Raw genomic sequence first — 114400 nt, 5'->3', positions numbered from 1 at the left:
GGCGGAGACTGCGCCGAGGCATTCGACGCCGTGTCGGCCGAGCACATCCGAGCCAAGCTGAAGACGCTGCTCCAGATGAGCGCCGTCCTCACCTACGCGGCCTCCGTGCCCGTCGTCAAGGTCGGCCGGATCGCCGGACAGTACTCCAAGCCGCGCTCCAAGCCGACCGAGACCCGCGACGGCGTGACCCTGCCGACCTACCGGGGCGACTCCGTCAACGGCTTCGCCTTCACCGAGGCCGACCGCGTCCCCGACCCCGAGCGCCTGAAGCGGATGTACCACGCGTCCGCCTCCACGCTGAACCTCGTGCGCGCCTTCACCACCGGCGGTTACGCCGACCTGCGCCAGGTGCACGCGTGGAACCAGGACTTCGTGAAGTCGTCCCCGTCCGGCCAGCGCTACGAGGCCCTGGCCCGCGAGATCGACAACGCGCTGAACTTCATGAAGGCGTGCGGCACCGACCCCGCCGAGTTCAAGGCCGTCGAGTTCTACGCCTCGCACGAGGCCCTGCTGCTGGACTACGAGACGGCGCTGACCCGCACCGACTCGCGCACCGGCCACCTGTACGACACCTCGGGCCACATGGTGTGGATCGGTGAGCGCACCCGCCAGATGGACGGGGCGCACATCGAGTTCGCCTCCAAGGTCCGCAACCCGATCGGGATCAAGCTCGGCCCGACGACCACCGTGGACGAGGCCCTGGGCTACATCGAGCGCCTCGACCCCGAGCGCGAGCCCGGCCGGCTGACCTTCATCGTCCGGATGGGCGCCGACAAGGTCCGCGACAAGCTGCCCGAGCTGGTCGAGAAGGTCACCGCCTCCGGCGCCACCGTCGCCTGGGTGACCGACCCGATGCACGGCAACACCTTCGAGGCGGCCTCCGGCCACAAGACGCGCCGCTTCGACGACGTCCTGGACGAGGTCAAGGGCTTCTTCGAGGTGCACAAGGGCCTCGGCACGCACCCCGGCGGCATCCACGTCGAGCTGACCGGCGACGACGTCACCGAGTGCGTCGGCGGCGGTCACGAGATCTTCGTGGACGACCTCCACCAGCGCTACGAGACGGCCTGCGACCCCCGGCTCAACCGCAGCCAGTCGCTCGACCTGGCCTTCCTCGTCGCCGAGATGTACCGCGACCAGTAAGCCGCGGCGGGCAGCACCGTACGACTGTGGGGCACGGATCGATGTGATCCGTGCCCCACAGGGCGTTCCGGGCTTTTGCCGCCCACCGAGGGGCGGGTAAGGTTAGGTTAGCCTCACCGGGCACCCGGAGCGGCGCCCCAGACCCGTCCCCGCCCGGGAGGTGAACCGCATGTACGTCTGCTCGTGCTTCGGCGTTACGGAGCAGCAGGTGAAGGAGCATGCGGCGGCCGGGGCCTGCACGCCCCGCCAGATCGCCTCCGCTTCCAAGGCCGGCACGGACTGCGGCGGCTGCGTCCGCACCATCCAGGCGATGCTCGGCCGGGGCGCCTGTCCGCGCCGCGAGCTCCTGGAGCGGAAGGCCCCCGCCACCGCCCCGGCGGACGGGCTCCCCGAGGCCGCCTGAGCGCGGTCAGCTCTCCGGCTGCTCGATGAGCTGCGCGATGTACAGCGGCTCGCCCAGCTTCTCGACCAGATCGAGCTGGGTGTCGAGATAGTCGATGTGGTGCTCCTCGTCCGCGAGGATCGACTCGAAGATGTTCGCCGAGGTGATGTCGCCCTTGTTGCGCATCAGCTCGATCCCGCGCTTGAGGCGGTCGATCGCCTCGACCTCGATCTGCCGGTCGGCCTGGAACATCTCGGTGACCGTCTGGCCGACCCGTACGTGGAACAGTCGCTGGTAGTTCGGCAGGCCGTCGAGGAAGAGAATGCGGTCGGTCAGGATCTCCGCGTGCTTCATCTCGTCGAAGGACTCGGCGCGCGTGTATTTCGCCAGCTTCGTCCAGCCGAAGTTGTCCTGCATCTTCGCGTGCAGGAAGTACTGGTTGATGGCCGTCAATTCGGCGGTCAGCTGTTCATTCAGGAACTCGATGACCTCGGGGTCGCCCTGCATCGCAGAGGCTCCTTCCAACGGTGGACCGGGCACATTGGCGGCATCCTCGCACCGGACCCGGGGACCGTCCAGTAAGTACATGCTTAGTATGAGTTGCCCGAATCGCCTCCGCCCTGGTCACGACCACCCCGGCCGGTCTGTCACCATGGAGACATGGGTCAGCCGGAAAGCCGGGAACACCGCGCGTCAGAGCAGTCCGAGCTTCCGCCGGGCCAGCGGCTGCAGCGCGGGTGGCCGGTGACCCATTACGGGCCCGTCCCCAAGTTCAAACCGGAGCGCTGGGAATTCCGTGTCTTCGGTGCGACCGCCGACGCCGAGAAGCACTGCTGGAACCACGAGGAATTCTCGGCACTGCCGTTCTCCTCGGTCGTCGCCGATCTCCACTGCGTCACGAAATTCAGCATGCTGGGCGCCGAGTGGGGCGGTGTGCTCGCCCGCGACGTGGTCGCCCTCGCGCCGCCCGCCCCTCAGGTCACCCACGTCATGGTCTGGGCCGAATACGGCTTCAGCTCCAACCTCCGGCTGGACGACTTCCTCTCCGACCGGACCCTGTTCGCGACCCACAAGGGCGGCGAACTCCTCACCGCCGAACACGGCTTCCCGCTCCGGCTCGTCGTCCCCCATCTGTACGCCTGGAAGGGCCCCAAGTGGGTCCGGGGCATCGAGTACATGACGGCCGACCGCCGCGGCTTCTGGGAGGAGCGCGGCTACCACAACATCGGCGACCCCTGGAAGGAACAGCGCTACTCCTACCAGGAGGAGCCCGGGGACGGCCCCGAACTCTGAACCGGGCGCCCTCGGCTCAGCCCTCGTCGCGCAGCGCCTGGAGCCGGGCCACGTCCGCCGCGTGGCCCTCCTTGCCGCCCGGCGTCTCGATGACCAGCGGCACGCCCTCGGTCGCCGGGTGCGCGAACAGCTCGCGGAACGGCTCCTCGCCGATGTGGCCCGAGCCGATGTTCTCGTGCCGGTCCTTGTGGGCGCCGGAGACGTCCTTGGAGTCATTGGCGTGGATGAGCTTCAGCCGGCCCTCGCCGACCGTCTCCACCAGCAGGTCCAGCGTTTCCTTCATCCCGCCGGGACCGGCCAGGTCGTGTCCCGCCGCGAAGATGTGGCAGGTGTCCAGGCAGACCCCCAGCTTCGGGTGGGCGTCCAGAGCCTCGAAGTACGGACCGAAGTCCCAGGTCCGCGAGCAGAGCGAGGAGCCCTGCCCGGCGGTGGACTCCAGCAGCAGGAACGGGTCGTCGTCGCGCGTCAGCTCGTCCAGCAGCGGCCGCATGTGCGTCCGCACCTGCGCCAGCGCCTCCTCGCGGGGCCGCCCGCCGGTCGCCGACCCCGTGTGCACCACGACGCCCAGCGCCCCGATCTCGCGGGCCCGTCGCAGCGAGTGGCGCAGCGACTCCACGGACCGCTCCACCGTCGCCGGCGTGTGCGAGCCGAAGTTGATCAGATACGGGGCGTGCACGTAGGCCGGTACCGACTCGGCGGCGCACTGCTCGCGGAACAGGGCGTCCTGGGCGGGGTTCCCGACCGGGGTGGCCCAGCCGCGCGGGTTGGCGACGAAGACCTGGACCGCCTCGGCGCCCATCTCGCGGGCGTAGGGGAGGCCGACCTTGGCGAGGCCGCCGGCCACGGGGACGTGGCCGCCGACGGGGTTGCGCGTACGGATCTCTACAGTCCCTTGGTCTTGATGGTGATGGTGTCGCCCTCGGGGGCCCGGTCGCCGCCGTCCACGGACTGGCTGGAGACCTTGTCGCTGAAGGAGAGGAACCCGCGGTCGACCTCGACCTCGAAGCCGGCGGCCTCCAGTTCGTCCTGGGCGTCGTCCACGTTCTTCCCGACCACGTCCGGCACCTCGACCATGCGCGGACCGGAGGAGACCGTCAGCGTGATGGTGTCGCCCTCGGCCGCTTCGGCGCCCTCCTCGGGTGACTGGACGGCGACGTCGCCCTCGTCCTCGGGTGAGTGCACCCGGCCGGGCTTGACCTTCGCCTTCAGCCCCTCGTCGGCCAGCGTGTCGGTGGCGTCCTCCACGGAGAGGCCGGTGACGTCCGGGACGTTGACGGGGCTGCCCTTGGAGACGACGATCGCGACCGCCGAGTCCGGGTGGCGGTCCGTGCCCGCCTTCGGCTCCGTCCGCACCACCTCGCCGGCCGCCACGTCCTCGCTGAACTCCTTGGTGACCATGCCCGGGAGCAGGCCCGCCTTCTTCAGCCGCTGCCTGGCGTCGGCGAGCCGGTCGCCCGCGACATCGGGGACCTGGACGATCTCGGGGCCGCGCGAGACGACGAGCGAGACCGAGCCGTTGCCCCTGATCCGCGCGCCCGACTTGGGATCGCTGCTGATCACCTTGCCCCGGTCGACGGTGTCGCTGAAGGCCCGCTCGACGTTCTTCAGCTCCAGGCCCGCGTCGGAGAGCCGCTTCCTGGCCGCCTGCTCGGTCTGGCCCAGCAGCGAGGGGACCTTCGTGAACTGCCCGGAGTTGATGTACCAGACGCCGCCGCCGACGCCCAGGACGACGAGCACCGCCAGGACCGCCGCGATCAGCCCGCGCCGGGGGCCGCCGAGCGGTCCGCGCCGGCGCGGCGGCAACGGCTGCTGCCCGGGCGGGGGCATCTCCAGCCGGCTGGTGTGGTGGGCGGTGCCCAGATCCTTCGGCAGCACCCGGGGGATCACCGTCGTCCGCGCGTCGGCCCCCTCCGCCCCGCCGCCCGGGCCGGGCTCCGGCAGGGCCTGCGGCGGTACGGCGTCGAGCTGCGCGTCCGTGAGGGCGGCGCGCGCCCGGCGGGCCCCGGCGAGCAGCGCCACCGCGTCGAACGGGCGGGCCTCCGGGTCCCGGGCGGTGGCGCTCGCCACCAGCGCGTCCAGCTCGGGCGCGAGGCCCGGGACGACCGCCGACGGGGGCGGCACGTCTTCGTGCAGATGCTGGTAGATGACCTGGGCGGGCGACTCCCCGTCACGCGGCTTGTCGCCGGTCAGCATCTCGTACAGCACGACCCCGCAGGCGTACACGTCGGCGCGGGTGTCCGCCGTGCCGTGCTCGATCTGCTCCGGGGCCAGGTACGAGACGGTGCCGAGGATCGTCCCGGTGGTGTTCGTGACCGTGTCCACGGCCCGGACCAGGCCGAAGTCGGCGACCTTGACCCGGCCGTCGTCCCCGATCAGCACGTTCTCCGGCTTCATGTCGCGGTGCACGAAGCCCGCCCGGTGCGCCGCGCCGAGGGCGGCGAGCACCGATTCCAGGATGTCCAGCGCGGCCCGGGGCCGTAGCGCGCCGCGCTCGCTCAGCACATCGCGCAGCGTGCACCCGGCGACGTACTCCATGGCCAGGTAGACGTACTGCCCCTGGGCGCCCTGGTCGAAGACCCCGACCACGTTGGGGTGGGCGAGGTGCGCCACCGACTTGGCCTCGCGGATGAAGCGCTCCACGAACGAGGCGTCGGTCGCCAGCGCCGGGTGCATCACCTTGAGGGCGAGCACCCGGTCGAGCCGCATGTCCATGGCCCGGTAGACCGTGGCCATGCCGCCCACGGCGATGCGGGCATCGACGCGGTAGCGGCCGTCGAGCAGCTGCCCGACGAGGGGGTCCTGGAGGGTCGTATCCACCATGCGAGTCTACGAGCCGCCGCGGACAGGCCCGCCGCCGTGGAGCGAACCCGGGGCAGGACTGAAGCCGAGCCGTGACAGGGACGCGTCGCCCGAGCCCGGAATCCCGGCTTCCCACGGGCTCCGGGGCCCGGAACTGTGGATTCCGGCACGTTGGTCCGGACCGGGGCGGCCCATCGCGCTCAGAACGCCGGCCGCTCCGGGTCGAGCGCCGCGCGCCCGGCCGTCGGCGACGACGCCTCCGCGAAGTGGCGGCGCGGGATGCGCCCGGCCCGGTGCGCGAGCCGCCCGCCCTCCACCGCGTGCCGCATCGCGGCGGCCATCAGCTCCGGCTCCTGGGCCCGGGTCACCGCGGAGGCGAGCATCACCGCCGAGCACCCCAGCTCCATCGCGAGCGCCGCGTCCGACGCCGTCCCGGCACCGGCGTCCAGGATCACCGGCACCCCGGCCCGCTCGGTGATCAGCTGGAAGTTGTGCGGGTTGCGGATGCCCAGACCCGAGCCGATGGGGGAGCCGAGCGGCATGACCGCCGCGCACCCCACGTCCTCCAGCTTCCGGGCCAGGACCGGGTCGTCGTTGGTGTACGGCAGCACCGTGAACCCGTCGTCCACCAGGGTCTCGGCGGCGTCCAGCAGCTCGACCGGATCGGGCAGCAGCGTCCGTTCGTCGGCCACCACCTCCAGCTTCACCCAGTCCGTGCCCAGCGCCTCCCGGGCCAGCCGGGCGGTGAGCACGGCCTCCCCGGCGGTGTAGCAGCCGGCGGTGTTCGGCAGCACCCGGATGGACAGCTTCCGCAGTACGGAGAGGACGGAGCCCTGCACGGTCGGGTCGAGGCGGCGCATCGCCACGGTGGTCAGCTCGGTGCCGGACGCGATCAGCGACCGCTCCAGCACGTCCAGGCTGGGCGCTCCGCCCGTGCCCATGATCAGCCGGGACGTGAAGTCGGTGCCGCCGAGGGTGAACAGGTCGTCGGACATCGTCAGCCTCCCTGGACCGCGGTCAGGACCTCGACCCTGTCGCCGTCGGCGAGCGCGGCGGCGGACCACCGGCCGCGCGGCACCACGGTCTCGTTGAGCGCGGCGGCGACCCCCGTCGGCGCGTCGGTCAGCGTCGCGACGAGGGCGTCCAGGGTGGTGCCCGGTGCGACGACGGCCGGAGTGCCGTTCACGGACACGGTGAGCGGGGTGGGCTCGGTCATGCGGGCTGCTCCTGGGGTGCGGCGGCCGGGGCGAACCGGCCGGGGGAGAAGGGGCGGACCGGCTCGGGCAGCTCGCCGTCGGCCAGCAGCGACGCCATCGCGTCCCCGGTGGCGGGGGTGAGCAGCACGCCGTTCCGGCCGTGGCCGGTGGCGAGGTGGAGGCCGGGCAGCGCGGTGCGGCCGAGCAGCGGGGCGTTGTCCGGGGACGCGGGGCGGAGACCGGCACGGGTCTCGGTGAGCGGCAGCTCGGTGATGCCGGGCACCAGCTCGTGGGCGTCGCGCAGCAGTTCGTAGACCCCGCCCGCCGTGACGGTGGTGTCCCAGCCCATCTCCTCGGTGGTGGCGCCGACGACCAGCTCGCCGTTCTCGCGCGGTACGAGATAGACGTGGCTGCCCCGGACCACCGCGCGCACGGTGCGCGAGAGGAAGGGCGCGTACGCCGGGGGCACGGTGAGGCGCAGCACCTGGCCCTTGACCGGCCGGACCGGCGGCAGGACGTGGGCCGGAACCCCGGCGAGCCGTCCGCTGAGGCTGCCCCCGGCGAGCACGACCTGGCCGGCGGCCAGCTCCGTACCGTCGTCGAGCACGGCGCCCACGGCCCGGTCCGCGACCACGCAGAGGCGGTCGGCGCGGTGGCGGTGGAAGACCACTCCCGCCCGTTCGCAGGCGGTGAGCAGCGCGGCGGCGAGGCGGCGCGGGTCGACCTGGTGGTCGCCGTCCACCCGGAGGCCGCCGCGCACGCCCGGGGCGAGCATCGGTTCCAGGCGGCGGCACTCGCGCCCGGTCAGCCACTCCGACTCCAGGCCCGAGCGGCGTTGCAGCTCGTGGAGTTCGCGCAGATGGGCACGGTCGTCGGCGTCCAGCGCGACGGCCAGGGTGCCGCAGGCGCGGAAGCCGATGTCCTGCCCGCTCGCCTCCTCCAGCTCCGCCGTGAAGGACGGATAGCGCCGGGCGGAGGCGAGGTTGAGCCCGAGCAGCATCTCCTCGCCGTAGTGCAGTTCGGTGACGGCGGCCAGCATTCCGGCCGCGACCCGAGCCGCTCCGCCACCCGGCCCGGGGTCGGCGAGCGCGACGGACAGGCCGCGCCGCGCGGCCCGCCAGGCGGTCACCAGACCGATGACGCCGCCCCCGATGACGAGGACGTCGGACCCTTCGGTGGGATGGGTGCGCATGGGCGTCCAGCCCCTCCCTTCGCCGGCATGACCCGGATCAGGTTCGTACGGTCGGAGGCCGCCAGCCTCCCTCTCAGCCCGGTACGCCCGGGCTCCCGCGTGTCTTACGGTGGCCACCCTAAACCCCGTCCCCCGGGGGCGGGGTGGGGCCGCCCTTTCCTGACGCCCGGTCAGCTACGTAAGGTGGGCGGGTGAGCGAGCAGCAGCGGGCAGAGCGGACGGAACGCCGGGTCGTCGTCGCGGGCGCGGGCATGGCGGGCGTGCAGACCGCCGTCGCCCTGCGGGAACAGGGCTTCACCGGCCCGGTCACGCTGATCGGCGCCGAACCCCACCAGCCCTACGACCGGCCCCCGCTGTCCAAGGCGGTGCTGCTCGGCAAGGCCGAGGAGTCCGCCTTCGACATCGACTTCGAGGGGCTGGACATCGCCCTGCGCCTGGGCTGCGAGGTCACCGGGGTCCGCGCCGGCGACCACGAACTGGACACCTCCGACGGCCCGGTCCCGTACGACGTCCTGGTCCTCGCCACCGGCGCCGAACCCATCGCCCTGCCCGGCTCCGCCGGGGTCCCCGGCGTCCATCTGCTGCGCACCCTCGACGACGCGGCCCGGCTGCGGCCCGTCCTGGAGGCCGGGCACCCCGTCGTGGTCGTCGGCGCGGGCTGGATCGGTGCCGAGTTCGCCACCGCGGCCCGCGCCGCCGGCTGCGAGGTCACCGTCGTGGAGGCCGCCGACCGCCCCCTGGCCGGTGCCCTGCCCGCCGAGGTCGCCGCCCCGATGGCCGCCTGGTACGAGGAGAGCGGCGCCCGGCTCCTCACCGGTGCCCGGGTCGCCCGCGTCGAGCCCGGCACCGTGGTCCTCACCGACGGGCGCACCCTCCCGGCAGGCGCGGTCGTCGTCGGCATCGGTGCCCGCCCCGCCACCGGCTGGCTCGCCGGCTCCGGCATCGCGCTCGGGCCCGAGGGCTCGGTGACCGCCGACGCAGCGCTGCGCACCTCGCTCCCCGATGTGTACGCGGTCGGCGACTGCGCCTCCTTCCCCTCGGCCCGCTACGGCACCCGCCTGGTCGTCCACCACTGGGACAACGCCCTCCAGGGGCCGAGGACCGCGGCCGCCCACATCGCGGCGGAGGGCGCGGGCATCCCGCCGTACGACCCCGTGCCCTACTTCTGGTCCGAGCAGTTCGGCCGGTTCGTGCAGTACGCCGGGCACCACGCGGAGGCGGACACCCTGCTGTGGCGCGGCGACCCGGCCGAGCCCGCCTGGTCGGTGTGCTGGCTGCGCGACGGCGTCCTGGTCGCGGTCCTCGCGGTGGGCCGCCCGCGCGACCTGGCCCAGGGGCGCCGGCTCATCGAGGCGGGGACCCGGCTCGACGCGCGGCGGGCCGGGGAGCCCTCCGTACCGCTGAAGTCGGCGGTTCTGCCGTAGAGGCCCGGGACCTGAAGGGCCGAGTCCGGGTTTCGGCTGTCAGTCCGGGATGGCAGGCTTGTCCCGTGACCGAGATTGACGCAAAGATCGATGCTCTCGTCCCTGCCTGGCTCCACCTGCCCGACATCGCGGAAATGCTCGATGTCGAGGTGACGCGTGTGCGGCAGCTGGTCAAGGAGGGCCAGCTCATCGCCGTACGCCGTGGGGAGAACCGGGCGCTTCAGGTGCCCGCCGCCTTCATCGACGGCACGAAGGTGGTCAAGGGCCTCTCCGGGACCCTGACGCTCCTGAAGGACGACGGCTTCTCCGACGAGGAGATGCTCGAATGGCTCTTCACCCCCGACCCGACCCTGCCGGGCACGCCCGCGCAGGCACTGAGTGAGAATCGCGGCACGGAGGTGAAGCGCCGCGCCCAGGCGCTCGCCGTCTGACCGACCGGGAAGCGGGCCGCACCGCGCGAGCGGGCGGCCCGCTTCCCCGCGCCCGCACCACCGATCCGCCGTCACCGTCTTCCCCGGGGGGAAACCGCACCATGTCCAGACCTCGCGCGCAGCTGTCCGACGCCCGGCTCTACCTGTGCACGGACGCGCGCAGGCGCCAGGGCGACCTGCCCGACTTCCTCGACGCGGTCCTCGCCGGCGGCGTGGACATCGTCCAGCTCCGCGACAAGGGCATGGAGGCCGGCGAGGAGCTGGACCACCTCGCGGTCTTCGCCGACGCCTGCGAGCGGCACGGCAAGCTCCTCGCCGTCAACGACCGGGCCGACGTGGCCCACGCCATCGGCTCGGACGTGCTGCACCTGGGCCAGGGCGACCTGCCGGTGCCGGCGGCCCGCGCGATCATCGGCGCCGAGCCGGTCATCGGCCGCTCCACGCACGCCGAGGCCGAGGTCGACGCGGCCGCGGCCGAGCCCGGCGTGGACTACTTCTGCACCGGCCCCTGCTGGCCCACCCCCACCAAGCCCGGCCGCCACGCCCCCGGCCTGGACCTCGTCCGCTACGCCGCCTCGCTCGCCCCCGCCCGCCCCTGGTTCGCCATCGGGGGCATCGACGCGGACAACCTCGACCAGGTGCTGGACGCCGGGGCCCGCCGGATCGTCGTCGTGCGGGCCCTGACCGAGGCGTCCGACCCGGGTGCCGCCGCCGCTGAGCTGGCGCGACGGGTCCGCGAGCGCGCCGGAGCCTGACGCGGGACGGCCGGTTCCGGAACGGCGGCCCGGAAGGGGCCTGGGACGAATCTGTCCGAAGGATGGACAAGAATCGGTCAATTCCGGCAAATGACTCCGGTTCGGTTGGGGGCCCGCCCCGCCCTGGTTAACCTGCCCGTATGGCCCTTGGCACACCTTCCACCAGGACAGATCACGCACGCACCGTGCGTGAGATGCTCGCGACCGGCGAGACCTCGTACTCGTTCGAGTTCTGGGCGCCCAAGACCGAGAAGGGCGAGCGCAACCTGTGGAACGCGCTGCGCCGGGTCGAGGCCGTCGCCCCGAGCTTCGTCTCGGTGACGTACGGAGCCGGGGGCTCCACCCGCGCCGGCACGGTGAAGGCCACCCAGGACATCGCCGCCGAGTCCACGCTCACCCCGGTCGCGCACCTCACGGCGGTCGACCACTCGGTCGCCGAACTCCGCAACATGGTCGGCCAGTACGCGGACGCCGGCATCCGGAACATCCTCGCCGTGCGCGGCGACCCGCCGGGCGACCCGATGGGCCCCTGGGTCGAGCACCCGCAGGGCGTGAAGTACGCGGCGGACCTGGTCCGGCTGATCAAGGAGGCCGGCGACTTCTGCGTGGGCGTGGCGGCGTTCCCCGAGCGGCACCCGCGCTCCGACGACTGGGACACCGACATCCGCCATTTCGTGGACAAGTGCCGCGCGGGCGCCGACTACGCGATCACGCAGATGTTCTTCGACCCGGAGGCGTATCTCCGGATGCGTGACCGGGTGGTCGCGGCGGGTTGCGGGACTCCGATCATCCCCGAGGTCATGCCGGTCACCAGCGTCCGGCAATTGGAGCGATTCCCCCAGCTCAGCAACGCGACCATGCCCGACGAGCTGAAAGACGCCATCCTCGCAGCCAAGGACGACCCCGCCGCTGTACGCTCCATTGGCATCGACTTCGCAACGCGGTTCTGCGCGAAGCTGCTCTCCGAGGGCGTGCCCGGACTGCACTTCATCACGCTGAACAACTCGACTGCGACGCTCGAGATCTACGAGAATCTCGGACTGCACAAGCAGTCGTGACCGGCCGTACCCGCCACCATCCGGGGCGGCGGCCGTAGAAGGGGGCGGGCATGGGCTGGACGGTCCTCTACATCGCGTTCGGTGTCGTCGCGCTGTGGCTGCTCGGCGAGGTGCTGCTGCAGTACAAGGCGCGGCTGCGCTGGCGGCTCCTCGCCTTCACCGGCTTCCTCGGTGTGGTGGTCGGCGTCCTGATGCCGTCCGTGCCCGTCATCGCCCTCGGCGCGGTCGCCTTCGCCACCGGCCAGACCTACGTCACGCTCTCGTTCCGCAAGGGCTTCTCCACCGGCTGGGCGATCGGGGGCAAGCCCGGCGAGAGCCGCCGCAGGCGCGGCGCGGCCGAGCGCAGGCCCACCCTGGAGGTCTCGGACCTCGAAGTGGAGTACGAGGGCGGCGCCCCGGACGCCCCGCCGTCCGCCCCTGCCCCCGCCGCCGTCTACGCGACCGAACCGATGCCCGAGGACACCGGCCAGTACGGCGTCTACACCGACCCCGTGCCGCCCCGTCCGGCCCAGGAGCCCCAGGCCGCGCAGAGCCACGAGGCGTACGACGCGTACGGCTATCCGGTCCAGCAGCCCCAGGACCAGGACACCTACGCCGGGGCCGGGCAGTACGACTACGGCACCGGTCAGCAGAGCTACGCCGCCTACTCCGACCCGTACATCGGCACCACGGCGAGCACCCCGCAGTACGGCACGTACGACGGCTACGGGAACGACGACGGCCGGCAGTACACCGATTCGTACGCGCAGGGCGACACCTACGGGTCGGAGACCCCGCCGGGCGGCGTCTGGGTGCCGCAGCAGCGCGAGGGCGAGCAGTACCCCCAGCAGCCCGCCGCCCAGCCGGCCCCGTACCCGAACGGCTACGACACCGGCTACAACGAGCAGTACCGCTACTGAGGCGCCCCCGGCTCACTGCGAGCCGCGGAAGCCGTCCCCCTCCACCACGGTCCCCGCGACCAGCGCCCCGGACATGCCCGCGTGCGCGAGTCCGCCGCCCGGATGCGACCAGCCGCCGGCCAGCAACAGGCCCGGCAGCCGGGTCCGGTTGGCGGCGTGCAGGAACGCGCCCCCGGCACCGCCGAGCGCCGGCGGCGGCACGGCACCGCCCTCGGCGCCCGTGTCCGCGGCGGTCTCGGCGGGCGTCCGCACCCGCGTCCGCAGCACCCGCTCCCGCAGCCCCGGCACCGCGGCCTCCGCCACCCCGGTCACCGTCTCCGCGAACCGGGCCCGCAGCGCCTCGTCCGTCCAGTCCACCGGGCCGTGCGGCGCGACCGTCGCCACCAGCGTCACCGCCTCGTGCTCCGCGTCGGGCCGGGTCGACGGATCGTCGGGGCGCAGCACGGTCACCGTCGGGTGCGCGGCGGTCCGGCCGCCGAAGACCGCCTCGCGCTCGGCCGCCCCGTCCGCCGGGTGCACCACGGTCCGGTGCACGGCGTCGTCGGGCCGCCCGCCGCGCAGCGACAGCATCACCACGAACCGGCCGCTCGCCGCCGCCCCGTCGGCACGGGCCGTCACATCCCCCTCGGCCCACAGCTCCTGACCCGGCACCAGGCCGGGCCACGGCCGGGCTCCGAGCACCACCTGGGCCGCCTCCGCGACCGTCCCGTCCGCCAGCTCCACGCCCGCCGCGCGGCCGTCCTTCGCCACGACCCGGGCCACCTCGGCGCCGAAGACGAACTCCACCTTCCGGGCCTGGCACCGCTCGTACACCGCCCGGGCCAGGGCCCGCATGCCGCCGCTCACGTACCAGGTGCCGAACGTCTCCTCCATGTACGGCAGGAGGGCCGCGCCCGCCGGGGCGCGCGAGGGGTCCAGGCCGTATCCGAGTGCGTAGCCGTCGAGGAGGGCCGCGAGCCGCGGGTCCGCCAGCTCCCAGGCGCCGATCTCCGCCACCGTCCCGGCCCGCCGCGCCGGGCGCAGCAGCCGCCGGCGCTCCTCGGCCGGATACGGGTCACGGCCCAGCACCTGCCAGTCGGGACGCAGGGGTTCCTCCAGGAGCGGCCGCCGCGAGCGGTCCCAGGCGTCCCTGGCCCGGTCGAGGAAGGCCCCCCACTTCGCGCCCGCCCCACCGCCGAGCGCGGCGTCCAGGGCGGCGACGGTGCCGGCGCGCGAGGCGTTCGGCAGGGAGACGGAGGTGCCGTCCGCGAAGAGGTGCCGGCTCGCCGGGTCCACCTGGGCCAGCGTGACGCACCGCTCCAGCGGCTCCTTGCCGGTCTTCACGAACAGGTCGCGGTAGACCGCGGGGAGGTGGAGCAGCCCGGGGCCGGTGTCGAACGTGAAGCCCTCGTCGGCGTACTGGCCGAGCGAGCCGCCGTACGTCCGCGACCGCTCGTACACCGTCACCCGGTGGCCTGCCACGGCCAGCCGGGCCGCCGCCGCCATCGCGCCCATCCCGGCGCCGATCACCGCAATTCGTGCCATGCGGCGACCTTAACGGCCGCCACCGACAGCGCGTCCGTCAGCCCCAGGGAGCTCCGGCAGGCGGGACGACGGGCTGCTGCCCCCGGCGTTTCTCCTCGCGGCGCTGCGCCCTGCGGCGCCAGAACCTGCGGATGCGGGAGGCCAGGAAGATCACGAGCGCGAGGCCCACGACGAGGAGCGTCCCGGCGAGGGTGGCGGCGATCCACGGATGGAAGATCGCGAAGGTGACGACGCCCGCGACGCCCAGGTCCTCGGCGGCGCTCAGCGCGATGTTGCTGAAGGGCTCGGGGGAGGTGTTGACCGCCATCCGGGTCCCGGCCTTCACCAGATGGCTCACCAGGGCGGTCGAGCCCCCGATGGCACCGGCCGCGATCTCCGGGAGCGAACCGCTCTCGCCGGCCAGCAGGGCCGCGACCACCGCGCCCGCCACCGGCCTGACGACCGTGTGGACCGCGTCCCACGCGGTGTCGACATAGGGGACCTTGTCGGCGACCACCTCGCAGAGGAAGAGGACCGCGACGACGACGAGCACGTCGGTGCGCTGGAGCGAGGCGGGCACCTCGTCGCTGACACCGGTCGCGCCGAATATGCCGAGCAGGAGGACCACCGCGTACGCGTTGATCCCGCTCGCCCAGCCGCTTGTGAACACCAGAGGGAGTACCGACACGCAGGCGATCGTAGCCAGCGGGCCTTGCCCTCCGGCAGGGCGCGTGGAGCCGGCACTGAGTACCCGTACTCAGGGCGCGGGATGAGTAGCCGCACGGATGGGCCGTGACCTGCCGGAACGGCAGAGTGGGTGGCCACGGAGGGGGCGCCGCCCCGCCACCGCCGGCACGGGGCGGCGGTAGGGGGGCGGCGTCGTCCTTCCGAACGGGGGTGCGCGGCGGAGGACTTCGGGACCACGGGGGACACGGGTCACGGGGGACGGTCCTCCGGCAGCACGGAAGGCGCCGGTCGGGCGGGCTCGGGGGACGGGCCGCGCGCGACCGGCGCCTTCGTGCGTACGGGAGCGGGCCGCCCTCAGCGCCCGCTGACGCGGCCGCGCAGCAGCAGGGACAGCGCCGAGTGCACGTCGTCGATCGAGCGCTCCGGCTGGAACGCCTGCCAGTCCAGCGCCGCCACCAGCACCATCCCGACGAGCGCCGCCGCCGTCAGCGGCACGTCGATCTCCTCGCTCAGTTCCCCGCTCGCCACGCCCTCCGCGATGACGCCCTCCACCACGGCGACCGCCTCCCGGCGCACCACCAGCAGCGTGGACTGCCAGGCGCGGTTGGTGCGCCAGAGTTCGGCCACGTACAGCTGGGTGAAGGCCGGGTAGCGGTCGATGAAGACCAGACCGGCCCGGATCATGGCGTCCAGCGCCTCGACCCGGCTGCCGCCGCGGGCGCCGGTCTCCTCGGCCGCCGCGCGCAGCGAGGAGGTGAGCAGCCCGACGCCGTGGCGCAGCAGCTCCTCGAAGAGCTCGGTCTTGCTCTTGAAGTTGTAGTAGACGGTGCCCTTGGCGACCCCGGCCCGGTCGGCGATCTCGTCCACCGTGGTCGCCGAGAAGCCCTTCTCGGCGATGAGGGTGACGGCCGCTTCGTAGAGCCTCTGCCGGGTGGCCTGGCGGCGCGTGCTGCTACTGCTTTCCATGGCCCTGATTCTCACAGGTCCCGGCACGGTCACAGACTCAGCTCGGGATGCAGCCGCTCCAGTGTCCACATCTGCTTGCGGCGGGCCGACAGGGCGGTCAGCGCGAGCGCCCCGGCGGTGAAGGCGGCGAGCACCGCGCAGCCCTGCCAGACCGGGCCGAGCCCGCCGCCCGTGATGAGCCGGCGCAGCCCCTCCACGATGTAGCTCATCGGCAGGTACGGGTGGATGGCGTTGAAGAAGCCGGGACTGGTCTGTACGGGGTAGGTGCCGCCGGCCGAGGTCAGCTGGAGCATCAGCAGCGCGAGGACGAGGATGCGCCCGGCCGCGCCGAAGCAGGCGTTCAGCCACTGCACGATCGCCACGAAGCAGCAGGTGACCAGCGCCAGGAAGCCGAGCGTCCCGGCGGTGTGCGCCATGTCCAGGCCGGGGCCCCAGTGCAGGACGGACATCAGCGCGGCCGTCTGGAGCAGCCCGACCCCGGCCACCGGCAGCCAGCCCGCGAGGGCGATCCGCCAGGCCGGTGCCCCGGCGGCCAGGGCCCGCCTGCTGAGCGGCTGGATCAGCATGTACGCCACCATCGCGCCGACCCAGAGGGAGAGCGGGATGAAGTAGGGCGCGAAGCCCGTGCCGTAGTTCGGGGCGGAGTGCAGCGACTGCGAGGCCAGGCGTACGGGGTCGGCCATGACCTCCGTACGGGCGTCGCGGTCCTTCTTCCCGTAGTCGGGGATCTTGTCGACGCCGTCGCCGAGGCCCCGGGCGAGCGTGGCGGAGCCGTCCTTGAGGCGCACCAGCCCCTTGTCCAGGCTGTTGGCGCCCTTCTTGAGCCTGCCGACGCCCGTGTCCAGGTCGGACGAGCCGGTCTTCGCCGTGCCCAGTCCTGTGTGCAGCCGGTCCGCGCCGGTGGCGACCTTGTGCGCGCCGGTGTTCAGCGCGTTGATCTTCTTGACCGCGGCTTCCAGGTCCTCGTCCAGGTGCGGGGAGCGCGCGGCGAGTCCGTTCGCCTGCCGCTCCAGCGTGGTCAGCTGGGTGCGCAGCTTCTTCAGGTCCCCGTTCTGGTTCTTGACCAGGGCGTTCACGTCGTCGGCCACGGCGGCGACGTCGGCCGCCGCCGTCACGGCCCGCTTCAGCGGCGGGCAGACGGTGGGGTCGGGGACCGGCTGCTCCTCGCAGCGGGTGCGCTGGACGTCGGCGAGGTCGGTGGCGGCGGTGTGCGCGGCGGTGGCGGCGGTGGGCGCCGCCTTCACGAGCAGGTCCAGGTTGTCCCGTACGGTCTTCGACGCGTCGGCGACCAGCCGGGCGGTGTCGCCGATGGCCTTCCCGTTGTCCTTCAGGAACGGGCGCACGTCGGCGGCGACCCCGTTGACCTTGTCGGCGAGGAGCTGGGTGCCGTCGGCGACCTGGCGCGAGCCGGTCTCCAGGTCGCCCGCGCCCTTGTCGAGCTTCACGATCCCGCCGGACAGCTTGCTGCTGCCCTTCTTCGCGTCCTTCAGTCCGTCCGCGAGGTCCTTCGAGCCCTTCTTCGCCATGCCCGCCCCGTCCTTGAGGTCGGCCGCGCCCTCGGCGGCCTTCGCCGTTCGGTCGTGCAGGTCGGAGAAGCTGATGAAGATCCGGTCGAGGAACCCGCGCGAGGCGTTGGCGGAGGCGGCCGTGCGGACCTCGGAGAACACCGTCCGGGATATCTGCCCGACGATGTAGTTGTTCGCGTCGTTGGTACGCACCTGGAGCGCGCCGGTCTCGGGGGAGTCACCGGCGCTGGACGCGATGCGCGCGCTGAAGTCCGCGGGCATGCGCAGCGAGAGGTAGTACGTGCCGTTCTCGAGACCCCGGTCGGCCTCCTCGGCGCTCACTTCGTGCCAGTCGAAGGTCTTGGACTCCAGGAGCTTGCCGGCGATCCGGTCCCCGGCCGCGAGGCGCTTGCCGTCGGCGGTGGCGCCCTTGTCGTCGTTGACCAGGGCGACCGGGATGCGGTCCAGGCGCCCGTACGGGTCCCAGAAGGACCACAGGTACAGCGCGCCGTAGAGCAGGGGGAGCAGCAGGAGCGCGGCGAGGGCGGCGCGCGGCAGCCGCCCCCTTCCGAAGCGCCTCAGCTCAAGCGCGGCCAGTCTCGGCGAACGCATCGGCCGGTTCCTCCTCGTGCGTGGTGGCTTCGGTGGTCCGCGGGGCGGCGCCCGTGCGGACGGTGACGGCGTCGTCCGGGGCCTCGCTGCAGACGGCCAGGACCGTGGTACCGGCGGCGGCCACGGAGCGCAGCAGCCCCCACACCTCGGCCCGCTCGGCGTCGGACAGCTTCAGGTCGGTGTCGTCCACCGCGAGCAGCCGGGGCCGGCCCATCAGCGCGAGGGCCACGGACAGCCGCAGCGCCTCGGTCCGCTCCAGATCCCGTGCGGCGGTGCGCTCGGCCTTGGGCAGCGTGGCGGGGTCGAGTCCGGCGGCGTCCAGAGCGGCGTCGATCCGGGCCCGGGCGGCGGCGGCCCGCTTCCGGGGGCGGTGCAGCAGGGCGCGCGGGGAGCCGTCGTAGCGGCGCAGGAGCAGGGCCCGCTCGCGCAGGTGCTCGGCGACCGTGAACGCCGGGTCCAGCTCGCTGACACCGGGCACCGGACCCAGGGCCGCGACGCGGCGGACGGCGGCGGCCCGGCGCGGCAGGGCGAGACCGGCCGTCGCGGCCTCGCCCTCGGTGGGGCGCATGCGGCCGGTGAGGGCGAGCAGCAGACAGGTGCGGCCCGAGCCGGACGGGCCCTCGACGGCGATCAGGGCGCCGGGCTCCGCGTGGAGGTCCACGCCCCGGAAGGCCCAGCCGCGCGGCCCTTCGAGCCCCAGGTTCCCGGCGGTGACGGCCGCCCCGTGCGGCATCTCCACGCACCCACCCCTTGTGTCGAAACGATTATTTGAACTGACTGGTCAGTCCAAAAAGTAGCCCGAACTTGCGATCGAAGCAAAAGACCAGGTCAGGGGCGTGCCGGGGTGGATTGTCAGTGGGGGCCGTCACGATGGATACAGACGGCCACAGAGCCGTCACCGAGACAGGAGGTTCTGTCATGGCCCACTCGTCCGCAGCCGCCGCCCCGCGACGCCGCGCAGACGGCCCTGCTCCCTCACCGACCGGCCCGGCCCGCGATGTCCACCCCGTCGTACGGCGCACCACCGCACCGCCCGCCGCCCTCGATCTCCTCACCCAGGCCCGCGCGGGCCTGGACGAGGCAGCTGTCCTCTCCGTGCCCAACGAGCGGTACGCCACCGCACACCTCGCCGCCCTGCGCACCGCGGCCGCCGTCCTCGCCGCGCGGGCCCGCCCCGAGCCCGCGCGGCGGCGCAGGGAGCCGATCCGCAGCGCCTGGGAGATCCTTCCGGAGCTGGCCCCCGAGCTCGCCGAGTGGAGCGCCCTCTTCGCCTCCGGCGCCGCCCGGCGGGCCCGCGCCGAGGCGGGCATACCCGGCGCGGCCAGCCGGCGGCAGGCCGACGACCTGCTGCGCGACGCCGCGATGTTCCTCCGCCTCGTGGAACGGCTGCTCGTCCTCCAGCCGGTGCTGCCGCAGCCGCGCGAGGAGCGGCCCGACGCGGGGTGACCGCGTGGGCGGCGCCAGGCCATAGGGTGGGCGGTACCTGTTACCTGCGCTGTTCACGCTCCGCCCCCGGGCGGCCCGTGCCGAGGAGTCAACTGCCGTGTCGGACCCGCTGCGCCCCCGTGCCTCCCTCCGTACCGCCGTGGTCTGGGAGGTCCTGAAGGACGCCCTCGACCGCCGGGTCAAGGCGACCGGCCGGGACGCCCTGGACGTACTGGACACCGGCGGCGGCACCGGCAACTTCGCGGTGCCCGCCGCCCGTCTCGGCCACCGGGTCACCGTGGTCGACCCCAGCCCCAACGCGCTCTTCGCGCTGGAGCGCCGCGCCGCCGAGGCCGGGGTCGCCGACCGGGTGCACGGCGTGCAGGGCGACATCCTCGGCCTGTTCGACGTGGTCGAGCGCGAGGGCTACGACGCGGTGCTCTGCCACGGCGTCCTGGAGTACGTGGACGACCCCGCCGAGGGCGTACGGCACGCGGTGGAGGCCCTCCGTCCGGCCGGGGCGCTGAGCCTGCTCGCCGCCGGGCTCGGCGGCGCCGTCCTGGCCCGCGCGCTGGCCGGACACTTCAACGAGGCGCGGCACGCGCTGGGCGACCCGGAGGGACGGTGGGGCGACGGGGACCCGATGCCCCGGCGGTACACGGCCGAGCAGCTGGCCGAGCTGGTCACCGCCGCCGACGTCGAGGTGAGCGCCGTGCACGGGGTACGGGTCTTCGCCGACCTCGTCCCCGGGGTCCTGGTGGACACCGAGCCGGGCGCGATGGACGCCCTGCTCCGCCTGGAGGCCGCCGCCGCCGAACTGCCCGCGTTCCACTCCGTGGCCACCCAGCTGCACGTCCTGGGCACCAAGCGGGGCTGAACCCCCCGGGGGTTACCGTCGGGAGCGCGGCTGATCAGCGACGCAGCGGCAGACGGAGTACGCACCGACCGCCCCGTTCGGCGCTCCGGCCCCGTATGATCGGGGGACACCATCCGGCATGACGGATCGGAGGTTGGGGAATCAACTCAGCAGCTGAGCCGTCGTGGCGGCCCGGACTGGCTGTTTGGCAATGAGGGCGGGTTTCACGGGGGCGACTCCCCGCCTATCCTGGAAGGGCCGCATACCGGCCGCCCCCCGCGGCCGACGACGAGGAGGACTCCGTGCCGCTCTCGGAGCACGAGCAGCGAATGCTCGAGCAAATGGAGCGAGCGCTGTACGCCGAAGATCCCAAGTTCGCGACAGCGCTCGAGGGAAGTGGGCTGCGTACGTACACCCGGCGACGGGTCTACCAGGCGGTCGCTGGCTTTCTGGTGGGTATCGCGCTCCTCATGGCCGGAATGGTCGCCCAGCAGATCTGGATCAGCGTGGTGGGCTTCCTCGTCATGCTGGGCTGCGCGGTGCTCGCGGTCACGGGATGGCGCAAGGCGCCCAAGCCGGGCGAACAGCAGTCGGTGCGCACCGGTGGCGCGGGTGGGAGGCAGTCCCGCCAACGCCGGTCCGTGATGAACCGGATCGAACAGCGGTGGCAGCGTCGCCGCGACGAGCAGGGCCAGTAACCACACAACGCTTCAGCTGAAGGGGCGGCCGCGACCACGCGGCCGCCCCTTCACGCGTGGGCCTTGGGCGGCCGGCATCCGTGCGGGGCGGCCTGGCGGCCGCAGTCCCGGCGCCCGCACCGCGGCTGCGGGCGGGGAAGGTGCCCCGGACCGACCGGCCGCGGGGTCCTCGGCCGGATGTGCTCTTCCCGGGCGGGCTCCCTTGGGCCCGAGTGCCCCAGACGCGCGCCCCTGGGCGGGGCTCCCCGGGCGGGCCCCCGGGGGGGCTTCCCGGGCGGGCTCCCGCCCTTGGCCCGAGCGCCCCGGCCCGGCTGGCTGCGGCGGCCCCGGCCGAGGGCGCATCCGCCCGGCCCCTGGCCCCGGCGGGCTCTCCCGTCCGGGCCGCGCCCGGCCCCCTGGCCCCGGCGGGCGTTCCTACCCGGGCGCCGCGGGTGGCCCCTGGCCCCGGCGGGCGTTCCTACCCGGGCGCCGCGGGTGGCCCCTGGCCCCGGCGGGCGTTCCTACCCGGGCGCCGCGGGCGGCCCCTGGCCCCGGCGGGCTCTCCCACCCGCGCGCCACGGGCGGCCCCTGGCCCCAGCGGGCCCCCATCCGGGCCGCGGACGGCCCCCCGGGCCCCGGCGGGCCGTCCCACCCGGGCCACGGCGTCCCGCACACCCGGGCCGCAGGCGGCCCCCCTCAGTTCTCCTGGCGGGTCGGGCGGCGGGTCCACGTGGGGCGGGGTGGCAGGCGGAAGCGGGCGGTCAGGGCCGTCCGGCGCTTCGACAAGGCCCAGGCCACCCGTACGGACGAGCGGGGGGCCAGGAGCGCGCGGAGGCGGGCCGGGCGGCCGGCCGACAGGCCCAGACCGGCTCGTACCGCCCGCGCGTCCTCGGCGAGGCCCGACGCCGGGCGCGGCTCGCGGGCGTAGAGCGCCTGCTCCACCGCCCCCGCGACCCGGTGCACCGCGTCCGCCGCCTCCGTGTCCAGCCGGCCCAGCAGCACCAGCCGCTCGGCGGTGCGGCGCGGAGTCAGCGCCTCGTCCGGGGGAATGCCGTGGTCCCACGCAGTGTCGGTGACCTCCCGCCACACCGCCAGGGTCCGCGCGGTCGCGTCGGCGGGGGCACGGCCACCCGAGGAACCCAGGCGGCGGGCCCGCGCCCGCAGCCGCCAGAACATCGGCAACAGGGGCAGCACCAGGACGAGCACCACCGCGGCGGCCACGCCCAGCACCGTGCCCGTCGGCGTCCCCGGGTCCGTCGGCGCGGCCACGCCGGGCGCCGCCGACTGCCCGCACTCGCCCTGCCTGCGCATCTGCGCCGGGCAGCTCTCCGACGCGGACGGCGTGGCCGCGACCGGCGCCGACGCGTCCGCCTCCGGCCGGGCCGGGTCCGCCGTGTCACCGGTCGGCGCGTCGGGCAGCGTGTACGACGGGACGGAGCCCCGCGTCGGCGTCGGCTCGAAGCGCGTCCAGCCGATCCCCTCGAAGTACAGCTCCGGCCAGGCGTGCGCGTCGCGCAGACCGACCGAGTACGAACCGTCCGGCTGCGCGCTGCCCGGTGTGAAGCCCACCGCGACCCTGGCCGGGATGCCCAGCGTGCGGGCCATCGCCGCCATCGTGAACGAGAAGTGGACGCAGAAGCCCCGCTTGTCCTTCAGGAAGCGGGCGATCGCCGCGCTGCCCGTACCGGAGTCGACCGAGGTGTCGTAGGTGAACCCGCCGCCGGTGGAGAAGTAGTCCTGGAGCTTCACCGCCCGCTCATAGGAGTTGGCGGCCCCCTTCGTGATCTCGTCCGCCGTCCGCGCGACCACCGTCGGCAGTGAGTCGGGCACCTGCGTGTACTCGCGCATCAGCTCCGGCGGCACCGCGCCCGCGCGGGCGAGCTGGTCGGACGTCGGCTGCACGTCGAGGCTCGTCACCGTGTACTGCGCGCCGCCGGTCGTCTCCCCGTCGTCACCGACGAGGGTGCGGCCCTCCGGCTCGAAGCGCCACCGGCCGCCGACCCGCACCTCGGACGCCGGGTAGGGCAGCGGCAGATACGTCTGCTTGTAGGAGGCCGACGCCGAGACGGTCGACCTGATCTCCGTGACCGCGACGGACGAGGAGAGACCCGGCGGGGCCGGCAGTTGCTTCGGCACGTCCTGGAGCCGGCGCGTCGAGGCGCGCCACTCGTTCCCGTTGAACTGGTCCAGGGCCAGGATGCGCAGATAGAAGTCGCCCGGACTGCTCGCGCTGGTGCGGTACGTCATCACCTGCCGGTTCTCCGGCTGGTTGAGATTGTCCTGGAGCGAGACCAGCGGGTTCACCGCGGAGATCGTGCCGCCCCCGCGCCCCTTGCCGCCCCCGCCGCCCGCACCGCCCAGCAGCCCGCCGTCGAGCCCGGGCAGCGCCGCGGGCACCACCAGCGCGACCCCCAGGGCCACCGCCCCGATCCGGCGCCCCGTGCGCACCGGGGCCAGCGCCTGTCCGCCGCCCGTGGTGTCGAGCCCGGCGGACGAAGCACCCCGGGGCCGCGCGGCCCCCGCGAAGACCCGCCCCCACTGGGAGAGCCGGTCACGCCCCTCGGCCAGCAGGAGCAGCAGATAGCCGGAGGCGGCCAGGAGGAACCACAGCCAGCCCGCACTGCCCTCCGCCAGCCCGGCGGCCACCGAATACAGCGCCAGCAGGGGCAGCCCGGCCGGCGCGGCGCTGCGGAACGTCACCGCCAGCGTGTCCACCAGCAGCCCGACCAGCAGGACACCGCCCACCAGCATCAGCCGGATGCCCGGCGTCGCCGGCGCCGGGATCGCGTACTGCCCGACGTCGTCCCCGCCGGCCGTCAGCAGGTCCACGAGGTGCCGCACGGCCTGCGGTCCGGGCAGCACGCCCGCCACCGCCTGCTCCCGGGCGAACGCCACGGTCAGCAGCACCACCATGACCAGCGCCTGGGCCGCGGCCGTCAGCAGCCGGGGCAACGGCACCCGGCGGCCCAGCACCCCCACCCCGCACTGCACGGCCAGCAGGAACGCCCCCTGCACGATCCAGCTCACCGGGTCCACCAGCGGCAGCATCGAACAGGACGCCATCAGCGTCGCCGCGAAGGCGGCCAGCGCCAGCCTGCCCCGACCGCTCATGACCGCCCCCTCATGACCAACCCCCGAATCCCGCGGGACCGGCCGTTCCGCCGGACCCGGCCACCGCACCGTGCCGGCCCGCCAGCTGCCACAGCTCGGCCAGCCGCGCGCCGGGCTCCACCGGCACCACCGTCCACCCCGCCTCGCGCAGCAGCCGCAGCCGCCGCTCCGCCGCCTCCCTGGTGGCGGGCGATTCGCCGTTCACCCAGGCGGCACTGTCCAGCACGAAGGCCACGGCCCCGCCGCTGCGCTGCCGCATCCGGGCGGCCATGCCGGTCTGCTCCTCGTCCAGATCGCCGAGGAAGGCGATCAGCAGCCCCTCGTCACCCCCGCGCAGCGCGTCATGGGCGCGGGAGAGGCCCCCGCCGTCGGAGTGCCCGATCTCCGCGAGGGTGTCCAGCATCAGCCCCGCCGCGTCCGCGGCGGCCTGGGTCGCGCCGGCGAACCCGCCCTCGCCCTCGCCCGCCCCCGCGCTCCCCGCGTCGGTCAGCAACCGGACCGCGAAGCCCCGCTCCAGCATGTGCACCAGCGCGGACGCCGCCCCGGAGACGGCCCACTCGAACGCGGAGTCCGGCCCCGCCCCCCGGTAGGCGGTCCGGCGGGTGTCCAGCAGGACCGTGCACCGGGCGCGCTGCGGCTGCTCCTCGCGGCGCACCATCAGCTCCCCGTAGCGCGCGGTGGACCGCCAGTGGACCCGGCGCAGATCGTCCCCGTGGCGGTAACCGCGCGGGATCACGTCGTCGTCACCGGCCAGCGCCAGGGACCGCTGACGCCCCTCGCCGTACCCGGAGGACTCGCCGGCCAGCGGCACGGGGGACAGCGGTTCGGTGCGGGGCACCACGACCAGGGTGTCGTAGGCGCTGAACGAGCGGGTCAGCTCGCACATGCCGAAGGGGTCGCTCAGCCGCAGTTGCAGCGGGCCGAGCGGATAGCGCCCGCGCAGGTCGGACCGGACCCGGTAGGACACCTCGCGGCGCCCGCCCGCCTCCACCCGGTCCAGCACGAACCGGGGCCGCGGCCCGAGCACGTACGGCACCCGGTCCTGGAGCATCAGCAGCCCCGTGGGCAGCCGCGAGACGTTGTCCATGCGCAGGTGGACGCGGGCCTCGGAGCCCGCCGGGACGCGCGAGGGGGAGAGCCTGCGGGTGCCCGTGACCCGGTAGCGGGTCCGGTAGAGCACCGTCGCGGACACCAGAGGCAGCACGGCGAGCAGCAGACCGACCCGCAGCAGGTCGCCCTGGCCCAGCACGTAGGCGCAGACCGCCGCCGCGATCCCGGCCGCGAGGAAGGACCGCCCACGGGTCGTCAGGCCGCCGAGCGCGGCCCGCACCCCGCCCTTGTCGTCGCCGCCGTCCATCGCGACGGGCTCCGACGCGGCCATCACGGACGCCGCGCGCCGGGCTGCTGCGCTCCGCCGTACGCCTGGCCCGCCGGATAGGCGGCGGCCTGGACGTCGGCACCGCCGGAGGCCGTGGGCACCGGGGTCTGATGGAGGATCTCCCGCACCACCTGCTCGGCGGTGCGGCGGTTGAGCTGGGCCTGTGCGGTGGGCAGCAGCCGGTGGGCGAGCACCGGGACCACCAGGGCCTGCACGTCGTCCGGCAGGCAGTAGTCCCGGCCGGCCAGCGCGGCGGAGGCCTTGGCGGCGCGCAGCAGGTGCAGGGTGGCGCGCGGCGATGCGCCGAGCCGGAGGTCGGGGTGGGTGCGGGTGGCCGCGACGAGCTGGACCGCGTATCTGCGGACGGCCTCGGCGACGTGCACCGCGCGGACCGCTTCGATCAGCTTCACGATGTCGTGCGCGTGCGCCACCGGCTGGAGGTCGTCGAGCGGCGAGAGGCCGCCGTGCACGTCGAGCATCCGGAGCTCGGCCTCGGCGCTGGGATAGCCGATCGACACCCGGGCCATGAACCGGTCGCGCTGGGCCTCGGGCAGCGGATACGTGCCCTCCATCTCCACCGGGTTCTGCGTCGCCACGACCATGAAGGGGTCGGGCAGCTCGTAGGTGTGCCCGTCGATGGTGACCTGGCGCTCCTCCATCGACTCGAGGAGCGCGGACTGGGTCTTCGGCGACGCGCGGTTGATCTCGTCGCCGATCACGACCTGCGCGAAGATCGCGCCGGGCTTGAACTCGAAGTCCCGGCGCTGCTGGTCGTATATGGACACGCCCGTGATGTCCGAGGGCAGCAGGTCGGGCGTGAACTGGATGCGCCGCACCGAGCAGTCGACCGACCGGGCCAGCGCCTTGGCCAGCATGGTCTTGCCCACGCCCGGGACGTCCTCGATCAGGAGGTGCCCCTCGGCGAGCAGCACGGTCAGCGAGAGCCGCACGACCTCGGGTTTGCCCTCGATCACGGCCTCCATCGACCTGCGCACCCGTTCCACGGTGGTGGTCAGATCTGTGAGGCTCGCTCGATCGTCATAGGTCGTCACCCCGGCCCTCCTCGGCCCCGCCCCACGCTCACCAGGAGCAGGGGATTCCCCAGTCACGGGCCGGCGCCCTCGTGCGGCCCGGCCCACCCCGAATTGCGGACACCGCGCCGGACGCGGTCCGGCGGGGTGTCACCCACGCATTCTTGTTGCCGTTACCGCTTCGTGTCACTCGCCCGTGAACAACCAGGGGCGATATGTCGGATTGGGTGAGGATTTCGTCACCGGAAGGTGGCGGTCCGGGGCCATGCGGACCTTCGGTCAGGCGACGGGCAGGACCTCGCGCAGCTTGCCCGTGGTCACGTCGAAGACGAAACCGCGCACGTCGTCGGTGTGCTTCAGGAACGGCGAGGTGCGGGCCCGCTGCATCGACTGCCGCACGTCCTGGTCGGCGTCGGTGTACGCCTCGACGGCCCAGGACGGCCGCTGCCCGACCTCGCGCTCCAGCTCCTGGCGGAAGTCCTCCGTGATCGACTCCATGCCGCAGCCCGTGTGGTGGATCAGGACGATGCTGCGGGTGCCCAGCGCCCGCTGACTGATGGCCAGCGACCGGATGACGTCGTCGGTGACCACGCCGCCCGCGTTGCGGATGGTGTGACAGTCGCCCAGCGAGAGGCCGAGGGCCTTGTGCAGGTCGAGACGGGCGTCCATGCAGGCGACCACGGCGACCTGGAGCACCGGCTTGGCGTCCATGCCGGGGTCCTTGAAGTCTGCTGCGTAATGGCTGTTCGCCTCGACCAGGCGGTCGGTGACGGTGGGGGCGGAGGCGGGGGAGTGCGCGGAAGTCGACATGCTCAAGACGTTAGCCCGCACCCCCCGCCCCCGGGCGAGAGGGAAGCGGACAAAAAACGTCAACAGCGCTTGTTGTGAGGTAATCCACAAGCCCGCCTCCGGCCACCCGTGCGGGTGAACGCGCCACGGCCGACGCGCTGCCGGGTTGATTGATCGGGAATCGATCGAGTGGCAGGGTGGACTAAAGTGACGGGAAGTTACCGACACCCTGCACATTTCGAACTTTTACCCGTGTGCGCGGCGTACGTACGGCCCGGCCCTCTCCCGCTCGCCGGTCGGCTGACGCCCCTTCCCCGGCGCCGGCGGACCTCCCCTTCGCGAGCGGGCGGGGACCAGGCCGTACGTCCCGCCACCCGGGAGCTGAGCCTGAGAGGGCGCATGAGCCAGACCCGACACGTCCCGGTGATGCTCCAGCGATGCCTGGACCTGTTGGCACCGGCTCTGGAGGCCCCGGGCCCGCAGCCTCCCGTGGTCGTCGACTGCACCCTCGGCCTCGGCGGTCACAGCGAGGCCCTGCTCTCCGCCTTCCCCACCGCCCGGCTGATCGCCCTCGACCGGGACAAGGAGGCACTCCGGCTCTCCGGCGAGCGGCTCGCCCCCTACGGCGACCGCGCGACCCTGGTGCACGCCGTCTACGACGAACTGCCCGAGGTGCTCGACCGGCTCGGCATCCCCAAGGTGCAGGGCATCCTCTTCGACCTCGGCGTCTCCTCGATGCAGCTGGACGAGTCCGACCGGGGCTTCGCCTACGCCCGCGACGCACCGCTCGACATGCGCATGGACCAGACGACCGGGGTGAGCGCCGCCGAGGTCCTCAACACCTACCCGCCGGGCGAACTGGTGCGCATCCTGCGCGCGTACGGCGAGGAGAAGCAGGCCAAGCGCATCGTCTCCGCCGTCGTGCGCGAGCGCGAGAAGGAGCCGTTCACCAACAGCGCCCGGCTGGTCGAGCTCATCCGCGAGGCCCTGCCGCAGGCGGCCATGCGCACCGGGGGCAACCCCGCCAAGCGCACCTTCCAGGCCCTGCGCATCGAGGTCAACGGAGAGCTCACCGTCCTGGAGCGGGCCATCCCGGCCGCCGTCGCCGCCCTCGCCGTCGGCGGGCGCATCGCGGTCCTCTCGTACCAGTCCCTGGAGGACCGGCTCGTGAAGCAGGTCCTCGCGGCGGGCGCCGCCAACACCGCCCCGCCCGGCCTGCCCGTCGTCCCCGAGCGCTACCAGCCCCGGCTGAAACTCCTCACCCGGGGCGCCGAACTCCCCACCGAGGAGGAGGTCGCGGAGAACCGCCGCGCCGCCCCCGCCCGGCTGCGCGGCGCCCAGCGCATCCGCGAGGACGAGCGGTGAGCCGGCCGGCGGTCGCGCGGGCCGGGGACGGAGCGGCGCGGTGAGCAAAACGGCCGGGCAGCGGCAAGGACGCGTCGCACGGCTCACCCGGCTCATGCCCGCCGGGCCGAGCACCGCGGCCCGGACCCCGTTCGTCCTGCTGGTCGTGGTGCTCCTCGGCGGCGGCCTGATCACGCTGCTGCTGCTCAACTCCGCGCTCAACGAGGGCTCCTTCGAGCTGAGCGAGCTGAAGAAGCGGACCACCGAACTCACCGACGAGCAGCAGGCGCTCCAGCGCGACGTCGACGCCTCCTTCGAGCCCGACGCCCTGGCGCGCCGCGCCCGTGAGCTCGGCATGGTCCCCGGCGGCAGCCCCGCCTTCCTCGACCCGGACGGCAAGGTCCGGGGCGTCCCGTCCGAGGCCGCCCCGGCCCCGGTCGTCGCGCCCCCGCCGAGCACGCGGGCCCCCGCGTCCACGCCGGCCCCCACCGGCACGGCCGCCGCCACCCCGGCGCCCGGGCCCACGCCCTCCGGCACACCGGCAGCCCAGCCCTCCACGAGCCCCGGCAGGTGACGCAGTGCCCCCCAAGGAACCGCCGCGCCGCCGGGTACCCGGCCCCGCGCGTCCCCGTAACGCCGCCGCGGCACCGGGCCGCCCCCGCCCGCAGCAGCGCCGGCGGCCCCCGTCCGCCGCGCAGCGCGCCCGCTCCCGGCGGCCGTTGCGGCTGGGCAGCCCGCGCCCCCGGCTGCGGCTGGTCAGCCTCGCCCTGACGCTCGTCATGATCGCGTTCGTCGTACGGCTGCTCCAGGTCCAGGCCGTCGACGCGCACGCGTACGCCGCGAAGGCCGAGACGAACCGCTACCTGAGCTACACGGTCGCCGCGGAGCGCGGCGAGATCACCGACCGTAGCGGCATCGCGCTGGCCACCAGCGTGGACGCGTACGACATCACGGCCGATCCCAAGATGTTCACGCCCGCCGACAGCAAGGCGCCCGACGCCCCCCAGCAGGCCGCCGCCCTGCTCGCGCCGATCCTCGGCGTCGACGCGGACGGGCTGGTCAAGAAGCTCTCCAAGCCCAGGAGCCGGTACGCGGTCCTGGCGCGGAGGCAGACCCCGCAGGTCTGGAAGCAGATCAAGGACCTCAAGTCCGTCTTCGCCGAGAAGGCCGCCAAGGACAAGGCGGCCGGCGGGCCCGGCGCCAACGTACTGGCGGGCGTCTTCCAGGAGGCCACCACCAAGCGGGTCTACCCCAACGGCACCCTGGCCGCCGGGATACTGGGTTACGTCAACGCCGAGGGCAAGGGCGCCGGCGGCCTCGAATCCCAGCTCGACAAGGAGCTCGCGGGCGAGGACGGCACCATCAAGTACGCCCAGTCCGGCGGCCGCAGGGTGCCCACCGCGGGCACCAAGGAGGTTCCCGCGGTCCCCGGCTCGGACATCGAGCTGACGATCGACCGCGACATCCAGTGGGCGGCCCAGAAGGCCATCTCCGAACAGGTGACGAAGTCCAGGGCCGACCGCGGTTACGTCATCGTGCAGAACACCCGCACCGGCGAGGTCCTCGCCATGGCCAACGCCCCCGGCTTCGACCCCAACGACCTCTCCCAGGCCGACGCCGCCTCGCTCGGCAACGCGGCCCTCCAGGACGTCTACGAGCCCGGCTCCACCAGCAAGGTGATGTCCATGGCCGCGGTCCTCGAAGAAGGCGCCGCCACGCCCCTCACGCACGTCACGGTCCCCAACCGGCTCCACCGGGGCGACCGCCTCTTCAAGGACGACGTCGACCACGCCACCTGGCAGCTCACGCTCAACGGCGTGCTCGCCAAGTCCAGCAACATCGGCACCATCATGGCCACCGGCCAGCTGGGCAAGACGCAGTCCGAGGCCAACAAGGTCCTGTACTCCTACCTGAGGAAATTCGGCATCGGCTCGCCCACCGGGCTCGACTACCCGGGCGAAACGCCCGGTCTCCTCGCCAAGCCGCAGGACTGGTCCACCTCGCAGCAGTACACGATCCCGTTCGGTCAGGGCCTCTCCCTCAACGCCATGCAGGCCGCGTCGATCTACTCGACCATCGCCAACGGCGGCGTACGCATCCGGCCCACGCTCGTGCGCGGCACGAGGGGCCCGGACGGCCGCTTCACCCCGGCCGAGGCGCCCGAACAGACGCGCGTGGTCAGCGAGAAGACCGCGAAGACCCTCGCCACCATGCTCGAATCGGTGGTCGCCGACCAGGAGGGCACCGGCACCAAGGCCCAGATCCCCGGCTACCGGGTCGCGGGCAAGACCGGCACCGCCAACCGCGTCGACCCGGTGCGCGGCGGTTACCACGGCTACACCGCGTCCTTCGCCGGATTCGCGCCCGCCGACGACCCCCAGGTCACCGTCTACTGCGCGATCCAGAACCCCACCAAGGGAAGCCACTTCGGCGGCCAGACCTGCGGGCCGATCTACAAGCAGGTCATGGAATTCGCCCTCAAGACGCTCCAGACACCCCCGTCCGGCCGCGCGCCGGCCAAGCTGCCGGTGTTCTTCGGAACCGGCGAGTGAACTCGCGGAGACCACCAGTGACAACCATCACCCCCGACCCCGGGAACCGGAACGCAAACGTCCGCTCGCCGGGCCCCTCACTTCGCGAGAGGCGGGGTGAGCCCGGTACGCTCACCGCCGTGCCCCACGCCGAACAGTCCCGAACGACCCAGAAGGACGCACCTGTGAACTACCCGGGAGCGCCTCGCCCGGACCGCCTGCGGCCCACCTCCCTGGTCACGCTGGCAGAGCGGCTCGGACTTGAACCGCCGGGCACCGGCGACATCACCGGCATCACCCACGACTCCCGTGCGGTGCGCCCAGGAGACCTGTACGCGGCCCTGCCGGGCGCCCGCCTGCACGGCGCCGACTTCGCCACCCAGGCGGCCGGTCTCGGCGCCGCGGCCATCCTCACCGACCCCTCCGGCGCCGACCGCGCCCGGGCCACCCGCGTGCCGGTCCTGGTCACCGAGGACCCGCGCGGCCGGATGGGCGAACTCGCCGCCGAGATCTACGGCCACCCCGGCACCAGCCTCCTCCAGGTCGGCATCACCGGTACCTCCGGCAAGACCACCACCGCCTACCTGGTCGAGGGCGGCTTCCGCGGCGCCGGACGCGCCACCGGGCTCATCGGCACGGTGGAGATGCGGATCGGCGACGAGCGCATCAAGTCCGAGCGCACCACGCCCGAAGCCACCGATCTCCAGGCCCTGTTCGCCGTCATGCGCGAACGCGGCGCCGACGCCGTCACCATGGAGGTCTCCAGCCACGCGCTGGTCCTCGGCCGGGTCGACGGCTGCGTCTTCGACGTCGCCGTCTTCAACAACCTCAGCCCGGAGCACATGGAGTTCCACTCCGGCATGGAGGACTACTTCCAGGCCAAGGCCCAGCTGTTCACCCCGCGCCGCAGCAGGCAGGGCGTCGTCAACTACGACGACGAGTACGGCCGCAGGCTCGTCACCGAAGCCTCGGTGCCCATCACGACCTTCTCCGCCGAGGGCCACCCGGACGCCGACTGGCGCGCCGAGGACGTCGTCGTCGGCCAGCTCGGCTCGACCTTCACCGCCGTCGGGCCCAAGGGCGAGCGGGCCACCGCCAAGGCCCCGCTGCCCGGCCCGTTCAACGTCGCCAACACGCTGGCCGCGATCGTCGCGCTCGCCGTCGCCGGCATCGACCCGCAGACCGCGGCGGACGGCATTGCGACCGTGCCCGGGGTGCCGGGCCGGCTGGAGCGGATCGACGCCGGACAGCCCTACCTCGCCCTGGTCGACTACGCGCACAAGACCGACGCCGTCGAGTCCGTGCTGCGGTCCCTGCGCAAGGTGACCAAGGGCCGGCTGCACATCGTCCTCGGCTGCGGCGGCGACCGCGACACCACCAAGCGCGGCCCGATGGGCGCGGCGGCGGCCCGGCTCGCCGACACCGCCGTACTGACCTCCGACAACCCCCGCTCCGAGGACCCCCTGGGCATCCTCGCGGCCATGCTCGCGGGCGCCGCCGAGGTGCCCGTCCACGAGCGCGGCGACGTCCTGGTCGACGCCGACCGCGCCGCGGCCGTCGCAGCCGCGGTGGCCCGGGCCGAGCCAGGCGACACCGTGCTCGTCGCCGGCAAGGGCCACGAGCAGGGCCAGGACGTCCACGGCGTCGTCCGCCCCTTCGACGACCGGGTCGTCCTGCGCGAGGCCATCGAGCGCTCCCTGGGGCACGAAGGCGCCGGACCCCGTGCCTCCCACCACGAGAACAACAGTCAGGGATGACCAAGTGATCGCCCTTTCCCTCGCCGAGATCGCCGAAATCGTCGGCGGGCAGACGCACGACATACCGGATCCGTCGGCCACCGTCAGCGGGCCCGTCGTCATCGACTCCCGCAAGGTGACCCCCGGCAGCCTCTTCGTCGCCTTCGCCGGCGAACGGGCCGACGGCCACGACTACGCCGAGCGCGCCGTCGAGGCGGGCGCGGCCCTCGTCCTGGCCACCCGCCCCGTCGGCGTGCCCGCGATCGTCGTGGACGACGTCGTGGCCGCCCTCGGCGCGCTCTCCCGCGCCGTCGTCGGCCGCCTCGGCGCCACCGTCGTCGCCCTCACCGGCTCCGCGGGCAAGACCTCCACCAAGGACCTCATCGCGCAACTCCTGGAGCGCAAGGGGCCCACCGTCTATCCGGAGGGCAACCTCAACAACGAGATCGGCCTGCCGCTCACCGCGCTGCGCGCCACCGACGAGACCAAGCACCTGGTCCTCGAAATGGGCGCCCGCTACATCGGGGACATCCGCTACCTCACCGGACTCGTCCCGCCGCGCATCGGCCTCGTGCTGAACGTCGGCAGCGCGCACATCGGCGAGTTCGGCGGCAAGGAGCAGATCGCCCAGGCCAAGGGCGAGATGGTCGAATCGCTCCCCGAGGACGGCATCGCTGTGCTCAACGCCGACGACCCCCTCGTACGCGCCATGTCCTCCCGTACCAAGGCCCGCGTCGTCCTCTTCGGCGAGGGCGCGGATGCGGACGTACGGGGTGAAGACGTCCACCTCACCGACGACGGACGCCCCGCGTTCCGCCTCCACACACCCACCGGGTGCAGCGAGGTGACCATGCGCCTGTACGGTGAGCACCACGTGTCGAACGCGCTCGCCGCGGCCGCCGTCGCCCATGAGCTGGGCCTGTCCGCAGACGAGATCGCCGAAGGGCTCTCCGAGGCGGGCACCCTCTCCCGCTGGCGCATGGAGGTCACCGAGCGTCCGGACGGCGTGACGTTCGTCAATGACGCCTACAACGCCAACCCCGAATCCATGAAGGCAGCGCTCCGCGCGCTGGCCGCCATGGGGAAGGGGCGTCGTACGTGGGCGGTGCTCGGCCTGATGGCCGAGCTGGGCGACGCCTCGCTCGCCGAGCACGACGCGGTCGGGCGGCTCGCCGTCCGGCTCAACGTCAGCAAGCTCGTCGCGGTCGGGGGCAGAGAGGCCTCCTGGCTGCAACTGGGCGCATACAACGAGGGTTCGTGGGGTGAGGAGTCGGTGCACGTGTCCGACGCACAGGCTGCCGTCGACCTGTTGCGCAGGGAACTGCGCCCGGGAGACGTGGTGCTGGTGAAGGCGTCCCGGTCGGTCGGCCTCGAGCAGGTCGTCACAGCACTGCTGGAGAACGCGACCGAGGGCGAGGTCGCGGGCCGATGAGGCAGATCCTCTTCGCGGGAGCCATCGGGCTCTTCCTGACCCTGGTCGGCACGCCGCTGCTGATCAAGCTCCTGGCCCGCAAGGGATACGGGCAGTTCATCCGCGACGACGGCCCGCGCACCCACGGGTCCAAGAAGGGCACGCCCACGATGGGCGGCATCGCCTTCATCCTGGCGACGCTCATCGCGTACTTCCTGGCGAAGGTGATCACCGGCGAGGAGATGCGCTTCTCCGGTGTGCTGGTCCTCTTCCTGATGGCCGGCATGGGACTCGTCGGCTTCCTCGACGACTACATCAAGATCGTCAAGCAGCGCTCGCTCGGTCTGCGCGCCAAGGCGAAGATGGCCGGCCAGCTGATAGTCGGGATCGCCTTCGCGGTGCTCTCGCTCCAGTTCGCCGACGCCCGCGGCAACACCCCGGCCTCCGACAAGCTCTCGTTCGTCGAGGACTTCGGCTGGTCGATCGGCCCGGTGCTCTTCGTCGTCTGGGCGCTGTTCATGATCCTCGCCATGTCCAACGGCGTGAACCTGACGGACGGTCTGGACGGCCTGGCCACCGGCGCGTCGGTGATGGTCTTCGGCGCTTACACCTTCATCGGGCTCTGGCAGTTCCAGGAGTCCTGTGCCAACGCCGGCACCCTCACCAACCCGAGCGCCTGTTTCGAAGTGCGGGACCCGCTCGACCTCGCGGTCGTGGCCTCCGCGCTGATGGGCTCCTGCTTCGGCTTCCTGTGGTGGAACACCTCGCCGGCCAAGATCTTCATGGGGGACACCGGCTCGCTCGCCCTCGGCGGCGCGCTCGCCGGCCTCGCGATCTGCTCCCGCACCGAATTCCTGATGGCGGTCCTCGGCGGCCTCTTCGTGATGATCACGATGTCCGTCGTCATCCAGGTCGGTTCGTTCAAGATGACCGGCAAGCGCGTCTTCCGCATGGCGCCGCTCCAGCACCACTTCGAACTCAAGGGGTGGTCCGAAGTCCTTGTCGTGGTCCGCTTCTGGATCATCCAGGGCATGTGCGTCATCGTCGGACTCGGCCTCTTCTACGCAGGATGGGCAGCCAAGAAGTGAGCAACGTGGACTGGCAGGGCAAGCACGTCACGGTCGCCGGGCTCGGGGTCTCCGGAATCCCGGCGGCCCGGGTGCTGCACGGCCTCGGCGCCGTCGTCACCGTGGTCAACGACGGCGACGACGAGCGCTCCCGCGCCCAGGCCGCCGAGCTGGAGGCGCAGGGCATCGCCGTGCGCCTCGGCGACGGCGACACCCTGCCACCGTCCACCGAGCTGATCGTCACCGCCCCCGGCTGGAAGCCCGGCAAGCCGCTGTTCGCCGCGGCCGCCGAGGCGGGCGTCCCGGTCTGGGGCGACGTCGAACTCGCCTGGCGGCTCCGCGGCCAGGACGGCCGCGAGCCCGCTCCCTGGCTCGCGGTCACCGGCACCAACGGCAAGACCACGACCGTACGGATGCTCGCCTCCATCCTGGAGGCCGCCGGGCTGCGCACCGCCGCCGTCGGCAACATCGGCGTCTCCCTGCTGGACGCCGCCCTCGGCGAGGAGACGTACGACGTACTCGCCGTCGAACTCTCCAGCTACCAGCTGCACTGGGCGCCCTCGCTGCGCGCCCACTCCGCCGCCGTGCTCAACCTGGCCCCCGACCACCTCGACTGGCACGGCTCCATGGAGGCGTACGCCGCCGACAAGGGCCGGATCTACGAGGGCAACCGCGTCGCCTGCGTCTACAACGCGGCCGACCCGGCCACCGAGGACCTGGTGCGCGAGGCGGACGTCGAGGAGGGCTGCCGTGCCATCGGCTTCACCCTCGGCACGCCGGGGCCCTCGCAGCTCGGCGTGGTGGACGGCATCATGGTCGACCGGGCGTTCGTGAAGAACCGCCAGAAGCAGGCGCAGGAACTGGCCGAGGTCGCGGACGTGAATCCGCCGGCCCCGCACAACATCGCCAACGCCCTGGCCGCCGCGGCCCTGGCCCGCGCCTTCGGCGTCGAGCCCGCCGCCGTGCGGGACGGGCTGCGGAACTTCCGCCCCGACCCGCACCGCATCGAGCACGTCGCGGACGTGGACGGGGTCGCCTACGTGGACGACTCCAAGGCCACCAACACGCACGCCGCCGAAGCCTCGCTCGCCGCCTACGACTCCATCGTCTGGATCGCCGGCGGTCTGGCCAAGGGCGCCACGTTCGACGAGCTGGTGACCGGCTGCGCCAAGCGGCTGCGGGGCGTCGTGCTCATGGGCGCGGACCGGGCCCTGATCCGCGAAGCCCTCGCGCGACACGCCCCCGAAGTACCGGTCGTCGACCTCGACCGGACCGACACTGGGGCGATGTCCGAGGCGGTCCGCGAAGCCGCGCGGCTCGCCCGGCCGGGAGACACCGTACTGATGGCCCCGGCCTGCGCCTCCATGGACATGTTCGTCAACTACAACAAGCGCGGCGAGGCATTCGCGGACGCCGTCCGCGCACGCGCCGCCGAGAGCGTCTGACGGGCCCGGCCGCCGCGCCCCGGGCACGAGCAGTGGAGGGGACAGGGACATGCCGGCCGAAGAGAGCGTGCGGGTCAGGCCCGCTGCCAAGGCCCGGCGGCCCGCGGTGGTGCGGGCCCGGAGCACCGGCAGCCCCCGCAGCCCGCGCGGCGGCGGAGCACGGCGGCTGTACGAACGGGCGCGGCGGGCCTGGGACCGGCCGCTGACGGCGTACTACGTGATCCTGGGTGCCGGACTGCTGATCACCGTGCTCGGCCTGGTGATGGTCTACTCCGCCTCGATGATCAAGGCGCTGGAGCTCGGCAAACCCGGCACCTACTTCTTCCGCAAGCAGTTCCTGGCGGCCGTGATCGGGGCCGGGCTGATGGCGGCCGCCGCCCGGATGCCCGTGAAGCTGCACCGCGCGCTGTCCTACCCGCTGCTCATGGGCGCCGTCTTCCTGATGGTCCTGGTCCAGGTGCCGGGGATAGGGATGTCGGTCAACGGCAACCGCAACTGGCTCTATCTGGGCGGGCCCTTCCAGCTCCAGCCCAGCGAGTTCGGCAAGCTGGCGCTCGTGCTGTGGGGGGCCGACCTGCTCGCCCGTAAACAGGACAAGCGGCTGCTGACCCAGTGGAAGCACATGCTGGTGCCGCTGGTGCCGGTCGCCTTCATGCTGCTCGGGCTCATCATGCTCGGCGGCGACATGGGCACTGCGATCATTCTCACGGCCATCCTGTTCGGCCTGCTCTGGCTGGCCGGGGCGCCGACCCGGCTCTTCGCCGGAGTGCTGGCCGTCGCCGGCCTCATCGGCTTCCTGCTCATCAAGACCAACCCGAACCGCATGTCCAGGCTGGACTGCATGGGGGCCAGCGAGCCGGGGCCCGGAGGCTCCTGCTGGCAGGCCGTGCACGGCATCTATGCTCTGGCGTCAGGCGGATGGTTCGGTTCCGGCCTCGGTGCGAGTGTGGAAAAATGGGGCCAACTTCCCGAACCGCACACCGACTTCATCTTCGCCATCACCGGGGAGGAACTGGGGCTGGCGGGGACGCTGTCGGTGCTCGCCCTCTTCGCGGCTCTAGGCTATGCGGGTATCCGCGTGGCCGGACGCACGGAGGACCCCTTCGTGAGGTACGCAGCGGGAGGTGTGACCACCTGGATCACGGCGCAGGCCGTGATCAACATCGGTGCGGTGCTCGGCCTGCTGCCGATCGCCGGTGTCCCGCTCCCGCTGTTCTCCTACGGGGGGTCGGCCCTGCTGCCGACCATGTTCGCCGTCGGGCTGCTGATCGCGTTCGCGCGGGACGAGCCCGCCGCGAAGGCGGCCCTGGCCGTGCGGAGGCCCGGGGTGAGATGGAAGACGATGAGACGGCGCGTCAAGAAGCGGCCGTCCGGAGAGCGGTGAAATTCGGTGCATGTCGTACTCGCCGGCGGGGGGACCGCCGGCCACATCGAGCCCGCGCTTGCCCTCGCGGACGCCCTGCGCAGGCAGGACCCGAGCGTGGGGATCACCGCTCTCGGCACGGAGCGCGGACTCGAGACCAGACTCGTACCCGAGCGGGGGTACGAACTGGCGCTGATCCCGGCCGTACCGCTGCCGCGCAAGCCCACCCCCGAACTCATCACCGTCCCGGGCCGGCTGCGCGGCACCATCAAGGCCGCCGAGCAGATCCTGGAACGCACCCGGGCCGACTGCGTGGTCGGCTTCGGCGGATACGTGGCCCTGCCGGGCTATCTCGCCGCCAAGCGCGCGGGCGTCCCGATCGTGGTCCACGAGGCCAACGCCCGCCCCGGCCTGGCGAACAAGATCGGCTCGCGGTACGCGCACGGCGTCGCTGTCTCCACGCCCGACAGCAAGCTGCGCGGCGCCCGCTACATCGGCATCCCGCTCCGCCGCACCATCGCCACCCTCGACCGGGCCCGCGTCCGGCCCGAGGCGCGCGCGGCCTTCGGCCTCGACCCCAACCTGCCGACGCTGCTGGTCTCCGGCGGCTCGCAGGGCGCCCGCCACCTCAACGAGGTGGTACAGCGCGTCGCTCCGCTGCTCCAGCGCTCCGGAATCCAGATCCTGCACGTGGTCGGGCCGAAGAACGAATTGCCGCGCGTGGACAACATGCCCGGGATGCCCCCCTACATCCCGGTACCGTACGTGGACCGGATGGATCTCGCGTACGCCGCGGCCGACATGATGCTCTGTCGCGCGGGCGCGATGACCGTCGCCGAACTCTCCGCCGTCGGACTCCCCGCCGCCTACGTCCCGTTGCCCATCGGCAACGGCGAACAGCGGCTCAACGCCCAGCCGGTGGTCAACGCCGGCGGCGGTCTGCTGGTGGACGACGCCGCGCTCACCCCCGAGTGGGTGCAGGGCAACGTCCTCCCGGTGCTGTCCGATCCGCACCGGTTGTATGAAATGTCCCGGGCCGCCGCCGAGTTCGGCCGCCGGGACGCCGACGATCTGCTGGTCGGCATGGTGTACGAGGCGATTGCCGCACGCCGTAACGCGTGAGGCGGACGGGTCCGGGGGCGGTGGCCCCCGGACCCGGCATAAGGAGCGAGCGTGGCCGGACCGACGACCGCCCAGCGCGGTGCAGGGAAGCAGGAGGACGCCCCGGACCGGCCGCCGCGCCCACGCCCCGAGGGGCGCCGCCTCTCCCGGCGCCGGCTGCTGCTCCTGATCGCCGGAGCCGTGCTGCTGCTCGGCTCCGGCGTCGTCTGGGCGCTGTACGGCTCCTCCTGGCTACGGGTCGAACAGGTCAGGATCACCGGAGTCCGGGTGCTGACGCCGGCCGAGGTGGAGAGCGCCGCGGCGGTCCCGATGGGCGCCCCGCTCGTCACCGTGGACACCGGCGCGATCGAGAAGAGGTTGCGCCAGAAGTTGCCTCGTATCGACAAGGTGGATGTCGTTCGGTCATGGCCGCACGGCATCGGACTTAAAGTGACCGAACGAAAGCCGGTCCTGTTGGTGAAAAAGGGCGAAAAGTTCATCGAAGTGGACGACGAGGGCGTCCACTTCGCGACGGTGGACAAGTCGCCCGGGCACGTGCCTCTGCTGGAAGTGGCCAAGGGCCGCTCCGCGAGCCTGCGCCGCTTCGGCAGTGATCGGCTGGTGCGGGAAGCGGTCCGGGTCGCGGGTGCTCTCCCGGACGGTGTCGCCGAGGACACCCGGGTCGTCCGGGTCGACTCGTACGACGCCATCTCCCTGGAACTCAGCGGGGATCGCACGGTGATGTGGGGAAGCGGTGGAGCGGGTGCGGTGAAGGCGAAAGTCCTCACCGCTCTCATGAAGGCCGCACCCAAAGCGGGACACTTCGACGTGAGTGCCCCCACCGCTCCTGCGGTGTCGGGTGGTTGACGCACATTTGGCCTGGCCAGCACCCTGGTTGGTCAGCGCTACGGGTGATCACATAGGGTGAAAAGAAAAACGGGAGGTTCGGCGTGTTCGTTGAACGTGCGCCACTTGTCGACTTAGTGTCCTGTTCGGAAGAGTCCATGAAGCAGACACACTGGTAACCCTAAACTTGAACGTTAGGGTTTGGGTCGGCGTTCGGACCGTCCCAATCGGCATCCGTCGTCGCGGCGGGATCACCGCGAAGCGACGACACGTAACTCGAGGCGAGAGGCCTTCGACGTGGCAGCACCGCAGAACTACCTCGCAGTCATCAAGGTCATCGGTGTCGGCGGCGGTGGTGTCAATGCCATCAACCGAATGATCGAGGTCGGTCTCAAGGGCGTCGAGTTCATCGCGATCAACACGGATGCGCAAGCCCTGTTGATGAGCGACGCCGACGTCAAGCTCGACGTCGGCCGCGAACTCACCCGCGGCCTCGGCGCCGGGGCGAACCCGGCCGTCGGTCGTAAGGCGGCAGAGGACCACCGTGAGGAGATCGAGGAGGTCCTCAAGGGGGCCGACATGGTCTTCGTCACCGCAGGCGAAGGCGGCGGCACCGGCACCGGTGGCGCACCCGTCGTCGCCAACATCGCGCGCTCGCTCGGCGCCCTGACGATCGGTGTGGTCACCCGCCCGTTCACCTTCGAGGGCCGGCGCCGCGCCAATCAGGCGGAGGACGGCATCGCCGAGCTCCGCGAAGAGGTCGACACCCTCATCGTCATTCCCAACGACCGGCTGCTGTCCATCTCGGACCGCCAGGTCAGCGTGCTCGACGCGTTCAAGTCGGCCGACCAGGTCCTGCTCTCGGGCGTCCAGGGCATCACCGACCTCATCACCACCCCCGGCCTGATCAACCTCGACTTCGCCGACGTCAAGTCGGTCATGTCCGAGGCCGGTTCCGCGCTCATGGGCATCGGCTCCGCCCGCGGCGACGACCGCGCGGTGGCCGCCGCGGAGATGGCGATCTCCTCGCCGCTCCTGGAGGCGTCCATCGACGGCGCCCGCGGTGTCCTGCTCTCCATCTCCGGCGGCAGCGACCTCGGTCTCTTCGAGATCAACGAGGCCGCCCAGCTGGTGAGCGAGGCGGCCCACCCGGAGGCGAACATCATCTTCGGCGCGGTCATCGACGACGCCCTCGGCGACGAGGTGCGGGTCACCGTCATCGCGGCGGGCTTCGACGGCGGACAGCCGCCGGCCCGGCGGGAGAACGTCCTCGGTGCGAACAGCGCCAAGCGCGAGGAGCCGGCCCCGACGCCGGTCCGGTCCGCGCCCGAGCCGGTGCGCCAGTCCGGCGGGCTCGGTTCGGTGCCGCCGCGCGAGGAGCCGCCGGTGCAGGCCGAGCCGGTTCCGGTGTCGGGTGAGACCCACCTTCCGCCGGTCGTCTCGCCGCCGCACGTTCCGCCGGCCCGTCCCTACTCGGACTCCCAGGCCGAAGAGCTGGACGTTCCGGACTTCTTGAAGTGATAGGTCCGCATGACACTGTGAGCCCGACGGTCTCTGTCTTTTCGCGGGGCGGCGCTCACTTCTCCTTCACCGACAGGTGGGGCGGAGTGAGCGCCGCCCCGTACGCGGAGCTCAATCTCGGCGGCGCGGTCGGCGACGACCCCGCCGCCGTTCTCGCCAACCGCGAGCGGGCCGCGCGCGCCCGGGGACTCGATCCGGCCCGGGTCGTCTGGATGAACCAGGTCCACGGCCGGGACGTGGCCGTGGTCGACGGACCCTGGGGCGAAGCGGCCGAGATCCCCGCCGTGGACGCGGTAGTCACCGCGCGGCGCGGACTGGCGCTCGCCGTGCTGACCGCCGACTGCACGCCCGTCCTGCTCGCCGACCCGGAGGCCGGCGTCGTCGCCGCGGCGCACGCCGGGCGGCCGGGGCTGGTGGCCGGCGTCGTGCCGGCCGCGGTCGGGGCCATGGTCCGGCTGGGCGCGGAGGTCTCCCGGATCACCGCCCGGACCGGGCCCGCCGTCTGCGGGCGGTGCTACGAGGTGCCGGCCGCGATGCGGGACGAGGTCGCCGCGAGCGTGCCGGGCACCTGGTCCGAGACCAGCTGGGGCACTCCCGCGGTGGACGTCACCGGCGGGGTGCACGCGCAGCTGGCCGAGCTCGGCGTCACCGACCGGCAGGCGTCCCCCTTCTGCACCCTGGAATCGGGCGACCACTTCTCGTACCGACGCGACCGCACCACCGGGCGGCTCGCCGGATATGTCTGGCTGGACTGATAGGGCATGACGGAACGCAAGGAACAACTCGCCGCGAATCTGGCGCGGGTGGAGGAACGGATCGCTTCGGCCTGCGTCGCGGCCGGCCGCAAGCGGGAGGAGGTGACCCTGCTCGTGGTCACCAAGACCTACCCCGCGAGCGATGTGCGGATTCTGTACGGACTCGGTGTGCGTCAGGTCGCGGAGAACCGCGACCAGGACGCCGCCCCCAAGGCTGCGGAATGCGCAGATCTGTCTCTCTCCTGGCACTTTGTCGGTCAGTTGCAGACCAACAAGGTCCGTTCCGTGGCCGGTTATGCCGATGTCGTGCAGTCCGTGGACCGTACGAAACTGGTGACCGCCCTCTCGACGGCGGCCGAGCGCCGCGAGCGCGAACTCGGCTGCCTCATCCAGGTCGCCCTCGACGCGGAGAGCGGCGAGCGGGGAGCCCGCGGGGGCGTCGCGCCCGACGGGATCGAGGAGTTGGCGGACGCGGTCGCCGCCGCGCCCGGGCTCCGGCTGGACGGACTGATGACCGTCGCCCCGCTCGCCGGCCCCTTCGCCGGGCGGCAACGGGCCGCGTTCGACCGGCTGATGGAATTCTCATCCCGGCTGCGCGGGAACCATCCGGCTGCGAACATGGTCTCTGCAGGGATGAGTGCGGACCTCGAGGACGCGATCGCGGCCGGAGCGACACATGTGCGCGTCGGTACTGCGGTACTCGGAGTCCGACCCGGGCTCGGGTAACGTCGCCAAGCAAGTCGGACCACAGCAGAAAATATGGTCATTACCGCCCAGGGCGGGCAGGCCGGAGTGGATCGCGGGCACTTGGTGACAGATGCCGATCCACCACAGAGCGGAGGACTCAGAGCATGGCCGGCGCGATGCGCAAGATGGCGGTCTACCTCGGCCTCGTGGAGGACGATGGGTACGACGGCCCGGGGTTCGACCCCGACGACGAATTCGAACCCGAGCCGGAGCCCGAGCGCGACCGGCGCCGGCACCAGCCCGCGCATCAGGTGGAGCGGGACCGGGAGCGCGACGAGCCGGTACGCGCGGTCCAGCCGCCGGCGCAGCGGGAGCCGGTCCAGATCCCGGCGGAGCGCGAGCGACCCGCCCGGATCGCACCCGTGGCATCCATCACACCTGAACGTCCGAACATGGAGAAGAACGCACCGGTGATCATGCCCAAGGTCGTGTCCGAGCGCGAGCCCTACCGGATCACGACGCTGCACCCCAGGACGTACAACGAGGCCCGTACCATCGGGGAACACTTCCGTGAGGGCACTCCGGTGATCATGAATCTCACGGAGATGGACGATACGGACGCAAAGCGACTTGTCGACTTTGCCGCAGGACTCGTCTTCGGTCTCCATGGCAGCATTGAGCGCGTGACACAGAAGGTGTTCCTGTTGTCGCCTGCTAACGTCGATGTCACGGCGGAGGACAAGGCCCGCATCGCAGAGGGCGGATTCTTCAACCAGAGCTGAGAACACGACACCGGGAACAACCCGGCCGAGAGGCCGGTGCTACGAGAGCCAGGGGAGAGGGAAGCGCGAGAGATGGGCGTCGCACAAAGTGTTGTCTACATCGCGTTGATGTGTTTCCTCATCGTGCTGATCTTCCGGCTCGTCATGGACTACGTCTTCCAGTTCGCACGTTCATGGCAGCCGGGCAAGCCGATGGTGGTCGTCCTGGAGACGACCTACACGGTCACCGATCCACCGCTCAAGCTCCTGCGGCGGTTCATCCCGCCGCTGCGTCTCGGGGGCGTGGCACTCGACCTGTCCTTCTTCGTTCTGATGATCATCGTTTCCATCCTGATCAGCATCGTGGTCAGGCTGTGAGCGATACGGTCTTGCCGACTGCCGACGACTACGTAGAGGTGAAGAAGAGATGCCGCTGACTCCCGAGGATGTGCGGAACAAGCAGTTCACGACGGTCCGCCTCCGAGAGGGCTACGACGAGGACGAGGTCGATGCCTTCCTCGACGAGGTCGAGTCGGAGCTGACCCGCCTGCTCCGTGAGAACGAGGACCTGCGTGCCAAGCTGGCCGCCGCCACGCGTGCCGCCGCGCAGAACCAGCAGCAGGGCATGCGCAAGCCGCCTGAGCAGCAGGACCGGCCGGGTGCTCCGGTGCCCGCCGCCATATCGGGCCCGCCGGTCCAGCAGCAGCCCCCGCAGATGGGTCCCCCCCAGCTGCCCGGTGGTGCTCCGCAGCTGCCCGCCGGTCCCAGCGGTCACGGCCCCCAGGGCCCGCACGGCCCCGGTCCGCAGGGCCCGCACGGCCCCGGCCCGATGCAGGGTGGTCCCATGGGCGGCCCGATGGGCGGTCCCATGGGCGGTCACAACCCGCAGCAGCAGATGCAGCAGATGCAGCCCCCGCCGCAGATGCAGCAGCAGGGCCCCGGCGGCGACAGCGCCGCCCGTGTCCTGTCCCTGGCCCAGCAGACCGCCGACCAGGCGATCGCGGAGGCCCGTTCCGAGGCCAACAAGATCGTCGGCGAGGCGCGCAGCCGCGCCGAGGGCCTGGAGCGGGACGCCCGCGCCAAGGCGGACGCGCTGGAGCGGGACGCGCAGGAGAAGCACCGCGTGGCGATGGGCTCGCTGGAGTCGGCCCGCGCGACGCTGGAGCGCAAGGTCGAGGACCTGCGTGGCTTCGAGCGCGAGTACCGCACGCGTTTGAAGTCCTACCTGGAGAGCCAGCTGCGTCAGCTGGAGACCCAGGCGGACGACTCACTGGCTCCGCCGCGTACCCCGGCCGCCGCCTCGCTGCCGCCGTCGCCCTCGCTGGCTCCGGCCGGTGCGGGTGCCATGGGGCACACGATGGGCGGCAACCACGGTGGTCAGCCGATGGGCGGCGGAAACCCGTCCATGGGAGGTGGTCCGTCGTACGGCGGCCAGCAGCAGATGTCGCCGGCCATGACGCAGCCGATGGCGCCGGTGCGGCCGCAGGCGCCGCAGCCGATGCAGCAGGCGCCGTCGCCGATGCGTGGGTTCCTGATCGACGAGGACGACAACTGACCGGCTTTCGCGCGGTGAGCGCGTAGCCGTCGGCAGGCAAAGGGCCGGGCCCCGGGGTTTCCCCGGGGCCCGGCCCTTTTGCGTACCCGGCCCGTCCCCGCGCCGTTTCGGGGGCTCTGCCCCCGTACCCCCGCTCCTCAATCGCCGGAGGGGCTTGATTGTGCCGCGCCGCTGCCGGCAAAGGGCCCGGCCGGAACGTTTCCCGGCCGGGCCCTTCGGGTTACGGCTACGCCTTGCGGAGGCGGAACGTCAGAGACAGGCCCTCGTCCTCGAAGGCGGTGCCGTACGTGTCGTCCGCCTCGCCCTGCGCGTAGTCCTGGGCCAGGACCTCGTCCGCGATCAGCATCGCGTGTTCGGTGAGGGCCTCCGCCGTCGCGGGGGACGCGGAGGTCCAGCGGACGGCGATGCGGTCCGCGACGTCCAGGCCGCTGTTCTTGCGGGCCTCCTGGATCAGGCGGATCGCGTCACGGGCCAGGCCCGCGCGCCGCAGCTCCGGGGTGATCTCCAGGTCCAGGGCCACCGTCGCGCCCGAGTCCGAGGCGACGGACCAGCCCTCGCGCGGGGTCTCCGTGATGATCACCTCGTCCGGCGCGAGGGTGACCGTCTCGCCGTCCACCTCCACCGAGGCCGTGCCCTCGCGCAGGGCCAGCGACAGGGCCGCCGCGTCCGCGTTCGCGACCGCCTTGGCCACCGCCTGGACGCCCTTGCCGAAGCGCTTGCCCAGCGCCCGGAAGTTCGCCTTGGCCGTGGTGTCGACCAGCGAGCCGCCCACCTCGGAGAGCGAGGCGAGCGAGGAGACGTTCAGTTCCTCCGTGATCTGGGCGCGCAGTTCCGCGGACAGGGCCTCGAAGCCCGAGGCCGCGACCAGCGCCCGGGACAGCGGCTGGCGCGTCTTGACGCCGGACTCCGCGCGCGTGGCGCGGCCCAGCTCGACCAGGCGCCGGACCAGCGCCATCTGCGCCGAGAGCGCGGGGTCGACCGCCGCCGGGTCCGCCTTCGGCCAGGACGACAGGTGGACGGACTCCGGAGCCTCCGGGGTGACCGGCACGACCAGGTCCTGCCAGACCCGCTCGGTGATGAACGGGGTCAGCGGGGCCATCAGTCGCGTGACGGTCTCCACCACCTCGTGCAGCGTGCGCAGCGCCGCCTTGTCGCCCTGCCAGAACCGGCGCCGGGAGCGGCGCACGTACCAGTTGGACAGGTCGTCCACGAACGCGGACAGCAGCTTTCCGGCACGCTGGGTGTCGTAGCCCTCCAGCGCCTGCGTGACCTGGTCGACCAGGGTGTTCAGCTCGCCGAGCAGCCAGCGGTCCAGGACGGTGCGGTCGGCGGGCGCCGGGTCCGCGGCCGAGGGGGCCCAGTCGGACGTACGGGCGTACAGCGCCTGGAAGGCCACCGTGTTCCAGTACGTGAGGAGCGTCTTGCGGACGACCTCCTGGATCGTGCCGTGGCCCACGCGCCGGGCCGCCCACGGGGAGCCGCCCGCCGCCATGAACCAGCGCACCGCGTCCGCGCCGTGCTGGTCCATGAGCGGGATCGGCTGGAGGATGTTGCCCAGGTGCTTGGACATCTTCCGGCCGTCCTCGGCGAGGATGTGGCCCAGGCAGACGACGTTCTCGTAGGAGGACTTGTCGAAGACGAGCGTGCCGACCGCCATCAGGGTGTAGAACCAGCCGCGGGTCTGGTCGATGGCCTCCGAGATGAACTGCGCCGGGTAGCGGCTCTCGAAGATCTCCTTGTTCTTGTACGGGTAGCCCCACTGCGCGAACGGCATCGAGCCGGAGTCGTACCAGGCGTCGATGACCTCCGGGACGCGGCGCGCCTCCAGGCCGCAGCCCTCGTGCGTACAGCCGAAGGTGACGTCGTCGATGAACGGGCGGTGCGGGTCCAGGTCCGAGAGGTCCGTGCCGGAGAGCTCGCCCAGCTCGGCGCGCGAGCCGACACAGGTGAGGTGGCCCTCCTCGCAGCGCCAGATCGGCAGCGGGGTGCCCCAGTAGCGGTTGCGGGACAGCGCCCAGTCGACGTTGTTGGTCAGCCAGTCGCCGAAGCGGCCGTGCTTGACGGAGTCCGGGAACCAGTTGGTCTTCTCGTTCTCCTGGAGCAGCCGCTCCTTGACCGCCGTGGTGCGGATGTACCAGGACGGCTGCGCGTAGTACAGCAGCGCGGTGTGGCAGCGCCAGCAGTGCGGGTAGCTGTGCTCGTACGGGACGTGGCGGAAGAGCAGGCCGCGGTCCTTCAGGTCCTCGGTCAGCGCCTCGTCGGCCTTCTTGAAGAAGACCCCGCCGACCAGTGGCAGGTCCTCCTCGAAGGTGCCGTCGGGGCGGACCGGGTTGACCACCGGCAGCCCGTACGCCTTGCAGACCAGGAGGTCGTCGGCGCCGAACGCGGGGGACTGGTGGACCAGACCCGTACCGTCCTCGGTCGTCACGTACTCGGCGTTGACGACGTAGTGCGCCTCGGCGGGGAAGTCGATCAGGGCGAACGGGCGCTCGTACGTCCAGCGTTCCATCTCGCGGCCCGTGAACGACTGGCCGGTGAGCTCCCAGCCCTCGCCGAGCGCCTTCTCCACCAGCGGCTGTGCGACGACCAGCTTCTCCTCGCCGTTCGTCGCGACGACGTAGGTGACGTCCGGGTGCGCGGCGACGGCGGTGTTGGAGACCAGGGTCCACGGGGTCGTCGTCCAGACCAGGAGCGCCGCCTCGCCGGCCAGCGGGCCCGAGGTGAGCGGGAAGCGCACGAAGACCGAGGGGTCGACCACCGTCTCGTAGCCCTGCGCCAGCTCGTGGTCGGAGAGGCCGGTGCCGCAGCGCGGGCACCACGGGGCGACGCGGTGGTCCTGGACCAGCAGGCCCTTGTTGAAGATCTCCTTCAGCGACCACCACACGGACTCGACGTACTCGGGGTCCATCGTCCGGTACGCGTCGTCCAGGTCGACCCAGTAGCCCATGCGGGTCGTCAGCTCGGCGAAGGCGTCGGTGTGCCGGGTCACGGACTCGCGGCACTTGGCGTTGAACTCGGCGATGCCGTACGCCTCGATGTCCTTCTTGCCGTTGAAGCCCAGCTCCTTCTCGACCGCCAGCTCGACCGGCAGGCCGTGGCAGTCCCAGCCGGCCTTGCGGCCCACGTGGTAGCCCTGCATGGTCCGGAAGCGGGGGAAGACGTCCTTGAAGACGCGGGCCTCGATGTGGTGGGCGCCGGGCATGCCGTTGGCGGTGGGCGGGCCCTCGTAGAACACCCACTCGGGGCGGCCCTCGGACCGGTCGAGGCTCTTGGCGAAGACCTTGTTCTCGCGCCAGAAGTCGAGCACGGCGTGCTCGAGGGCGGGCAGGTCGACCTGGGCGGGTACCTGGCGGTACTGCGGCGATGTCATGTGCGGGCTTCCTCCGGCGGACGTCTTCCACTTCCGTCGGAGGGACGAGAACCGAGCCGGTCCCCGCGGTACCACCCTCCTTGGCCCCGGGCGTGCGCCCCGGGCCCCCTCATTGGGGTGCGATGCCGGTTCTACTGGCCCCCAGGGGCGTTCTTCCGGCGGCTCCGGGGTGATCTTCACGACGCGCTCGCCCCCGGGCTCCCACCGTCCCCGGGTCGCTGCTGGCTGCGTACGACGCTACTCGTCCCATCCACGCCTCTCGCTGAGGCCAGTGTACGGGCCCCGGGGCGCGGCGTCCGACCGGTTTACGGAGGGGCCGGGCGTGACCCGAATGGCCATACGGGCCGGACGCGGCCGGAGCGCGGCCCGGCGCGCGGCGGAAAGCCGGATTACCCGGCGGGGAGCTGGGCACAACGGATGCAGGCACACGGTGATCCGGACACGGGGAGGCGGGATGCGGCGGCGTGCCCCGTTGCCGCGGGACCGGGGTCGACTTATCGTCCCAGCACGACTCGCGAGCAAGATCACAGTGTGTGAAGGGGCCGCGGCCATGGTGGAGAAGAAGGCGCCCGGCGAGAAGACCTCCGCCAAGAAGGCGGCGACCCGGAAGACCGCGTCGAAGAAGACCACGCCCAAGAAGACCGGGGCCACCGCGGCCTCGGCGACCACGGGGGCGGCCGAGGCCGCCGATCAGACGGGAGCCCACACGGTGGTAGCCAAGAAGAGCGCGGCCGGTACCCGGACCGCGGGCGGGGACACGGCACCCGTGCCGCCCGCCCGGGGCGCCACGGCGCCGGGAGACCTGGCCGTACGGCCGGGCGAGGACCCCTGGACCCCGGAGGAGGTCGCCTCCGCGCGGGACGGGCTGACCGGCGAGGCCACCCGGCTCCGCAACGAGCTGGAGGCGTCCGGTCTCGCGCTGGCCGGGCTGATGCGGGACTCCGGCGACGGGGCGGGCGACGACGAGGCCGACACCGGCACCAAGAACATCACCCGCGAGCACGAGATGCAGCTCGCCGCCAACGCCCAGGAGATGCTGGACCAGACCGAGCGCGCCCTGGCCCGGCTGGAGGCCGGCACGTACGGGCTCTGCGAGGTCTGCGGCAAGCCGATCGGCAAGGCGCGGATGCAGGCGTTCCCCCGGGCCACGCTGTGCGTCGAGGACAAGCAGAAGCAGGAGCGACGAGGCTGATTCGCACGGGCGTGCCGTACCCTCGTCCTCAGTCGGGAACTAGGTTGAGGGACTCACGTGGCAGAGGCGGAGCGCATCATCGGTACGCCGGACATCACCGGGGCTGAGGGAAGCGGAGAGAGCGGGGCGGACGGCTCGGCCGCTTCCCCGGACCGGGACGCCCCGGTGGCCCCGGACACCGGGGCCACCGCGACGGACGCGGACGTCGACCGTTCCCCGGCCACTCGCCGGCGCCGGGTCATCCTGCTGTTCTGCGTCGCCGTCGTCGCGTACCTGCTCGACCTCGGCAGCAAGATGCTCGTCGTGGCGAAGCTGGAGCACCAGGAGCCGGTCGAGCTCATCGGTGACTGGCTGAAGCTGGACGCCCTGCGGAACTCGGGCGCCGCGTTCGGCTTCGGCGAGGCGTTCACGATCATCTTCACGATCATCGCGGCGACCGTCATCGTGGTGATCGCGCGGCTCGCGCGCAAGCTGTACAGCCTGCCGTGGGCCATCGCGCTCGGCCTGCTGCTCGGCGGGGCCCTCGGGAACCTCACCGACCGCATCTTCCGCGCGCCGGGCGTCTTCGAGGGCGCGGTGGTCGACTTCATCGCCCCCGCCCACTTCGCCGTCTTCAACCTGGCCGACTCCGCGATCGTCTGCGGCGGCATCCTGATCGTGTTCCTCTCCTTCAAGGGCCTGGACCCCGACGGCACCGTGCACAAGGACTGAGGGACGCAAGGCATACTCGACTGGTGAGTACGCAACCCGAGGTCCGCACCCTGCCCGTTCCCGATGGCCTGGAGGGCGAGCGCGTCGACGCCGCCATCTCCCGGATGTTCGGCTTCTCCCGCACCAAGGCCGCCGATCTGGCCGCCGCGGGCAAGGTGCAGGTGGACGGCTCGGTGGTCGGGAAGTCCGAGCGGGTGCACGGCGGTGCCTGGCTCGAAGTGGAGATGCCGCAGGCGCCCGCGCCCGTGCAGGTCGTCGCCGAGCCCGTCGAGGGCATGGATATCGTCCACGACGACGACGACATCGTGGTGATCGTCAAGCCGGTCGGCGTCGCCGCCCACCCCAGCCCCGGCTGGACCGGCACCACCGTCATCGGCGGCCTCGCCGCCGCCGGGTACCGGATCTCGACCTCCGGCGCCGCCGAGCGCCAGGGCATCGTCCACCGCCTCGACGTCGGCACCTCCGGTCTGATGGTCGTCGCCAAGTCCGAGCGCGCCTACACCCTGCTGAAGGCCCAGTTCCGCGACCGGGTCGTGGAGAAGAAGTACAACGCGCTGGTCCAGGGCCACCCGGACCCGATGAGCGGCACCATCGACGCCCCCATCGGCCGCCACCCCAACCACGACTACAAGTGGGCGGTCGTCGCGGACGGCAAGCCCTCGGTGACGCACTACGACCTCATCGAGGCGTACCGGGCCGCCAGCCTCCTCGACATCAAGCTGGAGACCGGGCGCACCCACCAGATCCGGGTGCACATGTCCGCCCACCGCCACCCCTGCGTCGGCGACCTCACCTACGGCGCCGACCCCACCATGGCCAAGCGCCTCGGCCTCACCCGGCAGTGGCTGCACGCGGTGAAGCTGGGCTTCGAGCACCCCGCCGACGGGAGCTGGGTCGAATTCACCAGCACCTACCCCGACGACCTCCAGCAGGCGCTGGACCGCATCGCGGCGGAGAGCCAGTGACGGCCGGGCCCCTCGCGTACACCACCAGGACCGCCGCCGACGAGCAGGACCGCGCCGCGTGCTTCCAGGTGCGCAAGGAGGTCTTCGTCGGTGAGCAGAACGTGCCCGAGGAGATCGAGTACGACGCCCACGACGCGGACGCGCTGCACGTCATGGCCGTCGCCGCCGACGGCACCGTGCTCGGGACCGGCCGGCTGCTGCACGGACCCGGCGCCGCCTCGCACACCGGCGGGGACCCGGCCGTCGGCTCGCTCGGCCGGCTCGCGGTCAGCAAGGAGGCGCGGGGCCTCGGCGTCGGCGCCGCGCTCGTGCGGGCCATCGAGGACGCGGCCCGGAGCCACGGCCTCACCGCCGTGGACCTGCACGCCCAGACGCACGCCCTGCGCTTCTACGAGCGCCTCGGCTACGAGCCGTACGGGCCCGAGTTCATGGACGCGGGCATCCCGCACCGGGCGATGCGCCGGACGATCTGACGCCCCGCCGCAGCCCCTGACCCCGGACGGCGGGGGGCGCATGGCAGGGTGAGGGGCATCGGCCGGGCATGGGACCGGGCCCGGCCGGAGCGCTTCGGAAGGCACCCCGTGGACCAGATGTCACTGCTGCTCCTGCTGCTGCTCGGAGCCGTGGTCACGGTCCCGCTGGGGGACCGGCTGAAGCTGCCGGCGCCGGTGCTGATGACGCTCTTCGGCGTCGTGCTGGCCTTCCTCAGCTTCGTGCCGAACGTCGACATCCCGCCGGAGATCATCCTCCCCGCGCTGCTGCCGCCGCTGCTCTACGCCTCGGTGCAGCGCACCTCCTGGCGGCAGTTCGCCGCGAACAAGCGGCCCATCTTCCTGCTGGCCGTCGCCCTGGTCTTCCTCACGACCGCCGCCGTCGCCGCGGTCGCCGACGCGATCGTGCCGGGGCTGCCGCTCGCCGCCGCCGTCGCCCTCGGCGCGCTCGTCGCCCCGCCCGACCCGGTCGCCGCCACCGCCGTCGCCGGGTCGGTCGGGCTGCCCCGGCGGCTCATCTCCATCCTGGAGGGCGAGGGGCTGTTCAACGACGTCACCGCGATCGTGCTGTACCACGTGGCCATCGCGGCGGCCGTCAGCGGGACCTTCTCGTGGCCCGAGGCGTTCGGGCTCCTGGTGCTGTCCGCGGTGGTCGCCGTCGCGGTGGGCGTCGCGCTCGGCTGGCTCACCATCAAGCTGATGGGGCTGCTCGGGGACGCAACCCTCCAGGTCGGCCTGACCCTGCTGGTGCCGTTCGCCAGCTACGTGCTCGCCGAGGAGCTGATGGGCTCCGGTGTGCTCGCCGTCCTGATGACCGCGATGTTCCTCGCGGAGCACACCGCGGACGCCGACGACGTCCTCGGCCGGCTCACCGGACGCACCTTCTGGGAGATCGTCGACACCCTGGTCACCGGGATCGCCTTCGGGCTCATCGGCCTCGAACTGCACAACGTGTTCGGCACGGCCGACGGGCGCCTGCTGGAGACGGCCGGCTGGGGCCTCGCGGTGGTCGCGGTCGTCGTCGGCGTACGGCTGCTCTACCTGCTCCCGGCCACCTGGCTCGCCAAGCGGCTGCACACCCGGAGGGACGTCAGCGAGGAGATCCCCACCAGCTGGCGGGAGACCGTGATCATGTGGTGGGCCGGGATGCGCGGGGTGGCCTCCGTCGCGCTGGCCCTCGCGATCCCGCTGGAGACGGACGACGGCAAGCCGTTCCCCGGCCGCGACGAGATCGTCTTCATCGCGTTCTCCGTGATCATGGTGACCCTGGTCTTCCAGGGGCTGACGCTGCCCTGGCTGGTGCGGCGGCTCGGGGTGCGCGCGGACGCGGACGCCGAGGCGGCCCTGGAGAAGGACCTCGCGATCCGGGCGGCCAAGGCGGCCCGCGAGCGGCTGAAGAAGATCGAGGCGACCGAGGACCTGCCCGAGGACGTGGTCGAGCGGCTGCACCGGCTCGCGTACGACGTGGGGGCGCGGATCAGCCCGGAGATGGTGGACGAGGAACGGCGCGACGCCTACGCCAAGCGCGTCGAACGCTTCCAGGCGGTCAGCCGGATCCAGCGCGAGATGATGTCGGCCGCCCGCCACGCCGTGCTCGCCGCGCGCAGCGAACCAGGCTCCGATCCGGAGGTCGTGGACCGGGTCCTGCGGCAGCTGGACGTGCGCAGCCTGCGCTGAGGCCCGGATCGAGGGCGGTCAGCCGCGGCCGGTGCGCGGGGTCCTGTTCCAGTCGCTCGCGGGCTTCTCGTCCTTGACGGCGCCGTTCACCGACGGCCGGACGTCGCCGGGCGGGAGTGCCGCGGGGGCCGTCGCGACCCGCGGCAGCGCGTACGGGTGGTGGTCGCGCAGCCAGGCGATCAGCTGCTCCCGGACCGCGCAGCGCGCCGTCCAGATGTCGTCCGCGTCCTTCGCCGTGACCACCGCGCGCACCTGGATCGTCGTCGGGGTGGTGTCCGTGACCGCCAGGGACCAGTTCCGGCCGTCCCAGGCGGCGCACTCGCCGAGGATGTCCCGCAGCTTGTCCCGCATCGCCTCGATCGGGGCCGAGTGGTCCAGGTGGAAGAAGACCGAGCCGGTCATCTGCGCCCCGCCGCGCGACCAGTTCTCGAACGGCTTGCCCGTGAAGTACGAGACCGGCATCGTGATCCGCCGCTCGTCCCACGTACGCACCGCGAGGAAGGTCAGCGTGATTTCCTCGATCGTCCCCCACTCGCCGTCCACCACCACGGTGTCGCCGATGCGGACCATGTCGCCGAACGCGATCTGGAGGCCCGCGAAGAGGTTGCCCAGCGTGGACTGGGCGGCGACACCGGCGACGATGCCGAGGACACCGGCCGACGCCAGCATCGAGGTGCCCACGGCCTGCATCTCGGGGAAGGTCAGCAGCATCGCCGCGACGGCCAGGGTCGTCACCACCGCGATGACCACGCGCTGGATCAGCGTCACCTGCGTCCGCACCCGCCGCACCCGCGCCGGGTCCCGGTTGTGGGCCGCCGCGTAGCGCGCGTACACCGAGTCCACGACCGCGATGGCGATCCGCACCACCAGCCAGGCCGACGCGCCGATCAGCACCAGAGTCAGCAGCCTGCCGATGCCCACCCGGTGGCTCTGGACCACGCCGAGGCCCGTCCTCGCGTACGTGCCGCGCAGCAGCGCGGCGCACATGACCAGCTGGAACGGAATGCGGCAGCGTCGCAGCAGGCCCCAGAGCGGGGTGTCGTGGTGCCGGGAGTCGGCCCGCCTCAGCAGGAAGTCGAAGAACCAGCCCGCTGCCAGGGTGAGCACCACCGAACCGCCGAGGACGATCAGCGGCCGCAGAACGTTCTCCATGCTGTCGCTCTCCATCCCTTCGAACGCAACTGGCACCATGGGCGTCATGAACATCATGCTTTTCCACTCGATGTACGGTCTGCGCCCCGCCGTGCACGCCGCAGCCGAACGGCTGCGCGCCGCAGGGCACGAGGTGCGCGTGCCCGATCTGTTCGAGGGGCACACCTTCGATTCGGTGGAGGAAGCGGAGGCGTTCCGGGAGCGGACCGGCAAGGAGGAGCTGCTGAAGCGGGCCGTGCTCGCCGCCGCGCCCTACTCGGACCAGGGCCTCGTCTACGCCGGCTTCTCGCTCGGCGCCTCGGTCGCCCAGACGCTGGCGCTCGGCGACGAGAAGGCGCGCGGGCTGCTGCTCCTCCACGGCACGTCGGACATCGCCGAGAACGCCTCGGTGGACGAGCTGCCCGTACAGCTGCACGTCGCCGACCCCGACCCGTACGAGACGGCCGACTGGCTGAACTCCTGGTACCTGGACATGCAGCGGACCGGGGCGGACGTGGAGGTCTACCGCTATCCGGGGGCAGGCCACCTGTTCACCGACCCGGAGCTGCCGGACTTCGACCGCGAGGCGGCGGAGCTGGCCTGGAAGGTCGCGATCGGGTTCCTCGCCACGCTGTGACGCGCGAAGGGCTCCGCGCGGGTCGCGCGGAGCCCTCGGCAGGGGCGGCGGTCAGCCGCGGTAAGCGGCCCAGCTGTCGCTCATCCGCTGCACCTGGCCCGGGGTGAACTGGGTCATGCAGGCGTCGTACGTGTAGTCCATGAAGTTGTGGATGGGGTCGACGCCGGTCTTGTTGGCGCACGTGTCGCGGCCGGTCGGGCACTCGTACGCGGGGCTCTTCTCCGCCGGGGTGTCGGCCACGTAGTCGCCGTTCCCGTTACAGCCGCCCTGGAACGTGTGGTACAGGCCCATCCAGTGGCCGACCTCGTGCGTCGCGGTGTCGCCCTCGTCGTAGTGCGTCGCGGGGCCGCCCGGCAGCGAGGCGTCGAGGATGACGACGCCGTCCATGGACGGGCTGGAGTTGTAGGAGCTGGGGAACGTCGCCCAGCCGAGCAGCCCGCCGCCCAGGTTGGCCGTGTAGATGTTGAGCGCGTTCTTGCCGCCCTTGCGCAGGGCCGTCTTCATCGCCTTCTCGGCCGACGAGCCGGAGGAGAGGTTGTACCAGGTGGCGTTGTCCGTGTAGTCGGTGCCGGCCAGGGAGAACTGGAAGCCGGTGGCGGTGTTGCCGGTGCCCTGGCCGCTGTACGCGGCGTTCAGCACGTTCAGCTGGCTGCTGATGTCACCCGAGGTGAGCTTGCCCGTGGTGCCGGAGTGGATGACGTGGAAGTAGACCGGGATGGTCGCGCCGGCGGCGAGCGAGGGACCGGTGAGGCGGCGTTCGGCGAGCTTCTGTCTCATCTGCTTGTCGATGGCCGCTGCCTGGGCGGTGGTGAGTTCGTCGGGATCGGCCGTGTGCTGGGGCCCGCTGGGCCGGGACTGGCGTGCCGCGGCGGAGGCCGGGGCGTCCGCGCAGGCGTCGGCGGACCTGGCCGCCGTGGCGCCGCCGGACGCTGCGTTGGCGCCGGAGGGAACGGTGAGGGGCGCCAGGGCCAGGGTTCCGGCCAGGGCGGCGATGCCGATCGCGCGGTGACGCAAACGCGGTGCTATGCGGACGGGAATGCGCACGGGGGCTCCTCGCGGATGTGGGAAGGGGAGGGGTTTCCTCACCTGACGCCGGAGATTACGTGCGCATGTCATTTCGGGGCAGAGTCGATCCGGCCCAATGGTTCAGGGTGCATACCGGGCAACGGGGAGAAAATCTTCTCCTCGGACCGAAGTTTGGAACACGGACTTCATGTATCGGTGAGCCCGGGTGGCCGGTGTGTCCGGATTCCGACCGTGCGGAAAGCCGTTCGAAACAGCGTCGTCATCGGTCGGAGACGCGCCCATCGGTGGCTGGATTGCGACGGTCGTGCGGGTGCGTCGGGGCTGATGCGGAAGGGGGGGCGGACCCGGAACGGGTCCGCCCCCCCTTCCTGTGGGAGCCGGGAATCAGCCCTTCAGGGCCGCGGCGATCGCCGTGTTGTACTCGTCCACCGTCATCGGCGCGTTCTTGCCGTCGTTGCCGGTGAGCTTCTTGCCGTCCATGACGAGGGTCGGCGTGCCGGACACGTCGTCCTTGTTCTCGTCGAAGCTCTTGGACATCTTCAGGGCCCAGGCGTCGTACGTGCCGTCCTCGACGGCCTTCTGGAAGTCCTTGTTGCCCTTGAGCTCCTTCACGGAGTCGGCCACCTTGATGAGGTAGCTGTCGTCCTTGAACTTGTCGTCGGACTCCTCCGGGTGGAACTCGGCCGAGTACAGCGCGCTCTTGTACTCCAGGAACGCGTCGGTGCTCACGTTCAGGGCGGCGCCCAGCGCGCTCAGGGCGTTCTTGGAGCCCTCGCCGCGCGTTCCGACGGATGGGTTGTCGCCGCCGAGGCTGTCGCCGTCGATGAACGACGCGCCTATGTACTGGATCTTGTACTTGCCGTCCGCGACGTCCTTGGTGACGGTCGGGCCGACGGTCTGCTCGAACGAGGCGCAGATCGGGCAGCGGGAGTCCTCGTACAGCTTCAGGGTCTTCTTGGCGCTGTCCTTGCCGATGACGACGGTGGTGCCGTCCTTGCCCGAGGTGTTCTTGGGCGCGACCACCGTCTTCTCGTCCTTGAGGGAATCCCAGTGGGACGGCTTGTTCAGCTCCATCACCGCGTAGCTGATCCCGGCGACGACGGCGAGGACCCCGACCGCCGAGCCGGCGACGATCACCTGCCGGCGGGCCTTGTCCTTCTTCGCCTGGCGCTCGCGCTCCGCGCGCAGCCGCTCGCGGGCGGCGGACTTGTTGGCCTGGCTGTTGCGCTTGCTCATGGTGGTGTTCTCCGTGTGGGTGGGTCGTACGGTGCGGGGCTCGCGATTCAGAGGGCACAGGCCCCGAGCGGCGGACCCCTCCGTCCCACGGAGTGCACGAGGAGGCGGGCGCGGCCCGGCAGCAGCGGCCCGGGCGCGGTGGCGCGGGCCCCGGTCCGCGGTGGGCGGCCCGCCGTGCGCACCACGGCCACCGCGATCAGCAACGGCCGGAGTGCCAGCAGCGCGCCCGCCCGGAGCAGCCCGGCGAGCGCCAGCTCACCGCGGTGCAGCCAGGCGGCGGCGAGCAGCCCGACCGTGACGTGGGCGGCCAGCAGGAGCCAGGGGACCAGCGGGCCGGGGGAGGCGAGCAGCGCGGCGGCGCCCTGGCCGCCCGCGGTCACCGAGGCGAGCGGGGTGCCGACGTCGCCGAGGGGCGCGGTGCCGGGGCCGAGGTCGCCGCCGCCGCACAGGACGTCGACGCCCACCGAGCGCAGGGGGCCCGCTATCGGGCCGCCCGCCGCGCCGTAGCAGAGGTGCTGGCCGGTGGTGAAGAAGGTGTCGGCGGCCAGCTCCAGGGGGACGAGGAGTCCGGCGATGGCCCCGAAGCCGCGCTGGCGGCCGGCCAGGGCGTAGGCCGCCGCGAAGACGGCCCCGGCCAGCACGGCGACGGGGACCAGGGGCAGTGCGACCTGGGAGAGCAGGACGTGGGACGCGGCGGAGAGCGTCACGACCAGCGCTGTGAAAAGCGCCGCGCGTGCCGCTCTGAGCTGCGTCCCGGATATGTCCATCGCCCAGGAGTGTCGCATGCGAACCTGTAAGCGACCCCTAAAGCCCCGGGATGCGGCCGTTGCGGAAGAGGTCCACGAAGATCTGGTGGTCCGCGCGGGCCCGGGCGCCGTAGCTGTGGGCGAAGTCCACGAGCAGGTCCCCGAAGCCCTCCTCGTCGGCCGCGATGGCGGCGTCGATCGCCCGCTCCGTGGAGAACGGCACCAGTGAGTGGCCGCTCTCGTCGTCCGCCGCCGAGTGCATCGTGGCCGTGGCCCGGCCGAGGTCGGCGACGACCGCCGCGATCTCGTCGGGCTCGTCGATGTCGGACCAGTCCAGGTCCACCGCGTACGGCGACACCTCGGCGACGAGCTGGCCGGCCCCGTCGAGCTCGGTCCAGCCGAGCCAGGGGTCGGCGTGGGCCTGGAGGGCGCGCTGCGAGATCACCGTGCGGTGGCCCTCGTGGTGGAAGTAGCCGCGCACGGCCGGGTCCGTGATGTGCCGGGAGACGGCCGGGGTCTGGGCCTGCTTGAGGTAGATCACGACGTCGTTCTCCAAGGCGTCGCTGTTGCCCTCCAGGAGGATGTTGTACGAGGGCAGCCCCGCCGATCCGATGCCGATGCCGCGCCGCCCCACGACGTCCTTGACCCGGTACGAGTCGGGCCGGGTCAGGCTCGACTCGGGCAGCGTCTCCAGATAGCCGTCGAACGCGGCCAGCACCTTGTACCGCGTGGCCGCGTCCAGGTCGATCGCGCCGCCGCCCTCGGCGAACCGGCGCTCGAAGTCGCGGATCTCGGTCATCGAGTCCAGCAGCGAGAACCGGGTCAGCGAGCGGGCGGTGCGCAGCGCGCCGAGCAGCGGCCCCTCGGCGGTGTCCAGCGTGAAGGGGGGAACCTCGTCGTTCTTGGCGCCCGTGGCCAGGGCGCGGATGCGCTCGCGGTAGGCCGCCGCGTAGATCCGTACCAGTTCGGTGATCTGGTCGTCGCCCAGCGCTTTCGCGTACCCCAGCAGGGCGACGGAGGCGGCGAAGCGCTTGAGGTCCCAGGTGAAGGGGCCCACGTACGCCTCGTCGAAGTCGTTCACGTTGAAGACGAGGCGGCCGTTGGCGTCCATGTAGGTGCCGAAGTTCTCCGCGTGGAGGTCGCCGTGCATCCAGACCCGGCCGGTGCGCTCGTCCAGATACGGGCCGCCGTGCCGCTCGTGCTCCAGGTCGTTGTAGAACAGGCAGGCCGTGCCCCGGTAGAACGCGAAGGCGGAGCCCGCCATCTTGCGGAACTTGACCCGGAAGGCGGCCGGATCCGCCGCCAGGAGCTCCCCGAAGGCGGTGTCGAAGACCTCGAGAATCTGCTCCCCGCGCCGCTCCGCGCCGGTCTGCGTGTCCGACATCTGTGACTGCCTCCTGGTGCCTGACCTGGGTGATGACGTGCATGACAAAAGGGACGGGTGGTCCCGCCCTTCCAACGCGCGACCGTATCGCGGAGTGCCCGTCGCCGCGTCGCTCGGAGACGTAGACTTCCACGCTGTCCCCCCAGACATCCCGAGACGTCACCCGTCCCGTCATCCACATTTCCCCGGAGGCACAGCGCCGTGACCAAGCCGCCCTTCACGCACCTTCACGTCCACACCCAGTACTCGCTCCTGGACGGTGCCGCGCGGCTCAAGGACATGTTCAAGGCGTGCAACGACATGGGCATGACCCATATCGCCATGACGGACCACGGCAACCTGCACGGGGCGTACGACTTCTTCCACTCTGCGAAGAAGGCGGACGTGACGCCGATCATCGGCATCGAGGCGTACGTCGCGCCCGAGTCGCGCAAGCACAAGCGGAAGATCCAGTGGGGACAGCCGCACCAGAAGCGAGACGACGTCTCCGGTTCGGGTGGTTACACCCACAAGACGATCTGGGCGGCGAACAAGACCGGGCTGCACAACCTTTTCAAGCTGTCCTCCGACGCCTACGCCGAGGGCTGGCTCCAGAAGTGGCCGCGCATGGACAAGGAGACCATCGCCCAGTGGTCCGAGGGCCTGATCGCGTCCACCGGCTGCCCCTCCGGCGAGGTCCAGACGCGGTTGCGGCTCGGCCAGTTCGACGAGGCGCTGAAGGCGGCCTCCGACTACAAGGACATCTTCGGCGAGGGGCGCTACTTCCTGGAGCTGATGGACCACGGCATCGAGATCGAGCGCCGGGTCCGCGACGGGCTCCTGGAGATCGGCAAGAAGCTCTCCATTCCGCCGCTCGTGACGAACGACTCGCACTACACGTACGCCTCCGAGGCGACCGCGCACGACGCCCTGCTCTGCATCCAGACCGGCAAGAACCTCTCCGACCCGGACCGCTTCCGTTTCGACGGCACCGGCTACTACCTCAAGACCACGGACGAGATGTACGGCGTCGACTCCTCCGACGCCTGGCAGGAGGGGTGCGCCAACACCCTCCTGGTCGCCGAGCAGATCGACACCTCCGGGATGTTCGAGAAGCGCGACCTGATGCCGAAGTTCGACATCCCCGAGGGCTACACCGAGATCACCTGGTTCCAGGAGGAGGTCCGGACCGGGATGAACCGCCGTTTCCCGAACGGCATCCCGGAGGACCGGCAGAAGCAGGTCGAGTACGAGATGGACATCATCATCCAGATGGGGTTCCCGGGGTACTTCCTGGTCGTCGCCGACTTCATCATGTGGGCCAAGAACAACGGCATCGCGGTCGGCCCCGGCCGAGGCTCCGCGGCCGGCTCGATCGTCTCGTACGCGCTGGGCATCACCGACCTCGACCCGATCGAGCACGGGCTGATCTTCGAGCGGTTCCTCAACCCCGAGCGCGTCTCCATGCCCGACGTCGACATCGACTTCGACGAGCGCAGGCGCGTCGAGGTCATCCGGTACGTGACGGAGAAGTACGGCGCCGACAAGGTCGCCATGATCGGCACCTACGGCAAGATCAAGGCCAAGAACGCCATCAAGGACTCCGCCCGCGTCCTCGGCTACCCGTACGCCATGGGCGACCGGCTCACCAAGGCCATGCCCGCCGACGTCCTCGGCAAGGGCATCGACCTCAACGGCATCACCGACCCCAGCCACCCGCGCTACAGCGAGGCGGGCGAGATCCGGGGCATGTACGAGAACGAGCCGGACGTCAAGAAGGTCATCGACACCGCCAAGGGCGTCGAGGGCCTGGTCCGGCAGATGGGCGTGCACGCCGCCGGCGTCATCATGTCCAGCGAGCCGATCGTGGACCACGCCCCGGTCTGGGTGCGGCACACCGACGGCGTCACCATCACGCAGTGGGACTACCCGCAGTGCGAGTCGCTCGGCCTCCTCAAGATGGACTTCCTGGGGCTGCGCAACCTGACGATCATGGACGACGCCATCAAGATGGTGAAGTCCAACAAGGGCATCGACCTGGAGATGCTCGCCCTCCCGCTGGACGACCCCAAGACGTACGAGCTGCTGTGCCGCGGCGACACGCTCGGCGTGTTCCAGTTCGACGGCGGGCCGATGCGCTCGCTGCTGCGCCAGATGCAGCCCGACAACTTCGAGGACATCTCCGCCGTCTCGGCCCTCTACCGGCCGGGCCCGATGGGCATGAACTCGCACACGAACTACGCCGAGCGCAAGAACGGCCGCCAGGAGATCACCCCGATCCACCCCGAGCTGGAGGAACCTCTCAAGGAGGTCCTGGGCCTCACCTACGGCCTGATCGTGTACCAGGAGCAGGTGCAGAAGGCCGCCCAGATCGTCGCCGGCTACTCGCTCGGCGAAGCCGACATCCTGCGCCGCGTGATGGGCAAGAAGAAGCCCGAGGAACTGGCGAAGAACTTCGTCCTCTTCGAGGCCGGTGCCAAGAAGAAGGGCTTCTCGGACGCGGCGATCAAGGCGCTCTGGGACGTCCTGGTCCCGTTCGCCGGGTACGCGTTCAACAAGGCGCACTCCTCCGCGTACGGGCTGGTCACCTACTGGACCGCGTACCTGAAGGCGAATTACCCCGCCGAGTACATGGCCGCCCTGCTGACCTCGGTCAAGGACGACAAGGACAAGTCCGCGGTCTACCTCAACGAGTGCCGGCGCATGGGCATCAAGGTGCTCCCGCCGAACGTCAACGAGTCGGAGTCCAACTTCGCGGCCCAGGGCGACGACGTGATCCTCTTCGGCCTCACGGCCGTCCGCAACGTCGGCCAGAACGTCGTGGACTCGATCATCCGGTGCCGCAAGGCGAAGGGGAAGTACAGCTCGTTCCCCGACTTCCTGGACAAGGTCGAGGCGGTCGTCTGCAACAAGCGGACCGTGGAATCGCTCATCAAGGCCGGCGCCTTCGACGAGATGGGCCACACCCGCAAGGGGCTCGTCGCCCACCACGAATCCATGATCGACAACGTGGTGCAGGTCAAGCGCAAGGAGGCCGAGGGCCAGTTCGACCTCTTCGGCGGCGGCGAGGAGGACAGCGACGAGCCGGGCTTCGGGCTCGACGTGGAGTTCTCCGACGTCGAGTGGGAGAAGTCCTATCTGCTGGCCCAGGAGCGCGAGATGCTCGGGCTCTACGTCTCCGACCACCCGCTGTTCGGCCTGGAGCACGTCCTGTCCGACAAGTCGGACGCGGCGATCTCGCAGCTCACCGGCGGCGAGCACGCCGACGGCGCGATCGTCACCGTGGGCGGCATCATCTCCGGCCTCCAGCGCAAGATGACCAAGCAGGGCAACGCCTGGGCCATCGCCACGGTCGAGGACCTAGCAGGCTCCATCGAGTGCATGTTCTTCCCCGCCACCTACCAGCTGGTCTCGACCCAGCTGGTCGAGGACACCGTCGTCTTCGTCAAGGGGCGCCTCGACAAGCGCGAGGACGTGCCGCGCCTGGTCGCGATGGAGATGCAGGTCCCCGACATCTCCAACGCGGGGACCAACGCGCCCGTCGTCCTGACCATCCCGACCGTCCGGGTCACCCCGCCCATGGTCAGCCGGCTCGGTGAGGTGCTGAACAGCCACCGGGGCGACACCGAGGTGCGCATCCGGCTCCAGGGCCCCCGCAAGACCACGGTGCTCCGGCTCGACCGGCACCGCGTCAAGCCGGACCCGGCGCTCTTCGGTGACCTGAAGGTGCTGCTCGGGCCGTCCTGCCTGGCGGGCTGAGTACCGGTACGCGTACGAGAGGGGCGGCTCCGCTTGCGCGGGGTCGCCCCTCTCGGTGTGCCGGCCTTACGGGAGTCCGGTCAGTTGTGGCCGAAGCGCCGCTGATGCTTGCGCGCAACATCGGCAGGGCTGCCCTGGGCCTGGGACTGCATCGAGCTCTGCGCCTCGGCGGCCGTCGAGCGTGCCTGCTCGGAGGCGCGCTCCGCCTGCGAAGCACGATCCTGCTGGCTGCCCTGCTTGCGGTTCTTGTTCTTGGCCATGGTGTTCCTCCTATAAGGACTCTCGGGGCCAGGACCACCGCCAGATTCACATAATTGGATAAACATCGCATGTCGGATCATTACCGTGCGTAGTGACGGGGTATGATGCGCGCTTTTCGTGATCCGCCACGCCGATGATCGAGTTCCGGCCGTCAACCCCGGCGTGGTCGGGCAGACTCGAAGGAACCCTGAGAAAACCCGATCCCGAATGCCTGGAAGAGGGTGGAACGCGTGGACCGTTGCGTCGTCCTGGTGGACGCCGGCTATCTGCTGGGCGCAGCCGCGAGTCTGCTGGCAGGAGAGCCCGCCCGGTCCCGCATCACCGTCGACCACGCGGCCCTCATCCAGCAGCTGCGCGAGCGCGCCGAGGCCGACACCGCACAGCCGCTGCTGCGGATCTACTGGTTCGACGGCGCCCCCGACCGCGTCCCGCAGCCCGAGCACCGCAGGCTGCGCGTGATGCCCCGGGTCACCGTCCGGCTGGGCGCCCTCACCCGAAGTGACGGGCGCTGGGCGCAGAAGGGCGTGGACGCGGCCATGCACGCGGAGCTCACCGAGCTCGCCCGCAACCGCGCCTGCTCCGACGTGGTCCTGGTGACCGGCGACGGCGACCTGCTCCCCGGCCTGATGTCCGCCAAGGAGCACGGCGTCGCCGTCCACCTCTGGGCCGTCCAGGCCGCCGACGGCGACTACAACCAGTCCGAGGACCTGGTCGCCGAGGCCGACGAGCGCCGCGTCCTGGACCGCGCCTGGATCACCCAGGCCGTCCGGGCCAAGGAGACCGGCGGGCCCTGCGCCCCGCCGCCCGCCACGCGCCCCGAGATCGCCGCGATCCTCTCCGCCCCGCTGCCCGAATCGGCCCTCGCCGCCTCCGCCGAGCGGGCGTCCCGGGCCGCCGCCCGGGCCGACACGGCCGGCGACGACGAGGAGGCGGCACCCCGGCCCGGTGAGGCCCCCGCCGCCCAGCCCGGGCACGGCCACGGTGCCAAGGGCGTGCCCACCCCGAAGGACCTGGCCGGCACCCTGCGTGGGCCCGCCGGACCGGTCGAGCGCCAGCCCGCTCCGCAGCCCGCGGCGACCCTGCGCTGGTCGTCGGACCGGGGCTGGGTGGAGCGCGGCGGTCCGCTGGGCGAGCCCCCGGAGACCGCGTCCCTGCCGACACTCGCCCAGCTGACCAGCGCCGAACAGCGCTGGGCCGACCGCGAGGAGGACATCACCACGGTGGGCGGGGACCCCTTCGAGGTGGGCCAGGTCTTCGCCCGGCGCTGGATGGAACGGCTCCCGGAGACCGGCCACCTCCAGAAGCTCTCCGCGCTCTACCCGCGCATCCCGCACCGCATCGACGGCGAACTCCTGCGGTACGCGGCCCGCTTCGGCCTCCTCGCCCACAAGGACGACCAGATCGACGAGCACGACCGGTACGCGATCCGGGCGGGCTTCTGGCGCGAGATCGACGTACGGGCCGCCGCCGACCACGCCCCGGCGGCCGAGCGGGCCGCGGAGAAGGCCGGGAAATCCGCGCCCGCCGGGGACTGAGTCCCTTGGCCCGCGAGGGCCGCGCGACCCGGCCGCCGTCCGTGGCATCGATGTCCGATCGGTGCGGCCCCGGGCGTATTGCCGGTCCCCGGACCCCGTACCCTCGTACCTCGTGAGTACGGGGACAGTCCAGGCGCCGACGGCGAGCGGCACCGTGTGCGCGGTGCGCGAGCTGGTGAAGACCTACCCCCCGGTCCGGGGCCGCCGCGGCACGCCCGCGACCCCCGAAGTGCGCGCCACCGACGGCATCAGCCTCGACGTCCGGCGCGGTGAGATCTTCGGACTGCTCGGGCCCAACGGAGCCGGCAAGTCCACCCTCGTACGCCAGCTCACCGGGCTGATGCGGCCCGACTCCGGCAGCGTCGACGTCCTCGGCCACGACCTCGTGCGCCACCCCGAGCGGGCCTCCCGGCTGATCGGCTACCTCGGGCAGGAGTCCACCGCGCTGGACGAGCTGACCGTCGCCCTCGCCGCCGAGACCACCGGGCGGCTGCGCGGACTCCCGGTGCGCGAGGCCCGGGCCGAGCGCGACGCCGTCCTGGACGAGCTCGGCCTCACCGACATCGCGGGCCGGGCGCTGAAGAAGCTCTCCGGCGGCCAGCGGCGGCTCGCCTGCTTCGCCGCCGCGCTCGTCGGGGAGCGCCCCGTGCTCGTCCTGGACGAGCCCACCACCGGCATGGATCCGGTCGCCCGGCGCGCCGTCTGGGCCGCCGTCGACCGGCGGCGCGCCGAGCGCGGCGCGACGGTCCTGCTCGTCACCCACAACGTCATCGAGGCGGAGACCGTCCTCGACCGGGTGGCCGTCATCGAACGCGGCAAGGTCATCGCCTGCGACACCCCCGCCGGGCTCAAGGAGCGCGTCGCCGGGGAAGTCCGGGTCGAGCTGGTGTGGCGCGACCGTGCCCCCCTGGAGATCCCCGAGGTCGCGGCCCTGCGCGCGCGTGCGCAGGAGTCGGGGCGGCGCTGGGCGCTGCGGCTCGCACCCGACGAGGCGCGGGCGGCGGTCGCCGCGGTGACCGGGGGCGCGGCCTTCGCGGCGCTGGACGACTTCAGCCTGGCGACGCCGAGCCTGGAGGACGTCTACCTCGCGCTCGGCGGCGGCGCGACCAAGGGACTGGTGAAGGCATGAGCGGAATCGGTGCGGTGGCCGGGGCGGCCGCCACGCTCGCCCCCCGGGCCCGGCTGTTCCCCTCCCTCGCGGCCGTCTACCGCGCCCAGCTCTCCCGGGCCCGGGTGGCCCGCATCCCGCTGCTCTTCGTGGCCACCTTCCAGTCCGTCGGGATCATGATCCTCATGCGCGGGGTGGTGGACGGCGGCTCCGAGGCGCGGGCCGTCGTCGCCGGGTCCAGCGTCCTGGTCGTCGCCTTCGTCGCGCTGAACCTCCTCGCGCAGTACTTCGGGCAGCTCCGGGCGGGCGGCGGGCTCGACCACTACGCCACCCTGCCCGTGCCGCCCGCCGCCGTCGTGCTCGGTGCGGCGGGGGCGTACGCCTCCTTCACCGTGCCCGGGACCGTCGTCACGGCGGTGACCGGCAGCGTGCTGTTCGGGCTTCCGATGGCGCATCTGTGGGTGCTCGTGGCCGTCGTGCCGCTCTCCGGCGCGGCGCTCTCGGGCCTGGGCGCCGCGCTGGGGCTCCTCGCGCCGCGGCAGGAGCTCGCCACGCTGCTCGGACAGCTGGGCATGTCCGCCGCGCTCCTGCTGGGCGTCCTGCCGGCGGACCGCCTGCCGGAGCCGGTGGGCTGGGCGCGGGATCTGCTGCCGTCCACGTACGGGGTGGAGGCGCTGGCCCGGTCCTTCGGGGCCCACCCCGACTGGGCGGTCGTCGCGCTCGACCTCGCGGTCTGCGCCGTCGTCGGTGTCGTCTCGCTGGCCGTCGCGACCTGGGCGTACCGCAGGGCGGCGGTCCGGTGAGGCGCGGTTCCCGGGCGCCTGGCACGATGGCACGGTGACCGCACCTCTGACGCCGCCGAACCGGCCCTCGTCCGACGACCACCACGACTGGCGGAAGCCGGGCCCGGGGGGTGAGCCGGGCGGTCCCGCCGTCGCCTACGGTTCCCACCTGGTGCCCGCGTCGGGCGCGGACCGGGAGGAGTTGCGGGCGGATCTGCGGCGGGCGGGGATCGTCGCCGCCGCGGTGACCGTCGCCGGTGTTCTGATGGGGCTGCTGTGGCTCTGGCTGGCACCCCGGGTGCCGCTCGTCTCGGACAGCACCGCGGTCTTCCTCAACGACAGCGAGGGCGAGGAGGCGATCGGGGCCGACGGCACGTTCGCCCTGCTCGGGCTGGCGTTCGGGGCGGTCTCGGCGGCGCTCGTCTTCTGGTTCCACCGACGCGGCGGGATCTGGCTGACGGTGGGTCTCGCGGTCGGCAGCGTGCTCGGGTCGCTGCTGGCGTGGCAGCTCGGGACGCGGCTGGGGCCGACGTCCGACGTGGTCGCGCATGCGCGGGAGGTCGGCAAGGGGGTCGTGTTCGACGCGCCGCTGGAGATGCACGCGCATGGGGTGCTGCTGGCTTGGGGGCTGGCGGCGATGGTGGTGCATCTGGTGTTGACCGCGGCTTGGGGGCCGCGGGATTTCGAGGGGGAGTGGGCGTCTTACGGGGGGTGGGGGCCCGGGGCGCCTTCGGCGCCGTCGTCCGGGGCCGCCGCGCCGCCCGACGGGGCGTAGGGGGCCGCTGCGCGGGGCCTTTCCCCTACCCGCCCCTTCCCGAACCGGGGCGCTGCCCCGGACCCCGCGCCTCAAACGCCGGCGGGGCTACATGTGAGCCCGTCCGGCGTTTGAGGACGGAACCGGTCCGCCGGGGGGCCGCGCCCCGCGGTGTCGGGTGATCGGGGGCTCCGCCCCCCACTCAGCCTCGGCCGATGTCCGCGAACACCGCGTCCGTCAGCGCCGCCAGGTCCTCCGGGGACAGTTCCACCTCCAGGCCGCGGCGGCCCGCCGAGACGCAGATGGTGGGGTGGGCGCGGGACGAGGCGTCCAGGACCGTGGGGAGGCGTTTGCGCTGGCCCAGGGGGGAGATGCCGCCCCGGACGTAGCCCGTGGTGCGTTCCGCCGCGGCCGGGTCCGCCATCGTGGCGCGTTTGCCGCCCGCCGCCGCGGCCAGGGCCTTCAGGTCGAGGCTGCCGGCGACCGGGACGACCGCGACCGTCAGGCGGCCGTCCACGTCGGCGATCAGGGTCTTGAAGACGCGGTCGGGGGAGACGCCGAGGGCCTGGGCCGCCTCCTCGCCGTAGGAGGGCGACGCCGGGTCGTGCTCGTACGCGTGCACGGTGAACGCCGTGCCCGCCGCCGTCAGGGCGACCGTGGCGGGGGTGCCGCCGGACGGGGACTTCTTCTGCTTCTTGGCCATGGCGTCAGTTCGGGTGCGTCGGGGCGACGGTCAGGTCCACCGCGGGGAGCGACGGCAGGTGCCGGATCACCGCCGTCTCCGCGCGCAGGATGCGCAGCTCCTCGCGGAGCCGGGTCGCGGTGTCCGGAGCCTGGAGGAGCCGCTGCTTGGCGGGGACGTCAAGGACCACCGTGGAGGCGACCAGATACGAGACGACCGACGGGTCGTCCGGCAGGTCCGCTCCCGTGGTGAGGGAGCGCTCGCTCGCGCCCGCCAGCCGCTTCTGGTAGCCGCGGAAGGCCCGCAGGACGCCCTCGGCGAGCGTGCCCGCCTCGTCGCCCGGGTCCTCCTCCAGCTCCTCCAGCTCGGCCGTGAGGAAGGGGCCGCTCGCGTCCACGGACAGGAGCCGGACCCGGGTGGTGCCGGTGGCCAGGACCTCGAAGCTGCCGTCCGCCCGCTCCCGGATCGTCGCGGCGTCGGCGACGCAGCCCACCCGGTGCAGCGACTGGAGGGGGTCGGGTCCGAAGCCGTCGCCCGGGCCGCGTTCGACGGGCTTGCGGAGCGACTCCGGCATGCCGAGCCCCGTGGCGGCGGTCTCCCGGCCGTCACGGATGGCGACCACAGCGAACCGGCGCGGTTCGTCCTCGTCCGTGGTCAGGAGCTCCCGCATCATGGCGCGATATCGCTCCTCGAAGACGTTGAGGGGCAGCACGAGGCCCGGGAACAGCACCGCGTTCAGCGGGAACAGGGGCAGGCGAGCGGTGGTCACAGCGGTCAAGCGTAATGGCCCCGTGCCCGCCCTCGTCCGGAGCCTTGCCTCAGCGGGGTCGTGGAGGCCACCCGGAGCCGTGCTCCGTCCCGTGCCTCCAGGAACCGGCCCAGCGGATCGCCGGACACCGAGGCCCACGGGAACGAGGAGGCGTGCGGGCCGATCCGGCCGAACTGCTCCAGCGCGTCGGCCCACCGGCCCCGTACCACCAGGACGTACGCGAGCAGATTGCGGACCTCGGCCGGCCACGGGTCGCTTGGCGCGAAGGAGGCCGACAGCGAGATCGCCAGGTCCGCCGCCGCGTCGATCCGTTCCACCTGCACCGAGGTCGACCGGCTGTCCCAGGGGCCCTCGGTGAGCATCGCGAACGCGGCCCGCAGCGGCAGCGCCTGCACCAGGGAGCTGGGCACCGAGTCCTCGGCGGCCCGCTCGGCGAAGTCGAAGCACTCGCGGTGCGAGCCGTACCAGGCGGCCGAGAGGTACTGGAGGGCGGCGACATGGCAGCCGTAGTGGTGCGTGGAGCGCTGAAGGGCCTCGCTCCACAGCGCCTCGAACGTCGTGTGCGTGGCCTGTGTGCCCCGGGCGTGGTCCAGCGCGACGCGCCAGGGCACCGGGTCGCGCGGGTCGCCGGACGCGGCCGCCGTGATCAGCGGCCCCACCTCGCGCAGCTGCTCCGCGCGCGCCGGGGACTCCCACGCCCGGTCGACCGCGAGCTGCGCCTTGACGAGCAGCGCGTCCGGATCGCGCGGCGCGACGGCCAGCCAGTCGGCGAGCCAGCCGTCCCGGTTGCGGGCGAACGCGACGAGCCGTCTCAGATAGCGGTCCCGGCTCTCCCACTCGGCCGCGTCCCGGGTCGTCGCCAGGAGCTTCGCGGCCGGTTCGTACTCCCCGGCCGCGGCGGCCACCAGCGCGGGGGAGAGCCGTTCGTCGGGGGCGTCCAGCAGCACGGCGTGGTCCGCGGGCAGCCCGGTGGAGAGCGCCGGGGTGTGCCGGATCACGCGCGCGGTTCGGAGCAGAGCGCGGAGGAAAGGCATGGTGCAGACCATTGAAAAGCGCAGGTGGAGGCGGCGCCAAGGGGAGCGCTGTGAAGCATTTGTGCCGAGTGGATGGGTTGCCCGGGCATCGGTCAAGGAGCGGTAAAGGAATCCGGGGATTCTGGCTGATTCTCGTGGGTGAGGGGCAGAAGGCCCGTGGTCCGCCCGGACGGGGACGGTGCCCGCCGGCCCGCGGTCACCGGGGAGCGCCGCCGTCCCGGTGCCCGGCGGTCAGCCGCGGCGCAGCAGTCGGGAGGCGCCCGCCGCGACCGTGGTGGCCAGTATCCACCCCACCAGGACCAGCCCGGCCGCCATCCACTGCCAGCCGCCCTCCAGCCGCCAGTAGCCCTGCTGGCCGAGATCGATCACCGGGATGAGCAGATCCAGCGCGTACAGCGCCGCGTTCCACTGCGGATGCTCCGCGCCCTTGATCGAGGCCGGGGAGTAGCGCGAGAACGCCAGCGTGCCCGCCGCCCACAGCACCGCCATCCACACCGCGGCCCGCCCCGGCCGGTATCCGTACGCCACCGTCCAGTCCTGGAGGTAGCCCCACAGCTTCCCGGCCGGCGGCAGGGTCTCGCGGCGGCGGCGCTGCTTGGCGAGCAGCACCTCGCGGGCGTCCGCGTCCTCGCCGCAGTTGCGGAGCACCGCCGCCAGCCGCTCGTACGGCTCCGGCACGTACTCCGGGGTCGCCGCCGCCACCCACTCCAGGCGCCGGGAGAGCGGGAAGTGCCCGTACGGGACGAGGTTCTCGTAGACGAAGCCGCCCATCGCGAGCCCGCCCGGGCCCGGCCAGCTGGACGACACGTCGATCAGCGTGACGACCTTCGCGCCGTTGAGCACCACCCGTCCGCGCACCGGCCGCTCCGGGTTGAACCGCAGCTCCGGCGTGACCGTCCGGCGCAGCGACAGCTCCTCGTACGCGTCCAGCACGAACACCGCCTTGTGCAGGTCCACCGCGTCACCGAACCTGCCGTCGTCCAGCCGTACCCCGCCCCGGCAGCGGAACACCTGGGAGCGGGTGCCGTGCGCCGGGGTCGGCGAGGTGGCGATGCCGTACGGGGGAGTGGTGCCCTGGTTCCCCGTGTCGACGCTGACCCACGCCTCGCTCATGTACAACGTCCGCTCGACGCTGAGCTGCGGGGCGTTCAGTGCGCGACGGCCCCGGGCCGCCCGCAGCCGGCTGCCGCGCAGGCTCAGCGAACCGCCCACCTTCGCCCCGCGCAGACTCAGCTCGCCCAGCATGTCGGCCATCTCGGCCTGGAGGTCCTGGGCGACCGTCAGCCCGTCCCCGAGCAGCGCCCGCCCCTGCCGGTCCGGGCCGACCTCGATCTGGTTGACCAGCAGGTCCGTGCCGATCTGGGCGTCCGTGAGCCGGATGCCGCGCTCCACCCGGCAGCGCGGCAGATGCAGATCGCCCTCGGTGCGCAGCCGGGCCGCGTCGAACCGGGGCACCGCGCACCCCACCAGCCGCAGGGTCGTGAAGTGGCACTCCGGGAACGCCACCTCCTCGTCGAAACGGCAGCCGGTCAGCTCCACGTACGGATCGACGCGCCCGCCCGACAGGTCCAGCTTCCCCGTGATCCGTACGCCCCAGAGCTTCAGTGCCGTCACCCGGCCCGGCCGGGCCGGCGGGCCGCTCAGCAGCAGCCGGGCGACCACCCGGGCCGCCACACTGCGCTCGGGGCCCCACTCGTGCGGGGCGAACGGATCGTCGCGGGCCCGGTCGCGCGACCGGAGGTCGTAGGTGGTGCCGTTCCGGAAGGACTGCCACATGCCCAGCTCCGCCGCGCTGAGGCCGTCCGGGAGATCATCGTCGTGCCGCTCCGTCACCGGTGCCCCTTTCGTTCGGAGGCGTGAACCCGTTATTCCCTCTGAGTGACGGAATGAACGCACATAGTCAGCCGTCACAGCACCGGCATGTATCAGCCAGTGATACGGGCGTCCGGCCGCGCGCGGCGGTCTGCGAGAATTGCGGTGTGATCTCTCGAATCGATCTGCGCGGCGATGCCCTCCCCGAGGGTGGCGCCCTGCGCGACCTGCTGCCCCGTGCCGAGTTCGACGTGGAAGCCGCCCTGGAGACGGTGCGGCCCATCTGCGAGGACGTACGCCATCGTGGCTCGGCGGCAGTGATCGACTGGGGGGAGAAGTTCGACGGCGTCCGGCTGGTATCGGTCCGGGTGCCCGCCGCCGCCCTCGCCCGGGCGCTGGACGAGCTCGACCCGGCCGTCCGCGCCGCCCTCGACGAGTCCATCCGCCGCGCCCGCCTCGTCCACCGCGCCCAGCGCCGCACCACGCACACCACCCAGGTCGTCCCCGGCGGCACGGTCACCGAGAAGTGGGTGCCCGTCGACCGCGTCGGGCTCTACGTGCCGGGCGGCCGCGCGGTCTACCCCTCCTCCGTCGTGATGAACGTCGTCCCGGCCCAGGAGGCGGGCGTCCCCGGCCTCGCCGTCGCCTCGCCGCCCCAGAAGGAGTTCGGCGGACTGCCGCACCCCACGATCCTGGCCGCCTGCGCCCTCCTCGGCGTGGACGAGGTCTACGCGGCCGGCGGCGCCCAGGCCGTCGCGATGTTCGCGTACGGCACCGAGGACTGCCTGCCCGTCGACCTGGTCACCGGCCCCGGCAACATCTACGTCGCCGCCGCCAAGCGCCTCCTCAAGGGCCGCATCGGCATCGACGCCGAAGCCGGGCCCACCGAGATCGCCATCCTGGCCGACGCCACCGCCGACCCGGTGCACGTCGCCGCCGACCTGATCAGCCAGGCCGAGCACGACCCGATGGCCGCCGCCGTCCTCGTCACCGACTCCGAGGAGCTGGCCGCCGCCACCGAGGCCGAGCTGGTCACCCAGGTCGCCGCGACCAAGCACGTCGAGGAGCGCATCCGGCCCGCCCTGGCCGGCCGGCAGTCCGCCGTCGTCCTCGTCAACGACCTGGAGGACGGCCTCACCGTCGTCAACGCGTACGCCGCCGAGCACCTGGAGATCCAGACCGCCGACGCCGCCGCGCTCGCCGACCGCGTCCGCAACGCCGGCGCGGTCTTCGTGGGCCCCTGGTCGCCCGTCTCGCTCGGCGACTACTGCGCCGGCTCCAACCACGTCCTGCCCACCGGCGGCTGCGCCTGCCACTCCTCGGGCCTGTCCGTGCAGTCCTTCCTGCGCGGCATCCACATCGTCGACTACACGCGCGACGCGCTCGCCGAGGTCACCCACCACGTGGTGACCCTCGCCGAGGCGGAGGACCTCCCCGCCCACGGCGCCGCGCTCAAGGCCAGGTTCGGGTGGAAGGTTCCCCAGCAGTGACGAAGAACAACGCGGGCGGCCCCACGGCCAACCCCTGGGACGCCCTGCCCATCCGCGACGAACTGCGCGGCCAGACCCCGTACGGCGCGCCCCAGCTCGACGTACCCGTACGCCTCAACACCAACGAGAACCCCTACCCGCTGCCCGAAGCCCTGGTCGACCGCATCGCCGAACGGGTCCGCGAGGCCGCCCGCGACCTCAACCGCTACCCGGACCGGGACGCCGTCGAGCTGCGCACCGAGCTCGCCCGCTACCTCACCCGCACCGCCGGACACCGCGTCGAGGCCGCCAACGTCTGGGCCGCCAACGGCTCCAACGAGGTCCTTCAGCAGCTGCTCCAGACCTTCGGCGGGCCCGGCCGCACCGCGATCGGCTTCGAACCCTCGTACTCGATGCACGCCCTCATCTCGCGCGGCACCGGCACCGGCTGGATCTCCGGCCCGCGCAACGAGGACTTCACTATCGACGTCGACGCCGCGTGCGCCGTCATCGCGGAGCGTCGCCCCGACGTCGTCTTCATCACCTCCCCGAACAACCCCACCGGCACCGCCGTCGACGCCGGCACCGTCCTCGCGCTGTACGAGGCCGCGCAGGCCGCGGGTCCTGCGATGGTCGTCGTGGACGAGGCGTACGGCGAGTTCAGCCACCACCCCTCGCTGCTGCCGCTGATCGAGGGCCGCCGCCACCTGGTCCTCTCGCGCACCATGTCGAAGGCGTTCGGCGCCGCCGGGCTCCGCCTCGGCTACCTCGCCGCCGACCCGGCCGTGGTCGACGCGGTGCAGCTGGTCCGGCTGCCGTACCACCTGTCCTCCGTCACCCAGGCCACCGCGCTCGCCGCCCTGGAGCACACCGATACGCTCCTCGGGTACGTCGCGCAGCTCAAGAGCGAGCGCGACCGGATCGTCACCGAGCTGCGCGGGCTCGGCTTCGACGTCACCGAATCGGACGCCAACTTCGTCCAGTTCGGCCGCTTCGCCGACAGCCACACCGCGTGGCGGCAGATCCTCGACCGGGGCGTCCTGATCCGGGACAACGGCGTACCCGGATGGCTGCGGGTCTCCGCGGGGACCCCGGCAGAGAACGACGCGTTCCTCGACGCGGTGCGCGACATCAAGAAGGAGCACGACGCATGAGCCCCCGCACAGGCCGCGTGGAACGGACCACGAAGGAAACCTCCGTGCTGGTCGAGATCAACCTCGACGGCACCGGCAAGGTCGACGTCGCGACCGGGGTCGGCTTCTACGACCACATGCTCGACCAGCTCGGCCGGCACGGTCTGTTCGACCTGACCGTCAAGACCGACGGCGACCTGCACATCGACTCGCACCACACCATCGAGGACACCGCCCTCGCGCTCGGCGCCGCCTTCAAGCAGGCGCTCGGCGACAAGGTCGGCATCTACCGCTTCGGCAACTGCACCGTCCCGCTGGACGAGTCGCTCGCCCAGGTCACCGTCGACCTCTCCGGCCGCCCCTACCTGGTGCACACCGAGCCCGAGAACATGGCGCCGATGATCGGCGCCTACGACACGACGATGACCCGGCACATCCTGGAGTCGTTCGTCGCCCAGGCGCAGATCGCCCTGCACGTCCACGTCCCCTACGGGCGCAACGCGCACCACATCGTGGAGTGCCAGTTCAAGGCGCTCGCCCGCGCCCTGCGCTACGCCAGCGAGCACGACCCGCGCGCGGCCGGAATCCTCCCCTCCACGAAGGGCGCCCTGTGACCGGCCTCAACACCATCCTGATCCTGGTCGGCCTGTTCCTGGCCGGCGGGGTCTACTCCTTCTCCAAGCAGGGCATGCCCAAGGGCGTCATCGTCCTGCTCTCCATCGCATCGCTGATGTGTCTGGTGGCGGGCGTCCTGCGCATTCAAGGTCTCTGGGACTAGGAAGCGACGAGCGACACGTGGATACGAAGAAGAAGGTCGTCGTCTTCGACTACGGCTTCGGCAACGTCCGTTCCGCCGAGCGCGCCCTCGCCCACGTCGGCGCGGACGTCGAGATCACCCGCGACTTCGACGCCGCGATGAACGCGGACGGGCTGCTCGTGCCCGGCGTCGGCGCGTTCTCGGCGTGCATGGAGGGCCTGAAGAAGGCCCGCGGCGAGTGGGTCATCGGCCGCAGGCTGGCCGGCGGACGCCCCGTGATGGGCATCTGCGTCGGCATGCAGATCCTGTTCGAACGCGGCATCGAGCACGGGGTGGAGACCGAGGGCCTGGACGAGTGGCCCGGCACGGTCGGCCCGCTGAAGGCCGACGTCGTCCCGCACATGGGCTGGAACACCGTCGAAGCCCCCGAGGACTCCCAGCTGTTCGCCGGACTCGACGCCGGTGCCCGGTACTACTTCGTGCACTCGTACGCGGCGCACGACTGGGACCTCGAAGTCACCAACCCGAAGATCCGTGCCCCCAGGGTCACCTGGGCCACGCACGGCGAACGGTTCGTGGCGGCCGTGGAGAACGGCGCGCTGTGGGCCACCCAGTTCCACCCCGAGAAGTCCGGCGATGCCGGCGCCCAGCTGCTGACCAACTGGATCGAGACGCTGTAATGCCGAAGCTTGAACTGCTCCCCGCCGTAGACGTCCGCGACGGCCAGGCGGTCCGCCTGGTGCACGGCGAGTCCGGCTCCGAGACCTCCTACGGCTCCCCGCTGGAGGCCGCACTCGCCTGGCAGCGCGCCGGCGCCGAGTGGCTGCACCTGGTCGACCTGGACGCCGCCTTCGGCACCGGGGACAACCGCGCCCTCATCGCCGAGGTCGCCGGGGCCATGGACATCAAGGTCGAGCTGTCCGGCGGCATCCGCGACGACGCCTCGCTCGCCGCCGCCCTCGCCACCGGCTGCCGCCGGGTCAACCTCGGCACCGCCGCCTTGGAGACCCCCGAGTGGGTCGCCAAGGTCATCGCCGAGCACGGCGACAAGATCGCCGTCGGCCTCGACGTGCGCGGCACCACGCTGCGCGGCCGGGGCTGGACCCGCGACGGCGGCGACCTCTACGAGACGCTGGCCCGCCTCGACTCCGAGGGCTGCGCCCGCTACGTCGTCACCGACATCGCCAAGGACGGCACGCTCCAGGGCCCCAACCTGGAGCTCCTGAAGAACGTCTGCGCCGCCACCGACAAGCCCGTCGTCGCCTCCGGCGGCGTCTCCTCGCTGGACGACCTGCGCGCCATCGCCTCGCTGGTCCCGGCCGGCGTCGAGGGCGCGATCGTCGGCAAGGCCCTGTACGCGAAGGCGTTCACCCTCGAAGAGGCGCTGGAGGCGGTCTCCGCATGACCGGTTCCGCAGCCGTGCGCCGCGTCTCCTCCGGCGCCCCCTGGGAGGAGAAGTTCGGCTACTCCCGCGCCGTCGAACTGCCGAACGGCACGGTGCTCGTCTCCGGCTGTACGTCGGTGGTGGGCGGCGAGATCGCCGCGGGCGGTCCGTACGACCAGACGGTCACCGCCTTCAACGTCGCCTTCGAGGCGCTGAGGGAACTGGGCCTCGGCCGCGAGGACGTCGTCCGCACCCGGATGTACGTCATGCACGCCCGGGACACCGACGAGGTCGGCCGCGCCCACAAGGAGCTGTTCGACGCCGTGCGCCCCGCCGCCACCATGCTCGTGGTCTCCGGCTTCGTCGACCCGAGCCTGGTCGTCGAGGTCGAGGTCGAGGCATACCGGGCGGGTGCGCGATGAGCCTCGCGGTACGCGTCATCCCCTGCCTCGACGTGGACAACGGCCGGGTCGTCAAGGGCGTCAACTTCCAGAACCTGCGGGACGCGGGCGACCCCGTCGAGATGGCGAAGCTGTACGACGCCGAGGGCGCCGACGAGCTGACCTTCCTGGACATCACCGCGTCCAGCGGCGACCGGGAGACCACCTACGACGTGGTGCGCCGCACCGCCGAGCAGGTCTTCATCCCGCTCACCGTCGGCGGCGGCGTCCGCACCCCGGACGACGTCGACAAGCTGCTCCGGGCCGGTGCGGACAAGGTGGGCGTCAACACGGCGGCCATCGCCCGGCCGGAGCTGATCCGGGAGATCGCCGAGCGCTTCGGCCGCCAGGTCCTGGTGCTCTCGGTGGACGCCCGGCGCACCCCGGAAGGCACGTTCGAGGTCACCACGCACGGCGGCCGCCGGGGCACCGGCATCGACGCCGTCGAGTGGGCCCACCGGGCGGCGGAGCTCGGCGCCGGTGAGATCCTGCTCAACTCGATGGACGCCGACGGGACGAAGGACGGCTACGACACCGAGATGATCGCCGCCGTCCGCGAGCACGTCCGCGTGCCCGTCATCGCCTCCGGCGGCGCGGGCCGGCTGGCCGACTTCGCGCCGGCCATCGACGCCGGGGCCGACGCGGTCCTGGCCGCGTCCGTCTTCCACTTCGGCGACCTGCGCATCTCCGAGGTCAAGGCCGCGCTGGCGGAGACCGGGCACCCGGTGCGCTGACCGGCCGGTTGTGCGCGTGCACAGACATGGGGCGTCCTTCCCTGGGAGGGCGCCCCACGTCCGTACGAGCGTCTTCCGGGTCCCGGCACGCGGGCCTAGGGTGCCGGGCGTGACTTCCCCCACGACCGTGCACAGTCCGCTCCGGCTGTACGGCCGCAGCGGTGAACTCGCCGCTCTGGACGCCCTGCTGACCCGCCTTCAGGGCGGCGACGGCGGCGCCCTGGTCCTCACGGCCCCGCCCGGTTCGGGCCGCACCGCCCTGCTGGCCCACGCCGTCGCCGCGCACCGAGAACGGGGCACGGGACCCGTCCTCCACGTGGTCGCCGCCCCCGGCGAACGGTGGGTCCCGTACAGCGGGCTGCGCGCCCTGCTGTCCGCCGCGGGCCCCGCCCCCGGTGAGCCCGCACCGCGTGACGGACTCCTCGCCCTGTTCCGGCGGACCGGCGGTGGGCGGCCCCTCCTCGTGTGCGTGGACGACGCCCACCTCTGGGACCCCGACTCCCGCGCCGCCCTCGCCCTCACCGCCCGCCGGCTCGGACCGGGCACCCCGGTCGCCGTGCTGATCGCCACCGGGGACGGGACCGGCTTCGCCGGGCTGCCCGCCCTCCGCCCCGGCCCCCTGGACGACGAGGCGGCCGCCGCGCTCCTGGACCGGCTCACCGGGGCGGACCCGGCCGACCCGGTGGTGCGCGGCGAACTGCTCCGGGAGGCGGCCGGGAACCCCGGGCTGCTCACCGGTCTCACCGCCCGCCTCACCCCCGGCCAGCTCGCCGGGCGGACCCCGCTGCCCCACCCGCTGCCCGGCGGCGAGGAGGTCCTGGCCGCCCACGCCGACCGCGTCGGCCACCTCCCCGCCGCCACCCGGACCCTGCTCCTGATCGCGGCCGCCGCCCACGCGCACGAGCCCGAGGGCGCGGGGGCGGACCTCGCCCTCGTGCGCCGCGCCGCCGCGTCGGCCGCCGTACCGCCCGCCGCGTCCGACCTCGCCCTGGACGGCCCGGGCGGCACGGCGGGAGCGCTCCAACGGGCCGGCGACCGCGTCCACTTCCGGGAGCCCCTGATGCGCCGCGCCCTCCTGCACCGGGCGCCCCCGGACCGCCGCCGCGCGGCGCACGCCCTGCTCGCCGGGCTCCTCGGGCCCGGGTTCGCCGCCCTCGTCCAGCGGGCCTGCGCGTCCCCCGGCCCCGATGCCGCGCTCGCCGCCGCCCTGGAGGCCGCCGCCGCCCCGCCCCTCCCGCACGCCGACCGCGCGACCGCTCTGGCCCACGCGGCCGCGCTGACCCCGGACGAGCCCCGCCCGATCCACCCGACAGGCCGGCGGTCCGCCCGGTTCGCGGCGGCGGCCGAGCAGCACCGGCTCGCGGGAGAGCCGGGGCGGGCCCGCGCGCTGCTGGCCCGGGCGGCCCCCGCACCCGGCCACGGTGCGGCCCTCCGCACCCGCGGCCTGCTCGCCCTCGCCGACGGACCCGCCCCCGACGCCCACGAGACCCTGCTCACCGCCGCCGCCCTGCTCGCCCCGCACGACCCCGGGGGTGCCCGGGACGCCCTGCTCGGGGCCGCCGAGGCCGCCTGGGCGGCGGGGGACGCCCTCGGCTACCTCGACGCGCTGACCCGTATCCCCACGGACGCCGCCGACCGGGACCTGGCCCACTACCGGGACGGGATGTGCGCCGTGCTGCGCGGGCGGATCGGCGCGGGGCACCTGCTGCTGCGCCGCTGCCTCGACTCCGGCGCCCGCGACCCGGGTGCGCTGTCGCGGGCCGGGGCGGCCGGACTCGTGCTCGGCGACCTCGACGCCGCCTGCCGGGCCGGGGTCCGTGCCCTCGCCGCCGTACACGCGAGCGGTGCCGGTGCCCTGCTGCCACCGGTGCTGGAACAGCTGGCCTACGCGGAGCTGCGCGCCGGGCGGCACGCCCGGGCCCGGGCCCACGCGCTGGACGGCCTGCGCGCGGCCCGCCGCGCGGGGCGCCCCAACACCGCCGCCCACCTGCACGCCGTACTCGCCCTCGCGGCCTCGGTGGAGAGCGGCGCGCGGGAGTGCGCGGCGCACGCCGGAGCCGCGCTCGCGGGCGCCGCGCCGCACGGGCTCGTCCAGGCCGAGACCCTGGCCACCTGGGCGCTCGCCCGGGCCGACCTGGCGGCCGGGCGCCCGGCGGAGGCGGCGGCGCGGCTCGACCCGCTCGTCCGGCCCGGGCCCCGGCGCGGCCACTTCGCCACCCGGATGCTCGCCGTGCCCTGCTACGTCGAGGCGTCCGTCCTGGCCGGGCGGGCCGCCCGGGGCGGGGAGGCGGACCCGGTGGCCGGGGCGGTGGCGGAGTTCGCCGTCTGGGCGACGCGCACCACGGACCCCCAGGTCCCCGCCCAACTCGCCCGCTGCCGGGCCCTGCTGGCGCCGGAGAGCGAGGCCGCCGGGCGCTACGCGGAGGCGCTGGCCCATCACGACCGGGCCGGCGGCGACTTCGAACAGGCCAGGACCCGGCTGCTGTTCGGGTCCTGGCTGCGCAGGCGGCGCCGCACCCGTGAGGCCCGCGAGCCGCTGCGGGACGCCCTCGTCGGGTTCGAGCGGTGCGGGGCCCCGGCCTGGGCGGCCCGGGCGAGCGGCGAACTCCGGGCCGCCGGTGCCGCGGTGGAGGCCCCGGAGCCCGCCGGGGCGGCCGCGCCGCTGGCCGGGCTCACCCCGCAACAGGCCCGGATCGCCCGGTGCGTGGCCGAGGGGGCCACCAACCGGGAGGTGGCGCGGCGGCTCTCGGTGAGCACCCGGACCGTCGACCACCACCTGCGCAACGTCTTCGCCGCCCTGGGCGTGCGCTCGCGCACGGAGCTGGCCGGGCTGCTGGGGAACGGGCGCTGAGACCACCGGAGTTGCCGGACCGTGATGAGAAGGAGGCCGCACACCTCTAGGTACCGACTGGGCGGTATGTCATTCTGCGGACGTCAGGATCATTCGCTGCGCCCGCGGCCCTGTCCTGGGCGGGGCGTGCCGGAGCCGGCCGTTCACCGAGCCGGCCGAATCCCGGTGGAGGCCGCCATGCCACAGGTCGTACGTTCACGGGTCAGGGCGCTGCACGCGCCCCCGCCCGTCGCCCCGGTCCCGCGCCGCTTCCGGTCGCTGGCCGACCGCGAGGCCGTCGCCGTCCTGCACCGGGCCGCCCGGGTGCTGGTGGCGGCGCTCCCGGAGCTGACGGACCGGATGGTGGAGGCGCTGCGGGAGCGGGAGCCCGGCTACCGGGCGGCGATCGAGGCCGACCCGGCGGAGATCTGGCAGGAGGTGCACCAGTCGCTGCGGCACAACGTCGGTTCGCTCATCCAGCCCCGCGAGTTCCGGGAGGCCGCGCACCGCACGTCGCGGCGGATCGGGGAGGTCCGGGCCGAGCAGGGGGTGCCGCTGGACGCGGTCCTGCACGCGTTCCGGATGGGCGGGGCGATGGTCTGGCAGGACCTGGTGGACGAGACCGCCCGCCGCCACCCCGAGGACGTCCGGCTGCTGGTCCACGTCGCCGCGGACGTCTGGAACTTCGTGGACGAGCACTGCGGGCTGGTCGCCGACGCCTACCGCAGGGCGGAGCGCCGCCTCGCCTGGCGCCGGGAGAACCGGCACCGCCTGATGACGGCCGCGCTGCTCGACGGCACCGCCCAGATCGCCGACCTCCCGGACACCGCGGCGGCCCTCGGCCTGCCCGAGGACGGCCGGTACGCCGTGCTCGCGCTGCGCGACGCCCGCCGCTCCCCGCACGGCGCGGCGCACCCGCCCCTGGAGCTGCCCGACGGCACGGGCGCCGTGTGGCACACGGGAGCCGGGGCGGAGTACGCCGTCCTGTCGCTGGGCCGGGCCGACGGCACGGACCCGGCGGACGCCCTCGCCGCGCTGGCCGCCGCTCTGCGCGTGCCGCCCGGGGCCCGGGCCGGCATCGGTTCGGCGGTGGACGGGCTGGCCGCGGTCGGGGACGCCCGGCGCCTCGCGGACACGGCGCTGCGGGCCTGCCCGGCGGACGGCGGGACCGTCCTGCTCGACGCGCACCTGCCCGCCGCCCTGGTCGTCTCGTCCCCGGTGCTCGGCGCGGCCCTCGCCGACCGGGTGCTGGGCCCGCTGGACCGGCTGGACGCGGCCGACCGGGACGTGCTCATCGAAACGCTCACCGCGTGGTTCGACGCGGACGGCTCGGCGCCCCGGGCGGGCGCCCGGCTCTACTGCCACCGCAACACCGTCCTCAACCGCCTCCGCCGCTTCGAACAGCTCACCGGCCGCTGCCTGACCCGCCCTTCCGACGCGACCGAGGTCTCCCTCGCACTCGCGGCCCGCCGCCTGCTGGCGGACTGAGCGGGGCGCGCGGTTCCGGACCAGATGCACAGCTTTTCTTCCGCAACAAATATTGTGCAACTTTTCTTTCGCATCTACGCTCATCCGTATGGCACGCGACGCATCACGCCGGGTCTCCGACCTCGGCACCCTCAAGGCATTCGGACACCCCCTGCGGATGAAGCTCTACCGGGCCCTCTACATCGCCCGGCAGGCCACCGCCTCCCAGCTCGCCGAGCAGGTCGACGAGGCGGTCTCGCTCGTCAGCTACCACCTGCGCAAGCTCGCCGACCACGGCCTGATCGAGGAGGCGGACCGGCAGGGCCGCGACGGCCGCGAGCGCTGGTGGCAGCCCGCGTCGGAAGGGCTGACCTTCCACGACGAGGACTTCAGCGACGCGCCCGAGAAGGCCGCGACCCACTCCGCCGTCACCCGGCTCTCCTTCGACCAGCACGTCGAGATGTACCGACGCCACCTCGACGCGCACCGCACCTGGTCCGCCGACTGGCGCCGCGCCTCCTTCAGCTCCGAATACCTGGCCCGGCTGACCGCCGAGGAGCTCGCCGCACTCGCCTCCGAGATGAACGACCTCATCAAGCGCTACGAGCAGCAGGGCCGCGACCGCGAAGAGGCCGGGGACGGCGAGAACCGCGAGAACGTCGCGCTCCACGTGTACGGCTTCCCGTTCCGCACCTGACTCCGAGAGGACGAGACCGTGACCGCCACCCTGCCCGGCCCCGCCGAAGCGCCCGCCCGCCCGGCCCACCGCGACGGCAACGTCCTGCGCTGGCTCGGCGCGTACACCGCGTCCATGATCGGCGACAGCGTCTACTACATGGCCCTCGCCTGGGCCGGCGCCCGCACCGGAAACGCCTCGCAGACCGGCCTGGTGCTCGCCGCGGGTTCCATACCCCGGGCGATGCTCCTGCTCGGCGGGGGAGTGCTCGCCGACCGGCTCGGCCCGCGCCGCGTGGTCGTCGCCGGCGACACCGCCCGCTGCCTGGTCATCCTCGCCCTCGCCGGGACCCTGCTGCTCACCGCACCCACGGTGTGGATGCTGGTCGCCGTCGCGCTCGTCTTCGGCGCCGTCGACGCCCTCTTCCTGCCCGCCGTGGGCGCCCTCCCGCCCCGGATCACCGCCGCCTCCCAGCTCGCCCGCGTCCAGGGCATGCGCGGCCTCGCCAGTCGTACCGCCAACGTCGTCGGCGCCCCGCTCGGCGGCGTCGCCGTCGCCTTCGGCGGCCCGGTCCTCGCCTTCGCCGCCGCCGGGATCCTCTTCGCCGTGTCGCTCCCGCTCCTGCTGGCCGTACGCCTCCGCCCGCTGCCCGCACCGGAGACGGCCGCGCCCGCCCGAACCGCCTGGCGCGAACTGGCCGACGGGCTGCGCCACATCCGCCGCCACCCCGTCCTCGGGCCCCTGATGCTCACCGTCGCCGTCACCGAACTCGGCTTCGTCGGACCCCTCAACCTCGGCCTGATCCTGCTCAGCGACGAACGCGGCTGGGGCGCCTCCGGCATGGGCTGGGTCGTCGCCGCCTTCGGCACCGGCGCGGGCGCCTCCGCCCTCCTCCTGGCCGTACGCGGCCGCGTCGCCAGGGCCGGACTGGTCATGTGCCTGACCGTCCTCGTCGGGGCGGTCGCCATCGCGGCCCTGGCGTACGTGCCCTCCGTACCGCTCGCCGCGACCGTCGCGGTCCTCGTCGGGCTCTTCGCCGGCCTCGGCGGCTCGCTGTGCGGCGCCCTCACGCAGACCGTCACCGACCCGGCCTACCTGGGCCGCGTCACCTCGGTCTCCACGCTCTTCACGCACGCCCTCGCGCCGCTCAGCTACCCCGTCACCGGCGCCGCCGTCGCCCTCTGGGGCACCGGACCGGTCTTCGTCGCCAGCGCCGCCCTGTGCGCCACCGGTGCGGGCACCGGACTCCTCATGACCCCGCTCCGCCGGGCCGAGCTCCCGCACTGACCGGGGCGTGCGCGGGCTACATGCCCAGCTTCGCCGTCGTCACCCGGCCGATCGCCTCCGGCTCGCCCTCCAGCTCCACCCGCGCCGCGTCCTGCCGCCCGAACGCGAACAGCAGCAGCTCACCCGGCTCACCGGTCACCGTCACCACCGGCGTCCCCCGGTGCGCCACCGCGGTCTGCCCGTCCGGACGGCGCAGCACCAGGCCCACGGGCGCCTTCCGGCCCAGCATCCGCGCCGCCTTCTCCGTACGCGCCCACAGCACGTCCGCGAAGACCGGGTCCAGCTCACGCGGCGTCCAGTCGGGCTGCGCCCGGCGCACGTCCTCCGTGTGGACGTAGAACTCCACCGTGTTCGCCGCCTCGTCCAGCTGCTTCAGGCCGAACGGGGACATCCGGGGCGGGCCGGTCCGGATGAGCTGGATCAGCTCCTCGTACGGCTTCTCGGTGAACTCGGCCATGACCCGGTCCCGGCGGCTCTTCAGCGGCCCGATGAGCGTCCCGGCCGCCGCGTCCGGGCGCCGCTCCCGCACCACCACATGGGCGGCGAGATCGCGGGCCGTCCAGCCGTGGCACAGGGTCGGGGCCTGCGGACCCGCCGCCTCCAACAGGTCGGCGAGCAGAAGACGTTCGCGCTTCGCATGGGTCGACATGCCCGCCAGCGTACGACCGCCGTCCGCCGTCCGCCCAGTGGACGCCCGCCCGGACACCCCGCGCCACCACGGCACAATGGGGCCCATGAGCAGCACGCCCCCGCCCGGCACCCCCCGGACCGCCAGCGACCTCGACCCCGCCATCGCCGCCCGCCTCAAGCGCGGTGCCGACGGGCTGGTCCCGGCCGTCGCCCAGCAGTACGACACCGGCGAGGTGCTCATGCTCGGCTGGATGGACGACGAGGCCCTGCACCGCACCCTCACCACCGGCCGCTGCACCTACTGGTCCCGCAGCCGCCAGGAGTACTGGGTCAAGGGCGACACCTCGGGCCACATCCAGCTCGTCAAGTCCGTCGCCCTGGACTGCGACGCCGACACCGTCCTCGTCAAGGTCGACCAGACCGGCGCCGCCTGCCACACCGGCGACCGCACCTGCTTCGACGCCGACACCCTCTTCACCGGGCAGTAGGGTCAGCCGCCATGGACCTCGACACCTTCCGCAAGCTGGCCGTCGACCGGCGCGTCATCCCCGTCACCCGCCGCCTCCTGGCGGACGGCGACACCCCCGTCGGCCTCTACCGCAAGCTCGCGGGCGAGCGCACCGGCACCTTCCTGCTGGAATCCGCGGAGAACGGCCGCACCTGGTCGCGCTACTCCTTCATCGGCGTACGCAGCGCCGCCACGCTGACCACCCGCGACGGCGAGGCCCACTGGCTCGGCGCCCCGCCGGTCGGCGTGCCCGTCGACGGCGACCCGCTGCACGCCCTGCGCGCCACCATCGAGGCCCTGCACACCCCGCACGACCGGGAATCCGGCCTCCCGCCCTTCACCGGCGGCATGGTCGGCTACCTCGGCTACGACATCGTGCGCCGCCTGGAGAAGATCGGCGAGAGCGGCGGCGACGACCTGCGGCTTCCCGAGCTGACCATGCTGCTCACCTCCGACCTGGCGGTCCTGGACCACTGGGACGGCAGCGTCCTGCTCATCGCCAACGCCATCAACCACAACGACCTGGCCACCGGCGTGGACGAGGCGTACAGCGACGCCGTCACCCGGCTCGACGCGATGGAGCGGGACCTGCGCCGCCCCGTCGAGAACGCCCCCGCCGCCCTGCCCCCGTCCGAGCTGCCCCCGTACACCGCGCTCTGGGGCGGCCAGGCGTACCAGGAGGCCGTCGAGGACGTGAAGGAGCGCATCCGGGCCGGCGAGGCCTTCCAGGTGGTGCCCTCCCAGCGCTTCGAGACCCCGTGCACGGCGAGCGCCCTCGACGTCTACCGGGTGCTGCGCGCCACCAACCCCTCGCCGTACATGTACCTCTTCCGGTTCGACGGCTTCGACGTCGCCGGGTCCAGCCCCGAGGCCCTGGTCAAGGTCGAGGACGGCCGGGCCATGGTCCACCCCATCGCCGGCACCCGGCACCGCGGCGCCACCCCGCAGGAGGACCAGGCCCTCGCCGACGAACTCCTCGCCGACCCCAAGGAGCGCGCCGAGCACCTGATGCTCGTCGACCTCGGCCGCAACGACCTGGGCCGGGTCTGCGAACCGGGCAGCGTCGAGGTGGTCGACTTCATGTCCATCGAGCGCTACTCCCACGTCATGCACATCGTGTCCACGGTCACCGGCAAGGTCGCCGAGGGGCGCACCGCCTTCGACGTGCTGACCGCCTGCTTCCCTGCCGGCACCCTCTCCGGCGCCCCCAAGCCCCGCGCCCTCCAGATCATCGAGGAACTGGAACCCACCCGCCGGGGCCTGTACGGGGGCTGCGTCGGCTACCTCGACTTCGCCGGGGACTCCGACACCGCCATCGCCATCCGCACCGCCCTGCTCCGCGACGGCACCGCCTACGTCCAGGCGGGCGCGGGCGTCGTCGCCGACTCCGACCCGGTCGCCGAGGACACCGAATGCCGCAACAAGGCGGCCGCCGTCCTCCGCGCCGTCCACACCGCCAACCGCCTCGGCGGCGCCTGAGCGGTGCGCCCGCGCCAGGGGCGCGGTGGGGCGTTCCGGCCCGGTGAGGGATAGTGGAGTACGTGAGTGCCGTCCCCGTACCCCAGCCCCGTACCGAAGCCGCCGCCGCGCCCGACAGTGCGGGGAGCCGCCGCACCCTGGCCGCCGGCCTGCTCCTCGGGGCGGCCGGCGCGACCGTCGTCCTGCTCGCCTCCGGGCAGACCTGGGCCGAGGGCAAGGCCCCCGTCGGCGGCGGCAGCCTGCCGCTGAGCGCCGACGGGCAGGACGTCACCGGACTCCCCGCCGCCCTCGCGATCGTCGGCCTGGCCGCCCTCGTCGCCGTCTTCGCCGTACGCGGCGCGGGCCGGCGCGTGGTTGCCGGACTCCTCGCGCTCAGCGGACTCGGCGCCGCGCTGAGCGCCTTCCTCGGCGCGTCCGACAGCGGGGCACTGGACGAGAAGGCCGCGCAGACCAGCGGAGACGCCGCCGCCACCATCACCGCCCTCAGCCACACCGTCTGGCCGTACGTCACGGCGGCCGGCGGCCTGCTGATCCTGCTCGCCGGACTGCTCGCCCTGCGCTACGGAAGCCGGTGGCCCACCATGTCCGGGCGCTACGAGCGCGACGGCACCCCCCGCCCCCGCAAGGCCTCCCGGCCGCTGGACCCCGACCGGCCCGAGGATCTGTGGAAGGCCCTGGACCGCGGCGAGGACCCGACGCGCGAGGCATGACCCCCAGCTCACGTCCTACCCGCACGTACGGGACAATGACGGTGAGCTGGCACAGCGGCACGGGCCGTGGGCACAGCGACCCGAGCGATTCCAACAGCGCAACACCAACGAGGAGCAACTCATGGCGGGCAGCAGCCACGGACACACCCCGGCCGCCTGGACCGGTGTCATCATCGCCTTCATCGGCTTCTGCGTCGCGGGCGTCTTCATGGTCGCGGCCAACCCGCTCGGCTTCTGGGCCGGCATGGGCGTCGTCCTGCTCGGTGGTGTCGTCGGCCTCGCGATGAAGGCCGCGGGCCTCGGCATGCCGAAGGAGTCGGCCGAGCTGACCGCAGCCCGCGCGCGTGCCGGCCAGGCGCAGACCTCCTGACCCCCGCACCACGTACGCCGGAAAGGCGCGGCCCGGACCGGGCTGCGCCTTTCCGCGTCAGCGGCGACAATCACCGGGTGGACGCAACGCCAACCCCCGCCGCCCCTTCGGCCCCGGACCCCGCCCCCGGGCCGCCGCCCTTCGCCCCCGTGCGGGCCCCCCTCTTCCCGACGGCCCCCGCCGGTGCCTCCCGGCTGCGGCGGACCGCCGTCCCGGTGGGCGTGCTCGCCGCCGTCGTCGGCGCCTTCGGATACGTCGCCACCGTCGACCCGAACCAGCCCGGCCACTACCCCGTCTGCCCGCTGCTGCGGTTCACCGGCATCTACTGCCCCGGCTGCGGCGGCCTCCGCAGCGCCCACGCCTTCGCCCACGGCGACCTGGCCGCCGCCTTCGGCGCCAACGCGCTCGCCGTGGCCGGCTACGGGATCTTCGCCGTGCTGTGGACCGTATGGCTGATCCGCGAGGCCCGCGGGAAGCCCCTGCGGATCGGGCTGCGACCGGTGCACTGGTGGGCGATCGGCGCCGTACTGCTGCTCTTCACCGTCATCCGGAACCTCCCCTTCGGCTCCGCCCTCGCCCCGTGAAGTCCCAGCCAGTGGGACAGCCGCAGGCCGGATGCGGGCCCAGCGCCCTCCTGCGGATAACATCGGAGTGGCTGATCCTGTGGCCTGTTACGTTTTTTGTCACCGCTCCGGAAGGGGGCCGCTCGCGTGAGTGTGCTCGACGAGATCATCGACGGCGTACGCGCCGACCTCGCGGAGCGGCAGGCGCGCGTCAGCCTCGACGAGCTCAAGGAACGCGCCGCCCGTGCCCCCCAGGCCAAGGACGGCGTCGCCGCCCTGCGCGGCGAGGGCGTGAACGTCATCTGCGAGGTCAAGCGCTCCAGCCCCTCCAAGGGCGCGCTGGCCGCCATCGCCGACCCGGCCGCGCTCGCCGCGGACTACGAGGCCGGCGGGGCCTCCGTCATCTCGGTCCTCACCGAGGAGCGCCGCTTCGGCGGCTCGCTGGCCGACCTGGAGGCCGTCCGCGCCAAGGTCGACATCCCGATCCTCCGCAAGGACTTCATCGTCACCTCGTACCAGCTGTGGGAGGCACGCGCGTACGGCGCCGACCTCGCGCTGCTGATCGTCGCCGCCCTCGAACAGGAGGCCCTGGTCTCCCTGATCGAGCGCGCCGAGTCCATCGGCCTCACGCCGCTGGTCGAGGCGCACGACGAGGACGAGGCCGAGCGCGCCGTCGAGGCCGGGGCCCGGATCATCGGCGTCAACGCGCGCAACCTCAAGGACCTCAAGGTCGACCGCTCCACCTTCGAGCGCGTCGCCCCCGAGATCCCGGACCACATCGTCAAGGTCGCCGAGTCCGGCGTCCGGGGCCCGCACGACCTGATCGCCTACGCCAACGCCGGCGCCGACGCCGTGCTCGTCGGCGAGTCCCTGGTCACCGGCCGCGACCCGCGGACCGCCGTCTCCGACCTCGTCGCCGCCGGGGCCCACCCGGCGCTGCGCCACGGACGGGGCTGACCCGGCCGTGTCCCTCCCGCACCCCGAGCCGATGCGCTGCGCGCTGCCCTCGTGGCACCGCGGCTGCCGGGCGCCCGCGCGCCGGGTGCACGGCCGGCGGGTGCGGTACGTGATCGGTGCCGAGCCCGGTCAGGTCAACGGCATGCGATGGCGCACGGGACGCGCGCTGTAGAGCGAGCCCGGCCGCGTTCCCGCGCGCCCGAAACCGCCCCGGTCCCGGACCGGGGCGGCGCTCCGCTCACGGCGCAGACGGTGCAACCACCCCTGTGACGACGAGGAGCACGTCCCGCATGTCTTCCGACTTCTTCATCCCGGACCCGGAGGGTCTGATCCCCAGCGCCGAGGGCTACTTCGGCGCGTACGGCGGCAAGTTCATCCCGGAGGCGCTGGTCGCCGCCGTGGACGAGGTCGCCGACGAGTACGAGAAGGCCAAGGCCGACCCCGCGTTCGCCGCCGAGCTCGGCGAGCTGATGGTCCACTACACCGGACGGCCCAGCGCCCTCACCGAGGTCACCCGCTTCGCCGAGCACGCCGGTGGCGCCCGCGTCTTCCTCAAGCGCGAGGACCTCAACCACACCGGATCGCACAAGATCAACAACGTGCTGGGGCAGGCGCTGCTGACCCGGCGCATGGGCAAGACCCGCGTCATCGCGGAGACCGGCGCCGGACAGCACGGCGTGGCCACGGCGACCGCCTGTGCCCTCTTCGGCCTCGACTGCACCATCTACATGGGCGAGATCGACACCCGGCGCCAGGCGCTGAACGTGGCGCGGATGCGGATGCTCGGCGCCGAGGTCATCGCCGTGAAGTCCGGCTCCCGCACCCTCAAGGACGCCATCAACGAGGCGTTCCGCGACTGGGTCGCCAACGTGGACCGCACCCACTACCTCTTCGGTACGGTCGCGGGCCCGCACCCCTTCCCGGCGATGGTCCGCGACTTCCACCGCGTCATCGGCGTGGAGGCCCGGCGGCAGATCCTGGAGCAGGCCGGCCGGCTGCCGGACGCGGCCGTGGCCTGCGTCGGCGGCGGCTCCAACGCCATCGGCCTCTTCCACGCCTTCGTGCCCGACGCGGACGTCCGCCTCATCGGCTGCGAGCCCGCCGGACACGGCGTGGAGACCGGCGAGCACGCGGCGACCCTCACCGCGGGCGAGCCCGGCATCCTGCACGGTTCGCGCAGCTACGTCCTCCAGGACGACGAGGGCCAGATCACCGAGCCGTACTCCATCTCGGCCGGCCTGGACTACCCGGGCATCGGCCCCGAGCACGCCTACCTCAAGGACGTGGGCCGGGGCGAGTACCGCGCCGTCACCGACGACGCGGCGATGCAGGCGCTGCGCCTGCTCTCCCGCACCGAGGGCATCATCCCGGCCATCGAGAGCGCGCACGCGCTGGCCGGGGCGCTGGAGGTCGGCAAGGAGCTGGGCAAGGACGGGCTGATCCTGGTCAACCTCTCCGGGCGCGGCGACAAGGACATGGACACGGCGGCCCGTTACTTCGGGCTGTACGACACCGACGCGGCCGTCGAGGCGGACGCCGGCAGCCGGAACGCGGAGATCGAGGGGGACGCGCTGTGAGCGGCAACGTCGAACTGCTGAACACCACGCTCGCCGCCGCGCGGGCCGAGGACCGGGCCGCGCTCATCGCGTACCTGCCCGCCGGCTTCCCGACCGTCGACGGCGGTATCGAGGCCGTGAAGGCCGCCGTCGCGGGCGGCGCCGACGTCATCGAGGTGGGGCTGCCGCACAGCGACCCGGTGCTCGACGGCCCGGTCATCCAGACCGCCGACGACATCGCGCTGCGCGGCGGAGTACGGATCGCCGACGTGATGCGCACGGTGCGCGAGGCCCACGAGGCCACCGGGGCGCCGATCCTGATCATGACGTACTGGAATCCGATCGACCGGTACGGCGTCGAGCGGTTCACGGCGGAGCTGGCCGAGGCGGGCGGCGCCGGGTGCATCCTGCCCGACCTGCCGGTCCAGGAGTCCGCGCTGTGGCGCGAGCACGCGGAGCGGCACGGCCTGGCCACCGTCTTCGTCGTCGCTCCCAGCAGCAAGGACGAGCGGATCGCCACCATCACCGACGCGGGCTCCGGCTTCGTCTACGCCGCGTCCCTGATGGGCGTCACCGGCACCCGCGCATCGGTCGGCGCGCAGGCCCAGGACCTGGTCCGGCGGACCCGGGCCACCACCGAGCTGCCGGTCTGCGTCGGCCTCGGCGTGTCCGACGCCGCCCAGGCCGCGGAGGTCGCAGGCTTCGCCGACGGCGTCATCGTCGGCTCGGCCTTCGTCAAGTGCATGCTGGACGCCTCCGACGAGGCGGCCGGGCTCGCGGCCGTCCGTTCACTGACGGCCGATCTTGCCGAAGGTGTTCGAAAGCGCTGACACCGGGGGTAACCCGAACGGGTGGACCTCGGTCCGGGGAGGCACGCGAGTGCCTCCCCGGGTCGTTTGCGCGGTGTGAGCGAGAAGAACGAACAGGGTAAGAGGGCCGCGCGAGACCGGCTGATCCAGCAGCGCGAGCAGGCGAAGGCGCGCGACCGCCGGCGCCGCACGCTGATCGTGTCCACGGCCGTGGTGGGGGTCCTGGGCCTGGCCGCCGTCGTCGGCGTGATCGCGGCGAACACCGACGGCAAGAGCGACAAGTCCAAGGCGTCCGGACCGGCCGTCGCCCCGTCCGGGGCGACCGGCAAGGACGCCCTGGCCATCCGGGTCGGCGCCGACGACGCCCCGTCCACCCTCACCATCTGGGAGGACTTCCGCTGCCCGGTCTGCGCCCAGTTCGAGACCGCGTTCCGCGACACGATCCACGAGATGGAGCGCGACGGCCAGATCAAGGTCGACTACCACCTCGCCACGATCATCGACGGCAACATGGGCGGCAGCGGCTCCCTCAAGGCGGCCAACGCGGCCGCCTGCGCGCAGGACGCCGGCAAGTTCTCCGCGTACCACGACGTGCTGTACAGCAACCAGCCGGCGGAGACCGACGACGCCTTCGGCGACAACGACAAGCTGATCGAACTCGCCAAGAAGGTCCCCGGGCTGGACACGCCCGCGTTCCGGGGCTGCGTCGAGGACGGCAAGCACGACGCCTGGGTGGAGAAGTCCAACCAGGCGTTCAGCGACGGCGGCTTCCAGGGCACTCCGACGGCCCTGCTCAACGGGGAGTCGATCTTCCCGAAGAAGGGCGACGAGGCGATCACCGTGGCCAACCTGAAGAAATGGGTCGCCGAGGCCAACAAGGGCAAGAAACCGGCCACCCCCACGGCCACGCCGTAGGGCCGGGCGGGGGAATCGACGGCCCGCTCGTTACCCAGACGTTGCCGGGCGGGTTGTCCTCCCTCCCGTCCGGCAGGGTAGCGTCGACGCTGCCATGAACCTTGCCTACATTCCCAGCCCGTCGACCGGCGTGATCGATCTCGGACCGATCCCGCTCCGCGGCTACGCGTTCTGCATCATCATCGGTGTCTTCGTCGCCGTCTGGTTCGGCAACAAGCGCTGGGTCGCCCGAGGAGGCACCGCCGGCACCGTTGCCGACATCGCCGTCTGGGCCGTGCCCTTCGGACTCGTCGGCGGCCGCCTCTACCACGTCATCACCGACTACCAGCTGTACTTCAGCGAGGGTGAGGACTGGGTCGACGCCTTCAAGATCTGGCAGGGCGGCCTCGGCATCTGGGGTGCGATCGCGCTGGGCGCGGTCGGTGCCTGGATCGGCTGCCGCCGCCGCGGGATTCCGCTGCCCGCCTGGGCCGACGCCCTCGCCCCCGGCATCGCCCTCGCCCAGGCGTGCGGCCGCTGGGGCAACTGGTTCAACCAGGAGCTGTACGGCAAGGCGACGGACGTCCCGTGGGCGCTGAAGATCAGCGACGGCCCGAACCGGCTGGCGGGCACCTACCACCCGACCTTCCTGTACGAGTCGCTGTGGTGCGTCGGCGTCGCCCTCCTGGTGGTCTGGGCCGACCGCCGCTTCAAGATGGGCCACGGCCGGGCCTTCGCCCTTTACGTCGCGGCGTACTGCGCGGGGCGTGCGTGGATCGAGTACATGCGCGTGGACGAGGCGCACCACATCCTGGGCCTGCGGCTCAACGTGTGGACCGCGCTGATCGTGTTCGTGCTCGCGGTGACGTACATCGTGATCTCGGCGAAGGTGCGGCCGGGCCGCGAGGAGGTCGTGGAACCGGGTGCGCCGGAGGCGCCGGAGTCCTCCGAGAAGGCGGACGAGGCCGAGGCGGACGGGCCGGAGGCCGCGGAGGCCGACGCGGACGCGGACACCGATGCGAAGCCGGACGCCGACGCGAAGACGGACGCCGACGAGGACGCGCCGAAGGCGGACGGTACGGCGGAGGCCGCCAAGGGCTGACGCCGCGCGCAAGCTGAGTGAGGGGTCGCCGAGGCATTCGGCGGCCCCTCGGCCGTGAAACCCAGCCCGTCCGGCGATTGAGGACAACGGGGCCAGACGGGGGCCAGGTCACCGTTCGCGCTCGGCGAGGGAGAGCGTCCGTTGCGCCTGCGCAACCACCGCCGCGTCCACGAAGCGGCCGTCCGGCAGGGCCTGGGCGCCCGCCTGGTCGCGGGCCGCTTCCACGATCTCCCACGCCGCTTCGACCTCCTGCGGCGTCGGGCGGAACGCGCGCTCGATCACCGGGAGCTGGCGGGGGTGGATCGCCGCCCGGCCCAGGAAGCCCAGGGCCCGGCCGTGGGCGCAGGAGGACCAGAGCCCGTCCAGGTCCCGGACGTCCGCGAACACCGACTGCGCGGGCGGAGCCAGGCCCGCCGCCCGGGCGGCGACCACCACCCGGCTGCGCGACCAGTCGAGCCCCGCGTCCTCCCGTACGCCCAGATCCGCGCGGAGGTCCGCCTCGCCCAGGGCGATGGCCCGGACCTGGGGGTGGGCGGAGGCCACCGAGTACGCGTGCTCGATGCCGAGCGCCGACTCCAGCAGCGGGCACAGGGCCACCCCGGGCGCCCGCGCCGCGATGTGGTGCACCGACGCGGCATGGGTGATCTTCGGCAGCCGCAGCCCGCCGAGCCCCGGCAGCCCGGCCAGCGCCAGCACGTCCGCCTCGTCGTTGACCCGCACGTGCACGGGCGGCGCCGTCGCGGACGGCGGGTCCGACAGCAGCTCCACCGTCGCCGCGCGGGCGTACTCCTTGCGGTCCGGGGCGACCGCGTCCTCCAGGTCCACGATGACCACGTCCGCACCCGAGGCGGCCGCCTTGCGCACCACGTCCTGCCGGTCACCGGGCACGTACAGCAACGTGAGGGGGGCCGCCGCGCTCACAGCACCCGCTCCGCCCGCAGCGCCGAGATCTCGGGCCCGCTCAGCCCCAGCTCGGTCAGGATCTCCTCGGTGTCGGCCCCGTGCGGGCGGCCGGTCCAGCGGATCGCGCCCGGGGTCCGGGAGAGCCGGAAGAGGACGTTCTGCATCCGCAGCGGGCCCAGCTCCGGGTCGTCCACCTCGGTGACCGAGTCCAGCGCCCGGTACTGCGGGTCCTCCATGACGTCCCGCACGTCGTGGATGGGCGCGATCGCGGCCTCCGCCTTCTCGAACGCGGACAGGGCCTCCTCCCGGCTGTGCCGGGCGATCCAGTGGCCCACGGCCTCGTCCAGCTCGTCGCTGTGCTCGGCGCGGGTGGCGCCCGAGGCGAACCACGGCTCCTCGATCAGGTCCGCCCGCCCGACCAGCCGCATCACCCGCTCCGCGACGGACTGCGCGGAGGTGGAGACGGCCACCCACTGCCCGTCGGAGGTGCGGTAGGTGTTGCGCGGGGCGTTGTTGCGCGAGCGGTTCCCGGTGCGCGGCTGTACGTAACCGAGCTGGTCGTACCAGAGCGGCTGCGGGCCGAGCACGGTCAGGATCGGCTCGATGATCGCCATGTCGACGACCTGCCCCTCGCCGGTCCGGTCGCGCCCGGCGAGGGCGGCCATCACCGCGTACGCCGTGGCGAGCGCGGCGATCGAGTCGGCCAGGCCGAACGGCGGCAGGGTCGGCGGTCCGTCCGGCTCCCCGGTGATCGCCGCGAAGCCGCTCATGGCCTCGGCGAGCGTCCCGAAGCCGGGCCGGTGGGAGTACGGGCCGAACTGGCCGAAGCCCGTGACGCGCACCAGCACGAGGCGGGGGTTGACCGCGTGCAGCTCGTCCGGCCCGAGACCCCACCGTTCCAGCGTGCCCGGCCGGAAGTTCTCGATGATCACGTCGGTGTCCGCGGCGAGCCGCAGCAGCAGGTCGCGGCCCTCCGGGGCGGAGAGGTCGAGCGTCAGATTGCGCTTGTTGCGGCCGAGGAGCTTCCACCACAGGCCCACCCCGTCCTTGGCTGGCCCGTGGCCCCGGGAGGGGTCGGGGCGGACCGGATGCTCGACCTTGATCACCTCGGCGCCGAAGTCGCCGAGCATCGTCGCGCAGAGCGGGCCCGCGAAGAGCGTGGCGAGATCGATCACCCGCAGTCCGGTGAGCGGCGGCGCCGCGGGGGCGGTCACGCGCCGTCGATTTCGCTGCGGTACGGCATGGAGACCGAGGCGCCCGGTTTCTGCACGCAGAGCGCGGCGGCGGCCGAGGCCCAGGCGACGGCTTGCGGGATCGGGCGCCCCTCACCGAGCGCCACGGCCAGGGTGCCGACGAAGGTGTCCCCGGCGCCGGTGGTGTCGACGGCGGTCACGTCCGGGGCCGGGAAGTGGATGGTGCGGCTGCCCCGGGCCGCGTACAGGCTGCCCTTCGAGCCGAGCGTGATGAGCACCGCGGGGACCTGGCCGAGCAGGATCTCCGCCGCCGCGTGCGGGTCGTCGTAGCCGGAGAGCCCGGCCGCCTCGTGCTCGTTGGGGATCAGCAGGTCGATGTGGTCGAGGAGTTCGGAGGGCAGCTCCTGTACGGGGGAGGGGGTGAGGACGGTCCGCACGCCCTGGGCGTGACCGGCGCGGGCGCCCTCGACCACGGCGGACATCGGCAGCTCCAGCTGGAGCAGCAGCAGATCCGCCTCGGCGATGGCGGCCATCTCGCCCGGGCCGAGCGCGGTCATGGTGCCGTTGGCGCCGGGGATGACCACGATCGCGTTGGAGCCCTTGGCGTCGACCACGATGTGGGCGGTGCCGCTGGGGCCCTCGGCGGTGTGCAGCAGGTCGGTGTCGACGCCCGATTGCTCCAGGTTCTCCCGCATCCGTACGCCGTACTCGTCGTCGCCGACCGCGCCGATCATCAGCACGTCACCGCCCGCTCTGGCGGCGGCGACGGCCTGGTTGGCGCCCTTGCCGCCGGGGATGGTGCGGAACTCCCGTCCGGTGACGGTCTGGCCGCGCTCGGGGGCCCGGTCGACGTAGGCCACAAGATCCATGTTGGTGCTGCCGAGCACCGCGATTCTGGTCATGGGCGGATTGCCTCCTCGTGGGTGAGCCGGTGGGTCAGGGCGGCCAGGGTGTCGAAGCCGGTCCCGTCGAAACCGGGGACGGACGTGGCGAGCCGGTTCTTCAGCGGGGTGGTCCACCGGCCGGGCAGCGCGTCCGGCCGCCCGGCGAGCAGTCCGGCGAGCGAGCCGGCGGTCGCGCCGTTGGAGTCGGTGTCCCAGCCGCCGGACACCGCCTTGCAGACCGAACCGGTGAAGTCGCCGTCGGCGTGCGTGAGGGCGGCGGCCAGCAGGGCCGCGTTGGGCAGCACATGCACCCAGTGGTACCTGCCGTACGCCGCGTGCAGCCGGTCCACGACCGTATCGAAGTCCCGCTCCTCGCGGGCGGCTTCGATGCCGTCCCGTACCGCCGCCGCGAACCGCGAGCGCGGCGGCACCACGCGCAGCCCGGTGGCCAGGCAGCCGTGCACATCGGTCTCGCCGCCGGCCGCCTCGGCCAGTGCCGCCGCCGTGAACATCGCGCCGTAGACGCCGTTCCCGGTGTGCGTGAGGACCGCGTCCCGGTACGCCTGCGCGGCGGCGCCCGCCGGGTCGCCGGGCCGGGTCCAGCCGTGCACGTCGGCCCGGATCTGCGCGCCGATCCACTCCCGGAACGGATTGCGGCGGCGGGCGGTGTCCGGGGGCTCGATGCCGTCGAGCAGATTGCGGTACGCGATCCGCTCGGCGGTGAACGTACGCCCCGCCGGGAGCTCGTCCAGCCACAGCCGGGCCAGGTCCGCGGTGGTGAACGCGGTGCCGTGCCGCTGGAGCAGCAGCAGGGCGAGCAGCGGGTGGTTGAGGTCGTCGTCCTCGGGCATCCCGTCGATGTTCTCGGCGAGCGAGGTGGCCGCGGAGCGCCGGTTCCACGGATAGGTGGCGGCCAGCGGGGCGGGCAGGCCCCGGGCGGTGAACCAGGTGTTCAGCGGCCAGTTGCCGGTGGCCCGGGCCAGGGCGCGGATGCCTTCCAGCGGCAGCTTCTCGACCGGTTTGCCCAGCAGGCAGCCGGCGGCGCGGCCCAGCCAGGCGGCGTGCAGCCGCTCCCGCCCGGCCGGCCGCACGTCCCGGGCATGCGGCCACTGCGGGCAGGCGGCCCGGATCTCGTCCAGGCCGTCCGGCTCGTCACCGGCCAGCGGGGACTCCAGCAGGGCGAGTTCGTCCAGCAGCCGTTCGGCGACCGCGCGCAGCCCGGGCGGGGCGGCGGCTTCGGACGCCCCCGCGCGTTCCGGGGCGGGGGCGCCGCCGGCCTCGTACCAGCGGCGGGCGATGTCGCGGGCGTCGCGGCCGTCCTCGGCGGCCTGGCGCAGTTCGTGGCCGACCAGGTCCTCCGGCTGCACCCAGGTCACCCGCACCGCCGTGGTCACGGGGTGCCCGCCAGCGTCGCGAAGGCGGCCTCATGGGCCCTGCGGCGGGCGGTGTCCCGGGCGAACACCTCGCGGGCCACCTCGGCCAGGGTCCGGGCCGGGGCGCGCAGATCGAGGCGGCTGGCCCCGGCGACGGCGGCCGCCCAGTCGGCGGGGACGGCGCTCTCGCCGTGCAGGGCGCCCGCGAGCGCGCCGCTCATGGTGGCGATCGAGTCGCAGTCGCGGCCGTAGTTGACCGAGCCGAGGACCGCCTGCCGGTAGTCCCCGTCGGCGGCCAGCAGCATGCCGAGGGCGACCGGCAGTTCTTCGATCGCGTGCAGCCGGGACGGGCGGCGCGCACCGAGCGAGGGTGCGCGGTAGTCGGGGCCGACGGTGTCGAAGGGGGCGACGGCCGCGCGCAGCGGGGCGAGCGCCGACTCCACGTCCCGGTGGCGGGCGGCCGCCTCGCAGACGGCTTCGATCGCGGCGCGGGTGCCGTCCTTGGCGAGCGACAGGCACGCCTCGACGACCGTGGCGGGCGTCGCCCCCGGCGTGCAGGCCGCGGCGACCCCGGCCGCCAAGACGCCTGCCGCCTCCCTGCCGTAGCTCGACTGGTGGGCGCCCGCGACGTCGATCGCCTCGGCGTACGCCGCCTGCGGATGGGCGGCGTTCACCAGCCCGACCGGGGCCATGTACATCGCCGCCCCGCAGTTGACGATGTTTCCGGCGCCCGCCTCGCGCGGGTCGACGTGGCCGTAGTGCAGCCGGGCGACGATCCACTTCTCCGCGAGGAAGACCCGCTGGAGCGGCAGCGCCTCCGCCTCCAGCTCGGGAATCCAGCGCGGTTCGCCGATCATCTCCGGCACGAGGTGGTCGGCGACCGCGTACGCGTCGAGATGGCCGCGCACCTTCCCGTACACCCGGACCAGCGCGTGCGTCATCAAGGTGTCGTCGGTGACGTGCCCGTCCCCCTTGTGGTACGGGGCGATCGGGCGGGCGGTCCGCCAGTCGTCGCCGTCCCAGGGGCCGACGATCCCGGTGATCCTGCCGCCGTGCCGGGCCGTGATCTGCTCGGGGGAGCGGCCCTCGACCGGGCCGCCCAGCGCGTCGCCGACGGCGGCGCCGACGAGGGCACCGGCGATCCGGTCATCGAGCGTGGGCGCCCCGGGGGTCGTGGGCGTCGTGGCTGTCGTGGGGGAGGGGGACGTCGTGGGCGCCGGCGGCACGGTGGATGTCATGTCCGAATTGTCCCCCCGCCGGGGCCGGTTCCGTGGCTGCCAGCAGCCCGGCGAGTTCCACCAGGTCCGTACCGGCGAAACGGGGCAGCGCGCAGCCGGCCAGCGTCCGGCAGGTCTCGCGCCAGCCGTCGGGCACGGAGGCGATGGAGCCCAGTGCCCCGGTCAGCGCACCGGCCAGGGCGGGGGCGGAGTCCGCGACCCGGGACAGGCAGGCGGCCGCGGGCACGGCCTGCGCGATGTCGCCCCTCGACGCGGTGGCCAGCGCGAGGGCGACCGGTACGGTCTCGGCGGCGGCGATCCCGTAGCTGTAGACGTGGTCCACGATCTGGTGCTCCAGGACCGGGACCAGCGCGAACGCCCCGGCCCTTTCCCCGGCGAACTCCCGGGCGATCCGGACCGCGTGGGCCGCGTTGCGGGCGATCTCGGTGCCGTCGGGGAGCTGGGCCAGCGCGGCGTCGACCGCCGCGTCCACGTCCGCCCCGCCCAGCGCCCCGGCACTCGCGGCGGCCATCGCCCGCGCCCCGTGCACCCCGTCGCCGTCCTGTGTGAAGCGCGCGTCGAACTCCGCGAGCTCCGCCGCCGCGTGCGGGTCGCCCGGGTGGACGACCGCCAGCACGGCCGCCCGCACGCAGGCCGCGTCGTCGAAGTAGTGCGGGTTGTCGTGGCCGGTGGCGGGCGGCCGCAGCCCGGCGGCGAGGTTCCCGAGCCCGGCCCGCACCGAGATCCGGGCGCGCAGCGGCAGCACGGCCGCCTCCACCTCGGTCGCCCGCGCCGCCGCGGCGGCGACCTCGGCGGCGAGCGAGTTCCAGGCCCCGGCGACGGCGGCCCGCACATGGCGGTCGCCGGCGTCCGGGGCGAGCCGGGTCCGCCCGGGCCCGGAGGCCGAGGCGTCCCGCGCCCGCCCCGCGGCAAGCACGGTCCCCGCCGCGAACGCGGCCCACTCGGCGTCGTCGGACGGCCCGAGGCGCAGGGGCTCGGGCGGCTGGTTGAGCGCGATGGGCACCGGGAGCGTGGTCGTCGCGTTCTGCTCGGCGAAGGTGTCCAGCTCCCGGGTCAGCCGCCGGGTCCACTCCGGCATCCGGGCCGCCCGGTGCCGGGCCGCGGGCCACCCGGCGGCATCCCCGGCCGCCAGCCCGATGAGCAGCCCTTCGACGCGGGCGCGCCGGACCCCGCTCACCGGGACACCGCCCCGGTGCCGCGTCCCCGGCGCGACTCCCCGGCGGCCGGGAGGTGGCCCGGCGCACCGGCCGACCCCTCGTCCCGCGCCGGGGCGCGATCCCGTGGTCCGTCCGGCGCGGCCGCCTCGGCGGCCCCCGCCAGCAGGTCCGCGATGTCCACCACGTGATACCCCCGCATCGACGGCAGGCAGCTGCCGCGTACCGGGCCGATCGCGTCCGCCCAGAGGCGCGGGATCGCCGACGCGCCGTGCAGGGCGCCGGAGAGGGCGCCCGCCACCGCGGCCGTCGTGTCGGCGTCGCGGCCCATGTTGACGGCCATGAGCACCGCCGTACGGAAGTCGCCGCGGGCCGCGGCGAAGGCGCCGAAGGCCAGGCCGACCGCTTCGGGAGCCAGGTCCGTCCAGGGGTAGCCGCCGACCACCACGGCCGAGCGGACCGCGCGTTCGCCGGTGAGGCGGTCGGGGTGGGGGCGCTGCGCCGCCGTCACCGCGCGGCGCAGGGAGCGGGCCGTCCAGGAGTCCATGGGGACGACCGAGAGCGCGGCGGCGATCACCGAGGTGACCGAGGCGCCGGTCATCGCGGCGGCCACCCCGGCGGCCACCGCCTGGCCGCCGTAGATGCCCTCGCCCTCGTGGCTGACCCGGCCGTCGACCGCGACCAGCCGGGCCGCCTCGGCGGGGCGGCCCGCCGCGAAGACGCCGAAGGGCGCGGCCCGCATGGCCAGGCCGTCGCTCCAGGCGTGCCGGTGCTGGGCGGAGATCGGCGCGGCCAGTCCCCGGCGCAGGTTCTCCAGCGTGCCGCGCTCGCTGAAGCCGGCGCCCCGGAACGGCCCCTCGTCCAGGTCGGCGATCCACAGCCGCCAGGCCCGCTCGACGTCGGTGACGGTGAGCTCCGAGCCGTGCCGGGCCAGCAGCAGCCCGGAGAAGATCGCGTACTCCGTGTCGTCGGTGCCCGCCGGGTCCTCGCTGACGAAGCCCTCGATCCGGCCCCAGCGGCGGCGGATCTCGGAGGGCCGCATGTTCTCCGCCGGGGCGCCGAGCGCGTCGCCGACCGCGAGGCCGAGCAGCGCGCCCCTGGCCCGGTCGACGGGCCCGCCCGGTTCCGCGTCCTCCGCAAGCCGTGCCGTCGGTGTGCCGCTCGCCCGCGGCGCCGTCGGATTTCCTGCGACCGTCTCCATCGCGTCGACCCTTCGCTCGTACCGAGCCAGTACTCGTCCCTGTGGGATCCGTTCCACGCCGAGCCGGGACGAAGGCCGGTTATGCACACAAAAGGTCCACTCGGATGAAGGCTTCCGGACAGCAAGGCAAGCCGTACCTATCCGGTTACGCAGGGTGGTAAGTACGGCCTTCCTTGCTGGCAGGAGCGGTTTTTCGTGCGTACTTTCGATGGTGTCGAGCGGGGAAGGGCGGGCAGGAGGCCCCTCTCCGGAGTGAGGGGAGAGGGACAAGCCGTGGCCATCATCGAGACCGACGCCGTACTGCACGAGGCCCACCGGGACAACCACACGCACCGTGACGTCAACGGCGGCTGGCTGCGTCCGGCGGTCTTCGGGGCGATGGACGGGCTCGTCTCCAACCTGGCCCTGATGACCGGCGTCGCCGGCGGCGACGTCTCGCACCGCACCATCGTCATCACCGGCCTCGCGGGACTGGCCGCCGGTGCCTTCTCGATGGCGGCCGGTGAGTACACCTCCGTGGCGTCGCAGCGCGAGCTGGTCGAGGCCGAGCTGGACGTCGAGCGGCGCGAGCTGCGCAAGCACCCGGTGGACGAGGAGCGGGAGCTCGCCGCGCTCTACGAGTCCCGGGGCGTCGAACCCGCGCTCGCTCGCGAGGTCGCCCGCCAGCTCTCGCGCGACCCGGAACAGGCCCTGGAGATCCACGCCCGCGAGGAACTGGGCATCGACCCGGGCGACCTGCCCTCGCCCCTGGTGGCCGCCTTCTCTTCGTTCGGCGCCTTCGCGCTGGGCGCCCTGCTGCCGGTGCTGCCGTTCCTGCTCGGCGCCGACGCGCTGTGGCCGGCCGTGCTGCTGGCGCTCGCCGGGCTGTTCGGCTGCGGCGCGGTGGTGGCCCGGGTGACCGCCCGCAGCTGGTGGTTCAGCGGACTGCGCCAGCTGGCCCTGGGCGGCGCGGCCGCCGCGATCACGTACGGCCTGGGTGCCCTCTTCGGCGTGGCCGTGGGCGGCTGACCCCGCCCGGTCTCCCTCGCGCTTCCCCCTCGTAACGGGCCGGTTCACGCAACCGGCCCGTTACGCGTACGCCATGCGTGTGACGTACGTCTTGGCCCGCGCCTCTGGGCGTGGCCGCGCCCGGCACCGTAAAATGAGTCTCTATGCAGGGCTGCACATAAGTAGCCACTACCCGGCGGTTTCGTTTTCTCCGCCACCGGGCATGAGCCGTAGACACCGCAGGCAACGACGCCTGCTCTCCGCGTCTCCCGGGCGCCGATCCTCTGACAGCGACCCACTCCACCGTCATCGATGGTGTCCGCATGTTGGAATGGTTCATCCGCTTTTTGAGAAGCGCCCCATCATGTAATCTGCACGAAATTTCGCAGAGGGCCAACGTCGTCCCTCGGCACTGCATATGCCACGACGACGACGGGAGAGCCGATGCGCACCGACGCCTGGTCGCCCATGGACGGTCGCCCCGCCCCCCAGGGGATGTACGACCCCCGCAACGAGCACGACGCCTGTGGCGTGGGGTTCGTAGCCACTCTGACCGGTGTGCCCGGCCACGAGATGGTCGAGCAGGCTCTGACCGTGCTCCGCAACCTCGAACACCGCGGTGCCACCGGCTCGGAGCCCGACTCCGGTGACGGCGCCGGCATCCTGCTCCAGATCCCGGACACGTTCCTGCGCGCCGAGGCCCCCTTCGCGCTCCCCGAGGCCGGCGCCTACGCCGTCGGCATCGCCTTCCTGCCCGCCGACGACGCCAACGGGGCCGTGCGCGAGCTGGAGAAGATCGCCGGCGAGGAGGGCCTGACGGTCCTCGGCTGGCGCGAGGTCCCGGTCACCCCGGACATCCTCGGCAACGGCGCCCGCGCCACCATGCCCGAGTTCCGCCAGCTCTTCGTGGCGGACGGCGAGAGCACCGGCATCGTCCTGGACCGCAAGGCGTTCGTGCTGCGCAAGCGCGCCGAGCGCGAGGCCGGGGTCTACTTCCCGTCGCTCTCCGCCCGCACCATCGTCTACAAGGGCATGCTCACCACCGGTCAGCTGGAGCCCTTCTTCCCGGACCTCTCCGACCCCCGGTTCGCCACCGCGGTCGCCCTGGTCCACTCGCGCTTCTCGACCAACACCTTCCCGAGCTGGCCGCTCGCACACCCGTACCGCTTCGTCGCGCACAACGGCGAGATCAACACGGTCAAGGGCAACCGGAACTGGATGAAGGCCCGCGAGTCCCAGCTCGCATCCGGCCTCTTCGGCGACGCGCCGCTCGACCGGATCTTCCCCGTCTGCACCCCGGACGCCTCGGACTCCGCCTCCTTCGACGAGGTCCTGGAGCTGCTCCACCTCGGCGGCCGCTCGCTGCCGCACTCGGTGCTGATGATGGTCCCCGAGGCGTGGGAGAACCACGACTCCATGGACCCGGCACGCCGCGCGTTCTACCAGTACCACTCCGCGATGATGGAGCCCTGGGACGGCCCGGCCTGCGTCACCTTCACCGACGGCGTCCAGGTCGGCGCGGTCCTCGACCGCAACGGTCTGCGCCCCGGCCGTTACTGGGTCACCGACGACGGCCTCGTCGTCCTCTCCTCCGAGGTCGGCGTCCTGGACATCGACCCGGCCAAGGTCGTCCGCAAGGGCCGCCTGCAGCCCGGCCGCATGTTCCTCGTGGACACCGCCGAGCACCGCATCATCGAGGACGACGAGATCAAGGCGTCCCTCGCCGCCGAGCACCCCTACCAGGAGTGGCTGGAGAGCGGCGAGATCGAGCTGGAGGACCTCCCCGAGCGGGAGCACATCGTCCACACGCACGCCTCCGTCACCCGCCGCCAGCAGACCTTCGGCTACACCGAGGAGGAGCTGCGCGTCATCCTCGCCCCGATGGCCCGCACCGGCGGCGAGCCCCTGGGCTCCATGGGCACCGACTCGCCGATCGCCGCACTCTCGGCCCGGCCCCGGCTGCTCTTCGACTACTTCACCCAGCTGTTCGCGCAGGTCACCAACCCGCCGCTGGACGCCATCCGCGAGGAACTCGTCACCTCGCTGCGCTCCGTCCTCGGCCCCTCGGGCAACCTCCTGGAGCCGGGCGCCGCGTCCTGCCGCAGCGTCGCCCTGCCCTTCCCGGTGATCGACAACGACGAGCTGGCCAAGCTCATACACATCAACGCCGACGGCGACATGCCGGGCATGAAGGCCGCCACGCTCTCCGGCCTCTACCGGGTGCACGGCGGCGGCGACGCGCTGGCCGCCCGCATCGAGGAGATCTGCAACGAGGTCGACGCCGCCATCGAGGACGGCGCCCGCCTGATCGTCCTGTCCGACCGGCACTCCGACGCCGAGCACGCGCCGATCCCCTCGCTGCTGCTCACCTCCGCCGTCCACCACCACCTCATCCGCACCAAGCAGCGCACCCAGGTGGGCCTGCTGGTCGAGGCCGGGGACGTCCGCGAGGTCCACCACGTCGCGCTGCTGATCGGCTACGGCGCCGCCGCGGTCAACCCGTACCTCGCCATGGAGTCCGTCGAGGACCTGGTCCGGGCCGGCACCTTCATCGAGGGCATCGAGGCCGAGGACGCCATCCGCAACCTGATCCACGCCCTGGGCAAGGGCGTCCTCAAGGTCATGTCCAAGATGGGCATCTCCACGGTCGCCTCCTACCGCGGCGCCCAGGTCTTCGAGGCAGTCGGCCTCGACCAGTCCTTCGTGGACCGCTACTTCAACGGCACCGCCACCAAGATCGGCGGCGCCGGGCTCGACGTCATCGCCAAGGAGGTCGCCGCCCGGCACACCAAGGGCTACCCCGCCTCCGGCATCTCCGCCTCGCACCGCGCGCTGGAGATCGGCGGCGAGTACCAGTGGCGCCGCGAGGGCGAGCCGCACCTGTTCGACCCGGAGACGGTCTTCCGCCTCCAGCACTCCACCCGTAACCGCCGGTACGACATCTTCAAGAAGTACACGGACCGGGTGAACGAGCAGTCCGAGCGGCTGATGACGCTCCGCGGCCTGTTCGGCTTCAAGTCGGACCGCCCCTCGATCGACATCGAGGAGGTCGAGCCCGTCTCGGAGATCGTCAAGCGCTTCTCCACCGGCGCCATGTCCTACGGCTCCATCTCGCGCGAGGCCCACGAGACCCTCGCCATCGCGATGAACCAGCTGGGCGGCAAGTCCAACACCGGTGAGGGCGGCGAGGACGCCGACCGGCTCTACGACCCGGCCCGCCGCTCGTCCATCAAGCAGGTCGCCTCCGGCCGCTTCGGCGTCACCAGCGAATACCTGGTCAACGCGGACGACATCCAGATCAAGATGGCCCAGGGCGCCAAGCCCGGCGAGGGCGGCCAGCTGCCCGGCCACAAGGTCTACCCGTGGGTCGCCAAGACCCGGCACTCGACGCCGGGCGTCGGCCTCATCTCCCCGCCGCCGCACCACGACATCTACTCCATCGAGGACCTGGCTCAGCTGATCCACGACCTCAAGAACGCCAACCCGCAGGCCCGCATCCACGTGAAGCTGGTCTCCGAGGTCGGCGTCGGCACCGTCGCGGCGGGCGTCTCCAAGGCGCACGCGGACGTGGTCCTCATCTCCGGCCACGACGGCGGCACGGGCGCGTCCCCCCTGACGAGCCTCAAGCACGCGGGCGGCCCCTGGGAGCTCGGCCTCGCCGAGACCCAGCAGACCCTGCTGCTCAACGGCCTGCGCGACCGCATCGTCGTGCAGACCGACGGCCAGCTCAAGACCGGCCGCGACGTCGTCATCGCCGCGCTGCTCGGCGCCGAGGAGTTCGGTTTCGCGACCGCGCCCCTCGTCGTCTCCGGCTGCGTCATGATGCGCGTCTGCCACCTCGACACCTGCCCCGTCGGCATCGCCACCCAGAACCCGGTGCTGCGCGACCGCTTCTCCGGCAAGGCCGAGTACGTCGTCAACTTCTTCGAGTTCATCGCGCAGGAGGTCCGCGAGCTCCTCGCCGAGCTCGGCTTCCGCACGATCGAGGAGGCCGTCGGCCACGCCGAGCTGCTGGACACCGACCGGGCCGTCACGCACTGGAAGGCGCAGGGCCTGGACCTCGCCCCGCTGTTCTACGTCCCCGAGCTGCCCGAAGGCGCGGTCCGGTACCGGAACACCGAGCAGGACCACGCCCTCGACAAGGCCCTCGACAACGAGCTGATCAAGCTCGCCGCCGACGCCCTCAGGGCCGACAGCCCCGAGGCCGCCCAGCCGGTCCGCGCGCAGATCGCGATCCGCAACATCAACCGGACCGTCGGCACGATGCTCGGCCACGAGGTCACGAAGAAGTTCGGCGGTGCGGGCCTGCCCCAGGACACCATCGACATCACCTTCACCGGCTCCGCGGGCCAGTCCTTCGGCGCCTTCCTGCCCAGCGGTGTCACCCTGCGCCTGGAGGGCGACGCCAACGACTACGTCGGCAAGGGCCTGTCCGGCGGGCGCGTCGTCGTCCGCCCCGACCGCGGCGCCGACCACCTCGCCGAATACTCCACGATCGCGGGCAACACCATCGCCTACGGCGCCACCGGCGGCGAACTGTTCCTCCGCGGCCGCACCGGCGAACGCTTCTGCGTCCGCAACTCCGGCGCCACCGTCGTCTCCGAGGGCGTGGGCGACCACGGCTGCGAGTACATGACCGGCGGCCACGCCGTGGTGCTCGGCGAGACCGGGCGCAACTTCGCGGCCGGCATGTCCGGCGGTGTCGCGTACGTCATCGACCTCAACCGCGACAACGTCAACGCCGGCAACCTCGGCGCGGTCGAGGAACTGACCGACACCGACAAGCAGTGGCTGCACGACGTCGTGCGCCGCCACCAGGAGGAGACCGGCTCCACCGTCGCCGGGAAGCTCCTCGCCGAGTGGGACACCGCGGTGGCCCGCTTCAGCAAGATCATCCCGTCCACCTACAAGGCAGTGCTCGCCGCCAAGGACGCCGCTGAGCTCGCCGGTCTCTCCGAGCAGGAGACCACCGAGAAGATGATGGAGGCGGCGACCAATGGCTGACCCCAAGGGCTTCCTGACCACCGGCCGCGAGGTCGCGCAGACCCGCCCCGCGGGCGAGCGCGTCAAGGACTGGAACGAGGTCTACGTTCCCGGCTCGCTGCTCCCGATCATCAGCAAGCAGGCCGGCCGCTGCATGGACTGCGGCATCCCGTTCTGCCACAACGGCTGCCCGCTCGGAAACCTCATCCCCGAGTGGAACGACTACGCCTACCGCGAGGACTGGGCCGCCGCCTCCGAGCGGCTGCACGCCACGAACAACTTCCCGGAGTTCACCGGGCGGCTGTGCCCGGCGCCCTGCGAGTCGGCGTGCGTGCTCGGCATCAACCAGCCGGCCGTCACCATCAAGAACGTCGAGGTCTCGATCATCGACAAGGCGTGGGGCAACGGTGACGTGACCCCGCAGCCGCCGGAGCGCCTGTCCGGCAAGACCGTCGCCGTCATCGGCTCGGGCCCGGCCGGCCTCGCCGCCGCCCAGCAGCTCACCCGGGCCGGTCACACGGTCGCCGTCTACGAGCGCGCGGACCGCATCGGGGGCCTCCTCCGGTACGGCATCCCCGAGTTCAAGATGGAGAAGTCGCACATCAACCGCCGCATCGAGCAGATGCGCGCGGAGGGCACCAAGTTCCGCACCGAGACCGAGATCGGCCGGGACATCGACGCCGCGAAGCTGCGCCGCCGCTACGACGCCGTGGTCATCGCCGCCGGTGCCACCGTCTCGCGCGACCTGCCCGTCCCGGGCCGGGAGCTGAACGGCGTGCACTTCGCGATGGAGTACCTGCCGCTCGCCAACAAGGTGCAGGAGGGCGACCTGACGGTCTCCCCGATCACCGCCGAGGGCAAGCACGTCGTCGTCATCGGCGGCGGCGACACCGGCGCCGACTGCGTCGGCACCGCCCACCGCCAGGGCGCGCTCTCCGTCACCCAGCTGGAGATCATGCCCAAGCCGGGCGAGGAGCGGAACGCCAACCAGCCCTGGCCGACCTTCCCCATGCTCTACAAGGTCACCTCCGCGCACGAGGAGGGCGGCGAGCGGGTCTACTCCGTCTCGACCACCCACTTCGAGGGCGACGAGGACGGCAACGTCCAGGCCCTCCACCTGGTCGAGGTGGAGTTCAAGGACGGTAAGCTGGAGCAGAAGCCCGGCACCGAGCGGGTCATCCCCGCGCAGCTGGTCACGCTCGCGATGGGCTTCACCGGCACGGACCAGGCCAACGGTCTGGTCCAGCAGTTCGGTCTGGAGCTCGACGAGCGCGGCAACATCGCCCGCGACCAGGACTACGCGACCAACGTCGACGGCGTCTTCGTCGCCGGGGACGCGGGCCGCGGCCAGTCCCTCATCGTGTGGGCCATCGCCGAGGGCCGCTCCGCGGCACGCGGCGTGGACCGCTTCCTGACCGGAGCCAGCGCGCTGCCGGCCCCGATCCGCCCGACGGACCGTGCCCTGACGGTCTGACACGGCACACAGACGTCCCGCACAACGGCGTGCGGAACTGAACGCGGCGCCTGCCCGTCCCCGACCGGACGAATCGGCAGGCGCCGTGGCGCGTCCGGGGGCAGGTGCTCAGGCGGTCAGCGCCAGCGCGCAGGTCGCCGCCGCCGTCGCCGTCACCGCGAGCACCAGGCCGGTCAGCGCGAAGCGCCGCACCCCGATCCGCGTCCCCTGGAACCGGCACCGCTCGAACCACAGCAGCGTCGCCAGCGACCCCCACGGGGTGACCAGCGGGCCCGCGTTGACCCCGATCAGCAGGGCCAGCAGCTGATGGTGGTTGTCCGCCGGGACGACCGCCTCGCCCGCCACGTACGCCGGAAGGTTGTTCAACACGTTGGCGAGCCCCGCACCCACCCCGGCGGTACGCAGCATGCCCGCGAGGCCGTCGTCCGAGCCGAGCGCCCGCACCAGCACCTCGTGCAGCCCGTGCGCGTTGACGGTCTCCACCACCAGGAACATCCCCGGCACCAGGACCAGCAGCCGCCACGGGACCAGCGAGAGCCGCAGCTCCTCGCGCCGCCGCACCGCGTACGCAGCCACCACCACGACCATCGCCACCAGCGAGGCCGACCAGAGCGGCACGTCCGCCACCAGGATCGCCAGCAGGAACCCGGCGCACGCCACCGAGCAGACCCCGAGCAGCACCCGGTCGTCGGGCGACGGCACCGCGGGCGGGGTGTACGTGTCGGCGCCCCGCCGCCCCCGGCGCCAGTAGAAGACCCACAGGCACAGCGCCGTCATCCCGATCGCGGCCAGCTGCGGCAGCCACATCACCCCGGCCAGACCGGCCGGGGACAGCGCCACCCGGTCCGCCGCCAGCAGATTGGTCAGATTCGATACGGGGAGCAGCAGGCTCGCCGTGTTGGCCAGCCACACCGTCGTCATCGCCAGCGGCACCGCCGCGATGCCCACCCGCCCGGCCAGCGCCAGCATCACCGGCGTGAGCAGCACCGCCGTCGTGTCGAGGTTCAGGGTGATCGTCGTCAGCGAGGCGAACGCCACGCACAGCCCGAACAGCAGCGGATAGCGCCCCCGCCCGGCCCGCGCCACCCACGCCGCGACCACGTCGAAGACCTGCGCCCGGCCCGCCAGCTCCGCCAGCACGATCACCGTCGCCAGGAACGCCAGCAGCGGCCCGATGCGCCGCAGCTGGTCCTGCGCGGGCCCCGAAGGCAGCAGCCCGGTCGCCGCGAAGACCACCCCGAGCAGGAGCAGCCCCCCGGCCAGCCAGTCCAGCGGATGCAGCCGCCGCGCCAGGGCACGCGAGCGCTCCGTGAAGTGATCATTCCGCATGCCGGTCATCGTGTCAGACGGGTGCGCCCCGGCGCCGCTCAGCCGGTCAGCGCCGACGTCTTGAGGACCACCAGGAGCACCAGCACCGCCGCCAGCACCACGCACCCGGCCGCCTGCACCGCCGTACGCCGCCCGGCGGGTGCGTACGCGTACACGACCGTCACCGCCGCACCGGTCACCAGCCCGCCCAGGTGCGCCTCCCAGGAGGTCAGGGCCGCCGAGAGCAGCATCCACACCAGGAACCCGGCCAGGAAGCCGTTGACCGCCCGCACGTCCCGGCCCAGGCGGCGGCTGACGACGTAGTACGCGGCGGCCAGACCGAAGACCGCGCCCGAGGCGCCCACCACCTCGTCCGACGGCGAGACCAGGTAGACCAGCACCGAACCGCCCAGCGCGGACAGCAGATACAGGGCGAGGAAACGGACCCGGCCCAGCGGCTCCTCCACCACCCGGCCGAGATGACACAGGGCGTACATGTTGAACGCCATGTGCAGCACCCCGAACAGCGAACCGAACGACGAACCGCCCGGCGGCAGATGGAGGAAGGTCCCGGTCAGCAGCCGGTACCACTCGCCGTGCGCCACACCGGTCCAGCGCAGGCCGCTGAAGCTCCCGTCGTCGGGGAAGTACTGGTCGCTCGGACCGGCCAGCCCGGCCCCCGTCATCGCGAACCGCCCGGCCGTCCCCGGGCGTATCAGCTCCGTCAGGTAGGCCAGCACGTTGAGGCCGATCAGCGCGCCCGTGACACCGGGCACCGCCCGCGACACCGGGGGACGGCGGGAGTACGTGGTCGCGGCGGCCTCCATGGCCGGCTCCTTCGTCTGTACGGGATCGGGGGCCGGTGGGGGGTCGGCGGCGATCAAGATAGCGAACCCGCGACGGCGCTCCCGCCCCGGGCTCCGCACCCCGCGCGGGCACCCGAACGGGTGGGCCGGAGCGGAACCGGCGGGAATCCGGACAGAGGATGACGGGATTCCCGGGTTCCATGGCCCCATGACCACAAGCACCTGGACCGACTTCCGTACCGCCGAGCCCGGCTTCGCCGACACCGTGCGACGGAGGTTCGCGCAGTACAAGCACCATGTCCTCGCCACCCTCCGCAAGGACGGTTCCCCCCGGCTCACCGGCCTGGAGGTGGACTTCTGGCAGGACGAGCCGCACCTCGGCATGATGCCGAACTCCCGCAAGGCCCTCGACCTGCGCCGCGACCCCCGCTTCTGCGTGCACGCCAACCCCGGGCCCGACGCCGAGATGGCCGACGGCGACGTCCGGATCTCCGGGCGCGCCGTCGAGGTGACCGACCCCGCAGTCCTCGCCCGCTTCATCGAGGAGCGCACCCCGCCCGAGCCCTTCCACCTGTTCCGCGTCGAGCCCACCGAGGTGGTGCGGGTGGGCCTGGAGGGCGGCGACACCATCGTCATCAGCACCTGGCACCCAGGCCGCCCGCTGCGCACGATCCGCCGGGGCAACGAGGGCTGACCGGGCCGCCTCCCGACATTCTGCGGCGGCTCGTGCTACGGTGGTCGTGTTGCAGTTTTGGTACCCATGAACTTTATGTGCGCCTGACGGGAATGCTTCGTCAGGCGCTTTATTGTTTTCCGGCTTTCTCCGGATGGGGCTCAATGCGGCGACTTGGAATTCGTAAAGTGCGAATTTCCGGCACTGCACCTCCTTAGGAGATCGACATGGCTACTGGAACCGTGAAGTGGTTCAACTCTGAAAAGGGCTTCGGCTTCATCGAGCAGGACGGCGGCGGCGCCGACGTCTTCGCCCACTACTCGAACATCAACGCCCAGGGCTTCCGCGAGCTCGTCGAGGGCCAGAAGGTCAGCTTCGACGTCACGCAGGGCCAGAAGGGCCCGCAGGCGGAGAACATCGTCCCGGCCTAATTTTCGCCGGACGCGTACCTCGCAGCCGGGGCCCGCACCGTCAAGGTGCGGGCCCCGGCTCGTGCTGTCCCAGGAGGACAATCCCGATATGACCCGCTCCGAACGCCAGGACCGTCCCGCCCGCAACCGCCCCTCCAGGGCGCGCGGCACGGACCGGGCACAGGCAACCGCACAGGGTTCCGGCAAGGGAACCGGAAAGGCGTCGCCCCGTCGCAGGGCCACGCCGCCGCAGGGCGAATTCGCGCTGCCCGAGACCATCACCCCCGCACTGCCCGCCGTCGAGGCGTTCGCCGAGCTGGACATGCCCGCAGCCCTGCTGAAGACCCTTGCCGCGCAGGGCGTGACCGAGCCGTTCCCGATCCAGGGCGCCACGCTGCCCAACTCGCTGGCCGGCCGTGACATCCTCGGCCGGGGCCGCACCGGCTCCGGCAAGACCCTCGCCTTCGGCCTCGCGCTGCTGGCCCGCACCGCCGGCCGCCGCGCCGAGCCGAAGGCCCCCCTGGCCCTCGTCCTCGTCCCGACCCGCGAGCTCGCCCAGCAGGTCACCGACGCGCTGACGCCGTACGCCACCTCGGTCAACCTGCGCCTGGCCACCGTCGTCGGCGGCATGTCGATCACCCGGCAGTCCGCCACGCTGCGGCGCGGCGCCGAGGTGCTGGTGGCGACCCCGGGCCGGCTCAAGGACCTCATCGAGCGCGGCGACTGCCGGCTGGACCAGGTCGCGATCACGGTCCTGGACGAGGCCGACCAGATGGCCGACATGGGCTTCATGCCCCAGGTCACCGCCCTGCTCAAGCAGGTCGAGGCGGACGGCCAGCGGATGCTGTTCTCCGCGACCCTGGACAAGAACATCGACCGCCTGGTCAAGATGTTCCTCACCGACCCCGTCGTGCACTCGGTCGACCCGTCCGCCGGTGCGGTCACCACCATGGAGCACCACGTCCTCCATGTCCTGGACGAGACCGACAAGAAGGCCGTCGCGACCCGGATCGCCGCCCGCGAGGGACGCGTGATCATGTTCGTGGACACCAAGCGCGCGGCGGACCGTTTCGCCAAGCGGCTCCTCGCCAGCGGGGTGCGCGCCGCCGCGCTGCACGGCGGACGCTCCCAGCCGCAGCGCAACCGGACCCTGGACCAGTTCAAGAACGGCCAGGTCACGGCACTCGTGGCGACGAACGTGGCGGCCCGGGGCATCCACGTGGACGATCTCGACCTCGTCGTCAACGTGGACCCGCCCACCGACCACAAGGACTACCTCCACCGGGGCGGCCGCACCGCCCGCGCCGGTGAGTCCGGCAGCGTCGTCACCCTGGTCCTGCCCGACGAGAAGCGCGACATGACCCGCCTGATGCGCGACGCGGGCATCGCCCCGCGCACCACCCGCATCCGCTCCAGCGACGAGGAGCTGACCCGCATCACGGGCGCCCGCGAACCGTCCGGGATCGCGGTGGTCATAGAGGCCCCGCAGCCGACGCAGCCCAAGCCGCGCACCCGGCCGGCCGGAGCCCGCTCGGGCAGCCGCGGCCGCGGCCGGGGGACCGGCGCGTCCCGGGGCGCCGGTGCGTCGCGCAGCACCGGTGCCTCCAGGGGCACCGCGCAGCGCACCCGCCGCGCCGCGTAGCACCCGTCGCCGGGGGGGCCTTTGAAACCCCGCCCGGGCTTGGGGAGCGGGGGGCCGGGGGGCGCGCCCCCCCCGGCCCCCCCAGTCCGCAGGATTCCCTGTTGGGGGGGGGGCCCAAACCACACCCCAACCCCCCACAA

103 protein-coding genes and 1 riboswitch (1 of these 104 cut by a window edge) are annotated in these 114400 nt (G+C 72.9%); of the genes, 67 read left to right on the top strand and 36 right to left on the bottom strand.

Annotation, left to right across the window (positions count from 1 at the left end; all coding sequences use genetic code 11):
- A protein-coding gene (locus AB0L33_RS25770) for a class II 3-deoxy-7-phosphoheptulonate synthase (RefSeq protein ID WP_365685306.1) crosses the window boundary here: on the top strand, positions 1-1143 show its 3' portion. 204 nt of this gene lie to the left of the window's left edge; 1143 of the gene's 1347 nt are visible here — the last part of the coding sequence; the start codon falls outside the window, past its left edge; it ends in the stop codon at positions 1141-1143.
- A 169-nt stretch (positions 1144-1312) separates the two neighbouring features.
- On the top strand, positions 1313-1546 hold the full coding sequence (locus AB0L33_RS25765) for a (2Fe-2S)-binding protein (protein WP_365685195.1): 234 nt from the start codon (positions 1313-1315) through the stop codon (positions 1544-1546).
- A 6-nt stretch (positions 1547-1552) separates the two neighbouring features.
- Here AB0L33_RS25765 and bfr read toward each other — a convergent pair whose 3' ends face one another.
- The gene (gene bfr / locus AB0L33_RS25760; RefSeq protein WP_361032745.1) at positions 1553-2032 is read right to left on the bottom strand and encodes a bacterioferritin; all 480 of its coding nucleotides are present in this window, start codon (positions 2030-2032) and stop codon (positions 1553-1555) included.
- Between the two features lie 153 nt (positions 2033-2185).
- Between bfr and AB0L33_RS25755 the strand changes: the two genes are divergently transcribed.
- Positions 2186-2818, top strand: coding sequence for a sulfite oxidase-like oxidoreductase (locus tag AB0L33_RS25755; protein ID WP_365685193.1), 633 nt, complete (start codon positions 2186-2188; stop codon positions 2816-2818).
- A 16-nt stretch (positions 2819-2834) separates the two neighbouring features.
- Here the strand turns inward: AB0L33_RS25755 and AB0L33_RS25750 are convergent, their stop codons facing one another.
- The 5 genes from AB0L33_RS25750 to thiO form a co-directional block, all read right to left on the bottom strand.
- A complete protein-coding gene (locus AB0L33_RS25750) occupies positions 2835-3698 on the bottom strand; it encodes a deoxyribonuclease IV (RefSeq protein ID WP_365685305.1) in 864 nt (287 codons plus the stop codon).
- 2 nt (positions 3699-3700) lie between these two features.
- The gene (gene pknB / locus AB0L33_RS25745) at positions 3701-5635 is read right to left on the bottom strand and encodes a Stk1 family PASTA domain-containing Ser/Thr kinase (protein ID WP_365685191.1); all 1935 of its coding nucleotides are present in this window, start codon (positions 5633-5635) and stop codon (positions 3701-3703) included.
- A 182-nt stretch (positions 5636-5817) separates the two neighbouring features.
- A complete protein-coding gene (locus AB0L33_RS25740; RefSeq protein ID WP_365685189.1) occupies positions 5818-6612 on the bottom strand; it encodes a thiazole synthase in 795 nt (264 codons plus the stop codon).
- 2 nt (positions 6613-6614) lie between these two features.
- A complete protein-coding gene (thiS, locus tag AB0L33_RS25735) occupies positions 6615-6833 on the bottom strand; it encodes a sulfur carrier protein ThiS (RefSeq protein ID WP_365685187.1) in 219 nt (72 codons plus the stop codon).
- Positions 6830-8005 (bottom strand): glycine oxidase ThiO, encoded by a 1176-nt coding sequence (gene thiO / locus AB0L33_RS25730; RefSeq protein ID WP_365685185.1) that lies wholly within the window; start codon positions 8003-8005, stop codon positions 6830-6832. Before thiO ends, thiS begins: the two co-directional genes overlap by 4 nt.
- A riboswitch (TPP riboswitch) is annotated at positions 8003-8114 on the bottom strand. Its footprint overlaps the gene before it by 3 nt.
- Before the next feature lie 82 nt (positions 8115-8196).
- On the opposite strand from thiO, the gene AB0L33_RS25725 reads away from it, so the two are divergent.
- From AB0L33_RS25725 to AB0L33_RS25705, 5 genes are all read left to right on the top strand, one after another.
- Positions 8197-9429, top strand: coding sequence for an FAD-dependent oxidoreductase (locus AB0L33_RS25725; RefSeq protein WP_365685184.1), 1233 nt, complete (start codon positions 8197-8199; stop codon positions 9427-9429).
- 65 nt (positions 9430-9494) lie between these two features.
- A complete protein-coding gene (locus AB0L33_RS25720) occupies positions 9495-9860 on the top strand; it encodes an Rv2175c family DNA-binding protein (protein ID WP_365685183.1) in 366 nt (121 codons plus the stop codon).
- Positions 9861-9961: 101 nt separating this feature from the next.
- Complete coding sequence (thiE, locus tag AB0L33_RS25715; RefSeq protein ID WP_365685181.1) at positions 9962-10615, top strand: thiamine phosphate synthase; 654 nt, start codon at positions 9962-9964, stop codon at positions 10613-10615.
- 140 nt (positions 10616-10755) lie between these two features.
- Positions 10756-11673 carry a methylenetetrahydrofolate reductase [NAD(P)H] gene (gene metF / locus AB0L33_RS25710; protein WP_365685180.1) on the top strand — a complete coding sequence of 306 codons (918 nt, stop codon included), beginning with the start codon at positions 10756-10758 and terminating at the stop codon, positions 11671-11673.
- A gap of 50 nt (positions 11674-11723) precedes the next feature.
- Positions 11724-12572 carry a hypothetical protein gene (locus AB0L33_RS25705; protein ID WP_365685178.1) on the top strand — a complete coding sequence of 283 codons (849 nt, stop codon included), beginning with the start codon at positions 11724-11726 and terminating at the stop codon, positions 12570-12572.
- 12 nt (positions 12573-12584) lie between these two features.
- Here AB0L33_RS25705 and AB0L33_RS25700 read toward each other — a convergent pair whose 3' ends face one another.
- The 5 genes from AB0L33_RS25700 to AB0L33_RS25680 form a co-directional block, all read right to left on the bottom strand.
- Positions 12585-14096: an NAD(P)/FAD-dependent oxidoreductase gene (locus tag AB0L33_RS25700; RefSeq protein WP_365685176.1), complete on the bottom strand. Its 1512-nt coding sequence runs from the start codon at positions 14094-14096 to the stop codon at positions 12585-12587.
- 37 nt (positions 14097-14133) lie between these two features.
- Positions 14134-14763, bottom strand: coding sequence for a DUF4126 domain-containing protein (locus tag AB0L33_RS25695; RefSeq protein ID WP_365685175.1), 630 nt, complete (start codon positions 14761-14763; stop codon positions 14134-14136).
- Between the two features lie 353 nt (positions 14764-15116).
- A complete protein-coding gene (locus AB0L33_RS25690; protein WP_365685173.1) occupies positions 15117-15728 on the bottom strand; it encodes a TetR/AcrR family transcriptional regulator in 612 nt (203 codons plus the stop codon).
- Between the two features lie 29 nt (positions 15729-15757).
- The gene (locus tag AB0L33_RS25685) at positions 15758-17845 is read right to left on the bottom strand and encodes a YhgE/Pip domain-containing protein (protein ID WP_365685171.1); all 2088 of its coding nucleotides are present in this window, start codon (positions 17843-17845) and stop codon (positions 15758-15760) included.
- The gene (locus tag AB0L33_RS25680; protein ID WP_365685169.1) at positions 17817-18584 is read right to left on the bottom strand and encodes an ATP-binding cassette domain-containing protein; all 768 of its coding nucleotides are present in this window, start codon (positions 18582-18584) and stop codon (positions 17817-17819) included. Before AB0L33_RS25680 ends, AB0L33_RS25685 begins: the two co-directional genes overlap by 29 nt.
- Positions 18585-18763: 179 nt before the next feature.
- Between AB0L33_RS25680 and AB0L33_RS25675 the strand changes: the two genes are divergently transcribed.
- The 3 genes from AB0L33_RS25675 (at position 18764) to AB0L33_RS25665 (ending at position 20824) form a co-directional block, all read left to right on the top strand.
- The gene (locus AB0L33_RS25675) at positions 18764-19291 is read left to right on the top strand and encodes an SAV_6107 family HEPN domain-containing protein (protein WP_365685168.1); all 528 of its coding nucleotides are present in this window, start codon (positions 18764-18766) and stop codon (positions 19289-19291) included.
- A 97-nt stretch (positions 19292-19388) separates the two neighbouring features.
- Complete coding sequence (locus tag AB0L33_RS25670; protein ID WP_365685166.1) at positions 19389-20147, top strand: methyltransferase; 759 nt, start codon at positions 19389-19391, stop codon at positions 20145-20147.
- 281 nt (positions 20148-20428) lie between these two features.
- A complete protein-coding gene (locus AB0L33_RS25665) occupies positions 20429-20824 on the top strand; it encodes a DUF3040 domain-containing protein (RefSeq protein ID WP_365685164.1) in 396 nt (131 codons plus the stop codon).
- A gap of 675 nt (positions 20825-21499) precedes the next feature.
- Here the strand turns inward: AB0L33_RS25665 and AB0L33_RS25660 are convergent.
- The 4 genes from AB0L33_RS25660 to AB0L33_RS25645 all read right to left on the bottom strand — a co-directional run bounded on the left by AB0L33_RS25660 (position 21500) and on the right by AB0L33_RS25645 (position 27133).
- Entirely contained in the window at positions 21500-23914 is a 2415-nt protein-coding gene (locus tag AB0L33_RS25660; protein ID WP_365685163.1) for a DUF3488 and transglutaminase-like domain-containing protein, read from the bottom strand.
- Positions 23915-23924: 10 nt separating this feature from the next.
- Positions 23925-25295 carry a DUF58 domain-containing protein gene (locus tag AB0L33_RS25655; RefSeq protein ID WP_365685161.1) on the bottom strand — a complete coding sequence of 457 codons (1371 nt, stop codon included), beginning with the start codon at positions 25293-25295 and terminating at the stop codon, positions 23925-23927.
- Positions 25295-26344, bottom strand: coding sequence for a MoxR family ATPase (locus tag AB0L33_RS25650; protein ID WP_365685159.1), 1050 nt, complete (start codon positions 26342-26344; stop codon positions 25295-25297). Before AB0L33_RS25650 ends, AB0L33_RS25655 begins: the two co-directional genes overlap by 1 nt.
- A gap of 258 nt (positions 26345-26602) precedes the next feature.
- Entirely contained in the window at positions 26603-27133 is a 531-nt protein-coding gene (locus AB0L33_RS25645; protein WP_365685157.1) for a carbonic anhydrase, read from the bottom strand.
- Between the two features lie 378 nt (positions 27134-27511).
- Between AB0L33_RS25645 and rsmH the strand changes: the two genes are divergently transcribed.
- From rsmH to AB0L33_RS25565, 16 genes are all read left to right on the top strand, one after another.
- Positions 27512-28477 carry a 16S rRNA (cytosine(1402)-N(4))-methyltransferase RsmH gene (gene rsmH / locus AB0L33_RS25640; RefSeq protein ID WP_018104446.1) on the top strand — a complete coding sequence of 322 codons (966 nt, stop codon included), beginning with the start codon at positions 27512-27514 and terminating at the stop codon, positions 28475-28477.
- 94 nt (positions 28478-28571) lie between these two features.
- Positions 28572-29030 carry a cell division protein FtsL gene (locus AB0L33_RS25635; RefSeq protein ID WP_365685303.1) on the top strand — a complete coding sequence of 153 codons (459 nt, stop codon included), beginning with the start codon at positions 28572-28574 and terminating at the stop codon, positions 29028-29030.
- Between the two features lie 4 nt (positions 29031-29034).
- Positions 29035-31008, top strand: a complete 1974-nt coding sequence (locus tag AB0L33_RS25630) for a penicillin-binding protein 2 (RefSeq protein WP_365685156.1) — start codon at positions 29035-29037, stop codon at positions 31006-31008.
- 17 nt (positions 31009-31025) lie between these two features.
- Positions 31026-32744 (top strand): UDP-N-acetylmuramoyl-L-alanyl-D-glutamate--2,6-diaminopimelate ligase, encoded by a 1719-nt coding sequence (locus AB0L33_RS25625; RefSeq protein WP_365685154.1) that lies wholly within the window; start codon positions 31026-31028, stop codon positions 32742-32744.
- A 4-nt stretch (positions 32745-32748) separates the two neighbouring features.
- Positions 32749-34155 (top strand): UDP-N-acetylmuramoyl-tripeptide--D-alanyl-D-alanine ligase, encoded by a 1407-nt coding sequence (murF, locus tag AB0L33_RS25620; protein ID WP_365685152.1) that lies wholly within the window; start codon positions 32749-32751, stop codon positions 34153-34155.
- Positions 34152-35222: a phospho-N-acetylmuramoyl-pentapeptide-transferase gene (gene mraY / locus AB0L33_RS25615; RefSeq protein WP_093709222.1), complete on the top strand. Its 1071-nt coding sequence runs from the start codon at positions 34152-34154 to the stop codon at positions 35220-35222. Before murF ends, mraY begins: the two co-directional genes overlap by 4 nt.
- Positions 35219-36646 (top strand): UDP-N-acetylmuramoyl-L-alanine--D-glutamate ligase, encoded by a 1428-nt coding sequence (murD, locus tag AB0L33_RS25610; protein WP_365685302.1) that lies wholly within the window; start codon positions 35219-35221, stop codon positions 36644-36646. The genes mraY and murD overlap by 4 nt, the downstream gene beginning before the upstream one ends.
- 49 nt (positions 36647-36695) lie before the next feature.
- A complete protein-coding gene (ftsW, locus tag AB0L33_RS25605) occupies positions 36696-38030 on the top strand; it encodes a putative lipid II flippase FtsW (protein WP_365685150.1) in 1335 nt (444 codons plus the stop codon).
- A 6-nt stretch (positions 38031-38036) separates the two neighbouring features.
- Positions 38037-39131 (top strand): undecaprenyldiphospho-muramoylpentapeptide beta-N-acetylglucosaminyltransferase, encoded by a 1095-nt coding sequence (gene murG, locus AB0L33_RS25600; protein WP_018104454.1) that lies wholly within the window; start codon positions 38037-38039, stop codon positions 39129-39131.
- A 51-nt stretch (positions 39132-39182) separates the two neighbouring features.
- A complete protein-coding gene (locus tag AB0L33_RS25595) occupies positions 39183-39977 on the top strand; it encodes an FtsQ-type POTRA domain-containing protein (protein ID WP_365685148.1) in 795 nt (264 codons plus the stop codon).
- Positions 39978-40253: 276 nt separating this feature from the next.
- The gene (gene ftsZ, locus AB0L33_RS25590) at positions 40254-41477 is read left to right on the top strand and encodes a cell division protein FtsZ (RefSeq protein WP_328899754.1); all 1224 of its coding nucleotides are present in this window, start codon (positions 40254-40256) and stop codon (positions 41475-41477) included.
- A gap of 17 nt (positions 41478-41494) precedes the next feature.
- Entirely contained in the window at positions 41495-42232 is a 738-nt protein-coding gene (pgeF, locus tag AB0L33_RS25585) for a peptidoglycan editing factor PgeF (protein WP_365685146.1), read from the top strand.
- A gap of 6 nt (positions 42233-42238) precedes the next feature.
- The gene (locus AB0L33_RS25580; RefSeq protein ID WP_365685144.1) at positions 42239-42958 is read left to right on the top strand and encodes a YggS family pyridoxal phosphate-dependent enzyme; all 720 of its coding nucleotides are present in this window, start codon (positions 42239-42241) and stop codon (positions 42956-42958) included.
- Between the two features lie 125 nt (positions 42959-43083).
- Positions 43084-43701 (top strand): cell division protein SepF, encoded by a 618-nt coding sequence (gene sepF / locus AB0L33_RS25575; protein ID WP_018104459.1) that lies wholly within the window; start codon positions 43084-43086, stop codon positions 43699-43701.
- 72 nt (positions 43702-43773) lie between these two features.
- The gene (locus AB0L33_RS25570) at positions 43774-44058 is read left to right on the top strand and encodes a YggT family protein (RefSeq protein ID WP_018104460.1); all 285 of its coding nucleotides are present in this window, start codon (positions 43774-43776) and stop codon (positions 44056-44058) included.
- A gap of 49 nt (positions 44059-44107) precedes the next feature.
- A complete protein-coding gene (locus tag AB0L33_RS25565; protein ID WP_132902200.1) occupies positions 44108-45235 on the top strand; it encodes a DivIVA domain-containing protein in 1128 nt (375 codons plus the stop codon).
- Positions 45236-45461: 226 nt separating this feature from the next.
- Here AB0L33_RS25565 and ileS read toward each other — a convergent pair whose 3' ends face one another.
- Positions 45462-48605, bottom strand: a complete 3144-nt coding sequence (gene ileS, locus AB0L33_RS25560) for an isoleucine--tRNA ligase (RefSeq protein ID WP_365685141.1) — start codon at positions 48603-48605, stop codon at positions 45462-45464.
- 550 nt (positions 48606-49155) lie between these two features.
- On the opposite strand from ileS, the gene AB0L33_RS25555 reads away from it, so the two are divergent.
- The 5 genes from AB0L33_RS25555 to AB0L33_RS25535 all read left to right on the top strand — a co-directional run bounded on the left by AB0L33_RS25555 (position 49156) and on the right by AB0L33_RS25535 (position 53641).
- Positions 49156-49797, top strand: a complete 642-nt coding sequence (locus tag AB0L33_RS25555) for a TraR/DksA C4-type zinc finger protein (RefSeq protein WP_365685140.1) — start codon at positions 49156-49158, stop codon at positions 49795-49797.
- A gap of 57 nt (positions 49798-49854) precedes the next feature.
- Complete coding sequence (gene lspA / locus AB0L33_RS25550; RefSeq protein ID WP_365685138.1) at positions 49855-50508, top strand: signal peptidase II; 654 nt, start codon at positions 49855-49857, stop codon at positions 50506-50508.
- Between the two features lie 23 nt (positions 50509-50531).
- Positions 50532-51473 (top strand): RluA family pseudouridine synthase, encoded by a 942-nt coding sequence (locus AB0L33_RS25545; RefSeq protein ID WP_365685136.1) that lies wholly within the window; start codon positions 50532-50534, stop codon positions 51471-51473.
- On the top strand, positions 51470-51946 hold the full coding sequence (locus AB0L33_RS25540; RefSeq protein ID WP_365685134.1) for a GNAT family N-acetyltransferase: 477 nt from the start codon (positions 51470-51472) through the stop codon (positions 51944-51946). The genes AB0L33_RS25545 and AB0L33_RS25540 overlap by 4 nt, the downstream gene beginning before the upstream one ends.
- 108 nt (positions 51947-52054) lie before the next feature.
- Positions 52055-53641 carry a Na+/H+ antiporter gene (locus tag AB0L33_RS25535; RefSeq protein WP_365685133.1) on the top strand — a complete coding sequence of 529 codons (1587 nt, stop codon included), beginning with the start codon at positions 52055-52057 and terminating at the stop codon, positions 53639-53641.
- Between the two features lie 18 nt (positions 53642-53659).
- On the opposite strand, the gene AB0L33_RS25530 is transcribed toward AB0L33_RS25535, so the two are convergent.
- A complete protein-coding gene (locus AB0L33_RS25530; protein ID WP_365685131.1) occupies positions 53660-54793 on the bottom strand; it encodes a mechanosensitive ion channel domain-containing protein in 1134 nt (377 codons plus the stop codon).
- Between the two features lie 37 nt (positions 54794-54830).
- Between AB0L33_RS25530 and AB0L33_RS25525 the strand changes: the two genes are divergently transcribed.
- Positions 54831-55409, top strand: a complete 579-nt coding sequence (locus AB0L33_RS25525) for a dienelactone hydrolase family protein (protein WP_365685129.1) — start codon at positions 54831-54833, stop codon at positions 55407-55409.
- Positions 55410-55460: 51 nt separating this feature from the next.
- On the opposite strand, the gene AB0L33_RS25520 is transcribed toward AB0L33_RS25525, so the two are convergent.
- The 4 genes from AB0L33_RS25520 to AB0L33_RS25505 form a co-directional block, all read right to left on the bottom strand.
- A complete protein-coding gene (locus AB0L33_RS25520; RefSeq protein WP_365685127.1) occupies positions 55461-56453 on the bottom strand; it encodes a zinc metalloprotease in 993 nt (330 codons plus the stop codon).
- 366 nt (positions 56454-56819) lie between these two features.
- Positions 56820-57671 carry a thioredoxin domain-containing protein gene (locus AB0L33_RS25515; RefSeq protein WP_365685125.1) on the bottom strand — a complete coding sequence of 284 codons (852 nt, stop codon included), beginning with the start codon at positions 57669-57671 and terminating at the stop codon, positions 56820-56822.
- Between the two features lie 47 nt (positions 57672-57718).
- A complete protein-coding gene (locus AB0L33_RS25510; RefSeq protein ID WP_365685124.1) occupies positions 57719-58438 on the bottom strand; it encodes a hypothetical protein in 720 nt (239 codons plus the stop codon).
- 37 nt (positions 58439-58475) lie between these two features.
- Complete coding sequence (locus AB0L33_RS25505; RefSeq protein ID WP_365685122.1) at positions 58476-59801, bottom strand: DUF2252 domain-containing protein; 1326 nt, start codon at positions 59799-59801, stop codon at positions 58476-58478.
- A 201-nt stretch (positions 59802-60002) separates the two neighbouring features.
- Here AB0L33_RS25505 and dnaE point away from each other — a divergent pair, with 201 nt between their 5' ends.
- A complete protein-coding gene (gene dnaE / locus AB0L33_RS25500; protein WP_365685120.1) occupies positions 60003-63539 on the top strand; it encodes a DNA polymerase III subunit alpha in 3537 nt (1178 codons plus the stop codon).
- 80 nt (positions 63540-63619) lie between these two features.
- Here the strand turns inward: dnaE and AB0L33_RS25495 are convergent, their stop codons facing one another.
- A complete protein-coding gene (locus AB0L33_RS25495; RefSeq protein WP_365685118.1) occupies positions 63620-63799 on the bottom strand; it encodes a hypothetical protein in 180 nt (59 codons plus the stop codon).
- Positions 63800-64021: 222 nt separating this feature from the next.
- Here AB0L33_RS25495 and AB0L33_RS25490 point away from each other — a divergent pair, with 222 nt between their 5' ends.
- From AB0L33_RS25490 to AB0L33_RS25475, 4 genes are all read left to right on the top strand, one after another.
- Positions 64022-65335: an NYN domain-containing protein gene (locus tag AB0L33_RS25490; RefSeq protein ID WP_365685116.1), complete on the top strand. Its 1314-nt coding sequence runs from the start codon at positions 64022-64024 to the stop codon at positions 65333-65335.
- A 154-nt stretch (positions 65336-65489) separates the two neighbouring features.
- A complete protein-coding gene (locus tag AB0L33_RS25485) occupies positions 65490-66464 on the top strand; it encodes an ABC transporter ATP-binding protein (protein ID WP_365685300.1) in 975 nt (324 codons plus the stop codon).
- A complete protein-coding gene (locus AB0L33_RS25480) occupies positions 66461-67246 on the top strand; it encodes an ABC transporter permease (RefSeq protein ID WP_365685114.1) in 786 nt (261 codons plus the stop codon). Before AB0L33_RS25485 ends, AB0L33_RS25480 begins: the two co-directional genes overlap by 4 nt.
- A 34-nt stretch (positions 67247-67280) precedes the next feature.
- Positions 67281-68000, top strand: coding sequence for an ABC transporter permease (locus AB0L33_RS25475; RefSeq protein WP_365685112.1), 720 nt, complete (start codon positions 67281-67283; stop codon positions 67998-68000).
- Positions 68001-68181: 181 nt separating this feature from the next.
- On the opposite strand, the gene ybaK is transcribed toward AB0L33_RS25475, so the two are convergent.
- The 4 genes from ybaK to AB0L33_RS25455 form a co-directional block, all read right to left on the bottom strand.
- Positions 68182-68682, bottom strand: a complete 501-nt coding sequence (gene ybaK, locus AB0L33_RS25470; protein ID WP_365685111.1) for a Cys-tRNA(Pro) deacylase — start codon at positions 68680-68682, stop codon at positions 68182-68184.
- Positions 68683-68686: 4 nt separating this feature from the next.
- Positions 68687-69430, bottom strand: a complete 744-nt coding sequence (locus AB0L33_RS25465) for an LON peptidase substrate-binding domain-containing protein (RefSeq protein WP_365685110.1) — start codon at positions 69428-69430, stop codon at positions 68687-68689.
- Positions 69431-69435: 5 nt separating this feature from the next.
- Positions 69436-70464: a hypothetical protein gene (locus AB0L33_RS25460; protein WP_365685108.1), complete on the bottom strand. Its 1029-nt coding sequence runs from the start codon at positions 70462-70464 to the stop codon at positions 69436-69438.
- Positions 70465-70695: 231 nt separating this feature from the next.
- Entirely contained in the window at positions 70696-72297 is a 1602-nt protein-coding gene (locus AB0L33_RS25455) for an oxidoreductase (RefSeq protein ID WP_365685106.1), read from the bottom strand.
- Positions 72298-72443: 146 nt separating this feature from the next.
- On the opposite strand from AB0L33_RS25455, the gene hisD reads away from it, so the two are divergent.
- From hisD to AB0L33_RS25395, 12 genes are all read left to right on the top strand, one after another.
- Positions 72444-73766, top strand: a complete 1323-nt coding sequence (hisD, locus tag AB0L33_RS25450) for a histidinol dehydrogenase (RefSeq protein WP_365685104.1) — start codon at positions 72444-72446, stop codon at positions 73764-73766.
- Positions 73763-74899 carry a histidinol-phosphate transaminase gene (locus tag AB0L33_RS25445; protein ID WP_365685102.1) on the top strand — a complete coding sequence of 379 codons (1137 nt, stop codon included), beginning with the start codon at positions 73763-73765 and terminating at the stop codon, positions 74897-74899. The genes hisD and AB0L33_RS25445 overlap by 4 nt, the downstream gene beginning before the upstream one ends.
- Positions 74896-75492, top strand: coding sequence for an imidazoleglycerol-phosphate dehydratase HisB (hisB, locus tag AB0L33_RS25440; RefSeq protein WP_365685100.1), 597 nt, complete (start codon positions 74896-74898; stop codon positions 75490-75492). Before AB0L33_RS25445 ends, hisB begins: the two co-directional genes overlap by 4 nt.
- Entirely contained in the window at positions 75489-75656 is a 168-nt protein-coding gene (locus AB0L33_RS25435) for a hypothetical protein (RefSeq protein ID WP_018104487.1), read from the top strand. The genes hisB and AB0L33_RS25435 overlap by 4 nt, the downstream gene beginning before the upstream one ends.
- 17 nt (positions 75657-75673) lie before the next feature.
- Positions 75674-76315: an imidazole glycerol phosphate synthase subunit HisH gene (hisH, locus tag AB0L33_RS25430; RefSeq protein ID WP_073864622.1), complete on the top strand. Its 642-nt coding sequence runs from the start codon at positions 75674-75676 to the stop codon at positions 76313-76315.
- Positions 76315-77040, top strand: coding sequence for a bifunctional 1-(5-phosphoribosyl)-5-((5-phosphoribosylamino)methylideneamino)imidazole-4-carboxamide isomerase/phosphoribosylanthranilate isomerase PriA (gene priA, locus AB0L33_RS25425; RefSeq protein WP_365685098.1), 726 nt, complete (start codon positions 76315-76317; stop codon positions 77038-77040). The genes hisH and priA overlap by 1 nt, the downstream gene beginning before the upstream one ends.
- Positions 77037-77441 (top strand): RidA family protein, encoded by a 405-nt coding sequence (locus AB0L33_RS25420; RefSeq protein ID WP_365685096.1) that lies wholly within the window; start codon positions 77037-77039, stop codon positions 77439-77441. Before priA ends, AB0L33_RS25420 begins: the two co-directional genes overlap by 4 nt.
- Positions 77438-78193, top strand: a complete 756-nt coding sequence (hisF, locus tag AB0L33_RS25415; RefSeq protein WP_365685090.1) for an imidazole glycerol phosphate synthase subunit HisF — start codon at positions 77438-77440, stop codon at positions 78191-78193. The genes AB0L33_RS25420 and hisF overlap by 4 nt, the downstream gene beginning before the upstream one ends.
- A 127-nt stretch (positions 78194-78320) precedes the next feature.
- Positions 78321-81044, top strand: coding sequence for a LuxR C-terminal-related transcriptional regulator (locus tag AB0L33_RS25410; RefSeq protein ID WP_365685298.1), 2724 nt, complete (start codon positions 78321-78323; stop codon positions 81042-81044).
- A gap of 177 nt (positions 81045-81221) precedes the next feature.
- Entirely contained in the window at positions 81222-82511 is a 1290-nt protein-coding gene (locus AB0L33_RS25405) for a helix-turn-helix domain-containing protein (RefSeq protein WP_365685088.1), read from the top strand.
- A gap of 88 nt (positions 82512-82599) precedes the next feature.
- On the top strand, positions 82600-83187 hold the full coding sequence (locus AB0L33_RS25400) for a helix-turn-helix domain-containing protein (protein WP_365685086.1): 588 nt from the start codon (positions 82600-82602) through the stop codon (positions 83185-83187).
- A gap of 18 nt (positions 83188-83205) precedes the next feature.
- Entirely contained in the window at positions 83206-84453 is a 1248-nt protein-coding gene (locus AB0L33_RS25395; protein WP_365685084.1) for an MFS transporter, read from the top strand.
- A gap of 16 nt (positions 84454-84469) precedes the next feature.
- Here the strand turns inward: AB0L33_RS25395 and AB0L33_RS25390 are convergent, their stop codons facing one another.
- Complete coding sequence (locus AB0L33_RS25390) at positions 84470-85102, bottom strand: TIGR03085 family metal-binding protein (protein WP_365685083.1); 633 nt, start codon at positions 85100-85102, stop codon at positions 84470-84472.
- A gap of 85 nt (positions 85103-85187) precedes the next feature.
- Here AB0L33_RS25390 and hisI point away from each other — a divergent pair, with 85 nt between their 5' ends.
- From hisI to lgt, 11 genes are all read left to right on the top strand, one after another.
- Positions 85188-85571, top strand: coding sequence for a phosphoribosyl-AMP cyclohydrolase (gene hisI, locus AB0L33_RS25385; RefSeq protein WP_365685081.1), 384 nt, complete (start codon positions 85188-85190; stop codon positions 85569-85571).
- 11 nt (positions 85572-85582) lie between these two features.
- Entirely contained in the window at positions 85583-87070 is a 1488-nt protein-coding gene (locus AB0L33_RS25380; RefSeq protein WP_365685079.1) for an anthranilate synthase component I, read from the top strand.
- Positions 87071-87123: 53 nt separating this feature from the next.
- Positions 87124-87780 carry a TIGR02234 family membrane protein gene (locus AB0L33_RS25375; RefSeq protein ID WP_365685078.1) on the top strand — a complete coding sequence of 219 codons (657 nt, stop codon included), beginning with the start codon at positions 87124-87126 and terminating at the stop codon, positions 87778-87780.
- Positions 87781-87901: 121 nt separating this feature from the next.
- Positions 87902-88150, top strand: coding sequence for an HGxxPAAW family protein (locus tag AB0L33_RS25370; protein ID WP_365685076.1), 249 nt, complete (start codon positions 87902-87904; stop codon positions 88148-88150).
- Between the two features lie 149 nt (positions 88151-88299).
- On the top strand, positions 88300-88734 hold the full coding sequence (locus AB0L33_RS25365; RefSeq protein WP_365685296.1) for a DUF2752 domain-containing protein: 435 nt from the start codon (positions 88300-88302) through the stop codon (positions 88732-88734).
- A gap of 126 nt (positions 88735-88860) precedes the next feature.
- Positions 88861-89670, top strand: coding sequence for an indole-3-glycerol phosphate synthase TrpC (gene trpC / locus AB0L33_RS25360; RefSeq protein WP_365685074.1), 810 nt, complete (start codon positions 88861-88863; stop codon positions 89668-89670).
- 7 nt (positions 89671-89677) lie between these two features.
- Positions 89678-89842: a hypothetical protein gene (locus AB0L33_RS25355; protein ID WP_365685313.1), complete on the top strand. Its 165-nt coding sequence runs from the start codon at positions 89678-89680 to the stop codon at positions 89840-89842.
- Positions 89843-89960: 118 nt separating this feature from the next.
- Complete coding sequence (gene trpB / locus AB0L33_RS25350) at positions 89961-91247, top strand: tryptophan synthase subunit beta (protein ID WP_365685072.1); 1287 nt, start codon at positions 89961-89963, stop codon at positions 91245-91247.
- Positions 91244-92056, top strand: a complete 813-nt coding sequence (trpA, locus tag AB0L33_RS25345) for a tryptophan synthase subunit alpha (protein ID WP_365685070.1) — start codon at positions 91244-91246, stop codon at positions 92054-92056. Before trpB ends, trpA begins: the two co-directional genes overlap by 4 nt.
- A gap of 75 nt (positions 92057-92131) precedes the next feature.
- The gene (locus AB0L33_RS25340) at positions 92132-92950 is read left to right on the top strand and encodes a thioredoxin domain-containing protein (RefSeq protein WP_365685068.1); all 819 of its coding nucleotides are present in this window, start codon (positions 92132-92134) and stop codon (positions 92948-92950) included.
- A 94-nt stretch (positions 92951-93044) separates the two neighbouring features.
- A complete protein-coding gene (gene lgt, locus AB0L33_RS25335; protein ID WP_365685066.1) occupies positions 93045-94031 on the top strand; it encodes a prolipoprotein diacylglyceryl transferase in 987 nt (328 codons plus the stop codon).
- 108 nt (positions 94032-94139) lie between these two features.
- Here lgt and AB0L33_RS25330 read toward each other — a convergent pair whose 3' ends face one another.
- The 7 genes from AB0L33_RS25330 to AB0L33_RS25300 are packed head-to-tail and all read right to left on the bottom strand — an operon-like array spanning position 94140 to position 101977.
- Entirely contained in the window at positions 94140-94952 is an 813-nt protein-coding gene (locus AB0L33_RS25330; protein ID WP_365685065.1) for a CoA ester lyase, read from the bottom strand.
- Positions 94949-96148, bottom strand: coding sequence for a CoA transferase (locus AB0L33_RS25325; RefSeq protein WP_365685063.1), 1200 nt, complete (start codon positions 96146-96148; stop codon positions 94949-94951). The genes AB0L33_RS25330 and AB0L33_RS25325 overlap by 4 nt, the downstream gene beginning before the upstream one ends.
- Positions 96145-97029, bottom strand: a complete 885-nt coding sequence (gene rbsK, locus AB0L33_RS25320) for a ribokinase (protein WP_365685061.1) — start codon at positions 97027-97029, stop codon at positions 96145-96147. Before rbsK ends, AB0L33_RS25325 begins: the two co-directional genes overlap by 4 nt.
- The gene (locus tag AB0L33_RS25315) at positions 97026-98405 is read right to left on the bottom strand and encodes an ADP-ribosylglycohydrolase family protein (protein ID WP_365685060.1); all 1380 of its coding nucleotides are present in this window, start codon (positions 98403-98405) and stop codon (positions 97026-97028) included. Before AB0L33_RS25315 ends, rbsK begins: the two co-directional genes overlap by 4 nt.
- The gene (locus AB0L33_RS25310) at positions 98402-99622 is read right to left on the bottom strand and encodes an ADP-ribosylglycohydrolase family protein (RefSeq protein ID WP_365685059.1); all 1221 of its coding nucleotides are present in this window, start codon (positions 99620-99622) and stop codon (positions 98402-98404) included. The genes AB0L33_RS25315 and AB0L33_RS25310 overlap by 4 nt, the downstream gene beginning before the upstream one ends.
- Entirely contained in the window at positions 99531-100799 is a 1269-nt protein-coding gene (locus AB0L33_RS25305) for an ADP-ribosylglycohydrolase family protein (protein WP_365685057.1), read from the bottom strand. The genes AB0L33_RS25310 and AB0L33_RS25305 overlap by 92 nt, the downstream gene beginning before the upstream one ends.
- Positions 100796-101977: an ADP-ribosylglycohydrolase family protein gene (locus AB0L33_RS25300; RefSeq protein WP_365685055.1), complete on the bottom strand. Its 1182-nt coding sequence runs from the start codon at positions 101975-101977 to the stop codon at positions 100796-100798. Before AB0L33_RS25300 ends, AB0L33_RS25305 begins: the two co-directional genes overlap by 4 nt.
- A gap of 273 nt (positions 101978-102250) precedes the next feature.
- On the opposite strand from AB0L33_RS25300, the gene AB0L33_RS25295 reads away from it, so the two are divergent.
- The 3 genes from AB0L33_RS25295 (at position 102251) to AB0L33_RS25285 (ending at position 109421) form a co-directional block, all read left to right on the top strand.
- Entirely contained in the window at positions 102251-102985 is a 735-nt protein-coding gene (locus tag AB0L33_RS25295; protein WP_164400470.1) for a VIT1/CCC1 transporter family protein, read from the top strand.
- A gap of 423 nt (positions 102986-103408) precedes the next feature.
- On the top strand, positions 103409-107968 hold the full coding sequence (gene gltB, locus AB0L33_RS25290) for a glutamate synthase large subunit (RefSeq protein WP_365685053.1): 4560 nt from the start codon (positions 103409-103411) through the stop codon (positions 107966-107968).
- Positions 107961-109421, top strand: coding sequence for a glutamate synthase subunit beta (locus tag AB0L33_RS25285; protein ID WP_365685051.1), 1461 nt, complete (start codon positions 107961-107963; stop codon positions 109419-109421). The genes gltB and AB0L33_RS25285 overlap by 8 nt, the downstream gene beginning before the upstream one ends.
- Positions 109422-109529: 108 nt before the next feature.
- Here the strand turns inward: AB0L33_RS25285 and AB0L33_RS25280 are convergent, their stop codons facing one another.
- Both AB0L33_RS25280 and AB0L33_RS25275 read right to left on the bottom strand, forming a co-directional pair.
- Complete coding sequence (locus tag AB0L33_RS25280; RefSeq protein WP_365685049.1) at positions 109530-110750, bottom strand: SLC13 family permease; 1221 nt, start codon at positions 110748-110750, stop codon at positions 109530-109532.
- Between the two features lie 38 nt (positions 110751-110788).
- A complete protein-coding gene (locus tag AB0L33_RS25275; protein ID WP_365685047.1) occupies positions 110789-111556 on the bottom strand; it encodes a rhomboid family intramembrane serine protease in 768 nt (255 codons plus the stop codon).
- A 187-nt stretch (positions 111557-111743) separates the two neighbouring features.
- Here AB0L33_RS25275 and AB0L33_RS25270 point away from each other — a divergent pair, with 187 nt between their 5' ends.
- The 3 genes from AB0L33_RS25270 to AB0L33_RS25260 all read left to right on the top strand — a co-directional run bounded on the left by AB0L33_RS25270 (position 111744) and on the right by AB0L33_RS25260 (position 114260).
- The gene (locus tag AB0L33_RS25270) at positions 111744-112229 is read left to right on the top strand and encodes a pyridoxamine 5'-phosphate oxidase family protein (protein ID WP_365685046.1); all 486 of its coding nucleotides are present in this window, start codon (positions 111744-111746) and stop codon (positions 112227-112229) included.
- A 206-nt stretch (positions 112230-112435) separates the two neighbouring features.
- On the top strand, positions 112436-112639 hold the full coding sequence (locus AB0L33_RS25265) for a cold-shock protein (protein ID WP_018104519.1): 204 nt from the start codon (positions 112436-112438) through the stop codon (positions 112637-112639).
- An 88-nt stretch (positions 112640-112727) separates the two neighbouring features.
- Entirely contained in the window at positions 112728-114260 is a 1533-nt protein-coding gene (locus AB0L33_RS25260) for a DEAD/DEAH box helicase (RefSeq protein ID WP_365685044.1), read from the top strand.
- Positions 114261-114400 lie beyond the last annotated feature (140 nt).

The organism is Streptomyces sp. NPDC052299 (assembly GCF_040679335.1).
Taxonomy (GTDB): Bacteria; Actinomycetota; Actinomycetes; order Streptomycetales; family Streptomycetaceae; genus Streptomyces.
Note: the sequence above shows the minus strand (reverse complement) of the source record. Positions and strands in the feature narration are given on the sequence as shown.

Excerpts from the sequence above, each read along its gene's own strand:
- AB0L33_RS25765 (WP_365685195.1), top strand. The coding sequence starts at position 1,313 with ATGTACGTCTGCTCGTGCTTCGGCGTTACGGAGCAGCAGGTGAAGGAG.
- bfr (WP_361032745.1), bottom strand. The coding sequence starts at position 2,032 with ATGCAGGGCGACCCCGAGGTCATCGAGTTCCTGAATGAACAGCTGACC.
- AB0L33_RS25755 (WP_365685193.1), top strand. The coding sequence starts at position 2,186 with ATGGGTCAGCCGGAAAGCCGGGAACACCGCGCGTCAGAGCAGTCCGAG.
- AB0L33_RS25740 (WP_365685189.1), bottom strand. The coding sequence starts at position 6,612 with ATGTCCGACGACCTGTTCACCCTCGGCGGCACCGACTTCACGTCCCGG.
- thiS (WP_365685187.1), bottom strand. The coding sequence starts at position 6,833 with ATGACCGAGCCCACCCCGCTCACCGTGTCCGTGAACGGCACTCCGGCC.
- thiO (WP_365685185.1), bottom strand. The coding sequence starts at position 8,005 with ATGCGCACCCATCCCACCGAAGGGTCCGACGTCCTCGTCATCGGGGGC.
- thiE (WP_365685181.1), top strand. The coding sequence starts at position 9,962 with ATGTCCAGACCTCGCGCGCAGCTGTCCGACGCCCGGCTCTACCTGTGC.
- metF (WP_365685180.1), top strand. The coding sequence starts at position 10,756 with ATGGCCCTTGGCACACCTTCCACCAGGACAGATCACGCACGCACCGTG.
- AB0L33_RS25705 (WP_365685178.1), top strand. The coding sequence starts at position 11,724 with ATGGGCTGGACGGTCCTCTACATCGCGTTCGGTGTCGTCGCGCTGTGG.
- AB0L33_RS25700 (WP_365685176.1), bottom strand. The coding sequence starts at position 14,096 with ATGGCACGAATTGCGGTGATCGGCGCCGGGATGGGCGCGATGGCGGCG.
- AB0L33_RS25690 (WP_365685173.1), bottom strand. The coding sequence starts at position 15,728 with ATGGAAAGCAGTAGCAGCACGCGCCGCCAGGCCACCCGGCAGAGGCTC.
- AB0L33_RS25685 (WP_365685171.1), bottom strand. The coding sequence starts at position 17,845 with ATGCGTTCGCCGAGACTGGCCGCGCTTGAGCTGAGGCGCTTCGGAAGG.
- AB0L33_RS25675 (WP_365685168.1), top strand. The coding sequence starts at position 18,764 with ATGGCCCACTCGTCCGCAGCCGCCGCCCCGCGACGCCGCGCAGACGGC.
- AB0L33_RS25660 (WP_365685163.1), bottom strand. The coding sequence starts at position 23,914 with ATGAGCGGTCGGGGCAGGCTGGCGCTGGCCGCCTTCGCGGCGACGCTG.
- AB0L33_RS25655 (WP_365685161.1), bottom strand. The coding sequence starts at position 25,295 with ATGGCCGCGTCGGAGCCCGTCGCGATGGACGGCGGCGACGACAAGGGC.
- AB0L33_RS25645 (WP_365685157.1), bottom strand. The coding sequence starts at position 27,133 with ATGTCGACTTCCGCGCACTCCCCCGCCTCCGCCCCCACCGTCACCGAC.
- rsmH (WP_018104446.1), top strand. The coding sequence starts at position 27,512 with ATGAGCCAGACCCGACACGTCCCGGTGATGCTCCAGCGATGCCTGGAC.
- AB0L33_RS25635 (WP_365685303.1), top strand. The coding sequence starts at position 28,572 with ATGCCCGCCGGGCCGAGCACCGCGGCCCGGACCCCGTTCGTCCTGCTG.
- mraY (WP_093709222.1), top strand. The coding sequence starts at position 34,152 with ATGAGGCAGATCCTCTTCGCGGGAGCCATCGGGCTCTTCCTGACCCTG.
- ftsW (WP_365685150.1), top strand. The coding sequence starts at position 36,696 with ATGCCGGCCGAAGAGAGCGTGCGGGTCAGGCCCGCTGCCAAGGCCCGG.
- AB0L33_RS25580 (WP_365685144.1), top strand. The coding sequence starts at position 42,239 with ATGACGGAACGCAAGGAACAACTCGCCGCGAATCTGGCGCGGGTGGAG.
- sepF (WP_018104459.1), top strand. The coding sequence starts at position 43,084 with ATGGCCGGCGCGATGCGCAAGATGGCGGTCTACCTCGGCCTCGTGGAG.
- AB0L33_RS25570 (WP_018104460.1), top strand. The coding sequence starts at position 43,774 with ATGGGCGTCGCACAAAGTGTTGTCTACATCGCGTTGATGTGTTTCCTC.
- AB0L33_RS25565 (WP_132902200.1), top strand. The coding sequence starts at position 44,108 with ATGCCGCTGACTCCCGAGGATGTGCGGAACAAGCAGTTCACGACGGTC.
- ileS (WP_365685141.1), bottom strand. The coding sequence starts at position 48,605 with ATGACATCGCCGCAGTACCGCCAGGTACCCGCCCAGGTCGACCTGCCC.
- AB0L33_RS25555 (WP_365685140.1), top strand. The coding sequence starts at position 49,156 with ATGGTGGAGAAGAAGGCGCCCGGCGAGAAGACCTCCGCCAAGAAGGCG.
- AB0L33_RS25530 (WP_365685131.1), bottom strand. The coding sequence starts at position 54,793 with ATGGAGAACGTTCTGCGGCCGCTGATCGTCCTCGGCGGTTCGGTGGTG.
- AB0L33_RS25525 (WP_365685129.1), top strand. The coding sequence starts at position 54,831 with ATGGGCGTCATGAACATCATGCTTTTCCACTCGATGTACGGTCTGCGC.
- AB0L33_RS25515 (WP_365685125.1), bottom strand. The coding sequence starts at position 57,671 with ATGAGCAAGCGCAACAGCCAGGCCAACAAGTCCGCCGCCCGCGAGCGG.
- AB0L33_RS25510 (WP_365685124.1), bottom strand. The coding sequence starts at position 58,438 with ATGGACATATCCGGGACGCAGCTCAGAGCGGCACGCGCGGCGCTTTTC.
- AB0L33_RS25505 (WP_365685122.1), bottom strand. The coding sequence starts at position 59,801 with ATGTCGGACACGCAGACCGGCGCGGAGCGGCGCGGGGAGCAGATTCTC.
- AB0L33_RS25495 (WP_365685118.1), bottom strand. The coding sequence starts at position 63,799 with ATGGCCAAGAACAAGAACCGCAAGCAGGGCAGCCAGCAGGATCGTGCT.
- AB0L33_RS25480 (WP_365685114.1), top strand. The coding sequence starts at position 66,461 with ATGAGCGGAATCGGTGCGGTGGCCGGGGCGGCCGCCACGCTCGCCCCC.
- ybaK (WP_365685111.1), bottom strand. The coding sequence starts at position 68,682 with ATGGCCAAGAAGCAGAAGAAGTCCCCGTCCGGCGGCACCCCCGCCACG.
- AB0L33_RS25460 (WP_365685108.1), bottom strand. The coding sequence starts at position 70,464 with ATGCCTTTCCTCCGCGCTCTGCTCCGAACCGCGCGCGTGATCCGGCAC.
- hisB (WP_365685100.1), top strand. The coding sequence starts at position 74,896 with ATGAGCCCCCGCACAGGCCGCGTGGAACGGACCACGAAGGAAACCTCC.
- priA (WP_365685098.1), top strand. The coding sequence starts at position 76,315 with ATGCCGAAGCTTGAACTGCTCCCCGCCGTAGACGTCCGCGACGGCCAG.
- AB0L33_RS25420 (WP_365685096.1), top strand. The coding sequence starts at position 77,037 with ATGACCGGTTCCGCAGCCGTGCGCCGCGTCTCCTCCGGCGCCCCCTGG.
- hisF (WP_365685090.1), top strand. The coding sequence starts at position 77,438 with ATGAGCCTCGCGGTACGCGTCATCCCCTGCCTCGACGTGGACAACGGC.
- AB0L33_RS25405 (WP_365685088.1), top strand. The coding sequence starts at position 81,222 with ATGCCACAGGTCGTACGTTCACGGGTCAGGGCGCTGCACGCGCCCCCG.
- AB0L33_RS25400 (WP_365685086.1), top strand. The coding sequence starts at position 82,600 with ATGGCACGCGACGCATCACGCCGGGTCTCCGACCTCGGCACCCTCAAG.
- AB0L33_RS25390 (WP_365685083.1), bottom strand. The coding sequence starts at position 85,102 with ATGTCGACCCATGCGAAGCGCGAACGTCTTCTGCTCGCCGACCTGTTG.
- hisI (WP_365685081.1), top strand. The coding sequence starts at position 85,188 with ATGAGCAGCACGCCCCCGCCCGGCACCCCCCGGACCGCCAGCGACCTC.
- AB0L33_RS25380 (WP_365685079.1), top strand. The coding sequence starts at position 85,583 with ATGGACCTCGACACCTTCCGCAAGCTGGCCGTCGACCGGCGCGTCATC.
- AB0L33_RS25370 (WP_365685076.1), top strand. The coding sequence starts at position 87,902 with ATGGCGGGCAGCAGCCACGGACACACCCCGGCCGCCTGGACCGGTGTC.
- trpB (WP_365685072.1), top strand. The coding sequence starts at position 89,961 with ATGTCTTCCGACTTCTTCATCCCGGACCCGGAGGGTCTGATCCCCAGC.
- lgt (WP_365685066.1), top strand. The coding sequence starts at position 93,045 with ATGAACCTTGCCTACATTCCCAGCCCGTCGACCGGCGTGATCGATCTC.
- rbsK (WP_365685061.1), bottom strand. The coding sequence starts at position 97,029 with ATGACCAGAATCGCGGTGCTCGGCAGCACCAACATGGATCTTGTGGCC.
- AB0L33_RS25310 (WP_365685059.1), bottom strand. The coding sequence starts at position 99,622 with ATGACATCCACCGTGCCGCCGGCGCCCACGACGTCCCCCTCCCCCACG.
- AB0L33_RS25300 (WP_365685055.1), bottom strand. The coding sequence starts at position 101,977 with ATGGAGACGGTCGCAGGAAATCCGACGGCGCCGCGGGCGAGCGGCACA.
- gltB (WP_365685053.1), top strand. The coding sequence starts at position 103,409 with ATGCGCACCGACGCCTGGTCGCCCATGGACGGTCGCCCCGCCCCCCAG.
- AB0L33_RS25285 (WP_365685051.1), top strand. The coding sequence starts at position 107,961 with ATGGCTGACCCCAAGGGCTTCCTGACCACCGGCCGCGAGGTCGCGCAG.
- AB0L33_RS25280 (WP_365685049.1), bottom strand. The coding sequence starts at position 110,750 with ATGCGGAATGATCACTTCACGGAGCGCTCGCGTGCCCTGGCGCGGCGG.
- AB0L33_RS25275 (WP_365685047.1), bottom strand. The coding sequence starts at position 111,556 with ATGGAGGCCGCCGCGACCACGTACTCCCGCCGTCCCCCGGTGTCGCGG.
- AB0L33_RS25270 (WP_365685046.1), top strand. The coding sequence starts at position 111,744 with ATGACCACAAGCACCTGGACCGACTTCCGTACCGCCGAGCCCGGCTTC.
- AB0L33_RS25265 (WP_018104519.1), top strand. The coding sequence starts at position 112,436 with ATGGCTACTGGAACCGTGAAGTGGTTCAACTCTGAAAAGGGCTTCGGC.
- AB0L33_RS25260 (WP_365685044.1), top strand. The coding sequence starts at position 112,728 with ATGACCCGCTCCGAACGCCAGGACCGTCCCGCCCGCAACCGCCCCTCC.